The 82,500-nt window shown below is 72.9% G+C and carries 62 protein-coding genes and 1 pseudogene; 26 read left to right on the top strand and 37 right to left on the bottom strand.

The window, feature by feature from the left end; all coding sequences use genetic code 11:
• Positions 1 to 1,549, top strand: a 1,549-nt coding sequence (locus IPZ69_RS06925; RefSeq protein ID WP_235453104.1) for an RICIN domain-containing protein, incomplete at its 5' end; no start/stop codon positions are given.
• A gap of 16 nt (positions 1,550 to 1,565) precedes the next feature.
• On the opposite strand, the gene IPZ69_RS06920 is transcribed toward IPZ69_RS06925, so the two are convergent.
• The 3 genes from IPZ69_RS06920 to IPZ69_RS06910 form a co-directional block, all read right to left on the bottom strand.
• On the bottom strand, positions 1,566 to 2,546 hold the full coding sequence (locus tag IPZ69_RS06920; protein WP_235453103.1) for a 2-hydroxyacid dehydrogenase: 981 nt from the start codon (positions 2,544 to 2,546) through the stop codon (positions 1,566 to 1,568).
• Positions 2,543 to 3,712 (bottom strand): lactate 2-monooxygenase, encoded by a 1,170-nt coding sequence (locus IPZ69_RS06915; protein WP_235453111.1) that lies wholly within the window; start codon positions 3,710 to 3,712, stop codon positions 2,543 to 2,545. The genes IPZ69_RS06920 and IPZ69_RS06915 overlap by 4 nt, the downstream gene beginning before the upstream one ends.
• 94 nt (positions 3,713 to 3,806) lie before the next feature.
• Positions 3,807 to 4,382, bottom strand: coding sequence for a hypothetical protein (locus IPZ69_RS06910; RefSeq protein ID WP_235453102.1), 576 nt, complete (start codon positions 4,380 to 4,382; stop codon positions 3,807 to 3,809).
• 324 nt (positions 4,383 to 4,706) lie between these two features.
• Between IPZ69_RS06910 and IPZ69_RS06905 the strand changes: the two genes are divergently transcribed.
• The gene (locus IPZ69_RS06905; RefSeq protein ID WP_235453101.1) at positions 4,707 to 5,141 is read left to right on the top strand and encodes a protease inhibitor; all 435 of its coding nucleotides are present in this window, start codon (positions 4,707 to 4,709) and stop codon (positions 5,139 to 5,141) included.
• Positions 5,142 to 5,276: 135 nt separating this feature from the next.
• Here IPZ69_RS06905 and IPZ69_RS06900 read toward each other — a convergent pair whose 3' ends face one another.
• Together IPZ69_RS06900 and IPZ69_RS06895 are read right to left on the bottom strand one after the other, a co-directional pair.
• Positions 5,277 to 5,690, bottom strand: coding sequence for an STAS domain-containing protein (locus IPZ69_RS06900; RefSeq protein ID WP_235453100.1), 414 nt, complete (start codon positions 5,688 to 5,690; stop codon positions 5,277 to 5,279).
• A 309-nt stretch (positions 5,691 to 5,999) separates the two neighbouring features.
• Positions 6,000 to 7,499: an MFS transporter gene (locus IPZ69_RS06895; protein ID WP_235453099.1), complete on the bottom strand. Its 1,500-nt coding sequence runs from the start codon at positions 7,497 to 7,499 to the stop codon at positions 6,000 to 6,002.
• 206 nt (positions 7,500 to 7,705) lie between these two features.
• On the opposite strand from IPZ69_RS06895, the gene IPZ69_RS06890 reads away from it, so the two are divergent.
• Both IPZ69_RS06890 and IPZ69_RS06885 read left to right on the top strand, forming a co-directional pair.
• Positions 7,706 to 8,059: an ArsR/SmtB family transcription factor gene (locus IPZ69_RS06890; protein ID WP_235453098.1), complete on the top strand. Its 354-nt coding sequence runs from the start codon at positions 7,706 to 7,708 to the stop codon at positions 8,057 to 8,059.
• A 6-nt stretch (positions 8,060 to 8,065) separates the two neighbouring features.
• Positions 8,066 to 8,593: an SRPBCC family protein gene (locus IPZ69_RS06885; RefSeq protein ID WP_235453097.1), complete on the top strand. Its 528-nt coding sequence runs from the start codon at positions 8,066 to 8,068 to the stop codon at positions 8,591 to 8,593.
• Between the two features lie 4 nt (positions 8,594 to 8,597).
• Here the strand turns inward: IPZ69_RS06885 and IPZ69_RS06880 are convergent, their stop codons facing one another.
• The 5 genes from IPZ69_RS06880 to IPZ69_RS06860 form a co-directional block, all read right to left on the bottom strand.
• Positions 8,598 to 11,414 carry an NHLP bacteriocin export ABC transporter permease/ATPase subunit gene (locus tag IPZ69_RS06880; protein WP_235453096.1) on the bottom strand — a complete coding sequence of 939 codons (2,817 nt, stop codon included), beginning with the start codon at positions 11,412 to 11,414 and terminating at the stop codon, positions 8,598 to 8,600.
• 1 nt (position 11,415) lies between these two features.
• Positions 11,416 to 13,641 carry an NHLP family bacteriocin export ABC transporter peptidase/permease/ATPase subunit gene (locus tag IPZ69_RS06875; protein WP_235453095.1) on the bottom strand — a complete coding sequence of 742 codons (2,226 nt, stop codon included), beginning with the start codon at positions 13,639 to 13,641 and terminating at the stop codon, positions 11,416 to 11,418.
• Positions 13,638 to 14,444: an HlyD family efflux transporter periplasmic adaptor subunit gene (locus IPZ69_RS06870; protein WP_235453094.1), complete on the bottom strand. Its 807-nt coding sequence runs from the start codon at positions 14,442 to 14,444 to the stop codon at positions 13,638 to 13,640. The genes IPZ69_RS06875 and IPZ69_RS06870 overlap by 4 nt, the downstream gene beginning before the upstream one ends.
• A 105-nt stretch (positions 14,445 to 14,549) precedes the next feature.
• Positions 14,550 to 14,765, bottom strand: a complete 216-nt coding sequence (locus IPZ69_RS06865) for a type A2 lantipeptide (RefSeq protein ID WP_235453093.1) — start codon at positions 14,763 to 14,765, stop codon at positions 14,550 to 14,552.
• Positions 14,766 to 15,219: 454 nt separating this feature from the next.
• The gene (locus tag IPZ69_RS06860) at positions 15,220 to 15,633 is read right to left on the bottom strand and encodes a PaaI family thioesterase (protein WP_235453092.1); all 414 of its coding nucleotides are present in this window, start codon (positions 15,631 to 15,633) and stop codon (positions 15,220 to 15,222) included.
• Between the two features lie 198 nt (positions 15,634 to 15,831).
• Here IPZ69_RS06860 and IPZ69_RS06855 point away from each other — a divergent pair, with 198 nt between their 5' ends.
• The gene (locus IPZ69_RS06855) at positions 15,832 to 17,298 is read left to right on the top strand and encodes a S1 family peptidase (protein ID WP_235453091.1); all 1,467 of its coding nucleotides are present in this window, start codon (positions 15,832 to 15,834) and stop codon (positions 17,296 to 17,298) included.
• Positions 17,299 to 17,392: 94 nt separating this feature from the next.
• On the opposite strand, the gene IPZ69_RS06850 is transcribed toward IPZ69_RS06855, so the two are convergent.
• On the bottom strand, positions 17,393 to 19,555 hold the full coding sequence (locus IPZ69_RS06850) for a SpoIIE family protein phosphatase (RefSeq protein ID WP_374292915.1): 2,163 nt from the start codon (positions 19,553 to 19,555) through the stop codon (positions 17,393 to 17,395).
• Positions 19,556 to 19,901: 346 nt separating this feature from the next.
• On the opposite strand from IPZ69_RS06850, the gene IPZ69_RS06845 reads away from it, so the two are divergent.
• Positions 19,902 to 20,510, top strand: a complete 609-nt coding sequence (locus IPZ69_RS06845; protein WP_308407432.1) for a response regulator transcription factor — start codon at positions 19,902 to 19,904, stop codon at positions 20,508 to 20,510.
• Here IPZ69_RS06845 and IPZ69_RS06840 read toward each other — a convergent pair.
• The 4 genes from IPZ69_RS06840 to lanKC form a co-directional block, all read right to left on the bottom strand.
• Entirely contained in the window at positions 20,487 to 22,202 is a 1,716-nt protein-coding gene (locus tag IPZ69_RS06840) for an ATP-binding cassette domain-containing protein (RefSeq protein WP_235453089.1), read from the bottom strand. The genes IPZ69_RS06845 and IPZ69_RS06840 overlap by 24 nt on opposite strands.
• Positions 22,203 to 22,279: 77 nt before the next feature.
• A complete protein-coding gene (locus tag IPZ69_RS06835) occupies positions 22,280 to 24,070 on the bottom strand; it encodes an ABC transporter ATP-binding protein (RefSeq protein ID WP_235453088.1) in 1,791 nt (596 codons plus the stop codon).
• Between the two features lie 94 nt (positions 24,071 to 24,164).
• Positions 24,165 to 24,281, bottom strand: a complete 117-nt coding sequence (locus IPZ69_RS06830; protein WP_235453087.1) for a SapB/AmfS family lanthipeptide — start codon at positions 24,279 to 24,281, stop codon at positions 24,165 to 24,167.
• A 50-nt stretch (positions 24,282 to 24,331) separates the two neighbouring features.
• Entirely contained in the window at positions 24,332 to 27,016 is a 2,685-nt protein-coding gene (lanKC, locus tag IPZ69_RS06825) for a class III lanthionine synthetase LanKC (protein WP_235453086.1), read from the bottom strand.
• A 188-nt stretch (positions 27,017 to 27,204) separates the two neighbouring features.
• On the opposite strand from lanKC, the gene IPZ69_RS06820 reads away from it, so the two are divergent.
• The 3 genes from IPZ69_RS06820 to qcrB all read left to right on the top strand — a co-directional run bounded on the left by IPZ69_RS06820 (position 27,205) and on the right by qcrB (position 31,532).
• Positions 27,205 to 29,673 (top strand): SpoIIE family protein phosphatase, encoded by a 2,469-nt coding sequence (locus IPZ69_RS06820; RefSeq protein ID WP_235453085.1) that lies wholly within the window; start codon positions 27,205 to 27,207, stop codon positions 29,671 to 29,673.
• Between the two features lie 81 nt (positions 29,674 to 29,754).
• Positions 29,755 to 30,030 carry a hypothetical protein gene (locus tag IPZ69_RS06815; RefSeq protein WP_235453084.1) on the top strand — a complete coding sequence of 92 codons (276 nt, stop codon included), beginning with the start codon at positions 29,755 to 29,757 and terminating at the stop codon, positions 30,028 to 30,030.
• 71 nt (positions 30,031 to 30,101) lie between these two features.
• Positions 30,102 to 31,532, top strand: coding sequence for a cytochrome bc1 complex cytochrome b subunit (gene qcrB, locus IPZ69_RS06810; protein WP_235453109.1), 1,431 nt, complete (start codon positions 30,102 to 30,104; stop codon positions 31,530 to 31,532).
• On the opposite strand, the gene ctaF is transcribed toward qcrB, so the two are convergent.
• Positions 31,468 to 31,851: an aa3-type cytochrome oxidase subunit IV gene (ctaF, locus tag IPZ69_RS06805; RefSeq protein WP_235453083.1), complete on the bottom strand. Its 384-nt coding sequence runs from the start codon at positions 31,849 to 31,851 to the stop codon at positions 31,468 to 31,470. The genes qcrB and ctaF overlap by 65 nt on opposite strands.
• A complete protein-coding gene (ctaD, locus tag IPZ69_RS06800; protein ID WP_445330167.1) occupies positions 31,848 to 33,539 on the bottom strand; it encodes an aa3-type cytochrome oxidase subunit I in 1,692 nt (563 codons plus the stop codon). The genes ctaF and ctaD (IPZ69_RS06800) overlap by 4 nt, the downstream gene beginning before the upstream one ends.
• Positions 33,540 to 33,724: 185 nt before the next feature.
• Between ctaD (IPZ69_RS06800) and IPZ69_RS06795 the strand changes: the two genes are divergently transcribed.
• The 4 genes from IPZ69_RS06795 to IPZ69_RS06780 are packed head-to-tail and all read left to right on the top strand — an operon-like array spanning position 33,725 to position 37,447.
• Entirely contained in the window at positions 33,725 to 34,792 is a 1,068-nt protein-coding gene (locus IPZ69_RS06795) for a glucose-1-phosphate thymidylyltransferase (protein WP_235453082.1), read from the top strand.
• Positions 34,789 to 35,769 carry a dTDP-glucose 4,6-dehydratase gene (gene rfbB / locus IPZ69_RS06790; RefSeq protein WP_235453081.1) on the top strand — a complete coding sequence of 327 codons (981 nt, stop codon included), beginning with the start codon at positions 34,789 to 34,791 and terminating at the stop codon, positions 35,767 to 35,769. The genes IPZ69_RS06795 and rfbB overlap by 4 nt, the downstream gene beginning before the upstream one ends.
• Positions 35,766 to 36,647 (top strand): dTDP-4-dehydrorhamnose reductase, encoded by an 882-nt coding sequence (gene rfbD, locus IPZ69_RS06785; protein ID WP_235453080.1) that lies wholly within the window; start codon positions 35,766 to 35,768, stop codon positions 36,645 to 36,647. The genes rfbB and rfbD overlap by 4 nt, the downstream gene beginning before the upstream one ends.
• Positions 36,644 to 37,447, top strand: a complete 804-nt coding sequence (locus IPZ69_RS06780) for a class I SAM-dependent methyltransferase (RefSeq protein WP_235453079.1) — start codon at positions 36,644 to 36,646, stop codon at positions 37,445 to 37,447. Before rfbD ends, IPZ69_RS06780 begins: the two co-directional genes overlap by 4 nt.
• 42 nt (positions 37,448 to 37,489) lie before the next feature.
• Here the strand turns inward: IPZ69_RS06780 and rfbC are convergent, their stop codons facing one another.
• From rfbC to IPZ69_RS06755, 5 genes are all read right to left on the bottom strand, one after another.
• Positions 37,490 to 38,089, bottom strand: a complete 600-nt coding sequence (rfbC, locus tag IPZ69_RS06775; RefSeq protein WP_235453078.1) for a dTDP-4-dehydrorhamnose 3,5-epimerase — start codon at positions 38,087 to 38,089, stop codon at positions 37,490 to 37,492.
• Between the two features lie 4 nt (positions 38,090 to 38,093).
• Positions 38,094 to 40,052, bottom strand: a complete 1,959-nt coding sequence (locus IPZ69_RS06770; RefSeq protein ID WP_235453077.1) for a glycosyltransferase family 2 protein — start codon at positions 40,050 to 40,052, stop codon at positions 38,094 to 38,096.
• 144 nt (positions 40,053 to 40,196) lie between these two features.
• Positions 40,197 to 40,781 (bottom strand): hydrolase, encoded by a 585-nt coding sequence (locus IPZ69_RS06765; RefSeq protein ID WP_235453076.1) that lies wholly within the window; start codon positions 40,779 to 40,781, stop codon positions 40,197 to 40,199.
• Positions 40,782 to 40,841: 60 nt separating this feature from the next.
• Positions 40,842 to 42,263: an MFS transporter gene (locus IPZ69_RS06760; protein WP_235453075.1), complete on the bottom strand. Its 1,422-nt coding sequence runs from the start codon at positions 42,261 to 42,263 to the stop codon at positions 40,842 to 40,844.
• Positions 42,260 to 42,706 (bottom strand): MarR family winged helix-turn-helix transcriptional regulator, encoded by a 447-nt coding sequence (locus IPZ69_RS06755; protein ID WP_235453074.1) that lies wholly within the window; start codon positions 42,704 to 42,706, stop codon positions 42,260 to 42,262. The genes IPZ69_RS06760 and IPZ69_RS06755 overlap by 4 nt, the downstream gene beginning before the upstream one ends.
• A 276-nt stretch (positions 42,707 to 42,982) precedes the next feature.
• Between IPZ69_RS06755 and IPZ69_RS06750 the strand changes: the two genes are divergently transcribed.
• The 5 genes from IPZ69_RS06750 to IPZ69_RS06730 all read left to right on the top strand — a co-directional run bounded on the left by IPZ69_RS06750 (position 42,983) and on the right by IPZ69_RS06730 (position 56,347).
• Positions 42,983 to 44,281 carry an MFS transporter gene (locus tag IPZ69_RS06750; RefSeq protein WP_235453073.1) on the top strand — a complete coding sequence of 433 codons (1,299 nt, stop codon included), beginning with the start codon at positions 42,983 to 42,985 and terminating at the stop codon, positions 44,279 to 44,281.
• Positions 44,278 to 47,553, top strand: coding sequence for a type I polyketide synthase (locus IPZ69_RS06745; RefSeq protein WP_235453072.1), 3,276 nt, complete (start codon positions 44,278 to 44,280; stop codon positions 47,551 to 47,553). Before IPZ69_RS06750 ends, IPZ69_RS06745 begins: the two co-directional genes overlap by 4 nt.
• A complete protein-coding gene (locus tag IPZ69_RS06740) occupies positions 47,550 to 55,127 on the top strand; it encodes a MupA/Atu3671 family FMN-dependent luciferase-like monooxygenase (protein WP_235453071.1) in 7,578 nt (2,525 codons plus the stop codon). Before IPZ69_RS06745 ends, IPZ69_RS06740 begins: the two co-directional genes overlap by 4 nt.
• Positions 55,128 to 55,234: 107 nt before the next feature.
• A complete protein-coding gene (locus IPZ69_RS06735) occupies positions 55,235 to 55,735 on the top strand; it encodes a metallophosphoesterase family protein (protein ID WP_235453070.1) in 501 nt (166 codons plus the stop codon).
• Positions 55,736 to 55,759: 24 nt separating this feature from the next.
• Complete coding sequence (locus IPZ69_RS06730) at positions 55,760 to 56,347, top strand: GNAT family N-acetyltransferase (protein ID WP_235453069.1); 588 nt, start codon at positions 55,760 to 55,762, stop codon at positions 56,345 to 56,347.
• A 55-nt stretch (positions 56,348 to 56,402) separates the two neighbouring features.
• On the opposite strand, the gene IPZ69_RS06725 is transcribed toward IPZ69_RS06730, so the two are convergent.
• From IPZ69_RS06725 to IPZ69_RS06695, 7 genes are read right to left on the bottom strand one after another with little or no spacing between them, the layout of a single operon-like run.
• Entirely contained in the window at positions 56,403 to 57,053 is a 651-nt protein-coding gene (locus tag IPZ69_RS06725) for an SRPBCC family protein (RefSeq protein WP_235453068.1), read from the bottom strand.
• 16 nt (positions 57,054 to 57,069) lie between these two features.
• Positions 57,070 to 58,176 (bottom strand): XdhC family protein, encoded by a 1,107-nt coding sequence (locus IPZ69_RS06720; RefSeq protein WP_235453067.1) that lies wholly within the window; start codon positions 58,174 to 58,176, stop codon positions 57,070 to 57,072.
• The gene (locus IPZ69_RS06715) at positions 58,169 to 59,458 is read right to left on the bottom strand and encodes a vWA domain-containing protein (protein ID WP_235453066.1); all 1,290 of its coding nucleotides are present in this window, start codon (positions 59,456 to 59,458) and stop codon (positions 58,169 to 58,171) included. The genes IPZ69_RS06720 and IPZ69_RS06715 overlap by 8 nt, the downstream gene beginning before the upstream one ends.
• A 16-nt stretch (positions 59,459 to 59,474) precedes the next feature.
• Positions 59,475 to 60,350, bottom strand: coding sequence for an AAA family ATPase (locus IPZ69_RS06710; protein ID WP_235453065.1), 876 nt, complete (start codon positions 60,348 to 60,350; stop codon positions 59,475 to 59,477).
• A gap of 15 nt (positions 60,351 to 60,365) precedes the next feature.
• Positions 60,366 to 61,220: an FAD binding domain-containing protein gene (locus IPZ69_RS06705; protein WP_235453064.1), complete on the bottom strand. Its 855-nt coding sequence runs from the start codon at positions 61,218 to 61,220 to the stop codon at positions 60,366 to 60,368.
• Positions 61,217 to 63,598 (bottom strand): xanthine dehydrogenase family protein molybdopterin-binding subunit, encoded by a 2,382-nt coding sequence (locus IPZ69_RS06700; RefSeq protein ID WP_235453063.1) that lies wholly within the window; start codon positions 63,596 to 63,598, stop codon positions 61,217 to 61,219. Before IPZ69_RS06700 ends, IPZ69_RS06705 begins: the two co-directional genes overlap by 4 nt.
• Positions 63,595 to 64,089 carry a (2Fe-2S)-binding protein gene (locus IPZ69_RS06695; RefSeq protein ID WP_235453062.1) on the bottom strand — a complete coding sequence of 165 codons (495 nt, stop codon included), beginning with the start codon at positions 64,087 to 64,089 and terminating at the stop codon, positions 63,595 to 63,597. Before IPZ69_RS06695 ends, IPZ69_RS06700 begins: the two co-directional genes overlap by 4 nt.
• A gap of 264 nt (positions 64,090 to 64,353) precedes the next feature.
• Here IPZ69_RS06695 and IPZ69_RS06690 point away from each other — a divergent pair, with 264 nt between their 5' ends.
• Together IPZ69_RS06690 and IPZ69_RS06685 are read left to right on the top strand one after the other, a co-directional pair.
• Positions 64,354 to 66,324: an elongation factor G gene (locus IPZ69_RS06690; protein WP_235453061.1), complete on the top strand. Its 1,971-nt coding sequence runs from the start codon at positions 64,354 to 64,356 to the stop codon at positions 66,322 to 66,324.
• A 90-nt stretch (positions 66,325 to 66,414) separates the two neighbouring features.
• Positions 66,415 to 68,286 (top strand): cellulase family glycosylhydrolase, encoded by a 1,872-nt coding sequence (locus IPZ69_RS06685; protein ID WP_235453060.1) that lies wholly within the window; start codon positions 66,415 to 66,417, stop codon positions 68,284 to 68,286.
• A 59-nt stretch (positions 68,287 to 68,345) separates the two neighbouring features.
• On the opposite strand, the gene IPZ69_RS06680 is transcribed toward IPZ69_RS06685, so the two are convergent.
• A complete protein-coding gene (locus IPZ69_RS06680; protein WP_235453059.1) occupies positions 68,346 to 69,596 on the bottom strand; it encodes a YncE family protein in 1,251 nt (416 codons plus the stop codon).
• A gap of 162 nt (positions 69,597 to 69,758) precedes the next feature.
• Here IPZ69_RS06680 and IPZ69_RS06675 point away from each other — a divergent pair, with 162 nt between their 5' ends.
• A complete protein-coding gene (locus IPZ69_RS06675; protein ID WP_235453058.1) occupies positions 69,759 to 70,418 on the top strand; it encodes a TetR/AcrR family transcriptional regulator in 660 nt (219 codons plus the stop codon).
• A gap of 564 nt (positions 70,419 to 70,982) precedes the next feature.
• Here IPZ69_RS06675 and ctaD (IPZ69_RS06665) read toward each other — a convergent pair.
• Positions 70,983 to 72,626, bottom strand: a complete 1,644-nt coding sequence (ctaD, locus tag IPZ69_RS06665; RefSeq protein WP_235453057.1) for an aa3-type cytochrome oxidase subunit I — start codon at positions 72,624 to 72,626, stop codon at positions 70,983 to 70,985.
• 106 nt (positions 72,627 to 72,732) lie between these two features.
• Between ctaD (IPZ69_RS06665) and IPZ69_RS06660 the strand changes: the two are divergent.
• Both IPZ69_RS06660 and IPZ69_RS06655 read left to right on the top strand, forming a co-directional pair.
• Positions 72,733 to 73,245: pseudogene (locus IPZ69_RS06660) on the top strand (RNA polymerase sigma factor); the annotation flags it as partial.
• Positions 73,246 to 73,402: 157 nt separating this feature from the next.
• Positions 73,403 to 74,425: a CU044_5270 family protein gene (locus tag IPZ69_RS06655; RefSeq protein WP_235453055.1), complete on the top strand. Its 1,023-nt coding sequence runs from the start codon at positions 73,403 to 73,405 to the stop codon at positions 74,423 to 74,425.
• Positions 74,426 to 74,626: 201 nt separating this feature from the next.
• Here the strand turns inward: IPZ69_RS06655 and IPZ69_RS06645 are convergent, their stop codons facing one another.
• A complete protein-coding gene (locus IPZ69_RS06645; RefSeq protein ID WP_235453054.1) occupies positions 74,627 to 75,511 on the bottom strand; it encodes a hypothetical protein in 885 nt (294 codons plus the stop codon).
• Between the two features lie 57 nt (positions 75,512 to 75,568).
• Here IPZ69_RS06645 and IPZ69_RS06640 point away from each other — a divergent pair, with 57 nt between their 5' ends.
• Positions 75,569 to 76,120, top strand: coding sequence for a MarR family winged helix-turn-helix transcriptional regulator (locus IPZ69_RS06640; RefSeq protein WP_235453053.1), 552 nt, complete (start codon positions 75,569 to 75,571; stop codon positions 76,118 to 76,120).
• Between the two features lie 24 nt (positions 76,121 to 76,144).
• Here IPZ69_RS06640 and IPZ69_RS06635 read toward each other — a convergent pair whose 3' ends face one another.
• Positions 76,145 to 76,510, bottom strand: a complete 366-nt coding sequence (locus tag IPZ69_RS06635; RefSeq protein ID WP_235453052.1) for a nuclear transport factor 2 family protein — start codon at positions 76,508 to 76,510, stop codon at positions 76,145 to 76,147.
• 172 nt (positions 76,511 to 76,682) lie between these two features.
• On the opposite strand from IPZ69_RS06635, the gene IPZ69_RS06630 reads away from it, so the two are divergent.
• Entirely contained in the window at positions 76,683 to 76,985 is a 303-nt protein-coding gene (locus tag IPZ69_RS06630) for a hypothetical protein (protein ID WP_235453051.1), read from the top strand.
• A gap of 106 nt (positions 76,986 to 77,091) precedes the next feature.
• Here IPZ69_RS06630 and IPZ69_RS06625 read toward each other — a convergent pair whose 3' ends face one another.
• Positions 77,092 to 78,867 (bottom strand): ABC transporter ATP-binding protein, encoded by a 1,776-nt coding sequence (locus IPZ69_RS06625; RefSeq protein WP_235453050.1) that lies wholly within the window; start codon positions 78,865 to 78,867, stop codon positions 77,092 to 77,094.
• 105 nt (positions 78,868 to 78,972) lie between these two features.
• On the bottom strand, positions 78,973 to 79,554 hold the full coding sequence (locus tag IPZ69_RS06620) for a rhodanese-like domain-containing protein (protein WP_235453049.1): 582 nt from the start codon (positions 79,552 to 79,554) through the stop codon (positions 78,973 to 78,975).
• Between the two features lie 94 nt (positions 79,555 to 79,648).
• Between IPZ69_RS06620 and IPZ69_RS06615 the strand changes: the two genes are divergently transcribed.
• A complete protein-coding gene (locus IPZ69_RS06615) occupies positions 79,649 to 79,936 on the top strand; it encodes a metal-sensitive transcriptional regulator (RefSeq protein ID WP_235453048.1) in 288 nt (95 codons plus the stop codon).
• Positions 79,937 to 79,942: 6 nt separating this feature from the next.
• On the opposite strand, the gene IPZ69_RS06610 is transcribed toward IPZ69_RS06615, so the two are convergent.
• Both IPZ69_RS06610 and IPZ69_RS06605 read right to left on the bottom strand, forming a co-directional pair.
• On the bottom strand, positions 79,943 to 80,725 hold the full coding sequence (locus IPZ69_RS06610; protein WP_235453047.1) for a sulfite exporter TauE/SafE family protein: 783 nt from the start codon (positions 80,723 to 80,725) through the stop codon (positions 79,943 to 79,945).
• Complete coding sequence (locus tag IPZ69_RS06605; protein ID WP_235453046.1) at positions 80,722 to 82,437, bottom strand: rhodanese-like domain-containing protein; 1,716 nt, start codon at positions 82,435 to 82,437, stop codon at positions 80,722 to 80,724. The genes IPZ69_RS06610 and IPZ69_RS06605 overlap by 4 nt, the downstream gene beginning before the upstream one ends.
• Positions 82,438 to 82,500: the final 63 nt, after the last annotated feature.

Genomic DNA, 82,500 nt, shown 5'->3' with positions numbered 1-82,500 from the left:
GTCCCTCGCCGCCCCGCTGCGTGCGGGCTCCGACGCCGAGGCCTCCCGGTCCGCCGCCCTGCTGATGGCCCGGCACTGGCGGCCCGTCCACGAGTACGCGGTCATCTGCCTGGCCACCGCGGGCACGCTCGCCCACATGGTCACGGCCGCCGCCTTCCACCAGGTCTTCGACCGGCTGGCGCTCGGCGAACCGGCCGAGGCGCTGCGGCCCCGACTGCTCGTCACCGTCCGCGACACGGTGGGGAACTGGTCGGCCGAAGACCGAATAGCAGAGGTTCTGCCCGATCTCGGGAAACCCGCCGGAGGCCGCGGCATGCGCGCCTCGAAGTCCATGACCCCCGAAAACCGCCTTCTCGCCGAGCGGTCATTCCTGGGCCTTCCGCGGCTCGCCCAGTGCCTGCTCTGGCACATCGAGGTCGAGGCGGAGTCGATAAACATACCCGCCGGCCTGCTGGGCATGGATGCCGAGACCGCGACGGCCGCACTCCAAGAGGCGCGGGACAAATTCCGCGAGGGCTGTGTACGCGCCCACCGGGAACTCGCGCCGACCAAGGACTGCCGCTTCTACAACCGCCTCCTGGACGTGCCGATCCGGCGCGGCGGCGCCCTGCTGCCGGACGTCCAGCAGCATCTGTCCCAGTGCCCGTACTGCCGGCACGCCGCCGAGCAACTGAGCCATGTCGAGGCCCGTCCGGGCATGCTGCTCGCCGAGGCGGTCCTCGGCTGGGGAGCCCGCCGCTATCTCGACTCGCGCCCGGGCCGCAGCGGCACCGCGCAGCCGCGCACCCGCACGGTCTCCCGGCACGGCGGCGGACGCCGGCGCGGGGGCCCGCGGTCCCGGCTGCTGGCGCGGATCCCGGTGCCCACGCTCCGCGCCGAGGACGTTTCCCGGCCGTCGAGGGCCCTGCTCACCGGGGTCGGTATCGCCGGTGCCGGGCTGCTCGCCACCGTCCTCGCCGTCAGCGTCTGGCCGGACGGCGACGACGGCACCGACCCGGTCTCCTCCACCAGCGCCTCCGGCGCCCACGGCGTGCCGGGCACCGACTCCCAGTCCCCGCCCGCCGCCACCGGAAGCCGGCGGACCCGGCTGCGCAACGCGGCCGCCGACCTGTGCCTCGACATCGACGGCACGCCACAGGCCGGGGCGGAAGCGGTCCTGGCGGCGTGCTCCGCGGCGCCGACCCAGCAGTGGACGTACGAGAACGACGGGCTGCTGCGCAGCGGCGCCGACGACGGCCTGTGCCTGGACTCGCACGCCGACGCCGGGGTCGTCATCCTCGGCACCTGCGCGGACGACGGGGGTGAGCGCGGCGACGACGTGCGCTACGACCTCACCGTCCAGGGCGAGTTGCTGCCCCGCTGGGACGAGACCCTCGCGCTCGCCGGCACCGGCGAGAGCCCCGGTGCCGCCGTCGTCGTCAAGGTCCGCGACCGCTCGGCCGGCCAGCGCTGGCTGACCGACCCGCCGTCGGCCGCCCCCGGCTCCCTGTCGATCGCCGGCACCGGCGGACCGTCGGCACAGCCGGTCCGGCTGCCGGGGGAGGGCTAGGTCACGAGGTCTCGGGTCAGGGCTCGTCGACCACGTCCCGTGGCGGGGCGCCCGCCAGGTACGCGTTGACGTTCTCGACCGCGGCCAGCGCGATCCTCACGAGGGTCTCGCGGGTGACGCCGCCGACGTGCGGGGAGAGGACCACGTTCGGGGCGCCGAGCACGCGCAGGGCCGAAGTGGGCGGTTCGGGGTCGAAGACGTCGAGGCCCGCTCCGGCGAGCGTGCCCTTCTCCAGGGCGTCCGCGAGCGCGTCCTGGTCGATCAGCGCGCCCCGGGCCGTGTTGATCACGAAGGCCGTGGGCCTGAGCAGCGCGAGGCGATCGGCGTCGAGCAGATGCCGGGTCTCGTCGGTGAGGGGCGCGTGCAGCGTGACGTAGTCCGAGGAGCGCACCAGTTCGTCCAGTGGGACGTACCGCGCGCCGAACCGCTCCTCGGTCTCCGGCGCGAGACGGCGGCGTCCGGTGTACAGGACGGTCATGTCGAACGCCGTGGCGCGCCGGGCGACCTGCTGTCCGATCTGCCCGAGCCCCACGATGCCGAGCGTCTTGCCGGACAGCTCGGTGAGCGAGCGCTGCAGGCGGGGCAGCGCCCAGTCGCCCTGGGCGAGCGCGTTGTGCGCGGGCACCAGCTGTTTGGCCAGCGCCAGCATCAGCGCGAACGTCTGCTCGGCGACGTTCTGTGCCTCGGCGCCGCTGGAACCGATGGTGCACACCGGCACCCCGCGTTCGCGTGCCGCGGCCACGTCGACGTAGTCGAAGCCGTGGCTCGCGCACTGCACCAGCTCCAGGCCGGGCGCGGCGGCGAGGTGCGCGGCGGTCACCGGGCCGAGCGCGGTGACCACGACGTGCGCCTCGCGTAGCGCGGCCGGGTCCTCGTCGGTCGCCTCGACGACGGTGACGTGGGCGCTCTCGGGAAACAGCGTGCCCAGTCCGGCTCCGGCCGCCCGTCCGCCCACATGCCGCGGGACGACGGCGAGGACGTTCTTCGGCGCGGTCATGCGGACTCCGCGACGAGGTCGGCGGCGCCGACCGTGGCGGGGGCGGCGTGTCCCGACAGGGCGAGGGTGAGGTCGAACTCCGCGAGCAGGCAACGGATCACGTGCTCGACGCCCGCCTGTCCGTCGAGACCGAGCCCGTAGACGTACGGCCGGCCGAGCAGGACCGCCCGTGCGCCGAGGGCGAGGGCCTTGAAGACGTCGTCGCCGGTGCGGATCCCGCTGTCGAACAGCACCGTCAGCTGGTCGCCGACCGCCTCGGCGATCCGGGGCAGCGCGTCGGCCGCGCCGATCGAACCGGCCACCTGACGGCCGCCGTGGTTGGACACGACCACACCGTCCACCCCGGCGTCGGCGGCCAGCCGCGCGTCGTCCGGGTGCAGCACGCCCTTGAGGACGATCGGCCCGTCCCAGTGCTCGCGCAGGAACGCCAGATCCGGCCAGGTGTGGCTCGCGTCCCCGAACAGGCCGAGGAAGTGCAGCACGGCCGCGTTCGGATCCTCGTGCACCGGTTTGCTCAGGCCCGCCCGGAAGGCCGGGTCGGAGAAGTAGTTGGCGGTGCCGACCCCGTGCAGGAACGGCAGGTACGCCTGGTCGAGGTCGCGCGGCCGCCAGGCCAGGATCGGCGTGTCGAGCGTGACGACCAGCACCGTGTACCCGGACGCCTTCGCCCGGCCGAGGAAACTCCGGGTCACCTCACGGTCCTTGCCCCAGTACAGCTGGAACCACCGCTCGGCGTCCCCCATCGCCTCCGCCACCTGCTCCATCGGCGTGCTGGAGGCGGAGGAGAGGATGTACGGCACGCCCTGTGCGGCGGCGGCTCGGGCCACGGCGGACTCGGCGTCCGGATGCATGATCGAAATGGTGCCCACCGGAGCCAGGGCCAGCGGCGCCGGCAGGGCACGGCCCAACACCTCGACGGACAGGTCGCGTTCGTGCACGTCCCTGAGCATGCGGGGCACGATCCGGCGCCGGGCCAGGGCGGACCGGTTGGCGCGCGCGGTGCTGCCGTCGCCCGCGCTTCCCGCCACATAACCCACCGGACCCGGCCCGAGCCGGTGTTCGGCCAGTTCCTCCAGCCGGGTCAGGTCGGTGGGGAGCCGGGGCACGGTCCCCGCCATCCCGTTCAGATAGATCTCGTACTGGAAGTCCGCCCAGTGCTTCGCCATTCGTACGTCCCGCCTCTCGTCGTCGAGCATGCGCCGCGCCGACGATACTCGCGGGTAGCCGCAGGTACGTCCACCGGGGATTCCAGAGGGTGTCTCACCCTTCCTGGGTGTCGGCGGCGGTGGAATCCGTGGGCGAATCGGTCACCCCCTCGGCGTCCGGGCCCTGCGCCCGTACCCGCTGGACGTGTTCGAGGGATTCACGCAGTTCGGTGAGCCAGTCGTCGGTGTGGCGCTGGACCAGTCGTACGCACCAGGCCAGGGCGTCGCTGCGGCTGCGGGCGACGCCGCCGGCGATGAGCGTGTCGAGCACCTGGCGCTCGGGCTGCCGCAGCCGGGTCATCACGGGTGCCGCGACATGGGTGAACAGGGCGCGCTGCCCGGCGCACTCCACGCCCCACGACACCTTCCGTTCGAACCGGTGCTCGGCATCGCGGGCCACGGCGATCCGGGCGTCCCGGGTGCGCTCCCGGAACTCCTGGATCCGGCCCTGGACGGCCGCGTCCCGCTCGGGGTCCGAGACGTCCTCGGCGAGCCGGGGTGCGGGGATGCGGCCGATCACGGTGATCTCCTCGCGGTCGGCGGTCACCTCGACCAGCGCCTCGAAGAGGTCCTCGGGCAGTCGGCCGGCGAACCAGCCGCGCAGCTTCTCTCGTTGCTCTGTCGTAATCATGTAATCACGATTACTCCGGTCGGAGGTGAACACAAGGGGTCCCGGAGAAGTCTGCCGAGGGCAGAACCGGAATGTTTCAGGACTATTAACGAGGCGGTGAAATCCAGCCACTTGGCCGCTTCGAGCGATCAAGAGCCGCCCAGTTTCGGGGTTGTAACGTTCGAACTCCGTAACTTCACGCCACTGATTCAACACGCAAGGTTACTGAAACCGGTGGGTGGGATGTGAGTTTCGGCGGCGGAGTCGGCAGAGTGGCGCTCGCCGCTCCGGCACCAGACCGGAGTCGGGGGCGGCACCGTCTATTCGAGCGGAAGGATGCACACAATGCGGAACACCGCGCGCTGGGCAGCGACCCTCGGCCTCACGGCCGTCGCCGTCTGCGGACCCCTGACCGGGGCTGCCGGCGCCGCACCGGGCACCGCCCCGTCCGCGCTCTACGCCCCGTCGGCCCTGGTGCTCACCGTGGGCCACGGCGACAGTGCGGTCACTGCCACACCGGAGCGCGCCGTCACGCTGAACTGCGCCCCGACCCCCTCCGGAACTCATCCGGCCGCGGTCGAGGCATGCGCCGAACTGCGCGGCGCCGGCGGCGACTTCGACGCCCTGACGACCGGCAGCGACAAGCCGTGCACCAGGGAGTACAACCCCGTCGTCGTCACGGTCGATGGTGTCTGGCGCGGCAAGCGCGTCTCCTATGAGCACACCTTCGGCAACGAGTGCGTGAAGAACTCCTACGGGACCAGCGTCTTCACGTTCTGAGGGACCGGGATCCCCGGTCTCCGGACATGCCGGAACAGGCCCGCAGAATGGGGAGTGCGAGCCCTGTCACGGAGACCATGGATCCCGAACCGGGGATCGGCCGGGCGGAGTGGGGCCGCCCGCCGATCCCCGGTATCACGTCCGCTCCCCGGGCATCCCGGGGAGCGGTGGAAAGCGATCCAGCAGCCCCGAGCCGCGCAGCAGCCGCAGCAGCAGCGCCCCGTCGCCCACCAGGCGCAGCCGGCCGCCGCGCTCCCGGGCCCGGGCCTCGGCCCGGCACAGCACGCGCAGCCCGGAGCAGTCGAGGAAGTCCACGTCCCTGAGGTCGACCAGGACGTCCGGGCGAGGCTCCGCGGTCGCCGCGTCCAGATGTTCACTGAGCAGGCCCGCGGTCGCGATGTCGACCTCGCCCAGGGCCACGACGACGGTGAACTGCCCGCTCACCCGGGTGCGGGCACAGGAGTTCGCCGCCGGCGGTCCGATTCCGATGCGTGCCGCACCGGCTTCCGGTGGCGGCCGGGGGCCGCGGTCCTCGGCATCCGGTGCCATGTCTGCTCCACCTCGCCCGGGGCGCGTTCGATGCCGGTAGTTACCCCGGCCGGGCCGCGACCATCCCCGCGACACGCAAGACAAGATCGGGTTCACTCGACCGAGTGAACTTGCGTCAGTTCGCTTGACGATGCGGTGGTTCTTTCAGTCCCAGGGCCTACGTCACGGCCACCAACCCGGCACCACGGCGCGGCCGCCGTATACGAACACCACCGGCGGACAGCGAGGAGGGGCCGCCGTCTCCCTGTGGACGGCGGCCCCTCGGACCGGTGGACTCCGGTCGGCGGAGCCGCGGAGCCCTCGCGGTCGTCACATGTGGACCACGGGCGCGGCCGGGTCCTGGCTCACAACTCCGCGCCGGTAGAGCAGGAACGCGATCAGCGCGCCCGCGGCGAAGAAGCCCGCCGACCACCAGAAGGCGGTGGTGTAGCTCTCGATGGTCGCCTGCGCCCGGACCAGCCTGCTGGTCGCGTCACGGCCGGCCAGGTAGTCCGTCGCGGCGCTCGCGGCGAGCGTGTTCAGCAGCGCCGTACCGATCGAACCGCCCACCTGCTGCATGGCGTTGACGGTCGCCGAGGCGACACCCGCGTCCTCGGCCGCGACCCCGCCGGTGGCCAGCTGCATCGCGGGCGGCATGACCAGGCCGAGGCCCACGCCGATCACGACCAGCTGCGGCAGCACCGCGCTCGTGTAGGAGGACGCGACGCCGATGCCGGTCAGCCAGGCCATGCCGGCCGTGGCGACGGCGAAGCCCAGCGGGATGACCGTCTTCGGGCCGATCCGGGGCAGCAAGGCCGTGGTGCCGACCTGGGCGGTCACCATCAGCGCGCCGACCATCGGCAGGAACGCCACACCGGTCTTCGTCGGGCTGAAGCCGAGGTTGAGCTGCAGGTAGTAGGTGAGGAAGAGGAACACGCCGAACATGCCCGCGCCGGTGATCAGCAGCGCGAGGAAGGAGGCCGCGCGGTCGCGGTCGAGCAGGATGCGCGGCGGCAGCAGCGGATGCTCCGCCTTGGTCTGCCACCAGGCGAAGGCCGTCAGCAGCACCCCGCCCGCCAGCAGGAAGCCCCAGGTCAGCGGCGAACCCCAGTCGTGGGTCTCGGCGTTGGAGAAGCCGTACACCAGGGCGAAGAGTCCGGTGGCGACGAGGATCGTGCCCGGCACGTCCAGCTTGGAGTTCGCGGCGTCGCGGTGGTTGCCGAGCAGGATCCAGCCGCCGGCGAAGGCGACGACCGCGATGGCCACGTTGACGTAGAGCGTCCAGCGCCAGTCGAAGGCGTCGGTCAGGATGCCGCCCAGCAGCAGGCCGACGGCACCGCCGGCACCGGCGATCGCGCCGTAGACGCTGAAGGCGCGCGCCCGTTCGCGGGCGTCGGTGAACGTCGTGTTGAGAAGTGACAGCGCGGCGGGCGCGAGCAGTGCGCCGAAGGCACCCTGGAGGGCGCGCGCGGTGACCAGCATGCCGAAGCCGGTGGCGGCCCCGCCGAGCGCGGAGGCGGCCGCGAAGCCGACGACGCCGACGAGGAAGGCGGGCTTGCGGCCGAACAGGTCCGCCATGCGCCCGCCGAGCAGCAGCAGGGAGGCGAAGGCCAGGGCGTACGCGGTGACGATCCACTGCCGGTTGCCGTCGGAGAAGCCGAGGTCGGCCTGGGCCGAGGGCAGGGCGATGTTCACGATCGTGGCATCGAGGACGACCATCAGCTGGGCCACGGCCACGACGGCGAGGATCCACCAGCGCTTGGCGGAGGCGGCGGGCGCCGACGCCGCGGCGACCGGGCGGTCGCCCTTGGTCAGGGTGTTCTGGGGCATCGGAACCACTCCAGGGAAGTCGTTCGGTGAGGGAGGGCACGGCAGTCCGTACGGAGCAGCCTGTAAACGAAACTGTTTCGTACACATGGAGACTAGGGCAGCTCCAGCGAAACGGCAACGTTTCGCTGGGGTGGGCGCCCTGGAGTGCTTCGACAGAGGGTTGCATTCCTTGACAGGCATATAACTGCAGAGGCATATTGGTCCGCATGTCCGACGCCGCGCTCTGGAGCGCCCTCGCCGATCCCCACCGGCGGGCCATCGTCGCGCTGCTCCTGGAGCGGCCCCGGCCCGTCGGGGAGATCGTGGAGGCATGCGGCCTGAGTCAGCCGGGCACCTCCAAGCACCTGAAGGTGCTCCGGGAGGCGGGTCTCGTGCGCGTACGACAGGACGCCCAGCGCCGTGTCTACGCCCTCGACCCGGCGCCGATCGCCGCGCTCGACGCGTGGCTGGCCCCTTACCGCAGGCTCTGGAACAGCAGCCTGGACGCACTGGGCCGGCGGCTCGACGAGACGTCGGACGACAGCGACGACCGCAGGGAATCCCTCACCCCGAAGGACTGATCCGCCATGTCCGCCGAACCGACCGGCACCTTCGTGACCCTGGACGACGGCCGCCCCGCCGTCCGCTTCAGCCGCGTCTACGACCACCCGCTCGACCGCGTCTGGCACTTCGTCACCGACCCCGGTGAACTCGTCCAGTGGTTCCCGTCCCGCGCCGAGATGGAGCTGCGCCCCGGCGGCACGATCCGGTTCAGCGGCGACCCGAACATGCCGGAGTCGACCGGCCGTGTGCTCGCCGTGGACCCGCCGCGCCACCTGTCCTTCGAATGGGGCGGCGACGAACTCCGCTTCGACCTGGAGGAGGCCGAGGGCGGGCGCACCCGCTTCACCCTCACCAACGTGCTGAGCGCAAAGGACACCGCCGCCCGCAACGGCGCGGGCTGGGACGTGTGTCTGGCCGCCCTGGACGCGAAGGCGCGCGGCGAGCAGTTCGAGGGGCCGCACGCCGGGGCGAGTGTGCCCTGGAAGGAGTTGTACGAGGCCTACGTCGAGGCCGGGGTGCCCTCCGGCGCACCGGTCCCCGGCCTCGACTGACCCGTCACGCCAGCTGCCGTCGCACCAGTTCGTGCAGTCGGCCGCCGGTGTCGGCGAGGAGTTCGGCGGGCGGGCCCTGCTGGGCGACCTTGCCGTCCTCCATGACGATGACACGGTCGGCGTCCAGCACCGTCGACAGCCGGTGGGCGATCACGATGCGCGTGGCGTTCAGCTTGCGGGTGCTCTCGATGACCGTGCGCTGGGTGTCGTTGTCCAGGGCGCTGGTCGCCTCGTCGAAGAACAGGATGCGCGGGCGGCGGATCAGGGCCTGGGCGATCATCAGGCGCTGGCGCTGCCCGCCGGAGACCGCGCCGCCGCCCGAGACGATCGTGTGCAGTCCCATCGGCATCCGCTTGATGTCCTCGGCGAGCCCCGCCATCTCGGCCGCCGCCATCGCCTCCTCGGGCGTGTACGGCTCGGTGCCGCAGATGACGTCCAGGATCGACCCGGTGAACGGCTGCGCGTGCTGGAGCACCACCCCGCACTGGCGCCGCACCGCCGACTGGTCGAGGGCCGCGAGGTCCTGCCCGTCGTACAGCACACTCCCCGAGACCGGCCTGTCGAAGCCGATCAGCAGCCTGAGCAGGGTCGACTTGCCGCAGCCGCTCGGGCCGACGATCGCCACGAACTCGCCCGGGCGCACCGCGAACGACACGTCGTCGAGGACCAGCGGACCGTCGTCGGCGTACCGGAAGGACAGTCGGCGGGCCTCGATCGCGCCGGAGAGCGGTCCGGGCCGGGTGCTCGCGGTGCGCACCTCGGGCGTCGCCTCCAGCACCGGCCTGATCTCCTCGAACAGCGGCAAAGCCGCCACCGCCGAGACGAACGAGCCGGTCAGCTGGGTGACCGAGGTGAGCAGCATCGTCACCGACGTGTTGAAGGTGAGGAACGCCGCCGCCGACATCGCGCCCCTGGCCGGGCCCGCCAGCAGCATGAACATCAGCAGCGTGCACACCGGCAGATAGACCGAGCCCAGCACCGTGGTGAGGTTCTTGACGCGGCCCACCTTCTGCTGGAGCTCACGGCTGCGCGCGAACTCGCCCGCCCAGGCGGCGTACGCGTAGTTCTCGGCCGCCGCCACCCGCAGTTTCGGCAGGCCGCGCAGCGTCTGGAACGCCTGGTTGTTCAGCTTGTTGCCGAGCACCACGAGCCGCCGCTGCCCGCGCACCTGCCACAGCCCGAGGCCCAGGAACACGGCGCCGATCACCACGAGCATGCCGATCGCCGCCAGGGCCATCGGCACGCTGTACCAGAAGAGCAGGCCCAGGTTCATCGCGCCGACGGTCACCGACTGGGCGACCACCGGGCCGACGCCCGCGAGCAGCCGCCGGATCGCGCTGATGCCCATCGCCGCGCTGGCCAGTTCACCGGTGGAGCGCTGCGTGAAGAACTGGGTGGGCAGCCGCAACAGCCGGTCCCAGACGGCCGGTTGGAGCGTTGCCTCGATACGGCCCTCCAGACGCAGGATCGTCAGGTTCTCCAGGAGCATGAACGCGGCGGCCACCACACCGCTGATCATCACCGCCAGGCAGACCTGCGCGATCAGGCCCTGCTGCGCCCGCGGCACGTACTCGCCGAGCACCTTGCCGGTGGCGATCGGCACCAGGGCGCCGATCCCCACCGTCACCAGCCCACCCAGCACGAGACCGAGCAGATCACCGCGCGTGCCGCGCATGCTGAACCGCAGCAGACCCAGCGGCCCGAGGCGGCGCTCGGGCAGCGGGCGGTAGAACATCACCGCGCGCGGCTCGAACTCCTCCGCGTTGGCCTTCTCGACCGGCGTCTCCCGTCCGGTCGACGGATGCACCGCCACATAGCCGCCGCGCCGCCACAGCAGCGCGACCGGCGCCCCCGACAGTGCCCGATGACCCACCAGCGGGCCGACGTCGTCCCGCCACCAGCGGCCGTCCAGACGTACGGCCCGGGTGCGCACCCGGGAGGCGAGGGCCACCCGCTCGACCGGGTCCAGGCGGTCGCTCTCGGTGCCGCTCTGCGCGGGCTCGGCGAGGGTGATCCCCGCGGCCTGGGCGACCAGCTTGCAGGCCGCGTAGGTGGCGTCGGCGTCGGCGGCCGTCGTCCGCTTCGCCGACGCCCGGCCGATCGAGGCGAGCAGTGTCCGGTCGGCCTGGGCGCGGACCGCCTCACCGGCCTTGATCCCGGCGGCGGTCCGGGACTCATGGGTGCGCTCCAGCTGCTCGATCCACCGGTCGAGGGTGGTGAGAAGCCGGTACTGCTGGTCCACCATGCTCTGCCACACGGCCGGGTCCATCAGCAGGTCGGCGGCGGCCTCCGCGCCGTACAGCGACCCGTACTGCACGCTGCCCGGCGGCACCTGCATCCAGAACACGTCGTCGTCGGTCACATCCGCCGCGCGTTCGGTCGCCATCGGCGCCTGGAAGAGGACGGACAGGCCGCGGCCCACGCCCAGGGCCAGGGCGTACTCCAGCGGGCTCGACGTCGGCGGCACGTACTGGGGGTTGCCGTACTCGTCGTACGACCAGGTCTGCGTGTTCGCGGGCTGGTACAGCTCGCGCAGTCCGATGCGGTGCACCACGCAGTCCCTGAGCGGGCGGGCGACCAGGGTGTGCTGGGGGCCGGCGACCGGGCCGAGCAGCAGCGAGCCCGCCTCCAGCCGGCCGAGGTGGTGCCAGTGGCCCTGCTGGGCGGCGTCCACCGCGAACAGGTCCAGGGCGCCCGCCGCGACCAGCCACAGCACCTGCGGGCCCTCCAGGTCGAGGCGGTTGAAACCGCTGCAGTCCAGCGGTGTGCCCAGCGAGCCGAGCGCGCCCAGGACGAGGTCGCCTTCGTGCACGGACGTCATCTCACCGCTCCCTGACCAGCGCGGCGTACGCTCCGCCGCGCACCACCAGTTCGTCGTGCCGCCCGCGTTCCACGATCGTGCCGTGCTGGAGGACGACGATCTCGTCGCTGTCGCGGACCGTGCTCAGCCGGTGGGCGATCACCACGCAGGCGCAGCCGCGCCGGCGCAGGTTGTCCATCACGACCAGCTCGGTCTCGGCGTCGAGCGCGCTGGTCACCTCGTCGAGCACCAGGATGCTCGGCCGGCGCACCAACGCCCGAGCGATCTCGAGGCGTTGGCGCTGCCCGCCGGAGAAGTTCCGGCCGTCCTGCTCGACCCTGCTGTGGATGCCGCCGGGGCGGCGCATGACGACGTCGTACAGGGCCGCGTCCCTGAGCGCCTCCACCACCGCGTCGTCGGGGATCGAGGGGTCCCACAGCGCCACGTTGTCCCGGACCGAGCCCTCGAAGAGGAACACGTCCTGGTCGACGAAGGAGACGGAGGCGGCGAGCGCGCCGCGCGGAATGTCCTCCAGGCGCTGACCGTCGATACGGATCACGCCCTCCCAGGGCGCGTACAGGCCCGAGATCAGCCGGGAGACCGTCGACTTGCCGCTGCCCGAGCCGCCGACCAGGGCCACCTGCTGTCCGGGGCCGACGGTCAGGTCGAAGCCGGTGAGCAGGGGCTTGTCGAGGGGGCTGTAGCCGAAGCTGATGTTCTCCAGCTCGACATGGCCGTGCAGCCGGCGCGTGGACTCGCCCGTGCCGGGGCGGGCGTAGAGCGGGTCCGCCTGGAAGTTCTCGACGTCCTTGAGGCGAGCCACGTCGGCCGCGAAGTCCTGGATGCGGCCCGCGACGCCGTTGAGCCGGGTGAGCGGGGCGGTGAAGCGGGTGACCAGCGCCTGGAAGGCGACGAGGAGGCCGACCGAGATGTGCCCCTCGACGGCCCGCATGCCGCCGATCCACAGGATGAGCGCGCTGTTGAGGGTGGCGAGCGTCGGCGCGACCACGCCCAGCCAGGCGCTCGGCACGCCGAGCCGCTGCTGCTCCTCCAGCGTGGTGGCGTGCTGGCCGGCCCACTTGCGGAAGTAGCCGTTCTCGCCGCCGGTCGCCTTCATCGTCTCGATCAGCTGCAGGCCGGTGTAGGCGGTGTTGGTGAGCCGGGCGGTGTCCGCGCGCAGCTTCGCCGTCCGGGTCGCGCGCAGCCGTACGACGAACCGCATCGCCAGGACGTTCAGCAGCGCCACGCCGATGCCGACGAAGGTCAGTTGCGGGTCGTAGGTGTAGAGGAGCACCGCGTAGAGCACGACGACGACCGCGTCCACGCCCGCCGCCGCCAGGTCGCGGGCCAGGGTCTCGGCGACCTGGTCGTTGGACTGGAGCCGCTGCACCAGGTCGGCCGGGCTGCGCTGGGCGAAGAACGTGACCGGCAGCCGCAGCAGATGACGCAGGAAACGGGCGCTGGACAGGGTGGAGGAGATGATGCGGCCGTGCAGCAGATTGGCCTGCTGGAGCCAGGTCAGCACCAGCGTGAGCAGCACACAGGTGGCCATCGACGCGAACAGCACGCCCAGCAGCGAGGTCCGGCCGCCGATGAGGAACATGTCGATGTACATCCGGCTCAGCGCGGGCAGCGCGGCGCCGACCGCCACCAGCAGCAGGCTGGCCAGCACCGCGGCGGGCATCGTGCCCGCGGTGCCGCGCAGCCGGGCCGGCATCGCGCCGAGGACGCCCGGCTTGCGCCCGCCCCGCTCGAAGCCCTCGCCCGGCTCCATCACCAGGACGACACCGGTGAAGCTTCCGTCGAACTCCTCGATGGGCACGAAACGCCGGCCCTTGGCCGGGTCGTTGATGTGGACGCCGCGCCGTCCGAAGCGGCGGCCCATGCCGTCGTAGACGACGTAGTGGTTGAACTCCCAGAACAGGACGGCCGGTGCCGTCACCTCGGCGAGCGCGGCCAGATCCATCTGCATGCCCTTGGCGGTCAGGCCGTAACTGCGGGCCGCCTTCAGCAGATTGGAGGCGCGCGAGCCGTCGCGGGAGACGCCGCAGGCGATGCGCAGCTCCTCCAACGGGACGTGCCGGCCGTGGTGACCGAGCACCATGGCGAGCGAGGCGGCACCGCACTCCACCGCCTCCATCTGGAGGGTGGTGGGCGTGCGGACGGTCTTCGCGCGGCTCTTGGGGACCGGGCGCCTGGGCGGGGCGGCGCGCCGGCGCCCGCCGCGCGACTGCTGGGCGGTGGTCACGGGAGCAGCCAATCGACGGGGTGCTGGTCGGCCAGCCGGATCGAACCCGTGGCCAGGGTCATGGAGTCGAGCCGGTACGGCGGGCCGTCCGCGGACGACCAGCGGTAACCGCTCTTCGTGCGCGGGGACTTGTCCAGCCGCACCCGGACGGCGACCGGCCGTCCCCTGCGGGTGAACTGCTCGCCCAGCTGGGTGTCCCCGAGGAACGCGGCGATCGACTGGGCGGACTGCGCGGTGCGATCGACCGAGATCACATGGCCGCGCAGCACCCCGTACTCCTGGGTGGACACCGAGGAGACGGTCAGGTCGACGCGGGCGTGCGCGGGGACGGCGGCCGCGTTCTCGGCGGGGACGTAGACCGTCGCGTACAGCGGGTCCGAGGCGTGGGCGACCTTCTCCACCGCGGCGACGTCGGCGCCGGTCCGGATGATCTGCCCGATGGTGGCGGCGAGCGCGGTGACGCGGCCCGCGGCGACCGTGCGGACGACCGAATCGCCCTGGCTCGTACGGACCTTCAGGACGGGCGCGTCGGCGGGGAGCCGCTCGCCCTGCCGGGCGAGCACGGCGGTGACCTGGCCGGCCACGGGGCTCTGCAGGATGTAGCTGCCCTGCCCGTGCGTGAGGATGGCCGGCGCGCCGACGGTGGAGGCGACCGAACCGGTCACCGCCCACACGGAGGCGGCCGCCATCACGACGACGCTGACGGACAGCGCGAGCCAGCCCTGCGGGCGGGCGAGCCGCACCGGAAGGTCGAGCTCCTCCGGCGACTGGAGCTTGGCGAGGGCCTGTTGGCGGAACTGCACGGAACTTCCCTCACCTGAGGAGAGACGTCGTCACGACGGGTGTCGGGGCATCCGAGAGCCCCGGAGCCGTGGGGCGGCTCCGGGACTTCGGGCACCGCGGTGCGATCAGAGACCGGCGACCAGGCTGGTGACCGGCTGGGTGTTCAGGCCGGTGACACCCTCGACCGTGCCGATGGCCGTGTCGGCCAGGCCGGAAAGCGGGGCCACGCCGTTCACGGCACCGGTGACGGTGTTCAGGGCGTTCACGGAAAGGCCGCCGGAGACGTTGTCCAGCTCGGCGTCGGAGATCTCGACGGTCTCGACCTGGGGGGTGGAGTTCATGATGGAACTTCCCTTCATATGGGGTATTCACAAGGGGGAGAGCGGCCCCCTCCGATGACAGACGGACGGCCGCGACCGCGGGCGCCGGGCACCCGTTTCCAAGAGCCCTTCGCGGCCCCCGCGATGCGATGGATCAAAGCACGCGGGCGGCGCGCGCATCCAATCAATCACCCGCCTCACCTGGGCACTTACGCCCCGGCGGGCCCCATCCGTGCAGGCGCGCGCACGGCTTGTCGCCGACTCCTTCACACGGCTCACGGCTTCGCCGCATCCCGGCGCTTGCCCCCGCCGCGGCGATTCCGGCACACCGCGCCAAAGGCGCGGAGGGGGGCGCGCGCTTGTGCAGATCCCCAGGAGCCGGTGACTTGCTTGGGTATGGGATGTGCAGATTCCCTGAAGCGGGGATTCCGCTCACTGATCGGAACGGACGGTCACCGACCGGTCGCCGATCGTGTCAGCCCAGCAGGGCGTAGACCGTGCTCGCCCGTGCCGCGAGTTCGCCCGAACTCTCGTCCGTCAGCGCGATGTCGGCGAACGCCATCCTGCGGCCCAGCTTCGTCAGCACCGCTTCGATCAAGACATCCGAACCGGTCACCGCGCGCTGGAAGGACGTCGACTGCTGCACCGTCGTCATCGGCACGAAGCCGCCGCGCGCCGCCGAGACGGCGATGACGGTCGCGGTGTCGGCCGCCGCCATCAGGGCCTGCCCGGACAGCCCGCCGCCCTCCCGGGAGAGCCGGTCCGACCAGGGCAGACGCAGGACGGCACGGTGCTCGCCCAAGGCCTCGACCGACAGGTTCAGTTCGAGGACCCAGGGGGCGAAGTTGGCGGAGAGGATCTTGTCGGCTTCGGCGGTGGTCATCGTCATATGGGCGATTGTTCCCGGCCGCCCCCTCCGACACGCGCAACCTGGCCGATTCCCCGTTACGCAAAGGCAATTGGCAAACGGAATTGAACGCACCGGACGACCCGCCCGTACCTACAGCCATCCAGGCGCCGCCGACCGACTGCCCGACAGAGGCAGACCCCCCGTCCCAGGAGGCTGAGTAGTTTGAGTCACAAGCGCATGCCGAAGCGCAAGGCCGCGATAGCCGCGGGCGGTGTCGCGGCGCTCGGAGCGGCGGCCATCCTGCTGCCCCACGCGAACGCGTCCCAGGACGGCGGAGCGAACGCCGCCGCCCCCAAGACCCTGAAGGCGACGGACGCCTCGGACCTCGCCGCGAAGCTCCAGGGCCTGCTCGGTGACGCCTTCGCCGGCTCCTACTACGACTCCGGCAAGCAGCAGCTCGTCGTGAACGTTGTCAGCGGCGACAACAACCTGATCGTCCAGGCGAAGAAGGCGGGCGCGGCCGTCCGCAAGGTCGAGAACAGCACGGCCGAGCTCAAGGCCGCCGCGCAGACCCTGAAGTCCAAGGCGACCGTCCCGGGTACCTCCTGGGCCGTCGACCCCCGGACGAACAAGATCCAGGTCACCGCCGACAGCAGCGTCACCGGCGCCAAGTGGGACCGGGTGGAGTCGGCCGTGCAGGACCTCGGGTCCGGCATGGCGACCGTCAAGAAGTCCGCCGGAAAGTTCAAGCCCCTCGTCTCCGGCGGCGACGCCATCTTCTCGCAGGTGCAGGGCGGCAACGTTCGCTGCTCCCTCGGCTTCAACGTCACCGCGTCGGACGGCAGCCCGGCGTTCCTGACGGCCGGTCACTGCGGCGTCGCGGCCAAGGACTGGTCCGACTCCCAGAACGGGCAGCCGATCGCCACCGTGGACCAGGCCACGTTCCCGGGCGAGGGCGACTTCTCACTTGTGAAGTACAACGACGCCACGACCCAGGCGCCGAGCGAGGTCAACGTCGGCAACGGCCAGACCGTCCAGATCAACCAGGCCGCGGACGCCACCGTCGGCGAGACCGTCTTCCGGATGGGCTCCACCACCGGTCTGCACAACGGTCAGGTCACCGGTCTCGACGCCACGGTCAACTTCCAGAGCGAGACCGACCCCAATGGCGTCGACACCGTGACCGGCCTCATCCAGACCAACGTCTGCGCCGAGGCGGGCGACAGCGGCGGCTCCCTGTTCACCCAGGACGGCAACGCGCTCGGCCTCACCTCCGGCGGCAGCGGCGACTGCACCAGCGGCGGTGAGACCTTCTTCCAGCCGGTCACCAAGGCCCTCCAGGCGACGGGCGCGACGCTCGGCGCGGGCGGCAACGGCGCCGGTGACCAGGCGGGCGGCGGTGACCAGGCGGGCGGCGGTGACCAGGCCGGCGGCGGTGACCAGGCCGGCGGCGGTGACCAGGCCGGTGGCGGCGACGCGGCCGGTGGCGGCGACGCGGTGGGCGGCGGCGACGCGTCCGGCACGGCCGACCCGTCCGCGGGTGCCGGCGCCGGCGACCAGTCCGGTGCCGGTGCGGACCCGTCCGGCACGGGCACCGGCGCCGACCAGTCGGGCGCGGGCGCGGATCAGTCGGGCACGGGCGCGGATCAGTCCGGTGTCGGCACCGGCGCGGACGACGGCTCGGCCGCGACCGAGAACCACTGATCGGCCTCACCCGCGGTTCCGGCCGACGGTGGACGGTCCGGCCCTCCGGCGGGAGGGCCGGACCGCGTCGTCGTGCGGCGCGGTCCCCTTCGGCTCAGTCGTCCTTCCCGGCGTCCGGGCAGGCCCGCAGCAACAGCACCGCCACGTCGTCCACCCGCTCCCGCGCCGCCTCTCCGTGCAGGACGATCTCGTCGGCCAGCCGCTCCAGCGGCCGGTCTCCCGAGGAGGCGACGAGTTCGCCCAGATCCGCCACGGCGTCCTCGATGTCGACGCCGGGGGACTCGACCAGCCCGTCGGTGTAGAGCACGAGGACCGAGCCGGGCGCCAGATCGACCTCGGTGGTCGGATACGTCGCCGCCGCGTCGATGCCCAGCAGCGGACCGCCGGCCAGGTCCAGCACCCGTACCCGCCCGTCCGCCCGGCGCAGCAGTGGCGGCGGATGCCCCGCGCGGGCCATCACGGCCCGCCCCCGCTCCGGGTCCAGACGCAGGTACAGACAGCTCGCGAACAGGTCGGCACCGAGGTCGATGAGCAGCCGGTTGGTGCTGTGCATGACCTCCTCCGGCGCCTGGCCGCCGGTCGTGAACGCCCGTACCCCGGTACGGATCTGCCCCATCAGCCCGGCCGCGGTCACGTTGTGCCCCTGGACGTCCCCGATCACCGCCGCCGCCAGCGGCCGCGTCGGCACCAGGTCGTAGAAGTCGCCGCCGATCTCCATGCCCTGCGTGGCCGGCAGATAGCGCGCGGCCGCGTCGATGCCGGGAACCCGGGCCAGCGAGTGCGGCAGCAGGGCGGCCTGCAGCCCGTGCGCCAGCTGGTTCTTGGTGTCGTAGAGCCGGGCCCGGTCCAGCGCCTGCGCGATCAGTCCGGCCAGGCTCGTCAGGACGGCCCGCTCGTCCGCCGCGAAGGCGTGCGGCTGCGCATAGGCGAGCACACACGTGCCCACCGGCCGCCCGGAGGCGATCAGCGGCAGATACGCCCAGGCCGCGAACCCGTCCGGACTCTCGTGCCCGCCCGGATACAGGCGCTCCAACTGCGTCTGCGAGTCGAAGAAGGCCGGCACCCCGCTGGTCAGGACGTGCGTCCCCGGGGTGCGCTCGGCCAGCGGCAGCCCGTCGAACCGCTCGACGACGTGCGGGTCGGGATACCCGTGGTGCCCCAGCACGTGCAGCCGGCCGGCCTGCGAGCCCAGCACCACCACGGCCTGGCTGCCCACGGCGGGGCAGACCTCGTCCGCGACGAGCTGCACCACGTCCTGCACCCCGACCGCCTCGGTCAGCGACCCGGCCAGGTTCAGCACCTGGGTGATGGTGACCAGGCGCGCGGGTCCCTCGGCGGACCGCTGCGGGGCGCGCGCCATCTCCGCCACCGAGCGGGCCCTGCTGATCCGCACGCTCAGTCCCGTCCGGCTCGGATACATGCGGAAGGACAGCCAGTCGCCCGGCGGGCGCAGCGCCACGAACGAGGTCACCTGCTGGCTGATCAGCGCGGCCCGATAGCGGTCCTCGTACATCGGGTCGTTCAGCCACGGCACCGAGGCCCACAGCTGGGTGCCGAGCAGATCGCTCGTCGGCCGGCCGAGCATCTCGGCGGCCGCCGGATTGACGAACCCGATCCGGCCGTGCAGATCCATCGACAGCAGCCCGTACGGCAGCCGGGCCACCATCCGCGCCGCCTCGACCGACCCCAGGGAACCCGCCACGCCCGACACGGTCGCCGCCAGCAGATCCGGTTCGGCGCGTACGGGGCGGCTGTCCTCCATGGCCCGCTCCAGCCGTGCGGCGAGCCGGTGACAGGCCGCCGTCAGGTGCTCCCGCTCCCGGTCGGACAGCACCTGCGGATGCGAACCCGGCCAGGTCACGAAGATCGCGCCGTAGGCCTTGGTCTCGGTGGCCACGGGCAGCGCGGCCAGCGCGAAGGGATAGGGCAGGACCATCGCGATGCGCGGATAGCGGCGGGCCATCTCCTCCTCGCCACCCACCCAGACCAGCCGCCGTCCGCGCACCGCCTCCGCGACCGGGACCGGCGCGCTGAGCCCCACCCGCTCCCAGGGCGCCGCGAACTGCCGGGGCAGGCCCGCCATCACCGCCATCTCCAGCACCGGCTCGTCGGGCGTCAGCAGGTAGACCGCGCCGGAGTGGGCGTGGACCTCGTCCATCATCGCGGCCAGCGACAGGGAGAGCAGCGGACGGCCGACCCGCGACCTCACGGCCGCCGGCGCCTGCGCGGGCGTCCGCCCGTCGGACACGCCGACCACCTCCTCGCCCGGCGGCACGCCGCGCCCCGCGCGTCGCACCCCAGGGGACAAGGCTCCCTCCTGGCGGCGCACGGCGCACGGCGAGCGGGCCGGGCCCGGGGGAGCGGCACCCGGGCTCCGTGCCCGCACCCGGCGCCGGCCCCCGCGCGTCGGACCGCGCCCGTGTACCCCGTAGGCCCGCGTCCATGCCCCCGCAATCGAAGCGCGAAGCGGCATGTACGCATCGCATGTGCGCCCCCGCGCACCCCATTGGCCGGTTATCCGCGCCCGGGAAACGCCGAGAACGCCAAGAATGGGGCACGCGTTCAACACCGGGAACGAAGGACGGCAAGCTGAAGGGGCGGCAGTGATCCGGGTACTTCTGGTGCACGACGCGTGTCTGGTGCGGTCGGTACTGGCGGAGTGGCTCCGCCGCGAGCCCGATCTGGGGGTGTACGACACGCCGTGGCGGGGCGCGTCGGGGCGGGTGCGGTCCTTGGGGCCCGACGTGTTGGCCGCCGACCTCGACTGCTCGGACACGCACGGGGTTCCGCCGCTCGGCGACTTACGGCCGGCGGGCACCGGCACGACGCCCCCGCGGCTGGTCGTGCTCGCCGACTCCCACAGACCGGGCCTGCTCAAGCGCGCCGCCGAGGCGGGGGCCCTCGGCTATGTCGACAAGGAGAGCTCGCCGGAGCGGCTGGTGCGCGCCATCCGGCGGGTCGCCCAGGGGGAACGATTCGTCGACGACTCGCTGGGCTTCGGCTTCCTCAGGGCCGCGCAGATCCCGCTGACGCGACGCGAGCTGAGCGTGCTGTCCCTGGCGGCCGGGGGAGCGTCCATCGCGGAGATAGCCGGGAGCCTGCACCTGTCCAACGGGACGGTGCGCAACTACATGGCGGCGATCACCCGCAAGACGGGAGCCCGCAACCGGATCGACGCGATCCGCATCTCACAGGGGGAAGGGTGGCTGTGACGACACGCCGTCCGGCGTGGGCGTCCAGCTGCCGACCAGGTCCCGGTACACCGCGCAGGAGCGCGCCAGTTCCGCGTGCGTGCCGTACGCCGTGCGCGGACCGTCCATCACCAGCACCCGGTCCGCCCGGCGCGCCGAGCTGATCCGGTGGGCGACGACGACCAGGGTGCCGCCCGCACGCTCGGCGAAGGCCCGCTCGGCGCGTGCCTCCGCCTCCGGGTCCAGGTGACAGGTCGCCTCGTCGAGCAGGGCGAGCGGCGCGGACGACAGATAGGCCCGGGTCAGCGCGATCAGCTGCCGCTCGCCTGCGGACAGCGCCGTGGGCTCGACCGTCGCCGTGGGCCCGCCCAGCGCCTCCAGCAGCGACGTGAGCCCGACGGCTTCGGCCGCCGCCAGCAGCTCGGGCTCCGGCACGGGGCCGTCCCGGAAGAACGCGAGGTTCTCGGCCAGGGTGCCGCCGAACACGTACGCCTCCTGCGGGATGAGCACCCGCTGCGCGGCGGCCCCGGCCCCGGGCACGGCATGCCCACGGAGCCGTATCGCACCCTCCTGGGGCCGCAGCAGCCCGGCCACCAGGGCGGTGAGCGTGGACTTCCCGATCCCGCTCGGACCCACGACGGCGAGGTGACCCCCCTCCGGGACGGTGAGGTCGAGCCGGTCGAGGACGGGGGCGCTCGCGGGGCCGTAGGCGAAGGTGACGGAGGTGAGGGCGAGGGCGGGGGCGGAGGCCGCGGCAGGGCCGCTCTCGACCGGGGTCGGCACCGCGGCCGGAGTCGACGTGGTCGCCGGGAGCAGGCGGCGCAGCACCACCGTGAGGCGGGAGCCGCTCGTGCCCAGGCCGTGGACCAGGTTCTGCAGGGCCGGGAGCAGTGACTGGGTGACGTAGGCCAGGGCGCCGACCAGGGCGCCCGGGGTGACGCCGTGGCCCAGGAGCCAGGGAGCGCTGGCCAGCAGCAGGACGACGGGCAGCTGCCCGCCGATGGCGAGCGAGGCCACCCGGGCCACCGCCCAGCGGGCCAGGGAGCGGGCGGCGTCCCGTTCCGCGTCGATACGGTCGCCCAGGCCGGCGGCGACCAACTGCTCGGCGCCCGCCGCCGTGACGTCCCGCAGCCCGGGGCAGACGGCGCCCAGGTCCTGGGCGAGGGACTCGTCGGCGACCAGGAAGGCCTCCTGCCGGCGGGCCAGGGGGCGCAGCGTCACCGCGAACAGGCACACCCCGGCGAGCAGCGGGGGTCCCACGACCAGCAGGAGCCGCGAGTCGAGCGAGAACAGGCCCACGAGGGCTCCGACGGCGGTGAACACGAAGGAGCGGGACACCATGACGAGACCGGCGACGGTGTCCCGGGCGATCTCCACCTGCTGGGTGAGCCCGGACAGCGCCCCGCCGTCGGCCTCCCGCACCCCGCGCGCCACGACTCGCTCCACGAGCCGGTCCCGCAGCGGTTCGACCAGCGCGGCGACGACCCCGTAGACCCGCCCGGTCCCGTAGGCCCCGATGACGACCGCGCCCGCGGCCAGCCCGAGCCACCGCAGCCCGACGCCCGCGTCCCCGGTCAGAAACCCCGCGTCAAGGGCCCGCGCGAGGGCGTACCCGACGAGGAACGTCTGGCCCGCCTCCAGCACCGACCAGACGGCGAGCCGGACGAACACCCACCACCGCGCCCGCACATACCGCAGCCCACGACGCAGCATCGGCGTGTCACCACGGTCGCCCTCGGCGGTCTGCGCTCGCGCCGGCCCTCCTCCGTCCGCCGGGCTCTTCCCGTTCCTCACCGCCGAGCCCCTTCCGCCGGTGCGTCGGGCGACGGCCGTTCGACGGCGATCACCTCGTCAGGGGCGCGGTCGCCGTCGTCCTCGACGGGTTCGTCCCCGAACACCCCCCGGTACGCGTCGTCCCGCCAGAGCTCCGCGTGGGTCCCCACCGCGCGGACCCGGCCGCCGTCCAGCCAGGCGACCGCGTCGGCCCGGGACGCCGTCGCCGTGCGGTGGGCCATGAGGATGCGGGTGGGGTGCGGGGAGTGGGTGAGGAGGGCCCGGGTGATGTGGTGCTCGGTGACCGTGTCGAGGCTGGACAGCGCGTCGTCGAGGATCAGGAGCCGGCCGCCGTGGGCGAAGGCACGGGCGAGGCCGAGGCGCTGGGACTCGCCGCCGGAGCGGGGGGCCTCGGCGCACGGGGTGGCGTAGCCGTCGGGCAGGCGGCGGACGAACGCGTCGGCGTGGGCGGCGCGGGCCGCCTCGCGGACCTGGGCGGGGGAGGGCGCCACCCGGCCGAAGGCGATCGTGTCCTCGATCGTCCGGCCGAGCAGGGCGGGCCGTTCGAAGGCGTAGGCGACGGCGTCGCGCAGGTCGTCGTGGGTGAGGTCGGGCAGTGGTACGCCGTCCAGCAGGACCTCTCCGGCGTCCGGGTCGGTCAGCCGGCCCGCCAGGGCCGCGAGCAGGGACTTGCCCGTGCCCGAGCGGCCGACCACGGCGAGCGTCGTGCCGCCGGGGACCACCAGGTCGACGCCGTCCAGGACCGTGCGCCCGCCCCGGCGCACGGTCACGCCGCGCAACTCCAGCCGCCCCGGGCCGGGCGGCAGCGCCCGCCTGCCGTGTCGCGGGACGGGCAGCGCCCGTACCTCGCCCAGGCGGCGGGCGGCCGCCCCGGCCCGCGTCAGCGCGGAGACCTGGCCGACCAGGACGCCCACTCCGGTCGCCAGGACGGCGTAGCGGGAGGCCGCGAGCACCTCACCCACCGACAGCCGGTGCCGGGTGAGCAGGAACCCGGCCACCGCGACCACGCCCAGGTGCAGCAGCGGCGCCACCGCGACGGCCCGCGCCGCGGCCCGCCCCTGCACCCGCCACATGCGGTGTCCGGCCCGGGACAGCTCCGGCAGCGGCCGCAGGATCCGCGCCGCCTCGCGGTCCTCCGCGCCCGCCGCCCGGATCGTACGGAAGCCGCCGACCGCCTCCGCGAGCCCCGCCGCGATCCGCCCCTGCACCCGCTGGTAGCGGGCCACGCACTCCGACGTGTCCCGCGCGAACGCGCGCAGCAGCAGGGCCAGGACCGGGGCGCCGGCCAGGAAGACGGCCGCCAGCCACGGGTCGATCAGGAAGAGCGCCACCATGCCCCCGAGGGGCCCGGCGAGCGCGGCGAGCAGCGCGGCGAGGGCGCCGGGCGCCGTCCCGGCCTGGGCCGCGTTGCCCACCAGGCGGGCCACGAGATCCCCGGCACCGAGCCGGTCGGCGGCCCGGGGGCCCAGCGCCAGCAGGTGTCCGGTGACCGCGCTCCGCAGCCACGCGGTGGCCCGCGCGTCGACCGTGCCGGCCAGCACGCTCGCGCACGCGTCGAGGACGGCGAGCAGCAGCATCAGCCCGGCGCTGCACCACACCCAGCGGCCCGCGGCCGGGGCGTGCGTGAGCAGGAGGTCCAGGGTGCGGCCGAGGGCGGCGGGCAGCAGCAGGCCGGCCGCGGTGGCCGCCGTACTCACCGCGCACAGGGCGGCGCAGCGGGCCCCGCTGTGCCGGAGGGCCGCGCGCAGCAGCGCGCGGGTCGGGTCGTCGTCGGCACGGGTCGTCATCGGCGGCGGGCCTCGCGTCGGATCGGGCGAGAAGGCTCCGGACGCCCCTCCCGCGAGGAGAGGGCCGCCCGGAGCCGTCAACGCACTGTGCCGGTCAGAGACAGAGCAGGATGCTCGCGGCGGAGACGCAGGAGAGCAGGCTGACCGTGCTCGCGCCGCCGTGGTCGTTGTGCTCGTCGGACTCCATGATCTGCAGGTCGAGAAGAGCCATTGGGGTTTCCTTCCCTTGGTGTATGGGGACGGGGTTGTGTCACGACTCCGTCAGGTTGCGGAGCCGCGTGGTGAGGGCCGCCGGTGGGGCGGCAGGAACGGCAGGTGCGCGGTGCCGGCACCGTCGAGGGCCGCCGCGAGCGCGAGCAGACACCCTGCCGTTCCGGTGGCGAGGTCCATGGAGAGGCGCATCATCTGGTGCCCGGGGAAGGCCAGTTGGCCCTGGTAGGCCATGGCGAGCCAGCCGAGCCCCGCGATCTGTTCGTCGAGCCGGGCCCGGCCGGCGCCGGGCGCGGTCGTGCGGCTCAGGTGCAGGACCATTCCGGCGCGGCCCTGGAACAGCCCGGGCTGCGCGTAGAAGCGTGACGTGGCGGCGATCAGGATCCCGGAGCGGGCCTGCTCGAATGCGCCGGTGGTGTCGCCGGCGTCGCCCGTGCCGGCCGCGCCGGTCGTGTCGCTCGCGCCCGCCGCGTGCGCGAGGTAGTCGTCGAGGACCAGGCCGAGCCCGACGCTCCCGTCGCCGAGGTACGGCAGGGTCCGCCAGCCCTCGTCCACCTCCAGGCCGCCGCCCGACCGCTGCACCACACAGCGCTCCAGGTCGCGCCGGAGCGCCTCGGCCGCGGCCGCCAGCAGGCGGGGCTCACCGGTCTCCTCGTACTGCCGCACCAGGAACAGCGCGGGCCCGGTCGCGCCGCGCATCAGCCCGGCCCGCCGCCGGGGCGCCTCGGGCAAGGGCTCGGTCAGGCGCCGTACGAGGATGTCGGCGGCCTCGGCGGCCCGCTCGCGCAGCTCCGGCTCGCCGGTCGTGCGCGCCAGCGAGGCGAGGACCAGGCCCACGCCGGCCAGGCCGCCGTGCAGGTCGGAGGAGAGGTTCCGCCACCGCTCGCGCAGGATGCCGTCGACCAGGTCCAGGGCCGGCTGCCGGTGCCCGAGCCGGTCCAGGACGTGGGCGACGCCCGCGAGGCCGTCGTACAGACCGAGCGGTGTGCCGGGCGGCGGCGCGGCGGCCCGGTCGAGGAGCCAGCGCTCGCCCTCCTCGTACCGCCCGGCGCCGGCCTCCGCGAGCGCGTACAGCACCCCGGCCGCGCCGTGCGCGAGCCCGAGTCCGCCGCCGTCGGAGAACTGCGCGATGTCACCGGGGAAGAGCCGGTCGTCGCGCTCCGGGGTCGCCGAGGCGAGGATCGCCTTGACCATCGAGTCCCGGCTGTGCGGCCAGTCACCGGGCGGCACCGGCTGGACGGCGGGGGCCGGACGCGGCAGGGGCGCGCCGTTCCCGGCCCCCGCCGCGTCCGGCGTGCTCCGGGTGATCTCCGCGACCGCCTCGTCCAGGAAGGCGCGCGGTACGTCCGGGAACTGCTCGGCGATGACGTCCGCCAGATGGGCGGCCTTGCCGCGGTCGACCACGAAGAGCGTGGTGACGGGCAGGAACAGGGCCAACCGCAGGCAGGCCAGGGCGTAGCGGTCGACGTCCGCGCCCCGGCGGTCCGGCGGCGCGAAGAAGCCGGGGTGGGCGACGACCTGGCGGCCGTTGTCCTCGGCGGGGGCCGCCGCCTCGAAGTCGATGAGGAAGACCGACTCGTCGTCGGGCGCGACCATGATGTTGAAGACGTGCAGGTCGTTGAAGACCGTCCCGCGCGCGTGCACCGCCTCGACCGCCTGTTCGACGGCCCGGTGGATGCGCAGTGCCCACGCCGTGTAGTCGGCGACGGCCCGCGGATCCGGGTCCGGGGTGAGCAGCGGGTGGCGCTCGGCGAAGCAGGAGTTGAGCGGGCGCCCTTCCAGGAAGTCCATGACCAGGAAGCGGTGCTCGCCCAGCGTGAACCAGCCCCGTACCTCGGGCACGACACCGGTCCCGGCGACCCGCTCCAGGGCCTCCTTCTCGCGCTCCAGCCGCGCCACCGCGTCCGCGCCGTCGGCGGCCAGCCCCGCGTGCGGCCGCGCCTCCTTGAGGACCACCCGGCGCCCGTCACGGGTGTCGGTGCCCTGGTAGACCCCGCCGCCGTTGGAGAAGTGCAGCGCCTTCTCGATGCGGTACGGCAGGTCGCCCACCGTCGTGGTGTTGCGGGCCGCGAGGTGCGGCCGGAGGAACGACGGCAGCGTCACCCACTGAGGGACCTGGAAGGACGGCGCCCGCCGGTCCGGCACGAGCGTGCCCGAGCCGTCGCGCACCGCCGGCACCAGCGATCCGCGCTCGTCGACCACGTAGGCACGGGCGAAGGCGCCGTAGCGGACGTAGAGCGGGCCGTCGTGCCAGCGCAGGTCGGTCAGGACGTACGGCCCCTCGAAGCCCTCCAGGAGCGCGCCCAATTCCAGCAGCACCTGGTGCAGTTGCTCCTCGTCGGCCGGGTAGACGGTGACGAACTTGCCGCTCGTGTCGCGCCGCGCGTACTTGGCGTTGCGCAGGTGCAGCAGATGCGGTGCGGGCACGAACTTGAACGGGATGCGCCGCGGCACGCAGTAGTCCCACACGATCGCCGCGATCCGGTCCGCGTTCGCCCGGACGGCCGAGGCGTGGATCTTCCAGCCCTGGGCCGGTGAGGGCAGCGGCGCGCCGTCCTCGCCGAGCGGGGTCAGCGTCAACCAGTCGGCCGTACGCCCCGAGTGCCAGCCCTCCGGCACCGGACGGCGCGCCGTGTCGAACAGGGGCGCGGCATCCGGCCCGCCCGCCGAGAGCCGGTCGGGCGTGTCGTAGAAGTGTCCGTCGGCCAGCGCGTACACCTCGTACCGCTTCTCCATGCGCCTCCCCCTCCGTGGCCCGCCAACGACCATTCCAGGGGCCGGAGGTCGCGGACAGTCACGCCTGTCACGAGATCCCCGTGCGGAACGCATGAGTAAAGAATTGTTCGGCGCCTTTCGAGCTCTGTGGCCGCGAGAGCTCCACGGAACGGTCACAGGGGCTGCGCAAGCAGCTCATTAGCGCTGTAATGGCGGACGTGGTGAGAGAGGGCGCTGCGGTACGCGGAACGAGGAGGGAGCGTGCCGAGGTCGCCCTGGAAACGGTCATGGCCGACCCCCGTGCTCCCGATCGGCTGCACCGCGTCATCGAGCAGGCACTGGTTCTGGCCGGGGCGGCCTTCGCCGGCGTCTACCTCCCGGGCGACGACGGTGCTGTGCTCTGCCTGGCCGAATCGGCGGGGCTGCCGCGCACGCTGTACGGGCTGCGCGACGGCTATCCCGTCGCGGGCCGGTCCCCGCTCGCCGAGGCCCACCGTGCCCGGCGGCCGGTGTGGCTCGACCCGGAGGGACCGGCCGCCGCTCCGGAGGCGGGGACACCGGTGCGGCACTTCCAGCTGGCCGCCCTGCCGGTGTGCCCGGACAGCGGCGGGGGCTGCCTGCTCGCCGTGAGCGAGAACCCCGACGGCTTCGACGCCGAGGACCGCCGCTGTCTCGCCCTGATCGCGAACGCCGTCGCTCTGCCCGTCCCGTCCCGGGCCGCCACCGGCGAGCTCCCGCCCGACGCCTTCAGCCTGGTCATGGAGACCGGCCGGGTCGAGGTCGGCGACGCGGTCCTGGAGCTGTTCGGGATCGGCCGGGACGAGTTCGACGGCCGGGTCGAGACGCTGCTCGGCATGACGGTGCCCGAGGACCTGCCCGCGCTGATGTCCGTCGTCGAGGCCGACCACATGTCCATCGGCGACCGTATGTCCGTCGGCGACCGTGAGCTGGAATTCCGCGTCGTGCAGCCCTCCGGACCGCCGAAGTGGCTGCGGCTGAGCGGACGGATGGTGCCCGGCGGCGAGGGCCGGTCGGCGCTCCTCGTCGGCACCGTGGCGGACGCCTCCACCCTGCGCTCCGACGTCACCGACGTGGCCCGCGTCCAGCGGCTGGCCGCCGCCCTGGCCACCGCGGGCACCGTCAAGGACGTCGGCCAGGCCGTGGTCACCGCCCTGCGCAAGCCGCTGCAGGCCGACCGCATCGCGCTCGCGGAACTGGAGAACGACCGGCTCGTGGTCACCGTCCTCGACCCGCCCGAGCCCGAGGTCTGGCCGGAGCTGTGGCGCAGCGAGTGGCGCAGCGAGTGGCCCGACGCGCCCGTCCGCGCCATGCCCACGCTCGCCTCGGCCCTGCGCGAGGGCCGCGCCCAGATCTGGCCCGCCGGCACGCCCCTGGAGCCGGCGCTCGCCGACGTCGGCCCCGGCGGTCTCGCCGTCCTGCCGCTGCCCGCCGGCGGCCGCATGGCCGGCGCCTGCCTGATCGGCTGGGACAGCCCGCACGAGTTCGGCGCCGACGAGCGCGCCCTGCTCACCGCCTCCGCCGGCCTCGCCGGCCAGGCCCTGATGCGCGCCCACGCCTTCGACGCCGAGCACGAACTCGTCGGCATGCTCCAGCGCGCCCTGCTGCCGCGCCGCCTGCCCAAGCTGCCCGGCGCGGTCGCCGTCGCCCGCTATCTGCCCACCACCGCCGGCCTGGAGCTGGGCGGCGACTGGTACGACGTGATCCCGCTGCCCGAGAACCGCGTCGCCCTGGTCATCGGCGACGTCCAGGGCCACAGCGCGGCCGCCGCCACCTTGATGGGCCAGATGCGCACCGCGCTGCGCGCCTACGCCGCCGAGGGACACACGCCGGACGTGGTCGTCTCGCACGCCAACCGGCTCCTCATGGACATGGAGAGCGACCTCTTCGCCACCTGCTGCTACGTCGACGTGGACATGGAGGAGGGCACCGCCTGGTGCGTGCGCGCCGGACACCTGCCGCCGATCCTGCGGCACACGGACGGCAGCACCACGGTCGTGGAGGCGGAGGGCGGACCGCCGCTCGGCGTGGTCACCCAGGCCGACTTCCCGATGACCCAGCTGCGGCTCCAGCCCGGCACGCTCCTCGCGCTGACCACGGACGGCCTGGTGGAGTCCGCCGAGGCCGACATCGACGAGGGCATGGACCGGCTCGCCCACGGCCTCGCCCAATCCGACCCCGCCCACCTCGGTCTGGTCGCCGACGCCCTGCTCGGCAACGCCCACCGCAGCGACGACGTCGCGCTGCTCCTGATGCGCTACGACGGCATGGAGTCGCGGCCGCTGCGGGAGAGCTGGACGGTGTGGCGGGTCCCCGAGGCCGTCCGGCACGCCCGCCGCTTCACCCGGCGCACCCTGCGCGCCTGGGAGGTGGCCCCCGACGAGATGGACGCCGTGCTCCTCGTCGTCTCGGAGCTGGTCACCAACGCCCTGGTGCACACCGACGGCCAGGTCCGCATGGACCTCACCCTGGTCAACCACCGCTTCCGGGTCGCCGTCACCGACGCCTCGCCCCGCTCCCCGGTCAAGCCCACCAGCATCGGCTGGGAGGCCACGGGCGGCCGCGGCATCCTCCTGGTCGAGGCCATGTCGACCGCGTGGGGGACGCTGCCGGTCAGCGGCGGCAAGCAGGTGTGGGCGGATCTCGCGCTGGCGGAATGACCCGCCACACGGGTGTGGGTACGGACCGCGCACGGCAGGTCGCGAGGGGTTGCGGCGTGCGCCCCGCCTAGGGTCCTTGCCGTGTCATTCACCTTCGAAGAGCTTGTCGCGAAGCAGCGCGCGGCCGATGCGGCCCACGCGCAGGTCATGGAACTGCGGGACGCGTACGGTCCGCCGGCCGAGGCGCAGCTGACCGGCGCCCAGAAGGAGACCTACGAGACGGCCCTGCGCGCCTGGCGCGAACTGGCCCGTGACGTGCAGACCGCGGTGAGCGCGTACGCGAGGGACACGGGCCGGGCACGGCCCGAGCTGGAGGCGGAGGTGGAGAAGGCCGCGGCGGCCACTGAGGACACGTGAAACAGCCCGACCGCGGCCCCGGTCGGCGTGGCGAGCGGCTCGCCGACGCCCTCGACGCCCGGCTGCCGGTCATGGAGGGCGGGGGTCTGCTGCGCAAGGCGTTTCCCGACCACTGGTCGTTCCTGCTGGGCGAGCTGGCGCTGTACAGCCTGATCCTGCTGGTGCTGACCGGGGTGTGGCTGACGCTGTTCTTCCAGCCAGAGATGCGCGAGGTCGTCTACGACGGCGTCTACGAACCGCTGCGCGGCGTCCGCATGTCCACCGCCTTCGACTCCACCCTGCGCATCAGCTTCGACGTCCGCGGCGGTCTGCTGGTGCGCCAGGCCCACCACTGGGCCGCGCTCGTCTTCGTCGCCGCGATCGGTCTGCACATGCTCCGGATCTTCTTCACCGGCGCCTTCCGCAGACCCCGCGAGGTGAACTGGGCCGTCGGCCTCACCCTGTTCGTGCTCGCCCTCGCCGAGGGCTTCGCCGGCTACTCGCTCCCCGACGACCTGCTCTCCGGCACGGGCCTCAGGATCGCCCAGGGCATCATGCAGTCGATCCCGGTGGTGGGGACGTACGTGGCGATGTTCGCCTTCGGCGGCCAGTTCCCCGGCCACGACTTCATCACCCGGCTGTACAGCCTGCACATCCTGCTGCTGCCGGGTGCGCTGATCGCCCTGGTGACGGTCCATCTGATCCTGGTGTTCCACCTCAAGCACACCCACTGGCGCGGGCCGGGCCACACCAACCGCAACGCCGTCGGCCGACCGCTCTTCCCGCAGTTCACCGCCGGCTCCCTCGGGCTGCAGTTCACCGTCTTCGGCGTGCTGTTCCTGATGTCCGCCGTCGCCCAGATCAACCCCGTGTGGGTCTACGGCCCCTACCGCCCCGACCATGTGTCGACCGGCTCCCAGCCCGACTGGTACGTCGGCTTCCTGGAGGGCGCCCTGCGGCTCGTACCGCCCTGGGAGACGAACGTTGCCGGGCACACGATCATGTGGAACGTCCTGCTCCCGGCCGTCGTCCTGCCCGGACTGCTGTTCACCGTCCTGTACGCGTACCCGTTCGTGGAGCAGCGTCTGACGGGGGAGTGGATCCGGGAGCGGCACCTGTGCGACCGGCCCCGCGAGCGCCCGGTGCGCACCGGCCTCGGCGTCGCCGGCACGGTCTTCTACGCCGTCCTGCTGATCGCGGGCGCCAACGACGTCATCGCCCAGACCTTCCGGATCTCGGTCAACACCCTGACCTGGGTGCTGCGGGTCGCCCTCGTGCTGGGGCCGGTCTTCGCCTTCCTCATCACCCGCTGGCTCTGCCTGGCCCTGGTGGAGAAGGAGCGGGAGCGCCTGGTGACGGGGGTGCCGACCGGGGAGGTACGGCAGAGCCTGACGGGCGGCTACGACACCGACCACCACCCGCCCGAGACGTTCCGGCCCGGCGCGCCCCGCCGGCCGATCACCGGTCCGCGTACTGGAAGACCAGCCCGAGGACGCCGCTGGCCAGCACGCCGAGACCGATGAGGAACAGCCACAGCCCGAACACCACCCCGGTCGCGGTGACCGCGAAACCGAGCGCGGTGACCAGCGGCCAGCCGCTCTCCGGCGGGAAGAACTCCAACGGCCCCGCGCCGTCGGCCACTTCGGCCCCCGCGAGGTCCTGCGGGCGGCGCCCCTTGCGCACGTACTGCATCGTGCAGAAGAACGAGATGACGGCGGCCATCCCGAAGGCGACGATCAGCGCGGCCGTCCCGGTCGGATCGCGCGACCACACCCCGTAGAGGACCGCGGTGCCCGCGAAGAACAGCCCGACACCGCCGAACAGCATGGCCTCGACCTTCACCGCAGTCCCTCCGCCTCGGCCCGCCGGACGACGTCGGGGTGGTGCAGGTCGAAGGCGGGCGATTCCGACCGCACCCGGGGCAGGGCGACGAAGTTGTGGCGGGGCGGCGGGCAGGACGTCGCCCACTCCAGGCCGCGCCCGTAGCCCCACGGGTCGTCGATGCCGACCCGTTCGCCGTGCCGGCTCGTGTGCCAGACGTTGTAGAGGAACGGCAGCGTGGACACGCCGAGCAGGAACGCCCCCACCGAGGAGAGGGTGTTGAGCAGGGTGAACCCGTCGGCGGGCAGGTAGTCCGCGTACCGGCGGGGCATGCCCTCCTCGCCGAGCCAGTGCTGGACGAAGAACGTCAGCTGGAAGGCGGGGAACAGCAGCCAGAAGTGCAGGACACCCAGCCGCTCGTCGAGCATCTTCCCGGTGAACTTGGGCCACCAGAAGTAGAAGCCGGCGAACATCGCGAACACCACCGTGCCGAACAGCACGTAGTGCAGGTGCGCCACGATGAAGTACGAGTCGGTGAGGTGGAAGTCGAGCGGCGGCGAGGCGATCATCACCCCGCTGAGCCCGCCGAGCAGGAACGTCACCAGGAAGCCGAGCGACCACAGCATCGGCGTCTCGAACGAGATCGAGCCGTGCCACATCGTCCCGATCCACGCGAAGAACTTGATCCCGGTGGGCACCGCGATCAGGAACGACATGATCGAGAAGAACGGCAGCAGCACCGCTCCGGTCGCGAACATGTGGTGGGCCCACACCACCGCCGACAGCATGGTGATCGCGATCGTGGCACCGATCATCGGCAGATAGCCGAACAGCGGCTTGCGGGAGAACACCGGCAGGATCTCGGAGACGATGCCGAAGAACGGCAGCGCCACGATGTAGACCTCCGGATGCCCGAAGAACCAGAACAGGTGCTGCCACAGCAGCGCCCCGCCGTTCGCCGCGTCGAAGACGTGCGAGCCGAACTTGCGGTCCGACTCCAGCGCCAGCAGCGCCGCGGTGAACACCGGGAACGCAGGCAGCACCAGGATCGAGGTGAACAGCACGTTCCAGGTGAAGATCGGCATCCGGAACATGGTCAGGCCCGGCGCGCGCAGGCACAGGATGGTGGCGATGAAGTTGACGGCCCCCAGCGTCGTCGACACACCCGTCACCACCAGCCCCATCACCCACAGGTCACCGCCCGCGCCGGGGGAGAAGTAGGCGCTGTTCAGCGGCGCGTACGCGAACCAGCCGAAGGCGGCCGCGCCGCCCGGCACCAGGAACCCCGAGACCACCATCAGCCCGCCGAACAGGTACATCCAGTACGACAGGGCGTTCAGCCGGGGGAAGGCCACGTCCGGGGAGCCGATCTGCAGCGGCATGACGGCGTTCGCGAAGCCGGCGAACATCGGGGTCGCGAACAGCAGCATCATGATCGTGCCGTGGATCGTGAAGAACTGGTCGTAGCCCTGCTCGTTCAGGAACTGCAGTCCCGGGCGGGCCAGTTCGGCGCGCATCGCGAGGGCCAGCAGCCCGGCCAGCAGGAAGAAGCAGAACGCGGTGACCATGTAGAGGCGGCCGATCACCTTGTGGTCGGTCGTCGAGGCCCAGCGCAGCAGCGTCCGGCCGGGCCGGGGCGCGGTGGCGGCGTACCGCTCGGCGATCTCCTCGGATTCCGAAATTTCCGACAGTTCCGTATGTTCCGTCATCGCCGGTGACGGTACTCCGGCGCCACGACGACCCGCCCGCGCCACGCCCGCGCCACGCTCGGTCCGCGACGCCGGTCCGCGACACCGGGGGGAAAGGCACTCGACGAACCGAAGACGTACTGTCGTAAGAATCCGGACAGCCAAACAGAGGTCCGATCCGGACCATCCCCACTAGGGTGTGGCAGATGAAGGCTCTGGTGCTCTCCGGCGGTGCCGGTACCCGGCTGCGGCCGATCACCCACACGTCGGCGAAACAGCTCGTCCCGGTGGCCAACAAACCGGTGCTCTTCTACGGGCTGGAAGCCATCGCCGCGGCGGGGATCACCGAGGTCGGGATCGTCGTCGGGGAGACCGCCGCCGAGATCGAGGAGGCGGTCGGCGACGGTTCGAAGTTCGGCCTGGAGGTCACCTACATACCCCAGGAGCGGCCGCTCGGCCTCGCCCACGCGGTGCTGATCGCACGGGACTTCCTCGCGGACGACGACTTCGTGATGTACCTCGGCGACAACTTCGTCGTCGGCGGGATCAACTCCCTCGTCGACGCGTTCCGCGTCAGCCGCCCGGACGCCCAGATCCTGCTCACCCACGTCCCCGACCCCCGCTCCTTCGGCGTCGCCGAACTCGACCCGGCCGGGCAGGTGATCGGCCTGGAGGAGAAGCCGGAGCACCCCAAGAGCGACCTCGCCCTGGTCGGCGTCTACCTCTTCACCCCCGCGATCCACGAGGCCGTACGCGCCATCAGGCCGTCCTGGCGCGGCGAGTTGGAGATCACCCACGCCCTCCAGCACCTCATCGACAGCCGGGCCGACGTGCGCTCCACGGTCATCGAGGGCTACTGGAAGGACACCGGCAACGTCGGCGACATGCTGGAGGTCAACCGGACCGTCCTGGAGAGCATGGAGCGGCGCATCGACGGCGAGGTGGACGACCGGTCCGAGACCGTCGGCCGGATCGTCGTCGAGGAGGGCGCGCGGATCGTGAACTCGCGGATCGTCGGCCCCGTCGCCATCGGGTCGGGGACCGTGATCAGCGACTCCTACGTCGGCCCCTACACCTCGGTCGCGGAGAACTGCCGGATCACGGACAGCGAGCTGGAGTTCTCCATCGTGCTGCGGGACTCCTCCATCGACGGGGTGGGCCGGATCGAGTCCTCGCTGATCGGCCGGCACGTCGAGGTGACCCCGGCGGCCGGCGTGCCCAGTGCCCACCGCCTCGTCCTCGGAGACCACAGCAAGGTGCAGATCCGTTCATGAATCTCCTCGTCACCGGCGCCGCCGGGTTCATCGGCTCCACGTACGTCCGCACGCTCCTCGCCGACGACGCCCCAAACGCGCCCCGGATCACGGTGCTCGACAAGCTCACCTACGCCGGCACCCTCGACAACCTGCCCGTCGACCACCCCCGACTCCGGTTCGTGCGGGGCGACATCCGCGACGCCGCCCTGGTCGACAAGCTGATGGCCGAGGCCGACCAGGTCGTGCACTTCGCCGCCGAGTCCCATGTGGACCGCTCGATCGACGGGGCGAGCGAGTTCGTGCTCACCAACGTGGTGGGCACCCAGACCCTGCTGGACGCGGCCCTGCGCTACGGCGTCGGCCCGTTCGTGCACATCTCCACCGACGAGGTCTACGGCTCCATCGAGTCCGGCTCCTGGCCCGAGACCCACCCGCTGTCCCCCAACTCCCCGTACTCCGCGTCCAAGGCCTCCTCCGACCTGCTCGCCCTGACCTACCACCGCACCCACGGCCTGGACGTCCGTGTCACCCGCTGCTCCAACAACTACGGCCCGCACCAGTTCCCCGAGAAGGTCGTCCCGCTGTTCGTCACCAACCTGCTCGACGGCGCGCCGGTGCCGCTGTACGGCGACGGGCGCAACGTCCGCGACTGGCTGCACGTCGACGACCACTGCCACGGTGTGGAACTCGTCCGCACGAAGGGCCGCCCCGGCGAGGTGTACAACGTCGGCGGCGGCACCGAGCTGAGCAACAAGGAGCTCACCGGACTGCTCCTCGACGCGTGCGGCGCGGACTGGGACCGGGTCGAGTACGTCACCGACCGCAAGGGCCACGACCTGCGCTACTCCGTCGACTGGAGCAAGATCCGCGACGAACTGGGCTACCGCCCGCGCCGCGACTTCGCCACCGGGCTGGCCGAGACCGTCGCCTGGTACCGGGACAACCGCGCCTGGTGGGAGCCGCTCAAGCGGCATTCCGGGTCCGGTGCGCGATGAGGTGGCTGGTCACCGGCGCGGCCGGGATGCTCGGCCGGGACACGGTCGAGGAACTGCTGCGGCGCGGTGCGGAGGTCACGGCCCTGGGCCGCGCCGACCTGGACATCACCGAACCCGAGGCGATCCGCCGGGCGTTCGCGGACCACCGCCCCGACCTGGTCGTCAACTGCGCCGCGTACACCGCCGTCGACGACGCCGAGACCGACGAGGCCCGCGCGCTGCGCGTCAACGGCGACGGCCCCCGCCTGCTCGCCCGCGCCTGCGCGGCACACGGCGCGCGACTCGTCCACGTCTCCACCGACTACGTCTTCTCCGGCGAAGCCGGCGCCACCCCCTACTCCGAGGACCATCCCCCGGCCCCGCGCACCGCCTACGGCCGCACCAAACTCGTCGGCGAACAGGCGGTGCTGGACGAACTCCCGGGCGCGGGCGCGGTCGTACGCACGGCCTGGCTGTACGGCGCCCACGGCCGCAGCTTCGTCCGTACGATGCTCGAACTCGAAGCCCGCCGGGACACCCTGGACGTCGTCGACGACCAGCGCGGCCAGCCGACCTGGAGCGCCGACGTCGCCGCCCGGATCGCGGACCTCGGCGCCCGAATGGGCCGCGACGAGGGCGCGCACGGAGTCTTCCACGCCACCAGTTCCGGCGAGGCCAGCTGGCACGAGCTGGCCCAGGAGGTGTTCCGCCAGGTCGGCGCGGACCCGGCCCGGGTACGCCCCACCAGCAGCGACGCCTTTTCGCGGCCCGCGCCGCGCCCCGCCTACAGCGCGCTCGCGCACGGCCGGTGGCGGGAGATCGGTCTGGCACCGCCGAGGGACTGGCGGTCCGCCCTGCACGAAGCACTGCCCCACATCCGCAAGGAGATGTCTCAGTGAAACGGCACGAGTTCCTGCGGGAGCTCCACAAGGTCACCGCGAACCGCAACTACCTGGAGATCGGCGTCAACGACGGCCGCAGTCTGACGCTGTCCCGGGTACCCAGCATCGCGATCGACCCCGCGTTCAAGGTGGTCTCGGAGATCCGCTGCGACGTGCACCTGGCGAAGGCGACCAGCGACGACTTCTTCGCCCGGGACAACCCGCTCGCGCACCTCAGGGGCGGCCGCCATCCGCTGCGCCAACTGGCCCGCAACCGCAGCCCGTTCGGCTATTGGCGGCGCACCACCCTGGACCTGTCGTTCATCGACGGCATGCACCTGTTCGAGTTCGCGCTGCGCGACTTCATCAACATCGAGAAGCACTCGGACTGGGCGAGCGTGATCGTCTTCGACGACATGCTGCCGCGCAACGTGGACGAGGCGGCCCGCGACCGGCACACCAACGCCTGGACCGGCGACGTCTACAAGCTCGTCGAGATCCTCCGCCGCCACCGCCCCGACCTGGTGACGGTCCTGGCCGACACCGCGCCGACCGGCCAGCTGCTGGTCTTCGGCGCCGACCCGTCGAACACGGTCCTCCAGGACAAGTACGACGAGATCATCGCCGAGTTCGAAGTCCCCGACCCGCAGAAGGTGCCCGAGTCGATCCTGGAGCGGACCACGGCCGTGCAGCCGGAGACGCTGATCGCCGCCGGCTTCTGGAAGGCGCTGGTCGCGGCCCGCAACCGCGGCACCAAGCGGTCCCGCGGCTGGGAGCCCCTGCGCCGCGCGCTGGAGCCGCTCGACTCCGGCCGCTGAACCGCTGATCCGCTGCGCCGCCGGCCTGGGTGGCCGGCGGCCTCACCGGCCGGCGCGCAGCCGCTCGTAGTGGGCGGAGCAGTCCGGGTACGCGGGAAGCAGACCGGACCGCTCCGCCTCGGCGAGCGAGGGCGCCTCGGCGTCCTTCCCGGACAGCACCGGCTCGATCCCCTCCGGCCAGACGATGCCCAGGCCGGGGTCGAGCGGGTGCACCCCGTGCTCACGGCCCGGCGCGTACCCGGTCGAGCACAGGTACACGACCGTGGCGTCGTCGGTGAGCGCCATGAAGGCGTGGCCGAGCCCCTCCGCGAGGAACACGGCGCGATGCGTCTCGTCGTCCAGCCGTACGGCCTCCCAGCGGCCGAACGTGGGCGACCCGACGCGGACGTCCACCACCACGTCCAGCACGGCCCCGCGCACGCACGAGACGTACTTGGCCTGACCCGGCGGCACGTCGGCGAAGTGCACGCCGCGCACGACGCCCCGCCGGGACACCGAGCAGTTGGCCTGGGCCAGGCCCAGGTCGTACCCGGTGGCCTCCCGGAACTCCGCGCCCCGGTACCACTCGTGGAAGCTGCCCCTATCGTCCGGGAACACGGTGGGCTCCAGGACCCAGGCGCCCTCGATCTCCAGTGCGCGCACCGCGTCACGCCCCCCGAGTCGTGCCGTGGGACGTGGCCCTCCGTGGGGCCGCGCCCAGCATCCGCCGGACCTTGCGCACCAGCCGCCGGAGCAGACCGGGCGGGGCGGGCCGATCCACCCGGACGCCACCGGTCCGGGTCACGCGCAGGACGAGCGGCAGCGCCACGAAGCGCGGGGTGTCGGCCTCCGGGGCGAGACACACCTCCAGCCGTCCCCCCTTCATGCCGTGCCGCTCCACGCCCACCTCCAGCAGCGAGCCGGCTCCGTCGGCCGGGGTCAGCGTCCCGGACTGTCGCAGGGACCTGTCCGACGCGGTGTCGGTCAGCCGCACCAGGACGTCGGTGCGGTCCGGGACGTAGAGCGGCAGGGCAAGGCTCAGCCGGTGGTCGGCGGAGACGGCCGCGTCCTCGGGTGTGACACGGCCCAGGCCGAGGGCCTTGCCCGCGCGGTCGACGTCCAGCGAGAAGTTGTGGTGGTTCTTCGTCCAGTACGGCAGCACCACACGGCCCGCGACCACGCCGGCGGGCGGTGTGGGCCGGTCGTGCGCCGGGGCCGGGCCCAGGCGGCACTCCTTGTGCCAGCCGCCGAGGCCGACGCGCAGGTACGTGTCCCACAGCCCGCCGTCCAGTGGGGAGCCGCCGGCCGCGGTGCCGGGGTCCACGGTGGCCGTGCCGTGCAGCACCAGCCGCACGCGCCCGTCGCCGGCCGGGACCCGCTCGCGGGTGAGCTCGACCGGCTGGAAGAACGAGGCGGAGCTGGCGCGGTCGCGCAGGACCAGGTCGGCGGTCGCCTGCTCGAACCCGTCGACGGCGTCCGCGCCCAGCCAGGCCGCCGCCTCGTCGATGTCCCGGGGCGCGCTGTCCGCGGGGGTCTTCGGCCCGTCGGCCGGGAACGTCAGCGGCTGCCCGCCGGAGGTGTACTCGGTGGTGAAGGTGACGCGCAGCGCCCCGTCCCGCCACTCGACGCCGCTCGGCGTGCCCTTGGGGGAGACCCCGATCTCCCACTGCGCATAGGCCACGAGGTCGTCGTGACGGTCGTCCCTGATCAGCGAGGCCACGATGCGCTGGCCGGGCCGGAGCGCGGGCGCGACGCCGGGGCCGAAGCGCTCCAGGATCACCGCGCGCATCTCCCGGAACAGCTCACGGCGGTAGTCGTCGGGCATCGCGAGCAGGCGCCGCCCGCTCATCCGCTCGACCATCTCCACGCGCAGCCAGCGGCGCAGCAGCCGGTCGCGCAGCCGGCCCGGTTCGGTGTACCGCTCGACGATGTCCAGGGCCTCGCGCAGGTTCTTGAAGTAGCCGACCGGCTCGAAGCGCTGGAAGCCGGCGTTCGAGGCGTCGTCCCGCTTGACGTGGTAGTAGCAGACGTAGTCGCCGAGCACCGAGACGTTGTCCGCGCGCAGATACGCCTCGGTGACGAAGACGTGGTCCTCCAGGCGGCGCCGGCCCTCCGGGAAGCGCAGACCGGTGCGGTCCAAGAAGGCGCGCCGGACCATCTTGTGCGGGGTGAGGCTGTCGATCAGCGGCGCGTTCTCGACGGTGGCGTGCGGATGGTTGCGGCGGAACAGCTCCACCGGGACCGGGCGGCCCTTCCCCGCCATCTTGCCGACGATCACGTCGGCCTTGTTCGCCACGCCGTACTCGTACATCCGCTCAAGGGCCTCGTCGCCGAGATAGTCGTCGTTGTCGACGAACATCACGAACTCGCCCTCGGACGCGTCGATCCCCACGTTCCGCGGCTTGCCCGACCAGCCGGAGTTCGCCTGGTGGACGACGTGGATGTGGGGGTGCTCGGCGGCCAGCGCGTCCAGTCTGGCCGGGGTCTCGTCGGTGGAGCCGTCGTCGACGAAGATCACTTCGAACTCATCGGGAGGCAGCGACTGCCGCAGCATCGAGGCGACACAGTCCTCGATGTAGGGCCCGGGGTTGTACACGGGGACGACAACGCTGACTTTGACCGGCATCCGGCTTCCAAGCCCCCTTCGGTAGCTTGCCGTTGTCTGAGTGACACGGTGCGCGTGGCCGAATGTTAACCCGGCCCCTTGCGCGGGCGGAGGGCGCTTCGGCGCAGGGGGCCGGGTCGGCCGGAGCCGGGGGCGGAGCGGGGCTCAGACGCGGGTCTTGGCCAGCAGCTCCAGGATCTCCGCCGTGGTGCCCGACTCGCCGAGCCGCGGGAAGACGCGTTCGACACTGCCGCGGTGCGCCTCGGGGTCGCTGTCGGCCATGGCGTCGGTGGCGAGGGTGACGTGGTAGCCGTGCTCGTACGCGGCGCGGGCGGTGGACTCGACGCCGATGCTGGTGGCGATGCCGGTCAGGACGATCTGGCTGACGCCGCGGCGGCGCAGCTGGACGTCGAGGTCGGTGCCGTGGAAGGCGTTCCAGTTGTGCTTGGTGACGTGGATGTCGCCGGGGTGGCCGGACAGTTCGTCGACGACGACGTCCCAGCCCTCGGGGAAGGACAGGCCGCGGGCCGTGCGCTCGGTGCGGCCGGGCACGGCGTCGGCCCAGTCCGCGGCGAAGGACACCCGGACCAGGACCACGGGCAGGCCGTGGGAGCGGAAGGCATCGGCGAGTTCGGCCGTGCGGGCCACCACGTCCGAGGCGGCGTACGGCTGGGTCGGCATGCCGACGATGCCGCGCTGGAGGTCGATCGCGACGAGGGCGGTGCGCGGGTCGAGGGTCGTGAGAGACATCGGGAGTTCAGGCCTTTCGGAGGATGCGTGGGGTGCGGAACGGCTCGGGACCGAGCCGGTTCAGGACGTGGCTCGGGGACCGAGCCGGTTCAGGGAACGGTCGGGGAGGGTCGTCGCCAGCAGCAGTACCGATCCGGCGAGCATGAAGAGGGCCAGGCCGTGCAGCCCGGCCGTGTCGGCGCGGTGCGGGAAGAACGCCGCGGTGGCGGCGGAGGCGCCCAGCGCGCCGAGGTAGGTGAAGGTGCGCAGCAGTCCGGCCGCGGAGGCGATGCGCGCGGGATCGGCCTGCCGGTACAGGGCGTTCTGCGAGGCCAGGCCGATCAGCCCCTGCGGCACGCCGAGGACGGCGCCGAGGGCGAGCAGCACCCAGACCGGGCTGCCGGCGTCGACGAGGAGCAGGGCGACGCACCCGGCCAGCTGCGCCAGGGCGCCGACCACCAGCTTGCTGCGCACCGCCTCGCGCCGCCCGGTCAGCGCGGAGGCGGTGAGCGCGGCGACCGACAGCGGCAGCAGTGCGAGCCCCGCCGTGGCGGCGCTCAGGCCGCGGCTCTCCTCCAGCCACTGCGTGTAGCCGTACAGGAAGCAGTAGGCGGTGGCGTAGCCGAGGAACTGGCGCAGGTACGTGGCGAGCAGCGGGATGTTCCCGCCCAGCACCCGCAGGTCGACGAAGGGGTCCGGCAGCCGCAGCTCCCGTGCCGCGAAGCCGACGGCCGCCGCGGCGGACAGCGCCGGCAAGTACCAGTGGGCCGGGCGCGGGTCCATCAGGAACAGCATCAGCGAGACCAGCGTGACGGCGAACAGCAGCATGCCGGGCAGGTCGACGCTGCGCGGGCCGGCCGTCTTCTTGCGCTCGGCGCCGGGCAGGTGCTCCGCCCGGGGCAGCCGGAGCGCGCCGAGGACCAGACAGGCCACGGAGAGCGGCACGTTGACCGCGAAGACGGCGCGCCAGCCGCCGGTGCTGATCAGCAGACCGCCGAGCGAGGGGCCGATCACGACCACGGTCTGGGCGGCCACGGCGAGCACGGCCAGCACGCCCGCCGGGCTGTCCCGGCCGGTGCGTTCGGCCTCGGCGCGGGTCAGCCGCATGGCCGCCGGATACGCCGCCGAGGTCCCGAACCCCAGCAGCACCCGGGCCGCGATGAGCGCGCCCAGGGAGGGGGCGAGCGCGCCCAGCAGCCCGGCCGCGCCGACCAGGGCCGTGGCGATGAGGTACAGGCGGCGCGGCCCGTACATGTCCACGAACCGCCCGATCACCGGCTGGCCCACCGCGGTGGCCAGGTAGAGCGCCGACACCAGCCAGACGGTCTCCGCCGGAGTCGCTCCGAAGGCCGCACCGATCGGCACCAACGCCACGGCGATCATCGAGGAGTTGACCGGGTTGAGGACGGAACCGAGGACCATCGGCGCGATCAGCCGGCGGTCGAACCCGGCGGGGGAGGGGCGGGTGCCCCGGGGGAGGCGTCCGGTGAGCCTCGGTATCACGACCGCGACAGCCGTTCCATCAGGGTGAGCGCGTCGAGGATCGTCTGCCGTTCCTCCTCGGTGTACCGGTCCTGGAAGGCGCGTGCCAGCCATTCCTCGCGCGCCTGCCGGTTGCCCTCGACCCGGGCCCGGCCGGCCTCGGTCAGGGTGACCAGCTGGCGCCGGCCGTCGTCGGGGTCCGGGGCGCGGCGGATGAGGCCGTGCTGGTCGAGCGCGGCGAGGGTGGCGGCCATCGACTGCGGCCGTACCCCCTCGGCGGACGCCAGCGCGCTGGCCGTGGCCGCGCCGTGCTTGCCGACCAGCGTGAGCGCCGATTCCTGGGACGGGGTCAGGACGCCCTCGTCCTCGTCCCGCGCGATCTCGCGTATGCGGCGCCGCAACCGGCTGAACACCACGCGCAGGTCGCGGGCGGCGCGGGCGGCGGACTCGGAGATGTGGGCCATGCCCTCACCGTAGGACCGTCAGTCCAGACTGTCCAGTCCAGGCTGTCCAGTTCAGGCTGACCAGCCGAAGCAGCCGAGTTGAGACGTGTATTTCCATGGCTGGATTTCGCTCCAGTTGGCCTCTAGTCGATCTGGACACCGTGCGTCACGGTCACTTAGCCTCGATCAAGATATTTTGACGCCAAATTATCTGTTCACCTGCGCTTCTCAATTTCGTTCAGCGGCATTTTCAGCCACATTCCACGGTGTTTTTCCGCACGTCAGGAGCCTCGAACGGTGAGACCTTTCCGTTTGCTCGTCATAGGCAACGGGATCTCGGCATATGGCAGCTACCTCAACATGGTGGCGCTGAATGTCTTCGTCTATCAGGTGACGGACAGCGCGCTGGCCGCGGGCCTTTTCATGGCCGTGCGTCTGTTGACCAGTATCGCCAGTGGAGTCGTCAGCGGCCGCCTCGTCACACGATTCGACCGCAAACGGTTGATGGTGGGTGCCGACCTGACCCAGGCGGCCGTCCTGCTGATTCTGCTGCCGCTGCCCGACCATGCGCGCATTCCGCTTCTCTATGTGCTCGCGGTCGCCACCGGGGCGTGCTCGACCCTGTCCCAGGTCGCGCTGCGCAGCAGCGTGCCGGAGATCGTCGGCGCCGACCTGCGGGCCAAGGCGAACGGACTGCTGGTGACCGGACGGTCGCTGGCCATGATCGCCGGTTTCGCCTCCTCCGGCCTGGTGATCGCCCAGCTCGGCTACTCGACCGCGTTCGCGCTCGACGCGATCACCTTTGTGATCTCCGCGACCGTCCTCTTCCTGCTGCCGATCCGGACCCGGGCGGCCGCCGCCGGCGCCGCCGAGACCAAGGAGGCCGAGAGCGGCGCCGAGGCCGGGGCCGAGGAGCCGGGCAAGGAGCGCTGGGCGTCCCTGGCCCTGCTGCGGGCGGCACCGCTGCTCACCGTGATGATCGCGATCCGGGCGGCCGACGGCCTGGGCTCCTCGTCGCACAACGTGGCCCTGCCCGTGTACTCCAGCGAGCTGAACCCCCATCATCCGGCGACGTTCATCAGCCAGTTCTGGGCGACCTGGGCCATCGGCAACATCGTCGCCCAGCAACTCATCGGGCGGTACACCGGCAAGGCGGGGCGCAGTTTCGGCGAACGGGCCTTCGCGGTCGGCTCCATCGTGATGTCGGTGGCCTTCATCCTCGTCTTCTGCGAGCTGCCCACCGTGCTCGCCGTCGTCGCCGCGCTGGTCGCGGGCATGGCGGACGGCTTCACGGAGGTCGCCTACGTCACCCGCCTGCAGGCGGCCCCCGACGAACAGCGCGGCCGTCTCTTCGGGTTGTCGGCCTCCTTCGAGAACGGCGGTTTCGGCCTCGGCATGGTGGTCAGTTCGGCCGTGCTGGAGTTCAGCTCGCCGCTGACCGTGGTGACGGTCTTCCACGGCATCGCCGTCGTGCTGTGCGCCGGATTCCTCGCCGTCCTGGTGAGACGGGCCCGGCGCACTCCCGGACCGGCGGGCCCCGCGGACCGGCCGGTGACGGGCGCCGATGTCCGCGCGGCGGAAGGCGGTGGCGCGTGACGCGGCCGCGGGAGTCGCAGGTCGCCGTCATCGGCTGGGCGTTCCGCTTCCCTGGGGCGGACGGGCCGGACGCGTTCTGGCGGATCATCCGTGACGGCACGGACCAGGTGACCCGGTTCACCGAGGAGGAACTCGCCGCCGCCGGCGTACCGGAGGCCAAGTACCGGGCACCCGACTTCGTCGGCGCCAGCGGGGTGCTGGAGGACATCGCCGGATTCGACGCCGAGTTCTTCGGCATCAGCGGGCGGGAGGCCGAGTACACCGACCCGCAGCACCGGATGTTCCTGGAGTGCGCCCACCATGCGCTGGAGGACTCCGGCTACGGCCGCGAGCACGGCGGCCTGCGCGTCGGCGTCTTCGCCAGCACCGGCTACCACCTGTACTCGATGGAGAACTACCTCCTCAACAACGCCCTCCAGGGCACCGTCGAGGACGACTGGGTCTCCCGGATGCAGGTCATGGTCGGCAACTACACCGACTTCACCGCCACCCGGGCCGCGTTCCGGCTCGGACTGACCGGCCCCGCCGTGGGCGTCCAGACCGCCTGCTCCAGTTCCCTGGCCGCCGTCCAACTGGCCGCGCAGTCGGTCCTCGTGGACGACTGCGACATCGCGCTCGCCGGGGCCACCGCGGTGCACGTGCCCCAAGTGCTCGGCTACCGCTATGTGAAGGGGTCCATCCTCTCCAAGAGCGGATACCTGAGGGCGTTCGACGCGGAGGCGGACGGCACGGTCGGCGGCACCGGCGTCGCCGCCGTCGTCCTCAAGCCCCTCGCCCGGGCGATGGCCGACGGCGACACGATCCACGGCGTCATCAGGGGCTGGGGCGTCACCAACGACGGCGCCGACAAGACGACGTACACCGCCCCCAGTGCCGCCGGACAGCGGCGGGCCGTGGAACGGGCCCTGGACCGCGCGGGCGTGCGCGCCGAGAGCATCGGCTACCTGGAGACGCACGGGACCGGCACGCTGAAGGGCGACCCGATCGAGTTCGCGGGTGCCACGGCCGCCTTCCGCCGGGACACCGACCGCACCGAGTACTGCGCGCTCGGCTCGACCAAGGCCAACATCGGCCATCTGGACGTCTGTTCGGGGCTGGCCGGCCTCATCAAGGCGCTGCTCGTGGTCAAGCACGGGACCATCCCGCCGCTGGCGAACTTCTCCCGTCCCAACCCCGCCCTGGACCTGGCCGGCAGCCCCTTCTACATCCCCCGCACCGCCCGTCCCTGGCCGGCCGGTGACACCCCGCGCCGGGCGGGCGTGACCTCGCTGGGCGTCGGCGGCACGAACGTCCACGTGATCGTGGAGGAGCCGCCCGCCCCCGCGCCGCGCGGACCGCGCGGCCGCCCGCCCGGCGTGCTGGTCCTGTCCGGCCGCACCGAGGCGGCGCTCGCCGCCAACGCCCGAGCCTTCCGCGACCATCTGCGCCGACAGCCCGACACCGACATGGCGGACCTGGTGGCCTCCACCGCCGGACGGCTGCACGGGCGGCACCGGCTGGCGGCCCGGGGCGACACGCCGGCCGCGCTCGCCGACGGCCTGGACCGCTGGCTCGACGCCACGCCGGGCCCCGCCGCCGTACGGTCCGGGTCGGTCCCCGGCGACGGCGGCCCGCGCGTCGGGTTCCTGTTCGCCGGCCAGGGCAGCGCCTACCCGGGCATGGCGAAACCGCTCTACGAACGCTTCCTCGCCGTCCGCGAGGTCCTGGACGACTGCGAACGCCGGTACGCCGACCTGTACGGCGGCTCGCTGCTCGCCCCGCTGCTCGCCGAACCTGGCGGCGCACTCCCGCCCGTGTGGCCCACGGACACCGCCCAGCCCGCGCTCTACGCCCTGCAGCTCGCGTTGTTACGGCTGTGGCGGCAGGCCGGAGTCGAACCGGCCGCCGTCGCCGGACACAGCGTGGGGGAGTACGCGGCGCTGGTCGCCGCCGGGGCCCTGGCACCTCAGGACGGTCTGCGCCTCACCGCCGAGCGCGGCCGGCTCATGGAACGGCACTGCGACCCGGGCGGCATGCTCGCGGTCCTGGCCGACCACCCCACCGCGCTGTCCCTGGCGGCCGAGGTCCCGGGTCTGGAACTGGCCGTGATCAACGGAGCGCGGAGCCATGTGCTCGCCGGGCCGAGCGGCGTGGTGGACCGGCTGGAGACCCTGCTGGACGAACGGGGCGTCAAGGCACGGAGGTTACCCGTCGCACACGCCTTCCACACCGCGCTGATGGACCCCGTCCTGACCGAACTACGCACCCTCGCCGGCGAGGTGCGCCTGCGTCCCGTCACCCTGCCCTTCGTCGCCGGCCTGGACGGCCGGACCCGGGCCCCCGGCTGGACCCCCGACGCCGACTATCTCGTCCGGCAGACCCGTGAACCGGTGCTGTTCGACCGGGCGTTGGGCGCGGTCGCGGACGCGGGCGCCTCGGCCCTGGTCGAGATCGGCCCCGGCGCCGCGCTGAGCGGCCTGGCCCGGCAGACCCTGCCCCGGGTGCCGGCGGTGCCCAGCCTGCGGGCCGGCGCCGGGCTCGAACCCCTGTGGGACGCGGCCGCGGAGCTCTACCGCGCGGGAGCGGGCGTCGACTGGCACGCGCTCGCCGAGGGCAGCGGCGGCCGGCGGATCCCGCTGCCCGGCTACCGCTTTCAGCACAAGACCTACTGGACCGGCCCGGCCCCCGCCGTGCTCGGGCCGGCGCACACCCCTGAGGAAGGACTGGACATGACATCGGAAGCGGCTGCCGCCGAACAGGTACTGCGCCACGTCACCGAGGTGATCGCCCGCACACTGGGCCACGAGCCCGGCGCGGTCGCCGCGGACAGCCTCTTCTTCGACCTCGGAGCGGACTCGCTGCTGATGATCAGCGTGCTGCGGGAACTGGAGGAGACGCACCAGGTCAAGGTGACGATGCGCGAGCTCTTCGAGGAGGCGGCGACACCACGGCTGTTGTCGGAGCTGATCGTGGAGCGCAAGGGCGGCGGGGCGGCGACCGAGCCCGAGACGCCCGCGGCTGCCGCGGCGGCGGAAACCCCGGCTCCGGCTCCCGCTCCCGCTTCCGATCTCGCTCCCGCTCCGGCTCCTGCTCCCGCTTCCGCCGCCGTGCCGCCGCAAGAGCCCTCCGTGCCCGCGGAGTTCGTCACCCGCGCCGAACTGGACGACATATCCCGTCAGATCAAGCAGCTCTCGCAGATACAGCTGCAGATGATGTCCCAGCTCTTCGAGCTCACCCAGCTCCTCACCCCGCGGGACGCGGCTCCCGCCCTCAACGGGAAGGCCGCCAAGTGACCGGCGTCTCCGCCTCGATCGACCAGGATCTGGCCGCGATGGCCGACCTCTCCTCGCGGATCGCCCGGCAGATCGGGCAGCAGGCCCCCGTCCCGGTCCCGGTCCCGGAGGAGTCCCCGCGCACGCACGGCCCCCGCGTCAGTGTGTCCCGCGGCTCGGGCATGGTCCGCGACGCGTCCGGCCGGTCCGCGCAGGAAGCGCATCTGCGGGATCTCGTACGCCGGTACACCGCCCGGACCCGCCGCTCGAAGGAGATCGCGGCACGCCACCGTCCGGTGCTGGCCGACAGCCGCGCGGTGGTCGGATTCCGCAGCAGTACCAAGGAGATGCTCTACCCGCTCGCCGGCCGCCGGGCCTTTGGCGCCCGGCTGGAGGACGTGGACGGCAACCAGTACGTCGACATCACCATGGGGTTCGGCGTCCTCCTGTTCGGCCACGAGCCCGCGTTCGTCACCGAGGCGGTCCGCGAGCACCTGTCCCGGGGCATCCAGCTCGGCCCGCGCGCCGTGGAGACCGGCGAGACCGCCGAACTGCTGGCCGAGCTCACCGGTCTGGAGCGCGTCGCCTTCGCCTGCTCGGGCACTGAGGCGAACTCCGGCGCGATCCGGCTCGCCCGCGCCGCCACCGGCCGCGACCTGATCGTCACCTTCCACGGCGCCTATCACGGCCACGCCGACAACGTCCTCGGCCGCTCTTCCGGCTCCGGCGAGGACCGGGTGACGGTGCCCGTCTCCAGCGGGATCCCGCGCGGCGCCGTCCAGGACCTCCTGGTGCTCGACTACGGCGACCCGGGCGCCCTGGAGACGATCGAGCTGTTAGCCGACCGTATCGCCGCGGTCGTGGTGGAGCCGGTGCAGAGCCGCCACCCCGCCCTGCGGCCCGCGGAGTTCGTGCGCGGACTGCGCGAGGTGACCCGTCGGCACGGCATCGTGTTGATGTTCGACGAGATGCTCACCGGGTTCCGTCCCGCGCTGCGCGGCGCGCAGGAGCTGTACGGCGTCACCCCCGACCTCGCCACGTACGGCAAGGTGCTCGGCGGTGGCTTCCCCGTCGGCGCCATCGCCGGGCGCGCGGACATCATGGACGGGGTCGACGGTGGGCTGTGGCAGTACGGGGACGACAGCTATCCGCCCGCCGACACCACGTTCTTCGGCGGAACGTACCTGCAGCATCCGGTGTCGATGGTCGCGGCCAAGGCGGTCCTGACCCACCTCAAGGAGAACAGCCCCGGGCTGCAGCAGCGGCTCAACGCCCGCACCGACGCCATGGCGGACACCCTCAACCGGTTCTTCGAGGACGAGGAATTCCCGCTGCGGGTCAGCCACTTCGGCTCCCAGTTCCGCTTCGAGCACCGCGCCGACATGGAGTTGCTGTACCACCACCTGATCCTGCGCGGGGTGCACGTCTGGGAGTGGCGCAACTTTTTCCTGTCCAGCGCCCATACGGACGCGGACGTCGAAGTCATCGTGCACGCGGTCCAGGACAGCCTCCGCGAACTCCGCCGCTCCGGCTTCTTCCCGACGACCGGACCCACCGCGACGCCCGGGCTCGCCCGGGCGATCGGGGCTCACGCGTCGGCCCAAGCCGCGACTCCCGGGCTCGCCCAGGCCAACGGGGCTGACACGCCGGCTGCCGCTCCCGCCTCCGCACGGGCCAATGGGGTTCACGTGTCGGCACAGGCTTCGGCTCCCGCGCCCGCTCCGGCCGCGACGCCCCCCGCGTCGGAGTTCGCCCCGTCGGCGGTGCCCGCCGCCAACGCCCCGGCGCCCATGCCCCGGATGGCCTGGAACACGGTGGCCAGCCGCGCACACGCACCGGCTCGTTCCTCCGACGCTCCGATCCCGACCCCGGCCCAGGCGCCGTCCCGGGCCCCGGCCGAGGCCGGCCTGGCATCGGTAGCGTCCGCCCCCGCCCCGGTCCGGCCCCGAACCCTCCACAAGGCGCCCGACTTCAGCGTCTACTTCTTCGGTGACTATCCGGACACCGGACCCGGGCACGCCGGTGGATACGAACTGCTCATGGAGACCGCCCGGTTCGCCGATGCGCACGGGTTCCACGCGCTGTGGATGCCCGAGCGGCACTTCCACTCCTTCGGCGGGCTCTTCCCGAACCCCGCCGTGCTCGCCTCCGCCCTCGCCCGTGAGACACGGCGGATCCGGCTGAACGCGGGGTCGGTCGTGCTGCCGCTCCACGACCCGATCCGGGTCGCGGAGGAGTGGTCGATGGTCGACAACCTCTCCGGCGGCCGCATCGGCATCGGCTGCGCGAGCGGCTGGCACGCCAACGACTTCGTGTTCTTCCCGGACCGCTTCGGCCGCCACAAGGAGCTGATGTACGAGCAGCTGGAGGACGTGCGGCGGCTGTGGCGCGGGGACGCGCTGCGCCGCGCGAGCGGCGACGGCGAGGCCGACGTACGGCTGTTCCCCCGGCCCGTGCAGGACACCCCGCCGATGTACACGGCGGTCGTCGGCAACCCCGCCTCCTACGAACTGGCCGCACGCCACGACCTGGGCGTGGTCACCAACCTGATGGCGCAGAGCGTCGAGCAGCTCGCGGAGAACGTCGCCCGCTACCGCCGCACCCGCGCCGAGCACGGCCTCGACCCCGACGCCGGCCGGGTCGCCGTACTGCTGCACACCTATCTCGGACCGGACCACCGGACGGCACGCGCCGAGGCGTACGAGCCGCTGGCCCGCTACATGCGCGCGTCCCTGTCGCTCTTCGGCAACATCACCAACAGCCTGGGCTACAACGTCGACCTGTCCAGGCTCAGCGAGGACGACCTCGACACGCTGTTCCGCCGTGCCTACGACCGCTACTGTGACCAGCGCGCTCTCATCGGCACGGTCGACACCGTCTCCCCGGTGGTGGAGGCGGTCACGGCGGCGGGCGCGGACGAGATCGTCTCGCTGGTCGACTTCGGCGTGGCGCCCGACGCCCTGCGCGCCGGCCTGCTCCACCTCGACGGGCTGCGTCAACACCACCAGGAGCGGCGGCCGACGCGCACGGCCCGGCCCGAGCGGCAGGCGGACGACCCCGGCGTTCCGCTCTCGCCGGGGCAGCAGCGGCTGTGGTTCGTGCGGCGCATGTTCCCGGACCACACCGGCTACAACGAGGTCAAGGCGATCCGCCTCGACGGCCCGCTGGACCCGGAAGCCCTGCGCGCCGCGCTGCGCGCCCTGGTCGCCCGGCACGCCGGGCTGCGCACGGTGTTCCGCGAAGTCGCGGGCGAACCACGGCAGTTCGTGCTGCCCCCGGCCGATCCCGACTTCGCGGTGATCGACCGCGCGGACGGGGAGGCCGCGCTGCGCGAGGTCCTCACGGCCGAGAGCGAGCGCCGCTTCGACCTGGCGGACGGCCCGCTGCTGGTCGCCCGGCTGGTCCGGCAGGGCGACGAACGGCACGTACTCGTCCTGTCGATGCACCACATCGTCTCGGACGCGGAGTCCGCCACGATCCTCTCCCGCGACCTGTCCGCGCTCTACCGGGCCGAACGCGAGGGCACCACCCCGGTCCTCCCCGCCCTCACCCGCACCTACGCCGACCACGTCCGCGACCAACTCGCCGCCCAGGACGGCCCGAAGGCCGCCGCCGACCTGGCGTACTGGCGCGAGGCCCTCAAGGGCGACCTGCCTGTGCTGGCCCTGCCGCACGACCGCCCCCGGCCCGCGACGATGACCTCCCACGGCCGGGCCGCGTTCCACACCCTCGACGGCGAACTCTCCGATCAGCTCAGGGAGTTGAGCCGCCGACAGCGCAGCACCCTGTTCATGACGCTCCTCGCCGGGTACGCGGCCGCGCTGCACCGCACCACCGGCCAGGACGACCTCGTCATCGGCACCCCCGCCTCGCACCGGCCACCGGATGCCGACGACGTGATCGGCTTCTACCTCAACACGCTCGCGCTGCGCCTCGACCTGTCCGGCGACCCGGACTTCGGCGCGCTGCTGGCCCGCGTCCGCTCCGTCGCCCTCGACGCCTACGACCACGCCGACGTCCCGTTCGAGACGGTGGTCCACGACCTCGCCCCGCGCCGGACGACCGCGCGCACGCCGGTGTTCCAGGTGATCGCGGAGTACGAGAAGGGCGAGGCGTTCCACTTCGACCTGCCCGGGGTCCGGGCCACCCCGCTCGACTTCGGGCCCGAGAAGTCCCTCACCGACCTGTGCGTCTACTTCACGGACCTGCCCACCGGCATCCGCTGCCAACTGGAGTACAGCACCGACCTGTTCGACGCCGACACGATCGACCGGTTCTTCGCGACCTTCCGGGACCTGCTGCGGGCGGCCGTGCGCGACCCGAGGACGCCGCTGTCCGAACTGGCCGCGTCGAGCGAGCCGGCCGTGCCGGCCAAGCCCGTCGAGCTGTCCGAGCCCGCCGCGCCGGTGGCGGCCGGCACCGCCGTGCCGGCCGACTGGCGGCAGGGCCCGAGCCGTCCCGTCGAACCGGTCACCGTCCCCGAGCTGGTGGCCCGGCGCGCGGCGGCCGACCCGGACCGCCCCGCCGTGGAAGGTGCCGGCACCTCACTGACGTACCGCGAACTGGAGGAGCGCGCCGAACGCCTGGCGCGAGCCCTGCGCGCACGCGGCGCCACCCCCGGCAGCCCGGTCGCGGTCTGGCTGCCCCGATCCCCGGACCTCGTGGTCGCCCTGTACGGGGTCCTCAAGGCGGGGCACCCGTACGTGCCGCTCGACCCCTCCCTGGGCCGGCCGCGCGCGGAGGCCGTGATCGTGGAGAGCGGCGCCCGGACCCTGGTCACCGTCGGTGCGCATACGGACCTGCCCGCCGTGCCCGACGGCACGACCGTGCTGGACCTCGCCGACCTGCCCGACGCCGCGCCCGCGCCGGGCGACGCGCCGGACCCCGAGTCGCCCTGCTACGTCATCTACACCTCCGGCAGCACCGGCACCCCGAAGGGCGTCGTCGTGCCGCACCGGGCCGTCGTCGACGTGTGCCAGTGGCACCACCGGCGGTTCTCGTTCACCGCCGACGACCGCAGCGCCCTCGTGTGCAGTCCGGGCTTCGACGCCTCCGTGCTGGAGCTGTGGCCCGCGCTCGCCGCCGGCGCCTGCGTGGTCGTACCGGACGACGCGGTGCGCCGCGACGCCCTGACGCTGGCCCGCTGGTACACGAACAAGCGTGTCGCCTTCTCGATCCTGCCCACGGCCCTGGGCGAGGCCGTCGTGGACCTGCCGGTGGCCGACCAGCCGTCGCTGCGCCACCTGGTCGTGGGCGGCGACGTGCTGCGCACGCACCCGCGGCCCGGCACGCCGTACGAGCTGGTCAATGTGTACGGGCCCACGGAGGTCACCGTGCTGTGCACCGCGCACACGGTGCCGCCCGCCGAACCGGGCACCGGCGTGGAGCCGATCCCGATCGGCCGCCCCGTCGACAACGTCCGGCTCCACGTCCTCGACGAGGACGGCGCGCCGGTGCCCGTCGGCGCCACGGGCGAGTTGTACGTCGGCGGTCCGGGCCTGTCCGACGGCTATCTGCGCCGGCCCGGTTCGACCGGGGAGCGGTTCCAGCGCATGCCGCTCGCGGGCGGCGCGGCCGAACGGCTGTACCGCACCGGCGATTTGGTGCGCTGGAACGGCACGGGCACCCTGGAGTTCGTCGGCCGCACCGACGACCAGGTCAAGATCCGGGGCTTCAGGGTGGAGCCGGAGGAGGTGACCCGGGCGCTGTCGGCCCTGCCCGGGGTGCGCGAGGCGATCGTGCTGGGGCGTCGCGACGCCCGGGGCGAGGCACGTCTCGTCGCCCATGTCGTGCCGGCCGAACCCCTCGGGGACGGCACGACCGACAGACAGACCTTCGTGGACCGGCTGACCCACGAACTCACCGCGCGGCTGCCGGAGTACCTCGTCCCGCGGGCCTGGGCGGTGCTGGACGCGCTGCCCCTGTCCGGAACGGGCAAGGTGGACCGCACCGCGCTGCCGGACCCCGAGCACATCACCGCGCCACCCGTCGCCCGGGCCGCCCGTACGGAGGCCGGCGCGCCGCACGAGGGCGCGCCTCGCGGCGACGCTCCGCGGGGTGCGGGGAGGTCCGCCACCGAGGCCCGGCTGCGGGAGCTGTGGGCGGACGAATTCGGCGTACCGGCGGACACCATCGGCGCCGACGCCGACTTCTTCGCACTGGGCGGACACTCGATCACCGCGATCCGGCTGATCAACCGGGTCCGCGAGGCCTTCGGCGCCGACTACCCGATGACCCTCTTCTACGAGGAGTCCACCCTGCGGGCCATGGCCGACCACCTCGCCGGCCCGGAGGACGGGCCGCACGGCGAGGAGGTCCGCCGGGCGCCGGTCACGCTCCAGCAGAAGGGGTTCATCACCGGTCACAGCCACCATCGGGTCCCGCAGGTGTTCAACGTGGCCATGCGGATCGCCCTCACCGGCGACCTGGACGTCACCGCCCTGCGCACCGCGCTCTCCGGGCTCGTGGCACGCCACGAGGCGCTGCGCACCCGGTTCGCCGGAGCGGACGACGAGTGGTGGCAGGAGGTGCTGCCGGCCCGGCCGGTCGACCTGCCCGTCGAGGACTTCACCGGCCGCCCGCAGGAGGCGGAGCGCGTCGTCACCGAGGTGGCGCAGACCCCGTACGACCTCACCGAGGCGGTGGAACCGGTCTTCCGGCTGCTGCGCACCGGCGCGTCGGAGTGGGTGCTGCTGTTCGTCCTGCACCACTCCACCTGCGACGGCTGGACGGTCAGCGTCCTGCTGCACGACTTCGCGGCGCTCTACGCGGCGGCCGTGACCGGCACGCCCCACGCCCTGCGGGAGCCGGCACCGCAGCCCACCGAGTACGTCCACTGGCAGCGGGAGAACGCCCCGTCGCAGGCGGAGCGGCGGAAGAAGGCGGCGTACTGGGGCCGCGAGCTGGCCGGGGCGCCGTTCCGGCTGGAGACACCGCTCGACCGGCCCCGTCCCGAGGAGCTGAGCGGCCAGGGAGACGTGGTGCTGTTCACCGTCCCCGCGGATGTGCGCGGGGAGGTCGAGCGGTTCGCCAGGCGGCGCGGCACGACGGCCTACGCGGTGACCGCGGCGGCCGTGGGGAAGCTGCTGTGCGGGTTGTCCGGGCGGCCGGACGTCCTGCTCAACGTGCCCTACGCGAACCGGCAGCGCCGTGAGTTCGAGTCGCTGGTGGCCTGCACGGCGTCCTCGTACCCGCTGCGGGTCCGGGCCGGTGAGGCCGCGGACTTCGGCGCCCTGGTCGACCGGGTCAGCCGCTCGGCGGTCGGGGGCATCGACCACATCATGCCGATGTGGGAACTCGCCGCGATGCTGCGGGAGGAGGGCGGCGACATGCCCGACCGCATACCCGTCGGCTTCCACTTCCAGAGCTCGGTGCAGGCCGACATCGAACTGCCGGGCCTGGACGTCGCCATCGAGGACCTCGCCATTCCCGCCGCGCGCGGGGAGTTCGGCCTCGGCCTGGTGCCCGCGGGTGACGTGTTCGCCGGGTACATCGAGTACTCGACCGACCTGTGGGACCGCGCGACGATCGAGCGCTGGGCCGAGCGGTACGTCGAACTGCTGGCGCACGAGGTCCGCACCGCCCTGCGGGACTGACCCACCGCGCCCCGTCACGGCCCTCCGGATGTTCCGGCGGGCCGTCGCGGTGTCCGGCGCCGCGTCGCCGCCCCGCGGCCGGCGTCGCCCCGACATAGGCTGGCCGCATGCGTCTGCTCCTCGTGTCGGACACCCATGTACCCCAGCGGGCCAAGCGGCTCCCCGACCAGCTGCTCGCCGAACTCCCGCACGCCGACGTGGTGTTCCACGCCGGCGACTGGGTCGACACCGCCACCCTCGACCTGCTGGAGAGCCGCAGCCGCCGGCTGATCGGGGTGTACGGCAACAACGACGGACCGGAGCTGCGCGCCCGGCTCCCCGAGGTGGCGTACGCCGAACTCGGCGGCCTGCGCTTCGGCGTCGTCCACGAGACCGGCCCCGCCGAGGGCCGCGAGGCCCGCTGCGCCGCCCGCTTCGCCGACCTGGACGTCCTGGTCTTCGGGCACAGCCACATCCCCTGGGACACGACCACCCCCACAGGCCTGCGCCTGCTCAACCCCGGCTCGCCGACCGACCGCAGGCGCCAGCCCCACTGCACCTACCTGACCGCGACCCTCGCCGACGGCGCGCTCACGGACGTGACGACGCACCGGCTGCCGCGGCCGTAGCGAAGGCTGTGGCAACATGCCGAGATGATCTCCAGCTCAGGCATACCGCCCGCCGTCCCCGCGGGTCGCATGGCAGGCGCCGACCAGCCCGTACTCCCGCTGTCGGCCAGCCTGGAACTGAGGCCCTGGCACGCCGACGACGCGGACGCCCTCATGGCCGCCGGACAGGATCCCGACATCCGCCGGTGGAACCTCTTCACCGTCGAGGACCGCGCCGACGCGCACCGCAGGATCGCGCGCATGCACGAGCGCTGGCGGGCCGAGACGGGCGCGGTCTGGGCCATCGCCCCGCCCGGTGCACAGGCGCTGGGCCTCATCGGGTGGAACGACGTCGACCTCGCCGACGGCAGCGCCGAGATCGTCTACTGGGTGCTGCCCGCCGCCCGGGGCGGCGGCATCGTCGTCGAGGCGACACGGCGCCTGAGCCGCTGGGCCCTGGACGACCTCGGCCTGCACCGGCTGCGGCTGTGCCACTCGGTCGCCAACCCCGCGTCCTGCCGGGTGGCCGAGAAGGCCGGCTACTCCTTCGAGGGCACCATGCGCGCGGCCCTCCAGCACGCCGACGGCCGGCACGACCAGCACCTGCACGCCCTCGTCCGGGGCGACGTCTGATCGCGCCACCGGCGGTCCTGACGGGCCTTCGGTGACGGTGGCGTCAGGGGCTCGGTCAGCGGCGGCGCGTCGCCGGGCGGTGGGAGCGCCGCCGGCGTCGTACGCCCTCGACGACCACGGCCGCCACGGCCACCGCCGCCAGCACGCCCGCCGCCCGCTTGGCGACCGGCACCCCGGCCGTCCGGAAGAGGTCGAGCGGCTCGGGTTCCGTCTCCGGCCCGGCCGGGGCGGACGGTTCCGTCGTCCCGTCCGTGGCCCGCTCCCGCTCGCTCAGCCGCTCGGCCAGGCACGCCGCGAACTGGCCCACCAGCCGGTCGCCGACCTCCGCCAGCACACCGCGCCCGAACTGCGCGGGACGCCCGGTCACGGTCAGATCGGTCCGTACGGACACCGCCGTACCGCCGTCGCGCTCGCTCAGCTCGCCGGTGACCGTGGCCCGGGCGGTGCCCTGGCCCCGTGTCTCCCGGCCGCTCGCCACCAGCACCATCCGGTGCGCCGTCCCGTCCTGCTCCTCGAAGACCGCGGTACCCCGGTAGGTCACGGTGACCGGGCCGACCTTGACCTTCACCGAACCGGTCACGGTCTTGCCGTCGTACTCCTCCACCGACGCCCCGGGCAGACACGGCGCCACGCGCTCGATGTCGAGGAGCGCGTGCCAGGCGTCGTCGACCGGGACGGGGACGGTGAACTCGTGGTGCAGCTCCATGACTTCCTCCTCGTAGTCAGACGGCACCCGGCGGGTGGATGGCCCCGGCGGTCGCGGTCAGGGGCACGCCGCTGCCGCCCCACCGCAGCGCGACGATCTCGGCGGCGACGGACACGGCGACCTCCTCGGGCGTACGGGCCCCGAGGTCGAGGCCCAGCGGGGAGCGCAGCCGGGACAGTTCGGCCTCCGTGAGCCCGGCGTCGGCCAGGCGTTTGCGGCGTTCGTCGTGGGTGCGCCGGCTGCCCATCGCCCCGATGTAGGCGGCCGGCCGGCGCAGCGCCTCCTGAAGCAGCGGCACGTCGAACTTCGGGTCGTGGGTCAGGACGCAGATCACCGTGCGCTCGTCGGTGTCCGTGCCGCTCAGATAGCGGTGCGGCCAGTCGACGACGACCTCAACGGCCGCCGGGAAGCGTTTGGGCGTGGCGAAGACCGGGCGGGCATCGCACACGGTGACCCGGTAGCCGAGGAAGTCGCCGATGCGGGCCACCGCGGCCGCGTAGTCGATCGCGCCGAAGACCAGCATGCGCGGCGGGGGCGCGAAGGACTGCAGGAACACGGTGACGGCGTCCTCGCGCCGCTCCCCGTGCGGCCCGTAGTGCCTCAGGCCCGTGGCGCCGAGGGCGAGTTCGCCGCGCGCGTCCGCGGTGACCGCCGCGTCGAGCCCGGTCGCGCCCAGCGTGCCGGTGACCGTCCGCGGCCACACGGCCAGCGTGGCCCCGCGCGGCGCCGGCCCGTCCACCACCGTGGCCACGGTCACCGGCTCACCCGCGGCGACCGACGCCGCGACCTCGCTGAACGCCGGGTCCGACGCGGGGGTCACGGGCCGTACCAGCAGGGTGATCTCGCCGCCGCAGGTCAGCCCGACCGCGAACGCGTCCTCGTCGCTGTACCCGAAGGTCTCCAGCCGTGGCTCGCCGCTCGCCACGACCTCCTGAGCGAGCTCGAACACCGCCCCCTCCACACAGCCCCCGGACACGCTCCCCACGACCTCGTCCTCGGGACCCACCGCCATCGCGGCCCCGGGGCCGCGGGGCGCGCTGCGGCTGACCGCGACGACCGTGGCGAGGCCGAACGGGATCCGGGCCGCGTACCAGCGCTCCAGCGCCGGCAGAATGTCACGCACGATCCACTCCTCTCCGACGGGCCCCGGGCACCGTCGTGCCGGATCCCGCCGTGCCGCGCACCACCTGGGCGAGCCGCTCCAGCGCCAGCAGGCTGTGCCCCTCGACGAAGTCGTCCACGCTGGGCAGCGCCGCCGCCATCCCGGCGGCCAGGGGTGCGTAGCCGGGGCGTGCCTTGCGCGGGTTGGCCCAGACCACCCGGTGCGCCAGCCCGTGCAAGCGTCGCATCTGCGCCGCGAGCAGCTCCGGATCGCCACGCTCCCAGCCGTCCGACAGCAGGACGACGACCGCGCCGCGGGCCAGTCCGCGCTGCCCCCAGCGGTTGAGGAACTCGCGCAGCAGTTCGCCCAGCCGGGTGCCGCCGCGCCAGTCGGGCACGGCCGCCGCCAGGGCCGCCATCGCCAGGTCGGGGTCGCGGTGCGAGAGTTCGCGGGTCACCCGGGTCAGCCGGGTGCCGATGGTGAACACCTCCGTGCGGCCGCCGCGGACCGCCGCGTGCGCGAACCGCAGCAGTGCGTCGGCGTACGGCGCCATCGAGCCGCTCACGTCGACGAGCAGGACGACCCGGCGGGGCCGCTCCACGCGCGCGTGCCGGTGCGGCCGGGCCGGCTCCCCGCCGCGTCGCAGCAGCGCGCGGACGGTGCGGCGCGGATCGACGTCCCCGCGCCGGGCGGGCCGCCGCCGGGCCGAGCGCCGGGTCCGGCCGTGCAGCGCGAACGCGGCGAGCAGCCGGTTGAGCTGGGCGCGTTCGGCGGCGCTCAGCTCGGCCACGTCGCGGTGGCGCAGTACCTCGGCGGAGCTGGCGAGGGTGGCCGTGGGCGGGCCGGAGGGCTCGCCGCCGCCGGGGGCGCGGGGACCGGGCGGCGCGTCCCGCAGGACGAGCCGGGGCCGGGGCGCGGGAGCGGCGCGCGCCATCGGCCGGGCGGGCTCGTCGTGGGTGCCGAAGTACGCCGCGAACACCCGCTCGTACCGCTCCAGATCGTCGTGCCCACCGCACAGCGTCGCCCGCCCGGCCCAGTACACGTCCGCCCGCAGCCCGGGCCGCAGCACCTCCACGGCCCGCAGGAACGCGTACACCCGCTCGGCGCTCGCATCGACCCCCGCGGCCCGCACCGCACGCACGAACCCGAGCAGCACGGCGTCCGCCCCCAAACCCTCACCCGCCTCGCGTACGACGCCCGCCGAGCCGCCCTCCTCGCGCACCGCGCCCGTCGGCCCGCCCGCCGCGGATCCCGCCCCCGGCGTTCCGCCCGGCCCGTGTCCCGCCGTATCCATTCCAGTCATGTCCAGTCACGTCCCGTCACGTCCCCCGGGACGCCAGGACCGCGGCGAGGTCGAGGCCCCGGGCGCGCTCGGTGTCCTCGCGGTACTTCAGTACCGAGCCGAGCGTCGCGACGGCCAGTTCGGCGTCCACCTCGTTCGCCCCCAGCGCGTCCAGGGCCTGGGCCCAGTCGATCGTCTCCGCCACACCGGGCGGCTTGAGCAGATCCGCGCTCCGCAGCGTCTGCACCAGCGCGGTGACCTGCTCGGCCAGCCGGGCCGACACCTCGGGCAGCCGGCGCCGCACGATCGCCAGTTCGCGGGCGAACCCGGGATGGTCGAACCAGTGGTACAGGCAGCGCCGCTTCAGCGCGTCGTGCACCTCCCGGGTCCGGTTCGAGGTGAGCACGACCACCGGCGGCCGCTCGGCCCGCAGCGTGCCGAGCTCCGGGATCGTGACGGAGTACTCGGACAGCAGCTCCAGCAGGAACGCCTCGAACTCGTCGTCGGCACGGTCGATCTCGTCGACCAGCAGCACCGACGGCTGCGTCTGCAGCGCCCGCAGCAGCGGCCGGGCGACGAGGAAGCGTTGGTCGTACAGCTCGCTCTCCAGCCGGTCGGCGTCCCTGACCCCGGCCGCCTCGGCGGCCCTCAGATGCAGTAGCTGACGCGGGAAGTCCCAGTCGTACAGGGCCTGCGAGGCGTCGATGCCCTCGTGGCACTGCAACCGGATCAGCGGCGCGTCGAGCGCCTTGGCGAGGGCGGAGGCGAGCGCGGTCTTGCCCACGCCCGCGTCGCCCTCGCAGAAGAGCGGCCGGTGCAGCTGCAGGGCCAGGAAGCAGGTGACGGCCAGCCCTTCGTCGACGAGATAGCCCGTCGCCTCCAGGCGGGCGCGCACCTGCTCCGGGTCGTCCATCCGGGTGATCGGCGCTCACCCCATTCCGGTGGCGGTCAGCACGGCCCGCCGGGTCAGCACCCGCGCGAGGTGTCCCCGGTACTCGGGCGAGGCCGACACGTCCTGCGCGGGCCGGGTGCCCTCGGCCGCCGCCTCGGCGGCCCGGGCCACGGCCTGCGGGTCCCCGGCGCCGGTGAGCGCCTGTTCGGCCGCCGCCGCGCGCAGCGGGGTCGCGCCCATGTTGGTCAGTCCGACGCGTGCCTCGACGATCTGCCCGTTCTCACGCCGCACCAGCGCCGCGACCCCGACGATCGCCCAGGCCTGGGCGACCCGGTGGAACTTCTCGTAGTGGAAGCTCCAACCGTCCGTCTTCGGGACGCGCACCTCCACCAGGAGTTCGTCGGGCGAGAGCGCCGACTGGAGGTAGTCGAGGAAGAACTCCCGGGCCGGGATCGTGCGCCGTCCGGCCGGTCCGGCGGCGACCAGTTCGGCGTCCAGCGCCAGCACCACCGCGGGCAGGTCGCCGGCCGGGTCGGCGTGCGCGAGCGAGCCGCCGAGGGTGCCCCGGTGCCGTACGGCCGGATCGGCGACGGTGGCCGTGGCCTGGGCCAGCAGACCGGCGTGCCGGCGCACCAGCGGGTCGCGGATCACGTCGTGGTGCGTGGTCATCGCGCCGATGACGAGCGAGTCGCCGTCCTCGCGGACCCCGCGCAGCTGTGGGATCCGGCCGACGTCCACGACGAGTTCCGGGAAGGCCAGCCGCAGGCGCAGCAGCGGCAGCAGGCTCTGCCCGCCGGCCAGTACCTTCGCCTCCTCGCCCGCCTGGGCGAGCGCGCGCACCGCCTCCTCGACGCTCTCGGGACGTGCGTAGTCGAATGCGGGAGGAATCATGGCGAGGCCTCCTCTCCGGCCGTGGCAGAGCGAACGGCCCGCCACACCCGTTCCGGTGTGCACGGCATCCGTACGTCGTGCACGCCCAGCGGCCGGAGCGCGTCCACGACGGCGTTGACCACGGCGGGCGTCGACGCGATGGTCCCCGCCTCGCCGACCCCCTTGACCCCGAGGGGGTTGGAGGCCGCGGGCGTCTCCGTCCGGTCGGTCACGAAGTCCGGCAGGTCGGCGGCGGACGGCACGAGGTAGTCGGCCATGGTGCCGGAGACGAGGTTGCCCTCGTCGTCGTACACGGCCTCCTCGTACAGCGCCTGCGCGATGCCCTGGGCGAGCCCGCCGTGCACCTGCCCCTCGACGATCATCGGGTTGACGACCCGGCCGACGTCGTCGACGCAGACGTACGAGCGGATGCTCGTCCGCCCGGTCTCGGTGTCGACCTCGACCGCGCACAGATGGGTGCCGTGGGGGTAGGAGAAGTTCTCCGGGTCGACCAGGTGCTCGGCGTTGATGGTGGGTTCCATCCCGTCGGGCAGGTCGTGCGAGGAGAACGTCTCGAAGGCGACCTCCTGGATCGACTTGCGCGCCTCCGGGGAGCCCTTCACGGAGAACACGCCGCCCGTGAACTCCAGGTCCTGCGCGCTGGCCTCCAGCAGGTGCGCGGCGACCTTGCGGGCCTTCTCCACCACCTTCTCCGCGGCCCGGTGCACGGCCGACCCGCCGACCACCAGCGACCGGGATCCGTAGGTGTCCATGCCCTGCGGGGCCGCCTTGGTGTCGCCGTGCAGCACCTCGACGTCCTCGAAGGGCACGCCGAGCACGTCGGCCGCGATCTGGCTCCAGCAGGTCACATGGCTCTGCCCGTGCGGGCTGGTGCCGGTGACGACCTCGACCTTGCCGGTGGGCAGCATGCGGATGCTCGCCGCCTCCCAGCCGCCGGCCGCGTACCGCAGGTCGCGCAGCACCCGGCTCGGCGCCAGGCCGCACATCTCCGTGTACGTCGACACGCCGATGCCGAGGCGTACGGGGTCGCCGCGCTCGTTGCGCTTGTGCTGTTCGGCGCGCAGGTCGTCGTACCCGAACAGGGCGAGGGCCTTCTCGGTGGCCGCCTCGTAGTTGCCGGTGTCGTAGGTCAGCCCGGCGACGGAGGTGTACGGGAACTCCTCGTGCCGGATCCAGTTGCGGCGCCGCACCTCGACCGGGTCCAGGCCGAGTTCCACGGCCAGCTCGTCCATGATCCGCTCGATGGCGAACGTCGCCTCGGGGCGTCCGGCGCCGCGGTAGGCGTCGGTGGGGGTACGGGTGGTGAAGACGCCGGTGCAGGTGAAGTCGTAGGCGTCCATCTTGTAGATCGCCGGGTACATGAAGGCGCCGAGGATCGGGATGCCCGGGGTGACGAGCATCAGGTAGGCGCCCATGTCGGCGATCAGGTCCACCTTCAGGCCGAGGAGCCTGCCCTCGCGGGTGGCGGCGACCTCGACGTCCTGGATCATGCCGCGGCCGTGATGGGTCGCGAGGTAGCCCTCGGAGCGGGACTCGGTCCACTTGACCGGCCGGCCGATCCGGCGCGCGACGGCGAGCGCGAGCGCCTCCTCGCCGTAGACCTGGAGCTTCGAGCCGAAGCCGCCGCCCACGTCCGGTGCGATCACCCGGAGCTTGTGCTCGGGGACCCCGGTGACCACCGAGAGCATGATCCGCAGGATGTGCGGGATCTGGGTCGAGGAGTACACCGTGTACTCACCGGAGGCGGCCAGCGGGGTGACGACGACCGCGCGCGGTTCCATGGCGTTCGGGATGAGCCGCTGCTGGTGGTAGCGGCGCTTGACGATCACCTCGGCGCGCTGCCGGACCGACTCGAAGCTCTCGCCGGTGGCCAGCGGCCAGGTGTAGCAGCGGTTGGTGCCCTTGTCCGCGTGGACCAGCGGGGCGTCCTCGGCGAGCGCGGCCTCCAGGTCGAGTACCGGGGGCAGCGGGTCGTAGTCGACCTCGATCGCCTCCAGCGCGTCGGCGGCCGCGTACCGGTCGCGGGCCACGACGACCGCCACCGGGTCGCCGGCGTAGCGGACCTCGTCGACGGCGACCGGCGGGTGGTCGGGCAGCACGATGTCCTCGGTGACCGGCCAGGCGCAGGGCAGCGAACCCAGTCCCTCGGCCAGGTCGGCGCCGCTGAACGCGGCCACGACACCGGGGCGTTCGAGGGCGGGGGAGACGTCGATCCGCTCGATGCGGGCGTGGGCCATCGGGCTGCGCAGGATGGCCAGGTGCAGCAGGCCGGCGACCTGGATGTTGTCGGTCCAGTTGGTCTGTCCGGTGATCAGCCGGGCGTCCTCCTTGCGCAGCCGGGAGCGTCCGACCTCGCGTTCGACGGCCTGATCGGTCATGCCGTGACCTCCTCGGCGACCTCCTGCGCGAGCGTCTCGCCGGAGGCGGCGAGCACCGCGCGGACGATGTTCTGGTAGCCCGTGCAGCGGCAGAGGTTGCCCTCCAGGGCCTGCCGGACCTCGCCGGGCGTGGGATGCGGGTTCTCGCGCAGCAGATCGCGCGCCGCCATGATCATCCCGGGGGTGCAGTAGCCGCACTGCAGACCGTGCCGCTCGTGGAAGGCGCGCTGGAGCGCCGTCCATTCGCCGTCCCGGGCCAGCCCCTGCACGGTGGTCACGTCGCTCCCGTCCGCCTGCACCGCCAGCACCGAGCAGCTCTTGACGGTCGCCCCGTCCAGGTCGACGGTGCAGGCCCCGCAGTTCGAGGTGTCGCAGCCGATCGGGGTGCCGGTGAGGCCGAGGCGGTCGCGCAGGTAGTGGGCGAGGAGGAGACGTGGTTCCACGTCGTCCTCGTACGTCGTGCCGTCCACGTTCACCTTGATGTGGGTCATGTGCCCTCCAGACCGTGCGGGCAGGAGTAAGGGGATGGCGGGGGAATCCGGCCATCGAACGTGATGTAGGTCACTCTATGGCCGGGCCCTGGGGGCGGCGAGTGCTGCGACCGGGTTTTGTTGAGCGTTAATGCATTGCCGTCGGGGGCCCGGCCCTGCTGCACTTCTGGCGACCCGACGGCACACCGAGAGGACCGACGATGCGAGCTGCGTGCATGTCCACCCAGGAAGGAATCCCGCCCATGCCGAAGGACATCGCGCTCAGTGCATCTGCTCAATCTCGGAATCCTCGCGCACGTAGACGCCGGTAAGACCAGCCTGACCGAACGGCTGCTGCACACGGCCGGAGTCATCGACGAGCTCGGCAGCGTCGACGACGGGAACACCCGGACCGACACCCTCGCGCTGGAACGGCAGCGCGGCATCACCATCAAGTCCGCCGTCGTCTCGTTCCCGCTCGACTGCGTCACCGTCAACCTGATCGACACCCCCGGTCACCCCGACTTCATCGCCGAGGTGGAGCGGGTCCTCGGCGTGCTCGACGGCGCGGTCCTGGTCGTCTCGGCCGTCGAGGGCGTCCAGGCGCAGACCCGGGTCCTGATGCGGACCCTGCGCCGGCTGCGCATCCCGACGCTGGTCTTCGTCAACAAGATCGACCGGCGCGGCGCACGGGACGAGGCGGTCCTCGACGCGCTGGCCCGGCGCCTGACGCGGTCGATGGTGCCGATGGGCACCGCGGCCGGGCTCGGCACCCGCGACGCCCGCTTCGTCCCCGGGCTCGGCCCGGCCGCCCTCGACGTCCTCGCCGAGCACGACGAGGAACTGCTCGCCGCGTACGTCGAGGACACCGTCTCGTACGACCTCCTGCGCGCCGCCCTCGCCACCCGCACCCGGCAGGCGCTGGTCCATCCGGTGTACTTCGGCTCCGCCGTCACCGGCGCCGGCGTGCCCGAGCTCGTCACGGGCATCGAGGAACTGCTGCCCGTCGCCGACGGCGACCCCGCGGGGCCGCTGTCCGCCACGGTGTTCAAGGTCGAGCGGGGCCCGGCGGGGGAGAGGATCGCCTACGCGCGCGTCTTCTCCGGCACCCTCCGCGCCCGCGACCGGATCCCCTTCGGTGACGGCCGCGAGGAGGGCAAGATCACCGCGGTCAGCGTCTTCGACCACGGCACGGACGTCCGGGAGGACGAGGTCCCCGCGGGCCGGATCGGCAGGCTGTGGGGCCTGGGCGGCGTCCGGATCGGCGACGCGATCGGTGAACGCCGGACGGTGTACGAGCACCACTTCGCGCCGCCGACCCTGGAGACGGTCGTCGTCCCCGGGCCGGGCGTGGACCGGCGGTCGCTGCACGTCGCGCTCACCCAGCTGGCCGAACAGGACCCGCTCATCGACGTGCGCCACGACGAGGTGCGGCGGGAGACCTCCGTCTCCCTCTACGGCGAAGTGCAGAAGGAGGTCGTCCAGGCCACCCTCGCCGACGAGTACGGCCTCGACGTCGGTTTCCGCGCGACCACGACCATCTGCGTGGAGCGCCCGGTCGGGACGGGGGCGGCCGTCGAGTTCAACAAGAAGGACGCCAACCCGTTCCTGGCGACGGTCGGCCTGCGCGTCGAGGCGGCACCGGTCGGCTCGGGGACGGACTTCCGGCTGGAGGTGGAGCTGGGGTCCATGCCGTACGCCTTCTTCAAGGCCGTCGAGGACACCGTGCGCGAGACGCTCGGCCAGGGGCTGCACGGCTGGCAGGTCACCGACTGCACGGTCACCATGACCCACTCCGGCTACTCGCCCCGGCAGAGCCACGCCCACCAGGGCTTCGACAAGAGCATGTCGAGCACCGGGGCGGACTTCCGCGGACTGACCCCGCTGGTCCTGGTCGAGGCGCTGCGCCGGGCAGGCACCCGGGTGTACGAGCCGATGCACCGCTTCCGCCTTCAGGCCCCGGCGGACACGCTGGGCGCCCTGCTGCCGGTGCTGGCCCGGCTGGGAGCGGTGCCGCAGACCACCGCCACGCACGGCGCGGCCGCTGTCCTGGAGGGTGCGGTGCCGGCCGCCCGGGTGCACGAGCTGGAGCAGCGGCTGCCGGGGCTGACCCGGGGCGAGGGCGAGCTGGAGAGCGCCTTCGACCACTACGCGCCGGTCACCCGGGGCGCGGTCCCTCGGCGGCCGCGCACCGACCACAACCCGCTGAACCGCAAGGAGTACCTGTTGAACGTGACGAAGAGAGTCGGCGGGTAAGGGCCGGGGGGTGAGGGCCGAGCGGTGACCGAGACTCAACTTACTCATGAGTCAGAAGGATTGACGGTGCCCTGATCCCGCCGGAATGTAATGGACATGCCGAACATGCGGGCGCGTCTGATCGTCGTCTTCGTTGTCACCGTCGTCCTCAGCGGATTCCTGACGGTGGCGGGCACCTCGCCCGCCACCGCCGCCACCCCGTCCGACTCCCTCTGGTTCGACGGCACCCCCCTCACGGTCCACGACGGCCGCTTCGTCGACGGCCAGGGCCGCGAGGTCGTGCTGCGCGGCTACAACGTCTCCGGTGAGACCAAGCTGGCCGAGAACGGCGGCCTGCCCTTCGCCTCGGTCGCCGACGCGCGAAGGTCGGCTGCCGCGCTGCGCGCCCTCGGCGGCGGCAACGCGGTCCGCTTCCTGCTCTCCTGGGCCGAGGCCGAGCCCGTGCGCGGCCAGGTGGACACGGCCTACCTGGCCGCCGCCACCGAGCAGTTGCGGGCCTTCCTCGACGCCGGCATCCGCGTCTACCCCGACTTCCACCAGGACCTCTACTCCCGCCATCTCTTCCACACGGGCAGCTGGTACACCGGCGACGGAGCACCCGAATGGGCGGTGGACGCGGGGAGTTATCCCAAGGAGTCGTGCGGGATCTGCTTCTTCTGGGGCCAGAACATCACCCAGAACGCGGCCGTGACGAAGGCGCAGTACGACTTCTGGCACAACACCTACGGCCTCCAGGACGCCTTCCTCGCCACGGCGCAGTCGACGATGGCCTACCTCGCCCAGCACCTGACGGACAGCGAGTTCGCCGGCGTCGTCGGCTTCGACCCCTACAACGAGCCGTACGCCGGCACCTATGAGTCCGGCCAGACCTCCCGTACCTGGGAGCGGGACCTGCTGTGGCCCTTCTACCAGCGGTTCCGGGCCCGTATGGACGCGGCGGGCTGGCAGGCCAAGCCCGCGCTCGTCGAGCCGAACCTGTTCTGGAACGCCAACATCGCCTCCCAGAAGCAGGAGGGCGGGCTGCTCGACGCGGGCACGCTCGGCACGCGCTATGTCCTCAACACCCACTTCTACGACCAGAAGGCCATCTCCGGCATCCTCATGTGGGGCAAGGCGAACGACGGCCAGTACGCCACCGACTTCGCCGCGATCCGCGACCGCGCCGCGGCGGCCGGGACCGCGGCCGTGGTCAGCGAGTACGGGCACCCCCTGTCCGGCACCGTCTCGGACAAGGCGCCGACCGTCCTGAAGGCCATGTACCAGGCCCTCGACTCGCGCCTCCCCGGGGCGAGTTGGTGGTCGAACCCGGCGGCCTCCGGTCCGGTCCTGTCCGGCTCGCAGTGGCAGTGGGACCTCTACAACGGCCGCCACCACGAGTTGATGAACGACAACCCCGGCAAGGTGCTCACCTCCGGCGACGCCTGGAACGACGAGGACCTGTCCGCCGTGCGGCTCGACGACTCGGGTGCGGCGACGCTCCGCCAGGACGCCCGTCTGCTCGACCGGATCTACCCCGCCGCCACCTCCGGCGCCACGGCCGCCTTCACCTACGAGGACCGCTCCCGGGACGGCTCGACCACGCTGACCTGGAACCCCGTGCCCAGCACCCTGCCGAACGTGTCGCGCCTGGTCGGCGCCGGCCAGTACGGCCTCCTGGTGTGGCGCTCGGGCAGCGGTACGGCCCCCACCGAACTGCATCTGCCGGCGTCCTTCCCGATCGCGGCGACCACGGTCGTCTCCGACCTCGGCACGGCCTACGCGCCCCCGCCGTACACCGCCTCGACCCCGGTCGGCGTGGCCCCGGAGCCGGGCGGCACGGGCAGCCGGCGCCTGCTGCTCACGGACGCGGACTCCGGCACCCTGCACTACGCGCTGGTGACCAACGGGGCGACCGCGCCGTCGGCCGACCTGCTGGGCGCGGCGCGGTCCGAGCTCACCGCCTGGGCGGCGGCGCGCTTCTGACACCGCGCGTCGGCCTCCGGGAGGGATCCCGGAGGCCGACGCACCGGCTCGACGGACTCTCAGCCCGAGGACGGGCCGGTCCAGCCCTCAGGCACGTGCCCCAGCCGCACGCGCTGCGGGTGGTCGCCGACGGCGACGGACGCGACCTTCTGCCCGGTCGCGAAGTCGATGGCGGTGACCTGGTCGGCGCCGCTCTCGGAGATGATGCAGTCCTTGCCGTCACCGCTGACCGTGGCCCAGTAGGGCTTGGAGGCGGTGACCAGCGGACCCTCCTGGAGGGTGGCGCGGTCGACGACGGTGGCGTAGTCGTCCATCGTCCCGGCGACGCACAGCTTCGTGCCCGCCGGGTTCATCGAAATCCCGTGGTGACGCGAGTCGTTGACCCAGGTGGTGCGGTCCTCGCTGGTCGCCGGGTTCTTCGGCAGGGTCTTCATCCGGGTGATCTTGTCGGTGGCGACGTCGTACTCCAGGAAGCCGTTGAAGAACGACACCTGGAAGTAGAGCTTCGACTCGTCGGGGGAGAAGACGGCGGGACGGACCGCGTCGGAGAAGTCCTTGAGGCCGAAGGCGTTCAGCCGGTCCCGCATGTCGATGACCTTGACCTGCTTGTACGTGGTCGCGTCCACGACCGTGATGTGCCGGTCGCCCTTGGTCCAGTCCCAGATCGGGTCGTCGAGGGCGGTGTTGACGTCCCCGATGGCCATGTTCCAGATGTACTTGCCGTCCTTGGTGAAGATGTTCTCGTGCGGCTTGTCCCCGGTCGCGAACGAGCCGACCTGCTTGCCCGTGTCGATGTCCAGCACGTGCACGGTGTTCGCGGTCGAGGCGGACACCGCGACCCGGGTGCCGTCGGGGGAGACCGCCATGTGGTCGGAGCGGTAACCGGCCACCGGGAAACGCCAGTTGATCTTCCCGCTGGCGAGGTCGATCGAGACGACGTCGGCGAAGCTCGGCCGGGAGACCACCACCGACCTGCCGTCCGGCGTGGAGTACATGTCGTCCGCGAACTGGTCGTGGCCCTCGCCGACGCCGTTGCGGATGGCCATGAAGTAGATCCACTTGATCGGGTCGGCGTTGATCGCCGCCATCCGGGCGTCCTTGTCCGGGATGACGTTGATCCGGCCCACCTTCGCGAAGTCGCCGGAGGACTTGATGACGTCGGCGGTGCCGTCCCAGTTGTTGCCGACGAACATCACCTCGCGCAGACCGGCGGCGTCGGTAGCGGCATGGGCGGCGGTCGCGGGGGCGGCGACGGTCAGGGCGAGGGCGGCGGCCACGGAGCAAAGGTGCCTGGGTCTGAAGGCAGGCATGACTGCTCTCTCCTCAGGGGTGGGGTGTGGGAGGTGAGGAATCTGAACACGTGCGCATTCAGAGTTAACTTACTGAAAAGTAAGGTGGGGTGGCCTTCTCCACAAGACCGCGTACACGACAAAATTGGTCCTGGGTGGGCGAGTTGAGGACGGGAGGGGACCGTGGCGGGCAGGCTCAGGGCGCCGACCGGCCGTTATGCCGGAAAGTCCGCGCAGGAGCGCCAGGCGGAACGGCGTCGGCGTTTCCTGGACGCGGCGCTCGGGCTCTTCGGCGACACTCCGGGCTTCCGCGCCAGCACCGTCGCGTCCCTCAGCGAGGCCGCGGGCCTGTCCACCCGCCAGTTCTACGAGGAGTTCCGCACCCTGGAGGACGTCCTCGCGGCCCTGCACCTCCAGGTCAACGACTGGGCCGAGCAGGCCGTACTGGCGGCCCTCACCGGCGCGGACGGGCTGCCGCTCGCCGAACGCACCGCCGTGATCTTCCGCGCCTACGCCGGGAACGTCACCGCCGACCCGCGCCGTGTCCGCATCACCTTCGTCGAGATCATCGGCGTCAGCCCGCGTCTGGAGGAACAGCGCCTCGCCCGTCGCGCCCGCTGGGTCGAGCTGATCTGCGCCGAGGCCGACGCGGCCGCCACGCGCGGCGAGGCGGCCCCCCGTGACTACCGGATCGCCGCGGCGGCGTTCATCGGCAGCGTCAACGGCCTGCTGCACGACTGGAGTGCGGGGTGGGTGGACGCGAGTCTGGACGAGGTGGTCGACGAACTGGTCGGGCAACTGCTGGGGATCCTGCGTCCGGACGGGTGGTCACCGGAAGGCTGAGCGCTCGCCCTGCCCGGGGTGTCGCCGTCATCAACGGCCCTGCGTGTGGGCCGGGTTCACGCCTGGCGCACCCGTCACACCGGTTGGTCCACCAGAAGTGGACCGGCACCTGACCCCGGGTCGCCGGGATCCCGCCGACCTTGGGGGCCGACGGGATCCCGGCGACCCGGCACGGCACGGCATGCACCGGCCGGACCAGGCACTGGCGCCCCGGTGTCAGGCTGAACGAGTACAGCAGCAGGCCCGCCGACGCCAGCAGGGCGCACCCCAGCGCGACGCCGGCGAGCAGCCGCTGCCGCAGGGCGCGGTACCTGCCCTCGTACTCGCGGCGCAGCTCCTCGGCGCGCTCGGCCGTGCGCTGCCAGGAGGAGCGGGCCAGCGACAGGTACTCCGTCTCGAACTCCCGCTCCACCTCGTCGCGTTGGGTGTCCGTCAGCCAGCCGAGTCGGGCGGTGAACCGCGTGGCGGCCGTGCGGCCCTCCTCGCGGGCGGCCGCGAGGAGCAGATGGCCCTCGATCTCGTTCACGAATACGCGCACGTCGTGCGGACGGTCGCCCATGGCGGTCACCGGGCGGTCAGCTCTCGCTCCGGCAGCGGGCCTTCGATCTCCGGGTGGTGCAGGTCGAACGCCGGGGACTCGCTGCGGATGCGGGGCAGGGAGGCGAAGTTGTGGCGCGGAGGCGGGCAGGAGGTCGCCCACTCCAGCGAACGGCCGTAGCCCCAGGGGTCGTCGACCTCGACCCGCTCGCCGTACTTGGCGGTCTTCCAGACGTTGTAGAAGAAGGGGAGCAGGGACGACCCGAGCAGGAACGAGAAGATCGTCGAGACCGTGTTGAGCGTGGTGAGGCCCTCGACCGCCAGATAGTCGGGGATCCGGCGCTGCATTCCGTTCGCGCCCAGCCAGTGCTGCACGAGGAACGTGCCGTGGAAGCCGATGAACAGCGTCCAGAAGGTGATCTTGCCGAGGCGCTCGTCGAGCATCTTGCCGGTGAACTTCGGCCACCAGAAGTGGAATCCGGCGAACATGGCGAACACGACCGTGCCGAAGACGACGTAGTGGAAGTGGGCCACCACGAAGTACGAGTCGGAGATGCTGAAGTCGATGGGCGGCGAGGCGAGCATGACACCGGTCAGGCCGCCGAAGACGAACGTGACGAGGAAGCCCATGACCCACAGCATCGGGGTCTCGAAGGACAGGGAGCCCTTCCACATGGTGCCGATCCAGTTGAAGAATTTCACCCCGGTCGGGACCGCGATCAGGAAGGTCATGAACGAGAAGAACGGCAGCAGGACCCCGCCGGTGACGTACATGTGGTGGGCCCACACGGTCACGGACAGACCGGCGATCGAGATGGTCGCGGCGACCAGGCCCATGTAGCCGAACATCGGCTTGCGACTGAAGACCGGGATGATCTCACTGATGATGCCGAAGAACGGCAGGGCGATGATGTAGACCTCCGGGTGTCCGAAGAACCAGAAGAGGTGCTGCCACAGCAGTGCTCCGCCGTTGGCCGCGTCGAAGATGTGGGCGCCGAACTTGCGGTCCGCTTCCAGGGCGAACAGCGCGGCCGCGAGGACCGGGAACGCCAGCAGGACGAGCAGCGCGGTCAGCAGCACGTTCCACACGAAGATCGGCATCCGGAACATGGTCATGCCCGGGGCGCGCAGGCAGATGATCGTGGTGATGAAGTTGACCGCGCCGAGGATGGTGCCGAAGCCGGAGAAGGCCAGACCCATGATCCACATGTCGGCCCCGACCCCGGGGGTGCGGATCGCGTCCGACAGCGGGGCGTAGGCGAACCAGCCGAAGTCGGCCGCGCCCTCCGGCGTGAGGAAACCACCGACCGCGATCAGCGAGCCCAGCAGATAGAGCCAGTAGGCCAGCATGTTCAGCCGGGGGAAGGCGACGTCCGGCGCGCCGATCTGCAGCGGCATGATCCAGTTCGCGAAGCCGGCGAACAGCGGCGTCGCGAACATCAGCAGCATGATCGTGCCGTGCATCGTGAACGCCTGGTTGAACTGCTCGTTCGACATGATCTGCAGGCCCGGACGGGCCAGTTCGGCGCGCATGAACAGCGCCAGAACGCCGCCGACGCAGAAGAATCCGAACGCCGTGACCAGATACAGCGTGCCGATCGTCTTGTGGTCCGTGGTGGTCAGCCACTTGATGATCCTGGGGGCGACGCCCCTGCGGTTGATGCTCTTCACGCCCCGCCTGTGTCCGCGGCGGGCCCGCACGTCACACTCGGACGACGGGACAAGAATCACGGGCAGGGGGTGTGACGATCCGGCAAGTGCCGGACACGAACGAAGCATGAGCAACGACGAGATCTTCGCCGCTGCCTATCGCGAGCACTACTGGGCGGTCAGCCGCTATGTCGCGCGGCGACTGGACGGGCGGACCGGCGAGGTGGAGGAAGTGGTGGCGGAGGTGTTCACGGTCGCCTGGCGGCGCCGGGCCGACCTGCCGTCCTCGCCCCTGCCCTGGTTGTACGGCGTGGCACGCAACTGCCTGTCGAACGCGGTACGCGGCTACGGTCGCCGGCGCCGGCTGGTGGACCGGCTGGGCAACGACGACGCCGCGCACGGCCGGCACATCGTGGACAGCCCCGACGCCGAGATCCCCGGCGCCTGGGTGCACGACGCGCTCGACCGGCTCGCTCCGGCGGACCAGGAGGTACTGCGCCTGACGGCCTGGGAGGAACTCGGCGTCGACGAGATCGCGGTCGCCCTCGGCTGCGGCAGCCGTGCGGCGGCCATGCGCCTGCACCGGGCCCGGCGCCGGCTGAAGGCCGAGATCGACCGGATACGGCCTGCCGGGGTGGCGCCGATCGACGGTCGGCCTGCCGTGACGTCGCCGGTCGATGGCGGGTCTCTTGTGACGTCGCCGACCGATGGCCGCCCCGCCGTGAGGGTACCGATCGACGGCCGCCCCGCCCCGGAGCCCGCCTCCGCCGACGCGACCCTGTGCGAGGACCACGGACATGGCTGACGAACTCGAACTCCTGCGCCGCGCCAACCCGGTGCCGGCCGACAGCCCCGGTCTCGGCGACGGGCCGCTGGACCCGCGTGCCGAGGAAGGACTGCGGCGGCTGTTGAGCGAGGACCGCCCGCGGCGGCGTGTCCGGCTGCTCCCGGCGCTGCCCGGCCGGACCCCGCGTGCCCGGTTCGTCTGGGGTCTCGCCGCCACCGTCGTCGTGCTCGTGGTCGCCGTCAACGCCGTGCTCGGCGGTCCGAGCACCCAGCGGGCCGTCGCGGCGCCGCGCCCGTTGGCCGTCCACGCCCACTCGAAGCCCGTACCCTTGAAGGAGTTGGTCGCCCTGGCCGACGCGGCCGCGGTCGACGGCTCACCGGGCCTGCGCAAGGGCACGCACGCGCAGACCTGGAGTCTCAGCATGAGCGACGACGAACAGCCCGTCACGCTTCCCGAGGAGCGGGTGGTGCGCTGGCGGGCTGACGCCACCCACACCGAACTGGTCGTGGCGACCGACCCGAACAGGCCGGGCCGCCCGGTCCTCACCGACGAGGGCGACGACCCGCACGAGGTGGCGGACGGCCATGTGATCAGCCGGACCACCTACCCGCCGATGTGGAACGACGCCCCGCCCGAAGGGACCCCGCCCCACACCGCGGCGGGCCTGCGGGCCTACCTCACCGAGGTCGTCCGCCCCCAGGTCGACCGCGGCACGGCCCCGCTGAGCACCGAGGAACTCTTCGACGCCGTCGGGGAACTCCTCGACCACTGGACCCTCGGCGCCCGTGAGTCGGCGGCGCTCGTCCGGCTGTTCGCGCGGGCCGAGGGGCTGCGGCCGGCCGGCGACGTGACCGACCGCCTGGGCCGCCCCGGCCATGCGTACGTGTACGACACCGGGCGCGTACGGCACATGCTGATCCTGGAGCCGCGCACCGGCGCCGTCCTCGGCATCGAGGACACGTTCACCAAGGCCGACCCCGAGTTCGGCGTACGGGCCGGCGCCGTCATGGAGTACCGGGCCTGGATGCGCTGATCACACGCCGAGCTGCCGGGCGGCGGCGTCGACGGTCTGCTCCAGGAGCGTGGCGATCGTCATCGGGCCGACGCCGCCCGGGGTCGTAGCCAGCTCCATGTGACGGGAGGATGCCCGCGGTGCGGCAGCGGTTCTGCTTCATGCTCCACCTCAGCGCCGTTCACGGCCCGCGCACAGCCTTACCGAGAGGCCGTACGAGGCTCAGTCGGTGGCCTCGGGGTCCTTGATGTGCCCGGCGGCCTCGGGGTCCTCGGGACCCGCCGTCGGGTCCACCCCCGCCAGGAAGCCGGTCGCCTGCGCGCACAGCCGGTCGGCGCCGATGGCCCGCGCCCAGCGGGCGATCTCCGTCGCCAGTGCTCGGGCGCCGGCCTCGTCGCCCGTGTCGCGGGCCAGCACCGCCAGCAGCAACTGCTGGGAGAGCGTGCCGGGCACCGTGCCCGCGCGGGCACCCAGGGCGGTGGCCCGGCGCCAGCGCTCCCCGGCCGCTTCGTGGTCGCCGGCGTCGTGGTCGTGGCCGCCGAGGTGCCGCAGCGCCTCGCGGGCCAGCAGATCGTCGCGGCCGTCCTCGCCGGCCTTCAGGGCGGCCGCGTAGTGGGCCGGGGCGGCCTCGCGGTCGGCGAAGTGATTGTCCGTGATGAGCCCGAGGTACATCGCCGCCCAGCCCCGGCGCACCGCGTCCGGGGCCTCCTCCTGGAGCTCCCGCGCCCGGTCGCGGAGCGCGGTGAGGGCCTGCGGGTCCTTGCCCCGGGGACCGAAACGCAACGTGCCGTCGACCACGAGCAGCCCGGCGTAGGTGTGCCGCAGCCGCAGGAAGGCCACGTCCCAGTCGCCGTCGGGGAACTCCTTCTCGGCGTCCGTGATGCGCGCCCCGGCACTGTCCGTCCCGGCGAACCAGTCCTGTTCCAGGGCGACTTCGGCGGCGGCGCGGGCCAGGGGCGCCCGGGCGGCGGGCGTGCCGCCGGCGGCCGCGGCCAGCAGGTGCGAGGCCCGCTCCCAGCGTCCGGCGGTCCGCAACTCTCCTACGGCAGCCAGGAGTTGGTCGAGGGCGACGACGGTGGTGGGGGTGGTGTTCGACGTGGAAGTCATGTGCGGCAAGGTAGTTGGCGAAAAAATCATCCACAAGAAAACCACTGTGAGAGGCAGATGATGGAGGACTCGGTCGACCGGCACGTCGCCGTCTGGACCCGCGAACTGGACTGGCTGGACCCGGTGAAGGAGGCGATCGTCGCCCGGCTCGCGATCCTGTCCCGGCACGCCGCGCAGACGCGCCGGGACACCCTGGACCTCGACGGCCTCAGGCGCTGGCAGTTCAAGGTGCTGATGACGCTGCGCAGGACCGGACCGCCGTACGAGTCGAGCCCCTCGCAACTGGCCGACCTGCTCGGGCTGACCCGTGGGGCGCTGTCGGCGCGGCTGGGCCCGATCGAGGAGGCCGGGCTGATCACCCGTACCCACGAGACGGGCGACCGCAGGCGGGTACGGGTGCGGCTCACCGCCGCCGGGCATGCCGCGTTCGAAGCGCACGCGGCGAAGGAGGAAGAGGCTGAGGTCGCCTTGCTCGGAGCATTGACCGAAGAAGAGCGGCGGACGCTAGCCGACCTGCTGCGGACACTGGTCGTGGCCGCCGAGGCCGACCCCGGCGCGCCTGCCCCAGCACGGCCCGGGCCGAGAAGGTCCAGGTCAGCCGAGAGGTGACCTGGACCCTGGCGACCCTGCTTCCTATTCGTCCCATGCCTGGATCATGATCTGTTCGGCGATCTTGCCGTCGCGCAGCGTGATCATCGACTCGGCGACGACCCGGACGCCGTCCTCGTACTCGCAGGACTCGCTGTAGGCGGCGTGGTCGCCCTGCACGATGCACTGCTCCAGCTTGTGGGTCATGTCGCGGCTGTAGATGTCGTCGAGCATCTCCGCGATCGCGGGCCTGCCGTGCAGGATCTTGGGGTTGCTGGGCTGGGTGTTGCGGTCGATGATGCGGATCTCCGCGTCGTCCGCGTAGAGCGCCAGAAGGGTGTTGCCGGTGTTCCCTTCTATGCCCCGGCGCAGGGTCTCGGCGTCGAAGGTGGAGCCTGTCGCGGTGCCCATGGTGACCTCCATCGAGGGCCCGCGGCCCGAAGGGGAGCAGACCGTGAGGACCTCATCTACGAGCGTGCTCCGCCCCGGCCGCCTCGGCAAGCGCAGCCCGGCCGCTGAGCCTGTCGGGTGAGCCGGGCCCGGCGGCCGTGTCCGCGCGACGGCCCGGTGCGTTGCTGTAGGCATGATCTCAACACGACGTATCGTCGCCGCCGTCGGTCTCGCCGCGGGTGTCACGGGCCTCGCCGCACCGCTGGCGAACGCGGCTCCGGCGGCCGCATCGGACACCGGGAGGATCAGCCCGATGGCCGTACTCGACTCGCTCGCCGCGAGCGAGATTCCCGCCGAGCACCGGGACGAGCTCCCGAGCGTCTCCCAGCAGCTGAGCGGCTTGAACCGCGTCAACGACCTGAACCGGCTCAACGAGCTGCACCAGGTCACCGACCTGGTCGCGCCGGTGACCGGTCTGCTGCCCGCCGTCGGCTAGCGAAACCCGCGCGAGGGCTGTCCGGAGACGGGCAGCCCTCAGTCGTGTTCAGGACCCGTACGCGCGCGTACCCGGTACGCCCGTACCCCGTAGGCTCGTGCGCGTCTCAGTCCGCCGTCGCCAGGAACTGGGTCGCGGCCAGCTCCGCGTACAGCGGGTCGGAGGCCACCAGTTCCCGGTGCGTGCCCACCGCGCGTACCCGGCCCGCGTCCATGACGACGATCCGGTCGGCCATCGTCACCGTGGACAGCCGGTGCGCGACCACGAGCACCGTGGTCGACCGGGCGACGTCCGCGACCGTGTCGCGCAGGGCCGCCTCGTTCACGGCGTCCAGTTGCGAGGTGGCCTCGTCCAGGAGCAGCAGTCGCGGGCGGCGCAGCAGGGCCCGGGCGATGGCGACCCGCTGGCGTTCGCCGCCCGACAGCTTGGTCCCGCGGTGTCCGACCAGCGTGTCCAGCCCCTGAGGCAGCCGCGCCACCAGACCGTCCAGCCGGGTCGTCTTCACCACCCGCGTCACGGTGTCCTCGTCCGCCTCCGGATTGCCCAGCAGCAGATTGTCGCGCAGTGAGCCCGACAGCACCGGGGCGTCCTGCTCCACGTACCCGATGGCCGAGCGCAGCCGGGGCAGCTCCCAGTCCCCGAGCCGCACGCCGTCCAGCGTGATCTCGCCGGACTCGGGGTCGTAGAACCGCTCGATGAGCGAGAAGACCGTCGTCTTGCCCGCGCCGGACGGGCCGACGAACGCCGTCATGCCGCGGGCCGGTATCGCGAAGCTGACCCCGTGGTGCACGTACGGCAGGTCGTCGGCGTACCGGAAGCGGACGTCGGTGAAGGCCAGCGCCGCGGGTTCGGCGTCGGCGGCCGGCAATGGGGCGGGCTCGGCGGCCGGTTCGCCGGGCAGCCGCAGGGCCTCCTGGATACGGGCCAGCGCCCCGGCGCCCGTCTGGTATTGCGTGATCGCCCCGACGACCTGCTGGATCGGCGACATCAGGTAGAAGACGTACAGCAGGAACGCCACCAGCGTGCCGATGTCGATGGCGCCGGTCGCCACCCGTGCCCCGCCGACCGCGAGGACGGTGATGAAGGCGATCTGCATCGCCAGCCCGGCCGTATTGCCCGCGGCCGCCGACCACTTGGCGGCGCGCACGCTCTGCCGCCACGACTCCTCGGCGGCCGCGTGCAGGTTCAGCTCCTCCCGGTGCTCGGCGCCCGACGCCTTCACCGTGCGCAGCGCGCCGAGGACCCGCTCCAGCGAGGCGCCCATCACGCCGACCGCGTCCTGCGCCTGCCGGCTGGCCCGGTTGATGCGCGGCACGATTGCGCCGAGCACCGTGCCCGCCGCCGCGATCACCGCCAGCGTGACCCCGAGCAGCACCGGATCGACCACGCCCATCAGCACCACCGTGGCGACGAGGGTGAGCCCGCCCGTGCCGAGGGCCACCAGCGACTCCGTGGTGACCTCGCGCAGCAGCGTGGTGTCCGAGGTGATCCGCGCCATCAGGTCGCCCGGCTCGGTGCGGTCCACGGCCGGGATCCGCAGCCGCAGCAGATACGACGACAGGGCCCGCCGCGCGCCGAGCACCACCGACTCCGCGGTCCGCCGCAGCACGTACGAACCCACCGCGCCCACCGCCGCGTTGGCGACGACCAGGCTCGCCATGGTGAGCAGCGGACCGGTGATGGACCGGTCGTGGGCCAGGTCGTCGATGAGTCCCCGCGCCACCAGCGGCAGCAGCAGGCCGGTGGCCCCGGTGACCAGCGAGAGCAGCGCGCCCGCCACCAGGGCCCAGCGGTGGGGTCGTACGTATCCGAGGAGGAGCCGCCACGCGGGCGGCTCGCTCCGGTCCGTCGCTTCCGTCGTTTCCGACGCTGCGTTGCTCACGGTGCTCCTTGTCCGGAGTCGGGCGGAACACCCAGATTACGTCGGGGCCTTCGGCACCCGGCCGGTGGATCGGCCGGGGGGCCGGCCTGCGGAACGACCCGTGGACTACTCCTGGGCGGACGGGCGTTGGGCCAGCCGCGCCAGGGTCGCGTCGAGGTCGGCCGGGCGGGGCCGGTTGTGCGGCAGTTTCGCCAGCTGGGCGGCCATGCCGCAGGTGTTGGTGAGCGCGGAGAAGACGAGGCCGCCGGCGATCCCGGCCGACAGCAGCAGCCAGGCCGGGTGCAGCTGTCCGAGACCGAGGCCGGTGAGCACCACGGTGCCGGCGGTGAACCGGACCTGGCGCTCCATGGACCACGTGGTGCGCGTCCCGGGCGCCGGGCGGTGCAGCTCGTGACCGTGTGCGGTCCAGCCGTTCGTGCCGCCGGTCAGCGTGCCGGCCGCGATGCCGTGCTCGGCGAGGATCCCGCGGGCGTTCTCCGCGCGGGCGCCCGAGGTGCACACCAGGAGCAGCTCGCCGTGTGCCGCGCGCAGGGCGGGCAGGGCGCGCCGGATCTGGTCGAGCGGGACGTTCAGCGCGCCGGGCAGATGCCCGGAGGCGTACTCGCCCGGGGTCCGGACGTCGACGACGGTCAGTTCCGGCAGGCGGTCCCGGGCCTGGCCGGGGTCGAGAGTGGGGGGAGTGGTCATGGTGAGTGCGATCCTTCCATGAGGCAGGGGGGAAACGGGGAGACCTCAGGGGCGGGTAAAATACCCCTGAGGGTATACGGGTGGAGGAGTGGCTATGGAACTGCAGTTCGAAGGTGATGAGCTCAAGTCGGTGCTGAACCGGCTGCGCCGGGCCCAGGGGCAGATCTCCGGGGTGATCAAGATGATCGAGGAGGGACGCGACTGCGAGGACGTCGTCACGCAGCTCGCCGCGGCCTCGCGCGCCCTGGACCGGGCCGGTTTCGCGATCATCGCGACCGGGCTGCAGCAGTGCCTGACCGATCCCGAGCGGAACGCGACGGACGGCGAGACGACGGAGCAGATGAAGGCCCGGCTGGAGAAGCTGTTCCTGTCACTGGCCTGACCCCGGTCAGCGGACCGCGTCGACCAGCATGAACGCGGCCACCGCGAGGAGCGCGCAGGCGAAGACCCGCTGGAGCGAGTCCGAGGACAGCCGGCCCGCGAGCCGCTTGCCGTCCCAGGCGCCGAGCACCGCGGCCGCCGCGAACGGGGCGACGGCGGACCAGTCGACGACCACCGCCGACCCCGCGCGTGCCGCCAGGGCGGCGACCGAGTTGAGGGTGATGACCAGCAGGCTCGTCCCGACCGCGGCGCGCATCCGCAGGCCGACGACGTTCACCAGGGCCGGTACGGCGAGGAAGCCGCCCCCGACGCCCAGGACCCCGGTCACGGCGCCCAGCCCGGCCCCCGCCCCGGCGATCCGGGAGGCCCGCGGGGACGCCGCTTCGTCCCGCACGGCGGCGGACGGGCGCAGCATACGCACCGCCGCGGCGGCGGACGGGCGCAGCATACGCACCGCCGCGACGGCGGCGAGCGCGGCGAACGCCCCGGTGAGCAGCGCGGACGGCAGCTGCCGGGAGACCGCCCCGCCGACCGCCGCCGGGACCAGCCCTGCCGCCGCGAACACCAGCCCGGCCCGCCACCGTACGGTGCCCTCGCGGGCGTGCGCCGCCAGCGCGGTGCCCGAGGTGACGGCGACGACGACCAGGGCGGCGGTGGTGGCCGCGGCCGGCGTGAAGCCCAGCAGATAGATCAACGCGGGCACGGCGAGCACACTGCCCCCGCCCCCGAGCGCCCCGAGCGCCAGCCCGCTGACGGCCCCGGCACCCAGTGCGAGCAACAGCCCGCTCACGCGGCGGAGCTGTCGTCGTGCGCGGTGTCCGTGCTCGTCGGGGCGGGCGGTGCGGCCTCGTCGTGCACCACGGGCAGGCCCGCCGCGATCCAGGCCCGCATGCCTCCCACGACGTCCACCGCGTCCGCGCCGCGCGCGGTGAGCAGGGCCGTCGCCGTACGGGAGCGCTTGCCTGAGCGGCAGACGGCGACGAGGGGACGGTTGCGGGCGGCCGGCGGCAGCGGGGCTCCGGCGGTCAGCGCGGAGAGCGGGGCGTGCACGGCGCCGGGGGCGTGTCCGGCCTCCCATTCGTCGTCCTCGCGGACGTCGAGCAGTACGGCGTCCGCTCCCGCGCGCTCCCGGGCCTCGGCCACGGTGACCCGGGCCATGGGCAGCCCGGCCTCGCGGGCGGCGGCGAACCCGTCGTCGACGGCGACCACGGCACGGCCCGCGGCGTCCAGCAGTGAGGCGGCGATCGCGGCCCGCATGCCGCCGGCGCAGTGCACCCACACCGTGCCGTCCGGAATCTCCGCCAGCCGCTCGCGCAGCAGGTGGAGCGGTATGTGCAGCGAACCCCTCAGGTGCCCGCCCTCCCGTTCGGAGTCCCGCCGAACGTCCAGGACGACGATCCCCTCCGGGTCCTGCCCGGCGAGGTCGGCGAACGTGCCGCGCGGGAAGGAGCGCGGCCGCTCGTCCGGACGCAGCCACTGATCGGGCGCGCCGGTGGCGGCAGCGGCGGGCCGGTCGACGCCGACCCGGACCAGCTCCCGCTGGGCGGCGGCGAGTTGCCCCGCCGACTCGGCGAGCAGCGTGACCGGCCTGCCCCACGGCAGCAGCCAGGCCAGATACGTGGCGAGCTGCCCCTCCGCCTCGAAGTTGACCGCCCCGGCGACATGCCCCTCGGCGAACGCGACCCGGTTGCGCAGGTCCACCACCCACTCCCCGGCGGCCAGCCGCGCCGCGATCTCCTCGGCGTCCGCCCGGCGCGGCGGGGTGAGGTCCACCGGGGCCGGGCCCTCGGCGTTGGCGGGGCCCATGTGCGCGTAGTACGCCGGGATGTCGTCGAGCCCGGCCAGCAGCTCGGCGACGAAGGTGTCCGGATCCTGGAGCAGCGCCGCGTTGGCCGTGCGCTCCCGGCCGATCGTCGTCGCCTCGCCCTGCGCCTGTCCCGCGGAGCAGAAGCTGCCGAAGCCGTGTGTGGGCAGCACCGCGGTCTCGTCCGGGAGCTCGGCGGCCAGCCGGTGCGCAGAGTCGTACTGCGCCCGCGCCAGCTCACCGGTCAGCCGCGGTTCCACCAGGTCGGGCCGTCCGACCGTGCCGATCAGCAGCGAGCCGCCGGTGAACACGGCCACCGCCCGGCCGGTGTCCTCCAGGACGTAGGAGGTGTGGTGCGGGGTGTGCCCGGGGGTGGCCAGGGCACGCAGCGCCAGCCCGTCCCCGATCTCCAGCCGGTCCCCGTCCGCGACCGGCACCCGCTCGTACGCCACGTGCGCCCCGGCGGGCACGACGTAGGCGGCGCCGGTGATCCGCGCGAGCTCCAGGCCGCCGGAGACGTAGTCGTTGTGCACGTGCGTCTCGACGACGTGGGTGAGGGGCACCCCCCGCCGCGCGGCGGCCGCGATCACCCGGTCGATGTCGCGGGGCGGATCGACGGCCACGGCGCCGTGCGCCCCGCCCGCCAGATAGCCGCGGTTGCCCAGACCCGGCACCTCGATGGTGTCGACGAAGTACACGACCGCACTCCTTTCCTCGGTTCTTGTCCGCTCCCCGGGGTTTCGATTACCCCCGGGGGTATA

Source organism: Streptomyces olivochromogenes (assembly GCF_021538895.1).
Lineage (GTDB): Bacteria > Actinomycetota > Actinomycetes > Streptomycetales > Streptomycetaceae > Streptomyces > Streptomyces olivochromogenes_A.
Note: the sequence above shows the minus strand (reverse complement) of the source record. Positions and strands in the feature narration are given on the sequence as shown.

Coding starts and splice junctions, on each gene's coding strand:
- IPZ69_RS06835 (WP_235453088.1), bottom strand. CDS start 24,070: ATGACGACCCGTGCCGACGACGACCCGACCCGCGCGCTGCTGCGCGCG.
- IPZ69_RS06700 (WP_235453063.1), bottom strand. CDS start 63,598: ATGACCGATCAGGCCGTCGAACGCGAGGTCGGACGCTCCCGGCTGCGC.
- IPZ69_RS06900 (WP_235453100.1), bottom strand. CDS start 5,690: ATGGCACCGGATGCCGAGGACCGCGGCCCCCGGCCGCCACCGGAAGCC.
- IPZ69_RS06830 (WP_235453087.1), bottom strand. CDS start 24,281: ATGGCTCTTCTCGACCTGCAGATCATGGAGTCCGACGAGCACAACGAC.
- IPZ69_RS06920 (WP_235453103.1), bottom strand. CDS start 2,546: ATGACCGCGCCGAAGAACGTCCTCGCCGTCGTCCCGCGGCATGTGGGC.
- IPZ69_RS06735 (WP_235453070.1), top strand. CDS start 55,235: ATGCGTCTGCTCCTCGTGTCGGACACCCATGTACCCCAGCGGGCCAAG.
- IPZ69_RS06905 (WP_235453101.1), top strand. CDS start 4,707: ATGCGGAACACCGCGCGCTGGGCAGCGACCCTCGGCCTCACGGCCGTC.
- IPZ69_RS06710 (WP_235453065.1), bottom strand. CDS start 60,350: ATGGACGACCCGGAGCAGGTGCGCGCCCGCCTGGAGGCGACGGGCTAT.
- IPZ69_RS06685 (WP_235453060.1), top strand. CDS start 66,415: ATGGACATGCCGAACATGCGGGCGCGTCTGATCGTCGTCTTCGTTGTC.
- IPZ69_RS06895 (WP_235453099.1), bottom strand. CDS start 7,499: ATGCCCCAGAACACCCTGACCAAGGGCGACCGCCCGGTCGCCGCGGCG.
- IPZ69_RS06655 (WP_235453055.1), top strand. CDS start 73,403: ATGGCTGACGAACTCGAACTCCTGCGCCGCGCCAACCCGGTGCCGGCC.
- IPZ69_RS06890 (WP_235453098.1), top strand. CDS start 7,706: ATGTCCGACGCCGCGCTCTGGAGCGCCCTCGCCGATCCCCACCGGCGG.
- IPZ69_RS06630 (WP_235453051.1), top strand. CDS start 76,683: ATGATCTCAACACGACGTATCGTCGCCGCCGTCGGTCTCGCCGCGGGT.
- IPZ69_RS06620 (WP_235453049.1), bottom strand. CDS start 79,554: ATGACCACTCCCCCCACTCTCGACCCCGGCCAGGCCCGGGACCGCCTG.
- IPZ69_RS06840 (WP_235453089.1), bottom strand. CDS start 22,202: ATGCTGCGTCGTGGGCTGCGGTATGTGCGGGCGCGGTGGTGGGTGTTC.
- IPZ69_RS06705 (WP_235453064.1), bottom strand. CDS start 61,220: ATGATTCCTCCCGCATTCGACTACGCACGTCCCGAGAGCGTCGAGGAG.
- IPZ69_RS06680 (WP_235453059.1), bottom strand. CDS start 69,596: ATGCCTGCCTTCAGACCCAGGCACCTTTGCTCCGTGGCCGCCGCCCTC.
- IPZ69_RS06635 (WP_235453052.1), bottom strand. CDS start 76,510: ATGGGCACCGCGACAGGCTCCACCTTCGACGCCGAGACCCTGCGCCGG.
- IPZ69_RS06860 (WP_235453092.1), bottom strand. CDS start 15,633: ATGACGATGACCACCGCCGAAGCCGACAAGATCCTCTCCGCCAACTTC.
- qcrB (WP_235453109.1), top strand. CDS start 30,102: ATGGAGGGCGGGGGTCTGCTGCGCAAGGCGTTTCCCGACCACTGGTCG.
- IPZ69_RS06640 (WP_235453053.1), top strand. CDS start 75,569: ATGATGGAGGACTCGGTCGACCGGCACGTCGCCGTCTGGACCCGCGAA.
- rfbB (WP_235453081.1), top strand. CDS start 34,789: ATGAATCTCCTCGTCACCGGCGCCGCCGGGTTCATCGGCTCCACGTAC.
- IPZ69_RS06725 (WP_235453068.1), bottom strand. CDS start 57,053: ATGGAGCTGCACCACGAGTTCACCGTCCCCGTCCCGGTCGACGACGCC.
- IPZ69_RS06915 (WP_235453111.1), bottom strand. CDS start 3,712: ATGGCGAAGCACTGGGCGGACTTCCAGTACGAGATCTATCTGAACGGG.
- IPZ69_RS06645 (WP_235453054.1), bottom strand. CDS start 75,511: ATGACTTCCACGTCGAACACCACCCCCACCACCGTCGTCGCCCTCGAC.
- IPZ69_RS06770 (WP_235453077.1), bottom strand. CDS start 40,052: ATGCCGGTCAAAGTCAGCGTTGTCGTCCCCGTGTACAACCCCGGGCCC.
- IPZ69_RS06765 (WP_235453076.1), bottom strand. CDS start 40,781: ATGTCTCTCACGACCCTCGACCCGCGCACCGCCCTCGTCGCGATCGAC.
- IPZ69_RS06695 (WP_235453062.1), bottom strand. CDS start 64,089: ATGACCCACATCAAGGTGAACGTGGACGGCACGACGTACGAGGACGAC.
- IPZ69_RS06755 (WP_235453074.1), bottom strand. CDS start 42,706: ATGGCCCACATCTCCGAGTCCGCCGCCCGCGCCGCCCGCGACCTGCGC.
- IPZ69_RS06715 (WP_235453066.1), bottom strand. CDS start 59,458: ATGACTGGAATGGATACGGCGGGACACGGGCCGGGCGGAACGCCGGGG.
- IPZ69_RS06795 (WP_235453082.1), top strand. CDS start 33,725: ATGAAGGCTCTGGTGCTCTCCGGCGGTGCCGGTACCCGGCTGCGGCCG.
- IPZ69_RS06865 (WP_235453093.1), bottom strand. CDS start 14,765: ATGAACTCCACCCCCCAGGTCGAGACCGTCGAGATCTCCGACGCCGAG.
- rfbD (WP_235453080.1), top strand. CDS start 35,766: ATGAGGTGGCTGGTCACCGGCGCGGCCGGGATGCTCGGCCGGGACACG.
- ctaD (WP_445330167.1), bottom strand. CDS start 33,539: ATGACGGAACATACGGAACTGTCGGAAATTTCGGAATCCGAGGAGATC.
- IPZ69_RS06855 (WP_235453091.1), top strand. CDS start 15,832: ATGCCGAAGCGCAAGGCCGCGATAGCCGCGGGCGGTGTCGCGGCGCTC.
- IPZ69_RS06885 (WP_235453097.1), top strand. CDS start 8,066: ATGTCCGCCGAACCGACCGGCACCTTCGTGACCCTGGACGACGGCCGC.
- IPZ69_RS06615 (WP_235453048.1), top strand. CDS start 79,649: ATGGAACTGCAGTTCGAAGGTGATGAGCTCAAGTCGGTGCTGAACCGG.
- IPZ69_RS06910 (WP_235453102.1), bottom strand. CDS start 4,382: ATGATTACGACAGAGCAACGAGAGAAGCTGCGCGGCTGGTTCGCCGGC.
- IPZ69_RS06880 (WP_235453096.1), bottom strand. CDS start 11,414: ATGACGTCCGTGCACGAAGGCGACCTCGTCCTGGGCGCGCTCGGCTCG.
- IPZ69_RS06730 (WP_235453069.1), top strand. CDS start 55,760: ATGATCTCCAGCTCAGGCATACCGCCCGCCGTCCCCGCGGGTCGCATG.
- IPZ69_RS06820 (WP_235453085.1), top strand. CDS start 27,205: ATGGCGGACGTGGTGAGAGAGGGCGCTGCGGTACGCGGAACGAGGAGG.
- lanKC (WP_235453086.1), bottom strand. CDS start 27,016: ATGGAGAAGCGGTACGAGGTGTACGCGCTGGCCGACGGACACTTCTAC.